Origin of the sequence: Pseudomonas resinovorans NBRC 106553, assembly GCF_000412695.1 — a bacterium.
Taxonomy (GTDB): Bacteria; Pseudomonadota; Gammaproteobacteria; order Pseudomonadales; family Pseudomonadaceae; genus Metapseudomonas; species Metapseudomonas resinovorans_A.
This window is the reverse complement of record NC_021499.1, coordinates 6,119,145-6,230,829: the sequence shown is the minus strand read 5'-3', so window position 1 is coordinate 6,230,829 and position 111,685 is coordinate 6,119,145. Positions and strand designations below refer to the sequence as shown.

The 111,685-nt window shown below is 66.2% G+C and carries 105 protein-coding genes (2 of these 105 only partly in view); 57 read left to right on the top strand and 48 right to left on the bottom strand.

The genetic code is table 11. The features are described 5' to 3' along the window. On the top strand, positions 1-157 hold the end of the coding sequence (locus PCA10_RS27940; RefSeq protein ID WP_016495455.1) for a putative bifunctional diguanylate cyclase/phosphodiesterase. The gene continues 2,729 nt to the left of window position 1, outside the view; 157 of the gene's 2,886 nt are visible here — the last part of the coding sequence; the start codon falls outside the window, past its left edge; the stop codon is at positions 155-157. A 17-nt stretch (positions 158-174) separates the two neighbouring features. Here the strand turns inward: PCA10_RS27940 and trhP are convergent, their stop codons facing one another. Continuing rightward, complete coding sequence (gene trhP, locus PCA10_RS27935) at positions 175-1,500, bottom strand: prephenate-dependent tRNA uridine(34) hydroxylase TrhP (RefSeq protein ID WP_016495454.1); 1,326 nt, start codon at positions 1,498-1,500, stop codon at positions 175-177. Positions 1,501-1,735: 235 nt separating this feature from the next. Then, complete coding sequence (zwf, locus tag PCA10_RS27930) at positions 1,736-3,160, bottom strand: glucose-6-phosphate dehydrogenase (RefSeq protein WP_231866703.1); 1,425 nt, start codon at positions 3,158-3,160, stop codon at positions 1,736-1,738. Positions 3,161-3,355: 195 nt separating this feature from the next. Between zwf and hexR the strand changes: the two genes are divergently transcribed. Further along, entirely contained in the window at positions 3,356-4,222 is an 867-nt protein-coding gene (hexR, locus tag PCA10_RS27925) for a transcriptional regulator HexR (protein ID WP_016495452.1), read from the top strand. 129 nt (positions 4,223-4,351) lie between these two features. Here the strand turns inward: hexR and PCA10_RS27920 are convergent, their stop codons facing one another. After that, entirely contained in the window at positions 4,352-4,726 is a 375-nt protein-coding gene (locus PCA10_RS27920; protein WP_016495451.1) for a thioredoxin family protein, read from the bottom strand. A 138-nt stretch (positions 4,727-4,864) separates the two neighbouring features. Between PCA10_RS27920 and PCA10_RS29895 the strand changes: the two genes are divergently transcribed. Continuing rightward, positions 4,865-5,080: a PA3496 family putative envelope integrity protein gene (locus tag PCA10_RS29895; protein ID WP_016495450.1), complete on the top strand. Its 216-nt coding sequence runs from the start codon at positions 4,865-4,867 to the stop codon at positions 5,078-5,080. On the opposite strand, the gene PCA10_RS27915 is transcribed toward PCA10_RS29895, so the two are convergent. Beyond that, positions 5,022-5,984 carry a LysR family transcriptional regulator gene (locus tag PCA10_RS27915; protein WP_016495449.1) on the bottom strand — a complete coding sequence of 321 codons (963 nt, stop codon included), beginning with the start codon at positions 5,982-5,984 and terminating at the stop codon, positions 5,022-5,024. The two genes, PCA10_RS29895 and PCA10_RS27915, sit on opposite strands and share 59 nt — an antisense overlap. A 186-nt stretch (positions 5,985-6,170) precedes the next feature. On the opposite strand from PCA10_RS27915, the gene PCA10_RS27910 reads away from it, so the two are divergent. From PCA10_RS27910 to PCA10_RS27900, 3 genes are all read left to right on the top strand, one after another. Then, a complete protein-coding gene (locus PCA10_RS27910; RefSeq protein WP_016495448.1) occupies positions 6,171-7,586 on the top strand; it encodes an acetyl-CoA carboxylase biotin carboxylase subunit in 1,416 nt (471 codons plus the stop codon). Between the two features lie 16 nt (positions 7,587-7,602). After that, positions 7,603-9,408, top strand: a complete 1,806-nt coding sequence (gene oadA, locus PCA10_RS27905) for a sodium-extruding oxaloacetate decarboxylase subunit alpha (protein ID WP_016495447.1) — start codon at positions 7,603-7,605, stop codon at positions 9,406-9,408. A gap of 168 nt (positions 9,409-9,576) precedes the next feature. After that, complete coding sequence (locus PCA10_RS27900) at positions 9,577-10,017, top strand: CBS domain-containing protein (RefSeq protein WP_016495446.1); 441 nt, start codon at positions 9,577-9,579, stop codon at positions 10,015-10,017. Between the two features lie 166 nt (positions 10,018-10,183). Here the strand turns inward: PCA10_RS27900 and PCA10_RS27895 are convergent, their stop codons facing one another. Together PCA10_RS27895 and PCA10_RS27890 are read right to left on the bottom strand one after the other, a co-directional pair. After that, on the bottom strand, positions 10,184-11,167 hold the full coding sequence (locus tag PCA10_RS27895; protein ID WP_016495445.1) for an asparaginase: 984 nt from the start codon (positions 11,165-11,167) through the stop codon (positions 10,184-10,186). Positions 11,168-11,257: 90 nt separating this feature from the next. After that, positions 11,258-12,697 (bottom strand): alanine/glycine:cation symporter family protein, encoded by a 1,440-nt coding sequence (locus PCA10_RS27890; RefSeq protein WP_016495444.1) that lies wholly within the window; start codon positions 12,695-12,697, stop codon positions 11,258-11,260. Between the two features lie 186 nt (positions 12,698-12,883). Between PCA10_RS27890 and PCA10_RS27885 the strand changes: the two genes are divergently transcribed. Continuing rightward, positions 12,884-13,702: a helix-turn-helix domain-containing protein gene (locus PCA10_RS27885; protein ID WP_016495443.1), complete on the top strand. Its 819-nt coding sequence runs from the start codon at positions 12,884-12,886 to the stop codon at positions 13,700-13,702. A 92-nt stretch (positions 13,703-13,794) separates the two neighbouring features. Here PCA10_RS27885 and PCA10_RS27880 read toward each other — a convergent pair whose 3' ends face one another. Genes PCA10_RS27880 through PCA10_RS27870 form a run of 3 tightly spaced genes read right to left on the bottom strand, consistent with a single transcriptional unit; the run spans position 13,795 to position 15,578 of the window. Continuing rightward, positions 13,795-14,469 carry a GNAT family N-acetyltransferase gene (locus PCA10_RS27880; RefSeq protein WP_016495442.1) on the bottom strand — a complete coding sequence of 225 codons (675 nt, stop codon included), beginning with the start codon at positions 14,467-14,469 and terminating at the stop codon, positions 13,795-13,797. A gap of 12 nt (positions 14,470-14,481) precedes the next feature. Next, entirely contained in the window at positions 14,482-14,931 is a 450-nt protein-coding gene (locus tag PCA10_RS27875) for a GNAT family N-acetyltransferase (RefSeq protein ID WP_016495441.1), read from the bottom strand. 20 nt (positions 14,932-14,951) lie between these two features. Then, complete coding sequence (locus PCA10_RS27870; protein WP_016495440.1) at positions 14,952-15,578, bottom strand: FMN-binding negative transcriptional regulator; 627 nt, start codon at positions 15,576-15,578, stop codon at positions 14,952-14,954. Between the two features lie 100 nt (positions 15,579-15,678). Between PCA10_RS27870 and pdxR the strand changes: the two genes are divergently transcribed. Next, on the top strand, positions 15,679-17,142 hold the full coding sequence (pdxR, locus tag PCA10_RS27865) for a MocR-like pyridoxine biosynthesis transcription factor PdxR (protein ID WP_016495439.1): 1,464 nt from the start codon (positions 15,679-15,681) through the stop codon (positions 17,140-17,142). A gap of 134 nt (positions 17,143-17,276) precedes the next feature. On the opposite strand, the gene aspA is transcribed toward pdxR, so the two are convergent. Further along, entirely contained in the window at positions 17,277-18,701 is a 1,425-nt protein-coding gene (gene aspA, locus PCA10_RS27860; RefSeq protein WP_016495438.1) for an aspartate ammonia-lyase, read from the bottom strand. A gap of 179 nt (positions 18,702-18,880) precedes the next feature. Between aspA and PCA10_RS27855 the strand changes: the two genes are divergently transcribed. Further along, positions 18,881-19,789 carry a LysR substrate-binding domain-containing protein gene (locus tag PCA10_RS27855; protein WP_016495437.1) on the top strand — a complete coding sequence of 303 codons (909 nt, stop codon included), beginning with the start codon at positions 18,881-18,883 and terminating at the stop codon, positions 19,787-19,789. 35 nt (positions 19,790-19,824) lie between these two features. Here PCA10_RS27855 and adhP read toward each other — a convergent pair whose 3' ends face one another. Continuing rightward, a complete protein-coding gene (gene adhP, locus PCA10_RS27850) occupies positions 19,825-20,847 on the bottom strand; it encodes an alcohol dehydrogenase AdhP (protein WP_041771015.1) in 1,023 nt (340 codons plus the stop codon). A 274-nt stretch (positions 20,848-21,121) separates the two neighbouring features. Between adhP and purE the strand changes: the two genes are divergently transcribed. The 4 genes from purE to PCA10_RS27830 all read left to right on the top strand — a co-directional run bounded on the left by purE (position 21,122) and on the right by PCA10_RS27830 (position 23,664). Then, a complete protein-coding gene (gene purE, locus PCA10_RS27845) occupies positions 21,122-21,613 on the top strand; it encodes a 5-(carboxyamino)imidazole ribonucleotide mutase (protein WP_016495435.1) in 492 nt (163 codons plus the stop codon). 3 nt (positions 21,614-21,616) lie between these two features. Beyond that, positions 21,617-22,702: a 5-(carboxyamino)imidazole ribonucleotide synthase gene (locus PCA10_RS27840; RefSeq protein WP_016495434.1), complete on the top strand. Its 1,086-nt coding sequence runs from the start codon at positions 21,617-21,619 to the stop codon at positions 22,700-22,702. Between the two features lie 100 nt (positions 22,703-22,802). Continuing rightward, the gene (locus PCA10_RS27835; protein ID WP_016495433.1) at positions 22,803-23,048 is read left to right on the top strand and encodes a GlsB/YeaQ/YmgE family stress response membrane protein; all 246 of its coding nucleotides are present in this window, start codon (positions 22,803-22,805) and stop codon (positions 23,046-23,048) included. Positions 23,049-23,130: 82 nt separating this feature from the next. Beyond that, positions 23,131-23,664: a DUF3299 domain-containing protein gene (locus PCA10_RS27830; RefSeq protein WP_016495432.1), complete on the top strand. Its 534-nt coding sequence runs from the start codon at positions 23,131-23,133 to the stop codon at positions 23,662-23,664. 180 nt (positions 23,665-23,844) lie between these two features. Here PCA10_RS27830 and PCA10_RS27825 read toward each other — a convergent pair whose 3' ends face one another. Continuing rightward, positions 23,845-24,753, bottom strand: coding sequence for a D-hexose-6-phosphate mutarotase (locus PCA10_RS27825; protein ID WP_016495431.1), 909 nt, complete (start codon positions 24,751-24,753; stop codon positions 23,845-23,847). Positions 24,754-25,105: 352 nt separating this feature from the next. Between PCA10_RS27825 and PCA10_RS27820 the strand changes: the two genes are divergently transcribed. The 10 genes from PCA10_RS27820 to PCA10_RS27775 all read left to right on the top strand — a co-directional run bounded on the left by PCA10_RS27820 (position 25,106) and on the right by PCA10_RS27775 (position 39,233). Then, a complete protein-coding gene (locus PCA10_RS27820) occupies positions 25,106-26,260 on the top strand; it encodes an efflux RND transporter periplasmic adaptor subunit (RefSeq protein ID WP_016495430.1) in 1,155 nt (384 codons plus the stop codon). Then, positions 26,257-26,943 (top strand): ABC transporter ATP-binding protein, encoded by a 687-nt coding sequence (locus PCA10_RS27815; RefSeq protein ID WP_016495429.1) that lies wholly within the window; start codon positions 26,257-26,259, stop codon positions 26,941-26,943. Before PCA10_RS27820 ends, PCA10_RS27815 begins: the two co-directional genes overlap by 4 nt. Next, on the top strand, positions 26,943-28,154 hold the full coding sequence (locus tag PCA10_RS27810) for an ABC transporter permease (RefSeq protein WP_016495428.1): 1,212 nt from the start codon (positions 26,943-26,945) through the stop codon (positions 28,152-28,154). The genes PCA10_RS27815 and PCA10_RS27810 overlap by 1 nt, the downstream gene beginning before the upstream one ends. Then, positions 28,154-29,347: an ABC transporter permease gene (locus tag PCA10_RS27805; protein WP_016495427.1), complete on the top strand. Its 1,194-nt coding sequence runs from the start codon at positions 28,154-28,156 to the stop codon at positions 29,345-29,347. Before PCA10_RS27810 ends, PCA10_RS27805 begins: the two co-directional genes overlap by 1 nt. Positions 29,348-29,741: 394 nt before the next feature. Beyond that, a complete protein-coding gene (locus PCA10_RS27800; RefSeq protein ID WP_016495426.1) occupies positions 29,742-31,250 on the top strand; it encodes an amino acid permease in 1,509 nt (502 codons plus the stop codon). A 13-nt stretch (positions 31,251-31,263) separates the two neighbouring features. Further along, positions 31,264-32,529: an arginine deiminase gene (gene arcA / locus PCA10_RS27795; RefSeq protein ID WP_016495425.1), complete on the top strand. Its 1,266-nt coding sequence runs from the start codon at positions 31,264-31,266 to the stop codon at positions 32,527-32,529. Positions 32,530-32,643: 114 nt separating this feature from the next. After that, positions 32,644-34,071 carry a basic amino acid/polyamine antiporter gene (locus tag PCA10_RS27790; protein ID WP_016495424.1) on the top strand — a complete coding sequence of 476 codons (1,428 nt, stop codon included), beginning with the start codon at positions 32,644-32,646 and terminating at the stop codon, positions 34,069-34,071. Positions 34,072-34,099: 28 nt separating this feature from the next. After that, on the top strand, positions 34,100-35,059 hold the full coding sequence (locus PCA10_RS27785; RefSeq protein ID WP_016495423.1) for a cation diffusion facilitator family transporter: 960 nt from the start codon (positions 34,100-34,102) through the stop codon (positions 35,057-35,059). Between the two features lie 19 nt (positions 35,060-35,078). Next, positions 35,079-36,164: an efflux RND transporter periplasmic adaptor subunit gene (locus tag PCA10_RS27780; RefSeq protein WP_016495422.1), complete on the top strand. Its 1,086-nt coding sequence runs from the start codon at positions 35,079-35,081 to the stop codon at positions 36,162-36,164. Further along, positions 36,165-39,233, top strand: a complete 3,069-nt coding sequence (locus tag PCA10_RS27775) for an efflux RND transporter permease subunit (protein WP_016495421.1) — start codon at positions 36,165-36,167, stop codon at positions 39,231-39,233. Positions 39,234-39,277: 44 nt separating this feature from the next. Here PCA10_RS27775 and PCA10_RS27770 read toward each other — a convergent pair whose 3' ends face one another. Further along, positions 39,278-39,685: an acyl-CoA thioesterase gene (locus tag PCA10_RS27770; RefSeq protein ID WP_016495420.1), complete on the bottom strand. Its 408-nt coding sequence runs from the start codon at positions 39,683-39,685 to the stop codon at positions 39,278-39,280. A gap of 278 nt (positions 39,686-39,963) precedes the next feature. Here PCA10_RS27770 and PCA10_RS27765 point away from each other — a divergent pair, with 278 nt between their 5' ends. Continuing rightward, positions 39,964-41,253, top strand: a complete 1,290-nt coding sequence (locus PCA10_RS27765; protein WP_016495419.1) for an MFS transporter — start codon at positions 39,964-39,966, stop codon at positions 41,251-41,253. Between the two features lie 121 nt (positions 41,254-41,374). On the opposite strand, the gene PCA10_RS27760 is transcribed toward PCA10_RS27765, so the two are convergent. After that, on the bottom strand, positions 41,375-42,682 hold the full coding sequence (locus PCA10_RS27760; RefSeq protein WP_016495418.1) for a PQQ-dependent sugar dehydrogenase: 1,308 nt from the start codon (positions 42,680-42,682) through the stop codon (positions 41,375-41,377). A gap of 159 nt (positions 42,683-42,841) precedes the next feature. Here PCA10_RS27760 and PCA10_RS27755 point away from each other — a divergent pair, with 159 nt between their 5' ends. From PCA10_RS27755 to PCA10_RS27725, 7 genes are all read left to right on the top strand, one after another. Further along, a complete protein-coding gene (locus tag PCA10_RS27755; RefSeq protein WP_016495417.1) occupies positions 42,842-43,813 on the top strand; it encodes a phosphate ABC transporter substrate-binding protein PstS family protein in 972 nt (323 codons plus the stop codon). A gap of 184 nt (positions 43,814-43,997) precedes the next feature. Then, a complete protein-coding gene (locus tag PCA10_RS27750; protein WP_016495416.1) occupies positions 43,998-46,286 on the top strand; it encodes an ABC transporter permease subunit in 2,289 nt (762 codons plus the stop codon). Between the two features lie 170 nt (positions 46,287-46,456). Then, the gene (gene pstA, locus PCA10_RS27745; protein ID WP_041770466.1) at positions 46,457-48,127 is read left to right on the top strand and encodes a phosphate ABC transporter permease PstA; all 1,671 of its coding nucleotides are present in this window, start codon (positions 46,457-46,459) and stop codon (positions 48,125-48,127) included. A 69-nt stretch (positions 48,128-48,196) separates the two neighbouring features. Beyond that, on the top strand, positions 48,197-49,030 hold the full coding sequence (gene pstB, locus PCA10_RS27740) for a phosphate ABC transporter ATP-binding protein PstB (protein ID WP_016495414.1): 834 nt from the start codon (positions 48,197-48,199) through the stop codon (positions 49,028-49,030). Positions 49,031-49,126: 96 nt separating this feature from the next. Beyond that, positions 49,127-49,876, top strand: coding sequence for a phosphate signaling complex protein PhoU (phoU, locus tag PCA10_RS27735; RefSeq protein WP_016495413.1), 750 nt, complete (start codon positions 49,127-49,129; stop codon positions 49,874-49,876). A gap of 209 nt (positions 49,877-50,085) precedes the next feature. After that, complete coding sequence (locus PCA10_RS27730; protein WP_016495412.1) at positions 50,086-50,982, top strand: response regulator; 897 nt, start codon at positions 50,086-50,088, stop codon at positions 50,980-50,982. Positions 50,983-51,085: 103 nt separating this feature from the next. After that, positions 51,086-51,982, top strand: coding sequence for a peptidoglycan DD-metalloendopeptidase family protein (locus tag PCA10_RS27725; protein ID WP_016495411.1), 897 nt, complete (start codon positions 51,086-51,088; stop codon positions 51,980-51,982). A gap of 129 nt (positions 51,983-52,111) precedes the next feature. On the opposite strand, the gene PCA10_RS27720 is transcribed toward PCA10_RS27725, so the two are convergent. The 3 genes from PCA10_RS27720 to phoB all read right to left on the bottom strand — a co-directional run bounded on the left by PCA10_RS27720 (position 52,112) and on the right by phoB (position 55,560). Further along, a complete protein-coding gene (locus tag PCA10_RS27720) occupies positions 52,112-53,452 on the bottom strand; it encodes a hemolysin family protein (RefSeq protein WP_016495410.1) in 1,341 nt (446 codons plus the stop codon). Between the two features lie 77 nt (positions 53,453-53,529). After that, positions 53,530-54,834: a phosphate regulon sensor histidine kinase PhoR gene (gene phoR / locus PCA10_RS27715; RefSeq protein WP_016495409.1), complete on the bottom strand. Its 1,305-nt coding sequence runs from the start codon at positions 54,832-54,834 to the stop codon at positions 53,530-53,532. Positions 54,835-54,870: 36 nt separating this feature from the next. Then, entirely contained in the window at positions 54,871-55,560 is a 690-nt protein-coding gene (gene phoB / locus PCA10_RS27710; protein ID WP_016495408.1) for a phosphate regulon transcriptional regulator PhoB, read from the bottom strand. 322 nt (positions 55,561-55,882) lie between these two features. Between phoB and PCA10_RS27705 the strand changes: the two genes are divergently transcribed. After that, positions 55,883-56,269 carry a COG4315 family predicted lipoprotein gene (locus PCA10_RS27705; RefSeq protein ID WP_016495407.1) on the top strand — a complete coding sequence of 129 codons (387 nt, stop codon included), beginning with the start codon at positions 55,883-55,885 and terminating at the stop codon, positions 56,267-56,269. A gap of 162 nt (positions 56,270-56,431) precedes the next feature. Here PCA10_RS27705 and ubiA read toward each other — a convergent pair whose 3' ends face one another. Both ubiA and PCA10_RS27695 read right to left on the bottom strand, forming a co-directional pair. Then, complete coding sequence (gene ubiA, locus PCA10_RS27700; protein WP_016495406.1) at positions 56,432-57,322, bottom strand: 4-hydroxybenzoate octaprenyltransferase; 891 nt, start codon at positions 57,320-57,322, stop codon at positions 56,432-56,434. Between the two features lie 27 nt (positions 57,323-57,349). Further along, positions 57,350-57,904 carry a chorismate--pyruvate lyase family protein gene (locus PCA10_RS27695; RefSeq protein WP_016495405.1) on the bottom strand — a complete coding sequence of 185 codons (555 nt, stop codon included), beginning with the start codon at positions 57,902-57,904 and terminating at the stop codon, positions 57,350-57,352. 165 nt (positions 57,905-58,069) lie between these two features. Here PCA10_RS27695 and PCA10_RS27690 point away from each other — a divergent pair, with 165 nt between their 5' ends. From PCA10_RS27690 to PCA10_RS27665, 6 genes are all read left to right on the top strand, one after another. Beyond that, entirely contained in the window at positions 58,070-58,237 is a 168-nt protein-coding gene (locus tag PCA10_RS27690; RefSeq protein WP_016495404.1) for a rubredoxin, read from the top strand. Between the two features lie 149 nt (positions 58,238-58,386). Next, positions 58,387-58,554, top strand: a complete 168-nt coding sequence (locus tag PCA10_RS27685) for a rubredoxin (RefSeq protein WP_016495403.1) — start codon at positions 58,387-58,389, stop codon at positions 58,552-58,554. A gap of 71 nt (positions 58,555-58,625) precedes the next feature. Beyond that, the gene (locus PCA10_RS27680; protein ID WP_016495402.1) at positions 58,626-59,786 is read left to right on the top strand and encodes an NAD(P)/FAD-dependent oxidoreductase; all 1,161 of its coding nucleotides are present in this window, start codon (positions 58,626-58,628) and stop codon (positions 59,784-59,786) included. 188 nt (positions 59,787-59,974) lie between these two features. Beyond that, positions 59,975-60,247, top strand: a complete 273-nt coding sequence (locus PCA10_RS27675) for an HU family DNA-binding protein (protein WP_016495401.1) — start codon at positions 59,975-59,977, stop codon at positions 60,245-60,247. Positions 60,248-60,382: 135 nt separating this feature from the next. Beyond that, positions 60,383-60,775, top strand: a complete 393-nt coding sequence (locus tag PCA10_RS27670) for a hypothetical protein (protein WP_016495400.1) — start codon at positions 60,383-60,385, stop codon at positions 60,773-60,775. Positions 60,776-61,025: 250 nt separating this feature from the next. Continuing rightward, positions 61,026-62,228, top strand: coding sequence for an ISL3 family transposase (locus tag PCA10_RS27665; protein ID WP_016491200.1), 1,203 nt, complete (start codon positions 61,026-61,028; stop codon positions 62,226-62,228). A gap of 27 nt (positions 62,229-62,255) precedes the next feature. Here the strand turns inward: PCA10_RS27665 and PCA10_RS27660 are convergent, their stop codons facing one another. From PCA10_RS27660 to exbB, 6 genes are all read right to left on the bottom strand, one after another. Next, complete coding sequence (locus PCA10_RS27660; RefSeq protein ID WP_016495399.1) at positions 62,256-63,656, bottom strand: HDOD domain-containing protein; 1,401 nt, start codon at positions 63,654-63,656, stop codon at positions 62,256-62,258. Positions 63,657-63,747: 91 nt separating this feature from the next. Then, a complete protein-coding gene (gene recG / locus PCA10_RS27655; protein ID WP_016495398.1) occupies positions 63,748-65,823 on the bottom strand; it encodes an ATP-dependent DNA helicase RecG in 2,076 nt (691 codons plus the stop codon). Then, positions 65,820-66,758: a hydrogen peroxide-inducible genes activator gene (locus PCA10_RS27650; RefSeq protein WP_016495397.1), complete on the bottom strand. Its 939-nt coding sequence runs from the start codon at positions 66,756-66,758 to the stop codon at positions 65,820-65,822. Before PCA10_RS27650 ends, recG begins: the two co-directional genes overlap by 4 nt. An 84-nt stretch (positions 66,759-66,842) precedes the next feature. Then, positions 66,843-67,580, bottom strand: a complete 738-nt coding sequence (locus PCA10_RS27645; RefSeq protein ID WP_016495396.1) for an energy transducer TonB — start codon at positions 67,578-67,580, stop codon at positions 66,843-66,845. After that, positions 67,577-68,002, bottom strand: a complete 426-nt coding sequence (exbD, locus tag PCA10_RS27640; RefSeq protein WP_016495395.1) for a TonB system transport protein ExbD — start codon at positions 68,000-68,002, stop codon at positions 67,577-67,579. Before exbD ends, PCA10_RS27645 begins: the two co-directional genes overlap by 4 nt. 3 nt (positions 68,003-68,005) lie before the next feature. After that, positions 68,006-69,016 (bottom strand): tonB-system energizer ExbB, encoded by a 1,011-nt coding sequence (gene exbB, locus PCA10_RS31205; RefSeq protein ID WP_016495394.1) that lies wholly within the window; start codon positions 69,014-69,016, stop codon positions 68,006-68,008. 212 nt (positions 69,017-69,228) lie between these two features. Here exbB and PCA10_RS27630 point away from each other — a divergent pair, with 212 nt between their 5' ends. The 3 genes from PCA10_RS27630 to PCA10_RS27620 all read left to right on the top strand — a co-directional run bounded on the left by PCA10_RS27630 (position 69,229) and on the right by PCA10_RS27620 (position 71,573). Beyond that, entirely contained in the window at positions 69,229-70,080 is an 852-nt protein-coding gene (locus tag PCA10_RS27630; RefSeq protein ID WP_016495393.1) for an NAD-dependent epimerase/dehydratase family protein, read from the top strand. A 2-nt stretch (positions 70,081-70,082) separates the two neighbouring features. Then, positions 70,083-70,883: a helix-turn-helix transcriptional regulator gene (locus PCA10_RS27625; RefSeq protein ID WP_016495392.1), complete on the top strand. Its 801-nt coding sequence runs from the start codon at positions 70,083-70,085 to the stop codon at positions 70,881-70,883. Between the two features lie 69 nt (positions 70,884-70,952). Then, positions 70,953-71,573 carry a LysE family translocator gene (locus PCA10_RS27620; RefSeq protein ID WP_016495391.1) on the top strand — a complete coding sequence of 207 codons (621 nt, stop codon included), beginning with the start codon at positions 70,953-70,955 and terminating at the stop codon, positions 71,571-71,573. Between the two features lie 45 nt (positions 71,574-71,618). On the opposite strand, the gene PCA10_RS27615 is transcribed toward PCA10_RS27620, so the two are convergent. The 6 genes from PCA10_RS27615 to PCA10_RS27590 form a co-directional block, all read right to left on the bottom strand. Beyond that, positions 71,619-72,353: a hypothetical protein gene (locus PCA10_RS27615; protein ID WP_016495390.1), complete on the bottom strand. Its 735-nt coding sequence runs from the start codon at positions 72,351-72,353 to the stop codon at positions 71,619-71,621. Positions 72,354-72,410: 57 nt separating this feature from the next. Then, positions 72,411-72,791 (bottom strand): RidA family protein, encoded by a 381-nt coding sequence (locus PCA10_RS27610; protein ID WP_016495389.1) that lies wholly within the window; start codon positions 72,789-72,791, stop codon positions 72,411-72,413. A gap of 27 nt (positions 72,792-72,818) precedes the next feature. Beyond that, positions 72,819-74,927 (bottom strand): bifunctional GTP diphosphokinase/guanosine-3',5'-bis pyrophosphate 3'-pyrophosphohydrolase, encoded by a 2,109-nt coding sequence (gene spoT / locus PCA10_RS27605; protein WP_016495388.1) that lies wholly within the window; start codon positions 74,925-74,927, stop codon positions 72,819-72,821. Between the two features lie 60 nt (positions 74,928-74,987). After that, positions 74,988-75,251 carry a DNA-directed RNA polymerase subunit omega gene (rpoZ, locus tag PCA10_RS27600; protein WP_016495387.1) on the bottom strand — a complete coding sequence of 88 codons (264 nt, stop codon included), beginning with the start codon at positions 75,249-75,251 and terminating at the stop codon, positions 74,988-74,990. A 128-nt stretch (positions 75,252-75,379) separates the two neighbouring features. Beyond that, positions 75,380-76,000, bottom strand: a complete 621-nt coding sequence (gene gmk, locus PCA10_RS27595) for a guanylate kinase (protein ID WP_016495386.1) — start codon at positions 75,998-76,000, stop codon at positions 75,380-75,382. Between the two features lie 12 nt (positions 76,001-76,012). Then, the gene (locus PCA10_RS27590; RefSeq protein WP_016495385.1) at positions 76,013-76,876 is read right to left on the bottom strand and encodes a YicC/YloC family endoribonuclease; all 864 of its coding nucleotides are present in this window, start codon (positions 76,874-76,876) and stop codon (positions 76,013-76,015) included. 137 nt (positions 76,877-77,013) lie between these two features. Here PCA10_RS27590 and rph point away from each other — a divergent pair, with 137 nt between their 5' ends. After that, positions 77,014-77,733: a ribonuclease PH gene (rph, locus tag PCA10_RS27585; protein WP_016495384.1), complete on the top strand. Its 720-nt coding sequence runs from the start codon at positions 77,014-77,016 to the stop codon at positions 77,731-77,733. 28 nt (positions 77,734-77,761) lie between these two features. Next, entirely contained in the window at positions 77,762-78,127 is a 366-nt protein-coding gene (locus PCA10_RS27580; protein WP_016495383.1) for a DUF4870 domain-containing protein, read from the top strand. Positions 78,128-78,181: 54 nt separating this feature from the next. Here the strand turns inward: PCA10_RS27580 and PCA10_RS27575 are convergent, their stop codons facing one another. Then, positions 78,182-78,961 carry an exodeoxyribonuclease III gene (locus PCA10_RS27575; RefSeq protein ID WP_016495382.1) on the bottom strand — a complete coding sequence of 260 codons (780 nt, stop codon included), beginning with the start codon at positions 78,959-78,961 and terminating at the stop codon, positions 78,182-78,184. An 80-nt stretch (positions 78,962-79,041) separates the two neighbouring features. Here PCA10_RS27575 and pyrE point away from each other — a divergent pair, with 80 nt between their 5' ends. Then, positions 79,042-79,683, top strand: coding sequence for an orotate phosphoribosyltransferase (gene pyrE, locus PCA10_RS27570; protein ID WP_016495381.1), 642 nt, complete (start codon positions 79,042-79,044; stop codon positions 79,681-79,683). 22 nt (positions 79,684-79,705) lie between these two features. Next, complete coding sequence (locus tag PCA10_RS27565; protein WP_016495380.1) at positions 79,706-80,299, top strand: DUF4124 domain-containing protein; 594 nt, start codon at positions 79,706-79,708, stop codon at positions 80,297-80,299. Between the two features lie 9 nt (positions 80,300-80,308). Here the strand turns inward: PCA10_RS27565 and PCA10_RS27560 are convergent, their stop codons facing one another. The 5 genes from PCA10_RS27560 to coaBC form a co-directional block, all read right to left on the bottom strand. Then, the gene (locus tag PCA10_RS27560; protein WP_016495379.1) at positions 80,309-80,752 is read right to left on the bottom strand and encodes an acyl-CoA thioesterase; all 444 of its coding nucleotides are present in this window, start codon (positions 80,750-80,752) and stop codon (positions 80,309-80,311) included. A 58-nt stretch (positions 80,753-80,810) separates the two neighbouring features. Then, positions 80,811-81,716 carry an acetylglutamate kinase gene (gene argB / locus PCA10_RS27555; protein ID WP_016495378.1) on the bottom strand — a complete coding sequence of 302 codons (906 nt, stop codon included), beginning with the start codon at positions 81,714-81,716 and terminating at the stop codon, positions 80,811-80,813. A 21-nt stretch (positions 81,717-81,737) separates the two neighbouring features. Further along, positions 81,738-83,135, bottom strand: a complete 1,398-nt coding sequence (gene algC / locus PCA10_RS30825; RefSeq protein WP_197539891.1) for a phosphomannomutase/phosphoglucomutase — start codon at positions 83,133-83,135, stop codon at positions 81,738-81,740. A 1,234-nt stretch (positions 83,136-84,369) separates the two neighbouring features. Then, on the bottom strand, positions 84,370-84,825 hold the full coding sequence (gene dut, locus PCA10_RS27545) for a dUTP diphosphatase (RefSeq protein WP_016495376.1): 456 nt from the start codon (positions 84,823-84,825) through the stop codon (positions 84,370-84,372). A 6-nt stretch (positions 84,826-84,831) separates the two neighbouring features. Beyond that, complete coding sequence (gene coaBC / locus PCA10_RS27540; protein WP_016495375.1) at positions 84,832-86,040, bottom strand: bifunctional phosphopantothenoylcysteine decarboxylase/phosphopantothenate--cysteine ligase CoaBC; 1,209 nt, start codon at positions 86,038-86,040, stop codon at positions 84,832-84,834. A gap of 135 nt (positions 86,041-86,175) precedes the next feature. On the opposite strand from coaBC, the gene radC reads away from it, so the two are divergent. Beyond that, complete coding sequence (gene radC, locus PCA10_RS27535) at positions 86,176-86,850, top strand: RadC family protein (protein ID WP_016495374.1); 675 nt, start codon at positions 86,176-86,178, stop codon at positions 86,848-86,850. Positions 86,851-86,989: 139 nt separating this feature from the next. Here the strand turns inward: radC and PCA10_RS27530 are convergent, their stop codons facing one another. Further along, positions 86,990-88,564, bottom strand: a complete 1,575-nt coding sequence (locus PCA10_RS27530) for an ABC transporter substrate-binding protein (protein WP_016495373.1) — start codon at positions 88,562-88,564, stop codon at positions 86,990-86,992. A gap of 347 nt (positions 88,565-88,911) precedes the next feature. On the opposite strand from PCA10_RS27530, the gene rpmB reads away from it, so the two are divergent. After that, positions 88,912-89,148: a 50S ribosomal protein L28 gene (rpmB, locus tag PCA10_RS29885; protein ID WP_016495372.1), complete on the top strand. Its 237-nt coding sequence runs from the start codon at positions 88,912-88,914 to the stop codon at positions 89,146-89,148. Positions 89,149-89,158: 10 nt separating this feature from the next. Then, positions 89,159-89,314: a 50S ribosomal protein L33 gene (gene rpmG / locus PCA10_RS27520; protein WP_003464575.1), complete on the top strand. Its 156-nt coding sequence runs from the start codon at positions 89,159-89,161 to the stop codon at positions 89,312-89,314. Positions 89,315-89,531: 217 nt separating this feature from the next. On the opposite strand, the gene PCA10_RS27515 is transcribed toward rpmG, so the two are convergent. Together PCA10_RS27515 and aptA are read right to left on the bottom strand one after the other, a co-directional pair. Continuing rightward, on the bottom strand, positions 89,532-89,897 hold the full coding sequence (locus PCA10_RS27515; RefSeq protein WP_016495371.1) for a cupin domain-containing protein: 366 nt from the start codon (positions 89,895-89,897) through the stop codon (positions 89,532-89,534). 14 nt (positions 89,898-89,911) lie between these two features. Continuing rightward, a complete protein-coding gene (gene aptA, locus PCA10_RS27510; protein WP_016495370.1) occupies positions 89,912-91,252 on the bottom strand; it encodes an omega-aminotransferase AptA in 1,341 nt (446 codons plus the stop codon). 229 nt (positions 91,253-91,481) lie between these two features. Here aptA and PCA10_RS27505 point away from each other — a divergent pair, with 229 nt between their 5' ends. Both PCA10_RS27505 and PCA10_RS27500 read left to right on the top strand, forming a co-directional pair. Continuing rightward, positions 91,482-92,975: an aldehyde dehydrogenase gene (locus PCA10_RS27505; RefSeq protein ID WP_016495369.1), complete on the top strand. Its 1,494-nt coding sequence runs from the start codon at positions 91,482-91,484 to the stop codon at positions 92,973-92,975. A 137-nt stretch (positions 92,976-93,112) separates the two neighbouring features. Then, positions 93,113-94,264, top strand: coding sequence for an MFS transporter (locus PCA10_RS27500; RefSeq protein WP_016495368.1), 1,152 nt, complete (start codon positions 93,113-93,115; stop codon positions 94,262-94,264). 46 nt (positions 94,265-94,310) lie between these two features. Here PCA10_RS27500 and PCA10_RS27495 read toward each other — a convergent pair whose 3' ends face one another. Together PCA10_RS27495 and PCA10_RS27490 are read right to left on the bottom strand one after the other, a co-directional pair. Continuing rightward, positions 94,311-95,633, bottom strand: a complete 1,323-nt coding sequence (locus PCA10_RS27495; RefSeq protein WP_016495367.1) for an NAD(P)/FAD-dependent oxidoreductase — start codon at positions 95,631-95,633, stop codon at positions 94,311-94,313. Positions 95,634-95,743: 110 nt separating this feature from the next. Further along, positions 95,744-96,232, bottom strand: a complete 489-nt coding sequence (locus PCA10_RS27490) for an Lrp/AsnC ligand binding domain-containing protein (RefSeq protein WP_016495366.1) — start codon at positions 96,230-96,232, stop codon at positions 95,744-95,746. A 158-nt stretch (positions 96,233-96,390) separates the two neighbouring features. Here PCA10_RS27490 and dadA point away from each other — a divergent pair, with 158 nt between their 5' ends. From dadA to PCA10_RS27465, 5 genes are all read left to right on the top strand, one after another. After that, positions 96,391-97,689, top strand: a complete 1,299-nt coding sequence (dadA, locus tag PCA10_RS27485; RefSeq protein ID WP_016495365.1) for a D-amino acid dehydrogenase — start codon at positions 96,391-96,393, stop codon at positions 97,687-97,689. Then, positions 97,664-98,017 (top strand): RidA family protein, encoded by a 354-nt coding sequence (locus PCA10_RS27480; protein WP_016495364.1) that lies wholly within the window; start codon positions 97,664-97,666, stop codon positions 98,015-98,017. Before dadA ends, PCA10_RS27480 begins: the two co-directional genes overlap by 26 nt. 68 nt (positions 98,018-98,085) lie before the next feature. Next, positions 98,086-99,153, top strand: coding sequence for an alanine racemase (gene alr / locus PCA10_RS27475; RefSeq protein WP_016495363.1), 1,068 nt, complete (start codon positions 98,086-98,088; stop codon positions 99,151-99,153). 197 nt (positions 99,154-99,350) lie between these two features. Then, on the top strand, positions 99,351-99,899 hold the full coding sequence (locus PCA10_RS27470; protein ID WP_016495362.1) for a cupin domain-containing protein: 549 nt from the start codon (positions 99,351-99,353) through the stop codon (positions 99,897-99,899). 132 nt (positions 99,900-100,031) lie between these two features. Then, complete coding sequence (locus tag PCA10_RS27465) at positions 100,032-100,454, top strand: c-type cytochrome (RefSeq protein WP_016495361.1); 423 nt, start codon at positions 100,032-100,034, stop codon at positions 100,452-100,454. Positions 100,455-100,771: 317 nt separating this feature from the next. Here PCA10_RS27465 and PCA10_RS27460 read toward each other — a convergent pair whose 3' ends face one another. Beyond that, positions 100,772-101,344, bottom strand: a complete 573-nt coding sequence (locus tag PCA10_RS27460; RefSeq protein WP_016495360.1) for a xanthine phosphoribosyltransferase — start codon at positions 101,342-101,344, stop codon at positions 100,772-100,774. A gap of 53 nt (positions 101,345-101,397) precedes the next feature. Further along, positions 101,398-103,410, bottom strand: a complete 2,013-nt coding sequence (gene rep, locus PCA10_RS27455; protein WP_041771014.1) for a DNA helicase Rep — start codon at positions 103,408-103,410, stop codon at positions 101,398-101,400. Positions 103,411-103,692: 282 nt separating this feature from the next. Here rep and PCA10_RS27450 point away from each other — a divergent pair, with 282 nt between their 5' ends. Further along, positions 103,693-105,339, top strand: a complete 1,647-nt coding sequence (locus PCA10_RS27450; protein WP_016495358.1) for a putative bifunctional diguanylate cyclase/phosphodiesterase — start codon at positions 103,693-103,695, stop codon at positions 105,337-105,339. 42 nt (positions 105,340-105,381) lie between these two features. Here PCA10_RS27450 and PCA10_RS27445 read toward each other — a convergent pair whose 3' ends face one another. Both PCA10_RS27445 and PCA10_RS27440 read right to left on the bottom strand, forming a co-directional pair. Further along, positions 105,382-106,362, bottom strand: a complete 981-nt coding sequence (locus PCA10_RS27445) for an IS110 family RNA-guided transposase (RefSeq protein WP_016492035.1) — start codon at positions 106,360-106,362, stop codon at positions 105,382-105,384. 317 nt (positions 106,363-106,679) lie between these two features. Continuing rightward, complete coding sequence (locus PCA10_RS27440) at positions 106,680-108,068, bottom strand: NorM family multidrug efflux MATE transporter (RefSeq protein WP_016495357.1); 1,389 nt, start codon at positions 108,066-108,068, stop codon at positions 106,680-106,682. A gap of 140 nt (positions 108,069-108,208) precedes the next feature. Here PCA10_RS27440 and PCA10_RS27435 point away from each other — a divergent pair, with 140 nt between their 5' ends. Beyond that, positions 108,209-109,126 (top strand): LysR substrate-binding domain-containing protein, encoded by a 918-nt coding sequence (locus PCA10_RS27435; RefSeq protein WP_016495356.1) that lies wholly within the window; start codon positions 108,209-108,211, stop codon positions 109,124-109,126. Positions 109,127-109,136: 10 nt separating this feature from the next. On the opposite strand, the gene PCA10_RS27430 is transcribed toward PCA10_RS27435, so the two are convergent. Together PCA10_RS27430 and betT are read right to left on the bottom strand one after the other, a co-directional pair. After that, positions 109,137-109,937 carry a TlpA disulfide reductase family protein gene (locus PCA10_RS27430; protein WP_016495355.1) on the bottom strand — a complete coding sequence of 267 codons (801 nt, stop codon included), beginning with the start codon at positions 109,935-109,937 and terminating at the stop codon, positions 109,137-109,139. A gap of 86 nt (positions 109,938-110,023) precedes the next feature. Beyond that, positions 110,024-111,685, bottom strand: the 3' portion of a protein-coding gene (gene betT / locus PCA10_RS27425) for a choline BCCT transporter BetT (RefSeq protein ID WP_016495354.1). 315 nt of this gene lie beyond the right edge of the window; only the last 1,662 of its 1,977 coding nucleotides appear in the window; its start codon lies off the right edge, out of view — the gene reads right to left on this strand; the stop codon is at positions 110,024-110,026.

Sequence of the window (111,685 nt, the reverse complement as noted above, 5' to 3'; positions counted from 1 at the left end):
GATGGTGGTGGCCGAAGGCGTGGAGACCCAGGAACAGCTGAGCTTCCTGCGCAGCCAGCATTGCGACGAGATCCAGGGCTACCTGATCAGCCCGCCGGTGCCGGCGCCGCAGTTCGCCCGGCTGCTCGAGGAGCAGGCCACCGCGTCCTGGCGCTGAATTCGGATTTGTAGGAGTCAGGCGCTCGCCGCAGTACGGCTGTTGCCGCTGGAGAACCAGCGCAGCAGCAGGGCGTTCTCCAGGGGCAGGTCGGACGGCAGCGGCAGGTACAGGGTGTGGCCATCCCCCGGGGCCACCGCCTTGCGCTCACCGAAACGGTTTTCCAGGGCCTCCAGGCGGAAGTCCTGGTTGCCCTGCGGGGTCATCAGCTGCAGGCGATCGCCCACCGCGAAATGGTTCTTCACCCGCACTTCCGCCAGGCCGTGGCGGACCACCCCGGTGAGCTCGCCAACGAACTGCTGGCGCTCGGCGAGGGAATAGCCGTGCTCGTAGTTCTGGTACTCGTCGTGGACGTGGCGACGCAGGAAGCCCTCGGTGTAGCCACGGTTGGCCAGGGATTCGAGGTCGTCCATCAGCGCGCGGTCGAAGGGCCGCCCGGCCACGGCGTCGTCGATGGCCCGGCGGTAGGCCTGGGCGGTGCGCGCCACATAGAAGTGCGACTTGGTGCGGCCCTCGATCTTCAGCGAGTGCACGCCCATCTGCAGCAGCCGCTCCACATGGTGCACGGCGCGCAGGTCCTTGGAATTCATGATGTAGGTGCCGTGCTCGTCTTCCCAGGCGGACATCAGCTCGCCGGGGCGGTTGGCCTCCTCGAGCAGGAACAGCCGCTCGCTGGGCGTGCCGCAGCCGAGGGTGGGCACCAGTTGGCCCAGCTCGTCCTCCTGTGCCGGCTTGGCGCCGTACTGCCAGCGGCAGGCGTTGGTGCAGGTGCCCTGGTTGGGGTCGCGGCGATTGAGGTAGCCGGACAGCAGGCAGCGCCCGGAATAGGCCATGCACAGGGCGCCGTGGACGAACACTTCCAGTTCCATGCCCGGCACCTGCTCACGGATCTCGCCGATTTCCTCCAGGGACAGCTCGCGGGACAGGATCACCCGCGACAGGCCCTGCTGTTGCCAGAACTTCACGCTGGCCCAGTTCACCGCGTTAGCCTGCACCGAGAGGTGGATGGGCATGTGCGGGAAGTGCTCGCGCACCAGCATGATCAGCCCCGGATCGGACATGATCAGCGCATCCGGCCCCATGGCGACCACCGGCTCCAGGTCCTTGAGGAAGGTGCGCAGCTTGGCATTGTGCGGGGCGATGTTCACCACCAGGTAGAAGCGCTTCCCGGCGGCCCGGGCTTCAGCGATGCCGAGGGCCAGGTTGGCATGGTCGAACTCGTTGTTGCGCACTCGCAGGCTGTAGCGCGGCTGGCCGGCGTAGACGGCATCCGCACCATAGGCGAAGGCGTAGCGCATGGCCTTGAGGGTTCCGGCGGGGGAGAGCAGTTCGGGGTTGTGCATGGCGCGGCTCGCGGAGGCTGGGCGAAGGACGCGCGATTCTAGGGAGGGCGGCGCTGGGGGTTATTGAGCTGGAGCAATGGGATGGCGGGGCATCCGCGGCGGCTTCGGCCGTTGTAGGGGCGAATTCATTCGCCAGGCGAGTCGTAGACCCGCCCTGGGGCCATGGGGCCGCTGGGCGGCCCTTGGCGATTGAAATCGCCCCTACAGGAAGTGGGCCGTGCAGCCTGCCGGCCGATCAGTCGTGCCAGGCGCGCTGGTGCAGCTCCAGCAGGCTGTGGGCCTGTTCCGGGCCGGTGGAGCCGGCGGGGTAGGGGCGCGGGCTCTGGTAGTACTGGTGCCAGCCTTCGAGGATGGGGTCGACCCACTGCCAGGCCGCTTCCACCTCGTCGCGGCGCATGAACAGGGTGGAGTCACCCTCGATCACGTCCAGCAGCAGGCGCTCGTAGGCATCCCAGCGGCGCTGCTGGCTGAAGGCCTTGGCCAGGTTGAGGTCCAGCTCCACCGGTTCCAGGTTCATGCCCTTGCCCGGGGTCTTGGCCATCAGTTGCAGGCTGATGCGCTCTTCCGGTTGCAGGCGGATCAGCAGGCGGTTGGCCTCGCCGTCGGCGAACAGGCGGTGGGGCACCGGCTTGAACTGGATGACGATCTCCGAGTACTTGCGCGCCAGGCGCTTGCCGGTGCGCAGGTAGAAGGGCACGCCGGCCCAGCGCCAGTTGTCGATCTCGGCCTGCACGGCGACGAAGGTTTCGGTGTCGCTGTCGTTGTCGACGTTCTTCTCGAAGTAGTAGGCCGGTACTTCCTGGCCGCCGATCTTGCCGGCGCTGTATTGGCCGCGCACCGTCTTGTCGCGCACGTCCTGCCCGGAGATCGGCTTGAGCGCCTCGAGAATCTTCACCTTCTCGTTGCGCACCGCCTCGGCGTCGAAGCGCACCGGCGCTTCCATGGCCACCAGGCAGAGCAGCTGCAGCAGGTGGTTCTGCACCATGTCGCGCATCGCCCCGGAGCGGTCGTAGTAGGCGCCGCGGTTCTCCACGCCGAGGGTTTCGCAGACGCTGATCTGCACATGGTCGATGTGCCCGGCGCGCCAGATCGGCTCGAACAGGCCGTTGGCGAAGCGCAGCGCCATGAGGTTCTGCACGGTTTCCTTGCCCAGGTAGTGGTCGATGCGGAACACCTGGGATTCGTCGAACACCTTGCCGATGGCGGCGTTGATGGCGCGGGCCGATTCCAGCGAATGGCCGATGGGCTTCTCCAGCACGATGCGCGACTGCGGGTTGGCCATCTGGGCGATGGCCAGGTTCGCGGCGATGTCTTCGAACAGGTCGGGCGCGGTGGCCAGGTAGTAGACCCGCCCGCAACCGGGGTCGGGCCCCAGGTACCGCGCCAGGCGCACGAAGTCGGCGCTCTGGGAGACGTCCATGGCGAGGTAGTCCAGGCGTTCGGAGAAACCGCGCCAGGCCTCGCTGGTGAAGTCGGCGCGGGCCACCTGGGCCCGGCAGCGGCGCTCGGCCAGCGCGCGGTAGCCGTCGCGGTCGAGGCTGTTGCGTGCCACGGCGAGGATGCGCATGCGCGGATGCAGGCGCCCCTCGCGGTGGAGGTGATAGAGCGCCGGAAGCAGCTTGTGCAACGCGAGGTCGCCGGTGCCGCCAAAGACGAGCATGTCGCAGGAGCTGGTCAAGAATGCGCTCTCCCTACCTTGAGCACGGATAAAAGGTGGTTCAACTGGGCGAAAAAGCGACTCATGTAGTATAACTACAAGGTCACTACAGCCAGGTTCCGCCGATCATAACCGAGCCACGGCTCGTTGCACGGCGGAAGAACCGGCGAAACCCCCTTTCCAGACAGAGCCTGCCCTGTGAATCTGCTGCAACACATCGCCCAGTCGCGCCATCTGCTGCGCAAGTCGGAACTGAAAGTCGCCGATCACGTCCTGCTCGATCCCGCTGCGGTCATGCACAGCTCCATGGCGGACCTTGCCCAGAATGTCGGGGTCAGTGAACCCACCATCGTGCGCTTCTGCCGCGCCATTGGTTGCGGCGGCTTCCAGGACCTCAAGCTGAAACTGGCGCAGAGCCTGGCCGCCGGCGCCAGCTTCGGCCAGTTCGCGATACACGAGGACGACTCGGTCGCGGACTTCAGCCTGAAGATCTTCGACACCACGCTGCATACCCTGATGGAAGTGCGCGAGAAGCTCGACCCCGAGGCCCTGCAGCGTGCCATCGGCGCCTGCGCCCAGGCCCAGCGCGTGGAGTTCTACGGCTTCGGCGCGTCCGGCGCGGTGGCGGCCGACGCCCAGCACAAGTTCTTCCGCCTGCTGCTGACCGCGGCGGCCTATTCCGACCCGCACATGCAGGCGATGTCGGCGGTCACCCTGAAACCCTCGGACGTGGCCATCTGCATCTCCCAGTCGGGCCGCTCGAAGGACCTGCTGATCACCGCCAACCTGGTGCGCGAGGCCGGCGCCACGCTGATCACCCTCTGCCCGAGCCAGACGCCCCTGGCGGACCTCGCCACGGTGAACCTGGCCATCGACGTGCAGGAAGACACCGAGATCTACACCCCGCTGACCTCGCGCATCGCCCACCTGGTGGTGATCGACGTGCTGGCCATGGGCGTGGCCATGGCCCGTGGCCCGAGCCTGGTCAACCACCTCAAGAGCGTGAAGCGCAGCTTGCGCAGCCTGCGTCTGTCGCCCAAGTCGCTGAAGAGCGCCGAGGACTAGTTCTGCACAGCTTCTGATTGAGCGAGCTAGAGAAGAACAAGGCGAAAATGGCTGAAGACGCGGAGTTTACGTGTTGTAAATGAGCAGTCTGAAGCCATTTTCAACGCAGTTATTCCGACGCTCAGCCAATCAGGCCAGGCCCTGGCGCACCAGCAGGCGCTCGATGGCATCGATGAAGGGGCCGCTGCCGGGCCAGCTGGTGATCCGCCCCAGCGGGCGGCCGTGGTAGAGCGCGATGAAGGTCGGCACCCCGTGCAGGCCGAAGCGCAGGGCCAGCGCGGGGTCCTCGTCCACCTCGTCGTGCAGCCAGCGGACTTGCGGCCACTGGCAGCGCTCCTGGCTGCGCAGCAGTTCGTGTTTGGCCACATCGCAGAGCGGGCAGGCGTCCTGCCAGAGATAGAGCAGCACCAGGCGTTGCTGCTCGGCGGCCAGTACGTCGTCGAGGATGCTGGCCCGCACCCGTTGGATCGGAAAGCGTGCGAAGAATTCGGCGGCATTGCTCATGGCGTCCTCCCGCGGCGACCCGCTACTGCCACGATAGCCTGAAACCTTCACTTCACCAGAGATTCACCGAGCCTTCGCGAAAGCGTCACAGGCACGGGCGATGCTGCGGCTACCGAACCCGACCCTGGGAGAGATGCCATGCAACGCTTTCACGATGAATCGGCCCCTCTGGACAGCAAGACCCGGCGCAAGCTGGAAGATCAGCGGCGCATGCAGTTCCGCCGCGCCATCGAAGACCGCGTCGAGCAGCGTCGCCTGCAGCTGGAAATGTCGGATTATCCCGAGCTGATCGCTGCTAACTACCTGTTGTCGTCAAAGGCAATGCACCGGAAAAGCGGTGGGAAAGCGCACTGATCTGGGCGCGTTCTTCGCGGATAAAGCTGAGAAACGCCTGGGCGACCGGCGATAGCCGCTTGCCCTTGGCGTGCACCGCGCACCAGCTCCGGTAAAGCGGCAGCTCCTCCACCGGCAGCTCGCGCAGCAGGCCCGTGGCCAGTTCGAGGCTGACCGCATGGCGCGGGATCAGGGCGATGCCCAGGTCCGCCACCACACACTCCTTCTGCGCATCCAGCGACGCGACTTCCATGGTCTGGGCGAAGTGCGCGCGCTTCTGCTGGAAGTACTCCTCGCAGGCCTTGCGGGTACCGGAGCCGGCCTCACGCACCAGCAGGGTGTAGGATTCCAGGTCCTTCAGCGCGAGCTTGGCGGCGTTGCACAGCGGGTGATGGGGCGGCGCCACCGCGACTATCGGGTTGTTCAGGAAGGGCAGGAACTCCAGGGCCATGTCCTGGGGCACCAGGGACATGATCACCAGGTCGTCGCGATTGTCCGAGAGGCGCTTGATCACCTGGGCGCGGTTGGTCACCACCAGTTGCAGGCTGACGTCCGGATGCTGGTCGCGGAAGGCGGCGAACAGATGGGGGACGAAGTACTTGGCGCTGGATTCCACCGCCAGGTTCAACTGGCCCTGCAACGAGCCCTGCAGGTCGGAGAGCTGCATGTCGAGGCTGGCCAGGCGCTGGAAGATGTCGCTGCTGGCGCGCATCAACGCCTCGGCGGCGTCGGTCACGTAGAGCTTCTTGCCGACGTACTCGAACAGCGGCTGGCCCACCAGTTCTTCGAGCTGGCGGATCTGCAGGCTCACGGCCGGCTGGGTCAGTGCCATTTCCTCGGCTGCCCGGCTGTAGGAGCGGGTTTCGAATACGGCACGGAATACCTGGAGCTGGCGCAGGGTCATGCGCAGCAGGGTCTTGCGCATCGGGGGCGAGCCTCGTGGGTGGGCAGGGTTGCTGACTATAAGCTGATCCTAATGGATACCCCAATAATTATTGATTGGGGTTATTCCCGCTCGGGGCGTAGGGTAACGACGCGACCGCTTAACGATCGGCGGTCACCCAACGACCGGCCCCGCCGTTCGCCTGTTCACTTGGTCGAGGGAAAGCTCGTGATCAAGAAAATCCTGATCGCCAACCGTGGCGAGATTGCCGTCCGCATCGTGCGCGCTTGCGCCGAGATGGGCATCCGCTCGGTGGCCATCTACTCCGATGCCGACCGGCACGCCCTGCACGTCAAGCGCGCGGACGAAGCCCACAGCATCGGCGAAGACCCCCTGGCCGGTTACCTGAACCCGCGCAAGCTGGTGAACCTGGCGGTCGAAACCGGTTGCGACGCCCTGCACCCGGGTTATGGATTCCTTTCCGAAAACGCCGAGCTGGCGGACATCTGCGCCGAGCGCGGGATCAAGTTCATCGGCCCGAGCGCCGAAGTGATCCGCCGCATGGGCGACAAGACCGAAGCCCGCCGCAGCATGATCAAGGCCGGCGTGCCGGTCACCCCCGGCACCGAAGGCAACGTCGCCGACCTCGCCGAAGCGCTGAGCGAAGCCGAGCGCATCGGCTACCCGGTGATGCTCAAGGCCACCTCCGGTGGTGGCGGTCGCGGTATCCGTCGCTGCAACAGCCGCGAGGAGCTGGAACAGGCCTACCCGCGGGTGATTTCCGAAGCCACCAAGGCCTTCGGCTCGGCGGAAGTCTTCCTCGAGAAGTGCATCGTCAACCCCAAGCACATCGAAGCCCAGATCCTCGCCGACAGCTTCGGCAACACCGTGCACCTGTTCGAGCGCGACTGCTCCATCCAGCGCCGTAACCAGAAGCTCATCGAGATCGCCCCCAGCCCGCAGCTCACCCCCGAGCAGCGCGCCTACATCGGCGACCTCGCGGTGCGCGCGGCCAAGGCCGTGGGCTACGAGAACGCCGGTACCGTGGAGTTCCTGCTCGCCGAGGGCGAGGTGTACTTCATGGAGATGAACACCCGGGTGCAGGTGGAACACACCATCACCGAGGAAATCACCGGCATCGACGTCGTCCGCGAGCAGATCCGCATCGCCTCGGGCCTGGAGCTGTCGGTCAAGCAGGACGACATCATCCACCGCGGCTTTGCCCTGCAGTTCCGCATCAACGCCGAGGACCCGAAGAACAACTTCCTGCCGTCCTTCGGCAAGATCACCCGCTACTACGCGCCCGGCGGCCCCGGTGTGCGCACCGATACGGCGATCTACACCGGCTACACCATCCCGCCGTACTACGACTCCATGTGCCTGAAGCTGATCGTCTGGGCACTGACCTGGGAAGAGGCCCTGGACCGTGGCCTGCGCGCCCTCGACGACATGCGCGTGCAGGGTGTGCGGACCACCGCGCCCTACTACCAGGAAATCCTGCGCAATCCCGAGTTCCGCAGCGCCGAGTTCAACACCAGCTTCGTCGAGAGCCATCCGGAGCTGACCCAGTACTCGATCAAGCGCAACCCGTCGCACCTGGCCATCGCCATCGCCACCGCCATTGCCGCCCACGCCGGCCTGTAGGGGAAGGATTCAGAACATGAGCAAGAAAATCTCGATCACCGATACCATCCTGCGTGATGCGCACCAGTCCCTGCTGGCTACCCGCATGCGCCTGGACGACATGCTGCCGATCTGCGACAAGCTCGACAAAGTCGGCTACTGGTCCCTGGAAGTCTGGGGCGGCGCCACCTTCGACGCCTGCGTGCGCTTCCTCAAGGAAGACCCCTGGGAGCGCCTGCGCAAGCTCAAGGCCGCCCTGCCCAACACCCGCCTGCAAATGCTCCTGCGCGGCCAGAACCTGCTGGGCTACCGCCACTACAGCGACGACGTGGTACGCGCCTTCGTCGCCAAGGCGGCGGTCAACGGCATCGACGTGTTCCGCATCTTCGATGCGATGAACGACGTGCGTAACCTGCGCGTCTCCATCGAGGCCGTGAAGGCCGCCGGCAAGCACGCCCAGGGCACCATCTGCTACACCACCAGCCCGGTGCACACCATCGACGCCTTCGTCACCCAGGCCAAGACCATGGCGGCCATGGGCGTGGACTCCATCGCCATCAAGGACATGGCCGGCCTGCTCACCCCCTTCGCTACCGGCGACCTGGTGAAAGCCCTGAAGGACGCCCTGCCGCTGGAAGTGGTGGTGCACTCCCACGACACCGCCGGCGTGGCCAGCATGTGCCAGCTCAAGGCCGTGGAAAATGGCGCCGACCGCATCGACACCGCCATCTCCAGCATGGCCTGGGGCACCAGCCACCCGGGCACCGAGTCCATGGTCGCGGCCCTGCGCAATACCCCCTATGACACCGGCCTGGACCTGGAGCTGATCCAGGAAATCGGCATGTACTTCCACGCCGTGCGCAAGAAGTACCACCAGTTCGAGAGCGAGTTCACCGGCGTGGATACCCGCGTGCAGGTCAACCAGGTGCCGGGCGGCATGATCTCCAACCTGGCCAACCAGCTGAAGGAGCAGGGCGCCCTCAACCGTATGGCCGAAGTGCTGGAGGAGATCCCGCGCGTGCGCGCCGACCTCGGCTACCCACCCCTGGTGACCCCGACCTCGCAGATCGTCGGCACCCAGGCCTTCTTCAACGTGCTGGCCGGCGAGCGCTACAAGACCATCACCAACGAAGTGAAGCTCTACCTCCAGGGCCGCTACGGCAAGGCGCCGGGCCAGATCAACGAGCAGCTGCGCCGCCAGGCCATCGGCAACGAAGAAGTCATCGACGTGCGCCCGGCCGACCTGATCAAGCCGGAGCTGGACAAGCTGCGCGCCGACATCGGCAGCCTGGCCAAGTCCGAGGAAGACGTGCTGACCTTCGCCATGTTCCCGGACATCGGGCGCAAGTTCCTCGAGGAGCGTGAAGCCGGCGCCCTGAAACCGGAAGCCCTGCTGCCGATCCCCAATGGCAACGGCGCGACCCCGGCCGGCGGCGAAGGCGTGCCCACCGAGTTCGTGGTGGACGTGCACGGCGAGAGCTACCGGGTCGACATCACCGGCGTGGGCGTGAAGAGCGACGGCAAGCGTCACTTCTACCTGTCCATCGACGGCATGCCGGAAGAAGTGGTGTTCGAGCCGCTGAACGAGTTCATCGCGGGCGCCGGCAACAAGCGTAAGCAAGCCAGCGCACCGGGCGACGTCAGCACCACCATGCCGGGCAACATCGTCGACGTGCTGGTCAAGGAAGGCGACACCGTGAAAGCCGGCCAGGCCGTGCTGATCACCGAGGCCATGAAGATGGAAACCGAAGTTCAGTCGCCCATCGACGGTACCGTCAAGTCCATCCACGTCGCCAAGGGCGACCGGGTGAACCCGGGCGAGGTCCTGATCGAGATCGTCTGATTGCTCCGACGATAGTTCCCCTGGGGAGCCGCGAGGCTCCCTTTTTTTGCGCGCGTTACGGGGACGACCAATGAAATTTTCAATGGTCACCATGCAAAACGTCGTTTGGCTGTGCCGGCGTGCTGTTGGGCATCCTGCCCCTCATGTCACCCCACGGGAGGAATCGCCATGAAAACCGTCGCCCAGATGCTTTGCGACAAGCCGCAGCAGAAGGTTCACACCATTGATGTCGACGCGCCGATGCTCGAGGCGCTGCGGCTGATGGCCCGGCAGAACATCGGCGCGTTGCCGGTGACCCGTGGCAGCAGCCTGCTGGGTATCGTCAGTGAGCGCGACTATGCGCGTAAGGGCGTACTGCAGGGGCGCTCGTCGGTGGCCACCTCGGTGCGCGCGTTCATGACCGAGCCGGTCCTGACCGTGTCGCCGCGCCAGAGCATCCGCGAGTGCATGGCGCTGATGACCGAACACCACCTGCGCCACCTGCCGGTGCTGGACAACGGCGTGCTGGTGGGCCTGCTGTCCATCGGCGACCTGGTGAAGGAAGCCATGGCCGAGCAGGACGCGCTGATCCAGCACCTGGAGCAGTACATCCGCGGCGAAGTGGCTTGATGCTGCTCTTGTAGGATGCGTTTGAGCGAAGCGATACCCATCGGCACCAGAACAGCATGGGTATCGCAGGCTCAACCCATCCTACTTGTGCGCTCGACCCAGGCCTCGTCGTAGGATGGGTCGGGCGGCGTTCCGCGAGCGAAGCGAAACCCATGCCGTTACCAGCTCAATCGGCCATCTCCCCACACAGATCCACGCCGAACCACTGCTCCACCTCTTCCTGGCGCATCCCCGCGCCGAGCAGCGCGAACAGCTTGCCCAGTGCCGCCTCGCGAGTCATGCCGCCGGCCGGCACCAGGCCGGTGGCCAGCAGCTGGCTGCTGGCGGCGTAGACCCCCGCCTGCACATGCCCGGCCGGGCACTGGCTGCTGGCCGCCAGCACCACGCCGCGCCGGTGGGCGGCACGCAGTACATCCAGCAACGCCTGGTCGTCCGCAGGCCCGGTACCGCTGCCATAGCACTCCAGCAACAGCCCCTGCACGCCACTGTCCAGCAACGCCTGCACATGGCCGGCCGCGATGCCGGGGAACAGCGGCAGCACCGCGAGGTTCACCGGCTGGCGCCGGGTGCGGTAGTCGAGGCCTGCGGGAATCTTCGCGGCACGTTCCGCTTCGCGACGACGCGGCAGTTCGGCGAAGGCGTCGAAGGCCTCGGAGCGCAGCTTGCTGGCGCGGGCGCCGTGCAGCAGCTGGCCGTTGAAATACAGGTGCACACCGGGGGCGACGCCCTGCTGCAATGCCGTCACCGCGCCCAGCAGGTTCGGCCAGGCGTCGCTGCCTTCGTTACCCGCCGGCAGCATGGCGCCGGTCAGCACCACGGGTACCGGCAGGCCCAGCAGCAGGAAGGAGAGGGCCGCGGCGCTGTAGGCCAGGGTGTCGGTGCCGTGCAGCAGCAGCACGCCGTCGTGGCCGCGCTCCACGGCTTCGACTATGGCCGCGCCCATGGCCAGCCAGTTGGCCTGGCGCATGTTGGCGCTGTCGATCAGTGGCGGCAGCTCCTGGAAGCACCAGTCCAGTACGGTGCCCTGGGCGTCCAGCTGCTCGCGCATGCGCGCCTCGAAGCCGCCGGCCGGGGCCAGGCCGCAGGCACTCTGCAGCATGCCGATGGTGCCGCCGGTATAGAGCACGAATAGGTTCTTCACTGCGTTCATGGGGTTCTCGAAAAGCGGGACTGCAGATACGACGATGCCGCTCCCCGCAACAGCGCAGGAGCGGCACCGGCGTCTCACCAGGAGTCGCGATCAGCGATGGCTTTGCGCCAGGCCGTCGGCCATCGTGGTCTCGTTGCCGGCGGCCTTCTGCGGCCAGGCGGCATGGTCGATGTCCAGGTCGGCGAACTTGCGGGCATCGAACACGGGGTTGTCGATACCGGCCTTCACCTGGGCGTCGTAGTCGCGCATCAGGCGCATGCCCACCTTGAACAGCAGGGCGATGGCCACCAGGTTCACCAGCGCCAGCAGGCCCATGGTCACGTCGGCGAAGCCGAACACGGTGGACAGGTCCTGCATGGAACCCCAGAGCACCAGGGCCATCACCAGCACGCGGTAGGCCTGCAGCAGGATGCGCTTGGTGCTGAAGAAGCTCAGGGCGTTCTCGCCGAGGTAGTAGTTGTACACCAGGGTGGTGAACACGAAGAGCAGCAGCGCCACGCTGACGAAGATGCGGCCCCACTCGCCGACTTCGGCCGCCAGGGCGGTCTGGGTCAGGACCACGCCGGCCATCTCGCTGCCCGGCTGGTAGACGCCGGAGAGCAGGATGATCAGGGCGGTGCTGGTGCACACCAGCAGGGTGTCGATGAACACGCTGAGCGACTGCACGATGCCCTGGGCGGACGGGTGGCTCACCTCGGCGACGGCGGCCACGTTGGGCGCGCTGCCCAGGCCCGCCTCGTTGGAGAACAGGCCGCGCTTGACGCCCATCAGGATCGCCGCGCCCACGCCACCGGCGAAGGCCGGTTCCAGGCCGAAGGCACTCTTGACGATCAGCGCCAGGGTGGCCGGCACTTCGGACAGGTTCATGCCGATGACCACCAGGGCCATAAGGATGTAGGTGCCCGCCATGATCGGCACCAGCACGTCGGCCATGGCGGCGATGCGCTTGATGCCGCCGAACACGATCAGGCCGATCACACCCACCAGGGCGACGCCGCTGATCCAGGTCGGCAGGCCGAAGGTGTCATGCAGCGAGGTGGCCACGGTGAAGGACTGCACGGCGTTGAAGCCGAAGCCGAAGGTCACCAGCAGCAGGATCGAGAAGATCACCGCCAGCCAGCGCTGGCCGAGGCCGTGGAGGATGTAGAAGGCCGGACCGCCACGGTAGGTACCGTCGGCCTCGCGGCGCTTGTAGAGCTGGGCCAGGGAGCACTCGAAATAGCTGGTCGCCATGCCCAGCAGCGCCACCAGCCACATCCAGAACACCGCGCCCGGGCCGCCGAGCATGATGGCCACGGCCACGCCGGCGATGTTGCCCGCGCCCACGCGGCCGGCAACCGACAGCATCAGCGCCTGGAAGCCGCTCAGCTGGCCTTCCTTGCGTTGCAGGGCCTGGCCGAAGATGCGGAACATGTCGCTGAAGTAGCGGAACTGGACGAAACGGGAGGCGATGGAGAAGAAGAGACCGAGGCCGACGAGGACCACGATCAGCAATTTGCTCCAGAGGAGGTCATTGAGGAAATCGAGCATGGCGATTCACCTGATCCAGTTGTTGTTGTTGGGGGAATCAGCGTAGCGGTCGGGTGCTGGCCACCGCGCCGGGAAGGTTGCGCATGGTTGTGCAAGGGGGCCAGAGAGGGCAATTTCGCGGGTTGCACCAAGTTGATGCGAGTTGACGCTATAATCGCGTCACTCGCATCAGGTAGGGGCCGTGGCATGGCGGAGTATCTCGGCAACAACCTCAAGCTGCTTTGCAGCCATTACCGATCGATCGCGGAGGTCTGCCGCAAGTTGTCGATCAATCGCGCCCAGTTCAACAAGTACCTCAGCGGCCAGAGCCGGCCGACGCCCTACAACCTCAAGCGCATCTGCGACTTCTTCGGTGTCGAGGACTACGAGATCGGCATGCCGCCGGAGCAGTTCGCCCGCCTGCTCGGTACCCGCGCCCCGGACCAGGACGCCGGTAACCGCAACGATCCGCTGCTGGAGCTGCTCGACCCGCTGCGCGCCCAGTCCGGCAACCTGTCGCGCTACTGCGGCTTCTATTTCGAATACTCCAACTGCATGTCGGTGCCCGGTACCGTGCTGCTGTCGCTGGTGCGCCTGTGGGAGGACGACGGCAACTTCCTCTTCGAGCGCCAGGAAAGGCAGGAGCGCGCCAGCGGCCCCGACGTCCAGGCCGAGGATTGGGTGCGTTGCCGCTACCTGGGCGCGGCCTTCCAGCTGCAGGACCGCCTGTTCCTGATGGACTACGAGTCCCTCACGCTGAACGAGATGAGCCAGACCATCCTCATCCCCAGCTACAAGAGCCGCATCACCCGCTTGAACGGCCTGAAGACCGGTGTCTCCAGCGGCGACCGGCGCAACCCGGCCTGCACCCGCGTGGTCTGGGAATACCTGGGCGCCGAGATCAACCGCGTCGCCGCCTACCGCCAGGTGAAGCTCTACCGCCCCGACGACCCACGCATCGACGATGACGTGCGCCAGCGCCTGGATGTGGCGCCGCTCAAGAACGGGTTGTTCGAGATCGAGTGACAGGACCTTATCCGTAGGAGCGAGCTCTGCTCGCGAATGGGCCTTTCGCGAGCAGCGAACTCGGCGTCCCCCTCGCTCCTACGGGTGGAGCATCAACCGCGCAATGCTTCCAGGGATTGCTTCTGCCGCCCCTCCCCATCGAAGTTATCCACAGCCAGCCAGCACTCGAAGCCTGCCCGCACCTGCGGCCATTCCCCATCGAGGATGGAGAACCAGGCGGTGTCGCGGTTCTCGCCCTTGACGATCATGTGCTGGCGGAACAGCCCCTCAAAACTGAATCCCAGGCGCTCGGCGGCGCGCATGGAGCGGGCGTTGCGCGCGTTGCACTTCCATTCCAGGCGGCGGTAGCCGAGGTCGTCGAAGGCGTGCCGGGCCAGCAGCCAGACCGCCTCGGTGGAGCCCGGCGTGCGCTGCATGTCCTTGCCGAAGGCGATGTGGCCGATCTCGATGACACCGTCCTTGGGCGTGATGCGCAGGAAACTGAGTACGCCCAGGGCGCGCCCGCTGGCCTGGTCGATCACCGTATAGAAGAGCGGGTCGCGGCTGTCGGCGTTGCCGCGCAGCCAGGCGTCGAAAGGTTCGCGGCTGGCGAAGGGGCCGTAGGGCAGGTAGTCCCAGAGCGCCGGGTCCGGGCCTTGCAGTGCCTGCCACAGGTCGTCGCCGTGGCGCGCGGCGTCGAGGGCTTCCAGGCGCACGAAGCGGCCGGGCAGGGGCGCCTGGGTAGGAGTGGGGCGGGGTTGCCAGTGGCTCAGGTCTTGGCTGGTCATGGGTGACTCCGGTCAGAGGATCTTGCGGTACTGGATGAAGCCGGAACGGTCGGCGATGCGGTCGTAGAGCTGCATGGCGTCGGTGTTGCTCTCGTGGGTCAGCCAGTGCACCCGCGAGGCGCCGGCGGCGCGGGCCTCGGCGTAGACATGCTCGATCAGCTGGCGACCGATGCCGCCACCGCGCAGGCCCTCGGCCACGTAGAGATCCTGCAGGTAGACATAGTCGCCCACCGTCCAGCAGCTGCGGTGGAAGATGAAATGCACCATCCCTACGGCATCAATGCCACGCCAGGCCAGGGCCGCGTGCATGGGCTCGGCCGGGTCGAGGAAGCGCTGCCAGGTGACGGCGGTGGTCTCGGCGGCGATTTCGGTCTTGTAGAAGCGCTGGTAGCCCTGCCAGAGCGGCAGCCAGGCGGCGTGGTCGGCGGCGCTGACCGGGCGGATTTCGATTGGTGCGGACATGGATTCCTTCCTGTGCTGGTTCAAAGCGTCATGCGCGCGGCCAATTCGTGGTCACGCGGATTGGATGAGGCGGCCAGGCCCTCGCGCACGCCGGCCTGGTCGGCGGCCGAGCGGTTCTGCCCGAGCTTCCATTTGCCTTCCAGGCGACGGATCGGCAGGGCGAAGCCGACGATGGCGCGGAGCATGGAATCAAGGTAGTCGCGGGGCGCTTCGTCCACCGCCCAGGGTTGTGGCCGGCCGGCTTCGTGGCGGTCACTCAGTCGGCTCACCAGGCGCAGCAGGCGCTCGGCGTCGTCGAACACCTCGGCCTGGCCCCAGGCGTGCACGGCGATGTAGTTCCAGGTGGGCACCACCTTGCCGTGCTCGGCCTTGGCCGGGTACCAGGCGGGGCTGACATAGGCGTCCGGGCCGGGAAACACCACCAGCGTCTCGGCGCCATCGGCCAGGTCGCGCCAGTGCGGATTGGCGCGGGCGAAGTGGCCGTAGAGGGTGCCGAACTCGCCTTCGCCGGGCTCCAGCAACAGCGGCAGGTGGCTGGCCATGAGGCCCTGGCCGCCGGCGCTGGTGAGCACGGCGAGACCAGTGGCCTGCATCTGCGCATGGAGCGTGGCGAGGTCGTCCTGGCGGAAGGCGGTGGGGCGGTACATGTCGGCTTCTCCTGGCGTAATGGCTCCATGCTAGGCAGGATATTGGTCCGTTGTAAGAGCCATTTACTGTCAGTTCGATAGTGCCAATCCGAGGCCAAGCATGCCCGCTACGCCACCCCTTCCCGTCGACCTTTCCGGCATCCGTCTGGACCCCGGCCAGGGTCTGGCGCGCCAGCTCTACCAGGCACTGCGCGAGCGCATCCTCGATGGCCGCCTGGGCAGCCGTACGCGCCTGCCGGCCACCCGCGACCTTGCCGCGCTGCTGGGTATCTCGCGCAACACCGTGTCCCGTGCCTTCGACCAGCTCTATGCCGAGGGTTACGTGGAAGGGCGGGTGGGCGACGGCACCTACGTCGCGGAGTTATCCACAGCCCGCCCCGTGCCCCAGCCACCGGCCGGCCCCGCGCCGGGCCCGGCCCTGCGGCGCCTGGACAGCCACCACCTGCCGCCGCCGGTGACGGGGCCGCCACGAGCCTTCCGCATCGGCGTGCCGGCCTTCGACCTGTTCCCCTTCGAGACCTGGGCGCGCCTTTCGGCGCGTTTCTGGCGCAAGCCGTCACCGGCGCGCCTGGGCTATGGCGACCCGGCCGGGGACTGGACCCTGCGCGAGCTGGTGGCGGCCTACCTGCGCAGCAGCCGGGGGCTGTCCTGCGATGCGGCGCAGGTGGTGATCACCTGTGGCGCCCAGCAGGCCATCAGCCTCTGCGCCCAGTTGCTGGTGCAGCCCGGCGACCGGGTGGCCATCGAGAACCCCGGCTACCGCGCCGCCGGCCATGCTTTCGCCGTGGCCGGCGCGCAACTGTGCGGCGTGCCTGTGGATAACGACGGCCTGGACTGCGCCGCCCTGGCGCGCGTGGCGGATTGCCGGCTGGCCTATGTCACGCCCTCGCACCAGTACCCCACCGGCGTCACCCTGTCCCTGGCGCGGCGTCTGGAGCTGCTGGAATGGGCCGAGCGCGAGGGCGGCTGGATAGTCGAGGACGACTACGACGGCGAGTACCGCTACAGCGGTACCCCGCTGGCGCCCCTGGCGGCGCTGGACCGGCAGGGACGGGTGCTCTATGTCGGCACCTTCTGCAAGATCGCCTTCCCGGCCCTGCGCCTGGGTTACCTGGTGCTGCCACCGGGGCTGACCGAGGCCTTCGCCCGGCGCCGCGCGCTGGACATGCGCCACTCGGAGATCGGCACCCAGGCGGTGATGGCCGAGTTCATCGCCGCCGGCCACTTCCAGCGCCATGTGCGGCGCATGCGCCTGGCCGCCCGCGCCCGTCGCGACGCCCTGCTGCGGGACTGGCCGCAGGACATCCCCGGTTGCGCGCCGATGCCGCCGGTGGAGGCCGGCCTGCACCTGTGCGTGCGGGTGGACAGCCTGGCGCGGGAACGCGAGCTGGTGAGCCAGGCCCGCGTCGCCGGGGTGGAGATGAATGGTCTCAGCGAGTATTGGCTGGAGGACAGCGAGGAGCCTGTGGATAACCGTGCCGGGCTGGTGCTGGGCTTTGCCGCCGTGCCCGAGGAGCGGATCGGGGAGGCGCTCCGGACCCTGCGCAAGGCCTGGCATTTGTAGGATGGGTTGAGCGGAGCGATACCCATCCTACGGACCTGGCTTCGCGCCGGTTATCCACAGGCAAAAAAAAGGATGGCTTGCGCCATCCTCGAAGGATGAAGGGGCGAACCCCTCCTGGTGAGTCTGTTTCCCGGTCAGGCCTTCAGCGGCACCAGACGCGGGGCGATCATGTTTTCCGGGCGGAGGATGTCGGCCAGCATGGATTCGTCCAGCAGCTTCTCCTCACGCACCAGTTCCAGCACGCCGCGGCCGCTTTCCAGGGCCTCCTTGGCGATGCGGGTGGCATTCTCGTAGCCGATGTAGGGGTTCAGCGCGGTGATCAGGCCGATGGAGTTCTCCATCATGCGGCGGCAATGCTCGACGTTGGCGGTGATGCCATTGATGCAGTGCTCGCGCAGCATGTCCATGGCGCGCTGGAGCAGGCGGATCGAGTCGAAGATCTTGTAGGCGATCAGCGGCTCCATCACGTTCAGCTGCAGCTGGCCGCCTTCGGCTGCCAGGGTCAGGGCCAGGTCGTTGCCGATGACTTCGAACGCCACCTGGTTGACCGCTTCCGGGATCACCGGGTTGACCTTGCCGGGCATGATCGAGCTGCCCGGCTGGCGCGGCGGCAGGTTGATCTCGTTGATGCCGGTACGCGGGCCGCTGGAGAGCAGGCGCAGGTCGTTGCAGATCTTCGACAGCTTGACCGCGGTGCGCTTGAGCATGCCGGAGAACAGTACGAAGGCGCCCATGTCGGAGGTGGCTTCGATCAGGTCGGCGGCCGGGACGACCGGGTGGCCGCTGATGGCAGCCAGGCGCTCGACGGCCAGCTTCTGATAGCCGGGGTCGGCGTTGATGCCGGTGCCGATGGCGGTACCGCCCAGGTTCACTTCGGTGAGCAGCTCCGGCGCCAGGCGGCGCAGGCGGTCGAGGTCTTCACCCAGGGTGGTGGCGAAGGCCTTGAACTCCTGCCCGAGGGTCATGGGAACCGCGTCCTGCAGCTGGGTACGGCCCATCTTCAGTACGTCGGCGAACTCCACGCCCTTGGCGGCGAAGGCCTGGATCAGGCTGTCGAGGCTGGCCAGCAGGGCATCGTGACCCAGCAGCAGACCCAGGCGGATCGCGGTGGGGTAGGCGTCGTTGGTGGACTGCGCCATGTTCACGTCGTTGTTCGGGTGCAGGTACTTGTACTCACCCTTCTGCTTGCCCATGGCCTCGAGGGCGATGTTGGCGATCACCTCGTTGGCGTTCATGTTGGTGGAGGTGCCGGCACCGCCCTGGATCATGTCCACCACGAACTGGTCGTGGAAATCGCCACGGATCAGGCGAGCGCAGGCTTCGCTGATGGCGGCGTGCTTCTCTTCGCTGAGGTGGCCGAGCTGCTTGTTCGCATCGGCGGCGGCCTGCTTGACCATGGCCAGGGCAACGACCAGCTTCGGGTAGTGCGACAGCGGCACACCGGAGAGGCGGAAGTTGTGGACCGCGCGCAGCGTCTGGATGCCGTAGTAGGCATCGGAGGAAACTTCGAGGGTGCCGAGCAGGTCTTTTTCGATGCGGAAGGATGCAGCGGAGGACATGATGTCATTCATCTCTGGGGGAGCACGGCTAGCGCCGCGATGCCCAATAATCTAGGTCCGCAGCCATTTTTAGGCCAATGCTGTTATTCGCTGGGTCATGCACAATCGGCATAATGTCCGCGTGACGCGGGATGGTCCGCGAGCGTGTGCACCAAAAACGAGCATTCTGGAAACCATCGATGAACCTGGAAACCAAGTGGCTGGAAGACTTCGTCGCCCTGGCCAGTACCCGCAGCTTTTCCCAGGCCGCCGAACGGCGCTTCGTCACCCAGCCTGCGTTCAGCCGACGCATCCGCAGCCTGGAGGCGGCCCTGGGCCTGACCCTGGTGAACCGCTCGCGCACGCCCATCGAGCTGACCGAGTCCGGCCAGCTGTTCCTGGTGACCGCGCGCAGCATGGTGGACCAGCTCGGCGAGGTGGTGCGCCACCTGCACCACCTGGAAGGCCAGCAGGGCGAGGTGCTGCAGTTCGCCGCCGCCCACTCCCTGGCCCTGGGCTTCTTCCCGCAGTGGATCGCGCGGTTGCGCGCCGATGGGCTGAACATCGCCAGCCGCCTGATCGCCACCAACGTGGGCGAGGCGGTGCACTCCCTGCGTGAAGGCGGCTGCGACCTGATCCTGGCCTTCTACGACCCGGACGCGGCGCTGCAGATGGACCCGGAAATCTTCCCCTCCATGCACCTGGGGCGCACCGAGATGCTGCCGGTGTGCGGGGTGGATGCCGAGGGCAAGCCGCTGTTCGAGCTGGACAGCGGCCAGAGCGTGCCGCTGCTGGCCTACAGCGCCGGCGCCTTTCTCGGCCGCTCGGTGAACATCCTGCTGCGCCAGCGCGCGCTGCGTTCGACCACGGTGTACGAGACGGCCATGGCCGACAGCCTGAAGAGCATGGCCCTGCAGGGCATGGGGGTGGCCTGGGTGCCACGTTTCAGCGCCCAGGCCGAGCTCGCCCGGGGCGACCTGGTGGTCTGCGGCGGCAGCCAGTGGCATGTGCCGCTGGAGATCCGCCTGTACCGCTGCGCCCTGGTGCGCAAGGCCTCCATCCGCCTGCTCTGGCGCAAGCTGGAGGCGGGGGTGGGCGGCGAGGGCTGAGGCCGGGGAGTCGGCCGGGCCGGCCCCCGGGTGGCTCAGATCTCGACGACGATGCGCCCTTCGATCTTGCCGGCGCGCATCTGCTCGAAGATGCCATTGATGTTGTCCAGCTTGTCCTTGTGGATGGTGGCCTTGACCAGGCCCTCGCCGGCGAAGTCCAGGGCCTCCTGGAGGTCGGCGCGCGTGCCGACGATGGAGCCGGTGATGCTGATGGCTTTCAGCACCACGTCGAAGATCGGCGTGGGGAAGTCACCCGGTGGCAGGCCCACCAGGGCCACGGTGCCGCCGCGACGGGCTGTGCCGATGGCCTGGCCGAAGGCGCTGTTGGACACCGCCGTCACCAGTACGCCGTGGGCGCCGCCGATGTCGCGCTGGATCACCTCGGCGGGGTCTTCGTTGCGGGCGTTGATGGTCAGGCTGGCGCCGAGCTTGCGCGCCAGTTCCAGCTTGGCGTCGTCGACGTCGATGGCCGCCACGTGCAGGCCCATGGCGCGGGCGTACTGCACGGCCACGTGGCCGAGGCCGCCGATGCCGGAAATGGCCACCCACTGGCCGGGGCGCGCGCCCGTGACCTTGAGGCCCTTGTAGACGGTGACGCCCGCGCAGAGGATCGGCGCGATCTCGGCGAATTCGACGTTCTTCGGCAGGACGCCCACGTAGTTCGGATCAGCCAGCACGTATTCGGCGTAGCCGCCGTTCACCGAGTAGCCGGTGTTCTGCTGGCTCTCGCAGAGGGTTTCCCAGCCGGTCAGGCAATGCTCGCAGCAACCGCAGGCGGTGTAGAGCCAGGGCACCCCGACGCGGTCGCCTTCCTTGATGCGGGTGACGCCGGCACCCACTGCCGCGACGTAGCCTACGCCTTCGTGGCCGGGGATGAAGGGCAGGCTCGGCTTCACCGGCCAGTCGCCTTCGGCGGCATGCAGGTCGGTGTGGCAGACGCCGGAGGCCTCGATCTTCACCAGGATCTGCCCGGGGCCGGGCAGCGGGACCTTCACTTCCTCGATACGCAGCGGCTCGCCGAAGGCGTGGACCACTGCAGCTTTCATGGTCTGGTTCATGGCTTGCACTTCCTTGGTGGGGATTCCGATTGTGCGCGGCTGGCGGTCGCCGGCATTGCCCTGGAGCAAGGTTTAGCGGCATCCATGGCCGTGCGACGGAGCTTTGGACGAGCGGTAAGGGCAAATGCACGCCGGCTGCGGCTTTGCGTTATACTGCGCGGCCTTCGGCCGGCAGCGCACCCCGCGGTACGGCCCACATTGCAGACAAGCCACGCCATTGCGTGGCTTGTTGTTTTTGGTCGCGCCGACCGGCGCACTTTGATGAGGCACGACGATGAGCGCACTGGTAGGCGTGATCATGGGTTCCAAGTCCGACTGGAGCACCCTCAGCCACACCACCGAGATGCTGGACAAGCTGGGCATCCCCTTTGAAGTGAAGGTGGTTTCCGCCCACCGCACGCCGGATCTCCTGTTCCAGTACGCCGAAGAGGCCGAAGGCCGTGGCATCGAGGTGATCATCGCCGGTGCCGGCGGTGCCGCCCACCTGCCGGGCATGTGTGCCGCCAAGACCCACCTGCCGGTGCTCGGCGTGCCGGTGCAGTCGTCCATGCTGTCCGGCGTCGACTCCCTGCTGTCCATCGTGCAGATGCCCGCCGGCATCCCGGTTGCCACCCTGGCCATCGGCAAGGCCGGTGCGATCAACGCAGCCCTGTTGGCCGCGAGCATCCTCGGCGGCAAGTACCCCAAGTTCCACGTCGCGCTGAAGGACTTCCGTCGCGAGCAGACCGACATGGTCCTGGACAACCCGGACCCGCGTGAGGCCTGACCCATGAAGATCGGTGTAATCGGTGGCGGCCAGCTCGGCCGCATGCTGGCCCTGGCGGGTACTCCGCTGGGCATGAGCTTCGCTTTCCTCGACCCGGCGCCGGACGCTTGCGCGGCCGCCCTGGGCGAGCACATCCGCGCCGACTACGGCGACCAGGACCACCTGCGCCAGCTGGCCGATGAAGTGGACCTGGTGACCTTCGAATTCGAGAGCGTGCCGGCCGAGACCGTGGCCTTCCTCTCGCAGTTCGTGCCCGTCTACCCGAACGCCGACTCCCTGCGCATCGCCCGCGATCGCTGGTTCGAGAAGTCGATGTTCAAGGACCTCGGCATTCCCACCCCGGAATTCGCCGATATCCAGTCCCAGGCCGACCTCGATGCGGCGGTGGCCAGCATCGGCCTGCCGGCCGTGATGAAGACCCGCACCCTGGGTTACGACGGCAAGGGCCAGAAGGTCCTGCGCAAGGCCGAAGACGTGACCGGCGCCTTTGCCGAACTGGGCAGCGTGCCCTGCATCCTCGAAGGCTTCGTGCCCTTCACCGGCGAAGTGTCCCTGGTGGCGGTGCGCGCCCGCGACGGCGAGACGCGCTTCTACCCGCTGGTGCACAACACCCACGACAACGGCATCCTGCGCCTGTCCATCGCCAGCACCGCGCACCCGCTGCAGGGCCTGGCCGAGGACTACGTCGGCCGCGTGCTCAAGCAGCTCGACTACGTCGGCGTGCTGGCCTTCGAGTTCTTCGAAGTGGACGGTGGCCTGAAGGCCAACGAGATCGCCCCGCGCGTGCACAACTCCGGCCACTGGACCATCGAAGGCGCCGAGTGCAGCCAGTTCGAGAACCACCTGCGCGCCGTCGCCGGCCTGCCGCTGGGCTCGACCGCCAAGCTGGGCGAAAGCGCCATGCTCAACTTCATCGGCGAAGTGCCGGCTGTGGATAAAGTGGTGGCCGTCGCCGACTGCCACCTGCACCACTACGGCAAGGCCTTCAAGGCCGGTCGCAAGGTGGGCCACGCCACCCTGCGCAGCGCGGACCGCGCCACCCTCGATCGGCAGATCGCCGCCGTCGAGGCGCTGGTCGCCAAGGCCTGATCGCCCTCCGGCCGCCTTCCTCCAGCGAAGGCGGCCAATGGCGGGAATTCCGCCGTCCGACTAGTCTCAGGCAGACCCTAACCACCCCGGAGGGACTGTCATGGGCATCATCGGCACCATCATCATCGGCCTGATCGTTGGCGTGATCGCGCGCTTCATCAAGCCTGGCGACGACAGCATGGGTTGGATCATGACGATCCTGCTCGGCATCGGCGGTTCGCTGCTGGCGACCTACGGTGGCCAGGCCCTGGGTATCTACCAGGCCGGACAAGCCGCGGGATTCATCGGCGCGGTGATAGGCGCGGTGGTGTTGCTGGTGATCTACGGCCTGGTCAAGAAAAGCTGACACCCGTCTCGCGGGGCTGGGAACCGGGGCCTCTGAACGCTAGTCTTAGCCCTCTTTACCGCCGCTGTCCGCGAGTTCCCCCATGCGCCGTCTTGCCTGCCTCCTGTTGCTGTTCTGCTGCACCCTCGCCCGTGCCGAACTTCCCGAGACCGACTGGTTGGACCTGATGCCGCCCGAGGACCGCAAGGCCCTCGAAGACATGCCGGAAATCAGCCACGACAGCCCCGAGGGCGACGGCACCTTCGGCCAGCAGGGCGGCCTCAAGCAACAGAAGGACCTGCCTGCGGTGATGTATTCGGCCAAGACAGTGGCTGGCCTGGATGGCAAGCGGATCCATATCGGCGGCTACCCGGTGCCGCTGGAAAGCGACGCCAAGGGCCGCAGCACGCTGTTCTTCCTGGTGCCCTACCCCGGCGCCTGCATCCACGTCCCGCCGCCGCCGCCGAACCAGATCGTGCTGGTGCGCTACCCCAAGGGCATCGCCCTGGACGACATCTATGCGCCCATCTGGGTCGACGGCACCCTCAAGGTGGAGAAGGTCAGCAACGACCTGGCCGATGCCGCCTATGCCCTGGATGCCGGCAACGTGCGATTGGTGGAGGAAGGGGACCTCTGACGCCGGTGCGCGCGGCGCACCCTACCGGTTCGGGTGCGCCATGAACGAGCGGTAATTCGGGAGTTCTCGGAACCGTAGGGTGGATGGCGCTTTTCCATCCACCAGCGGCGTTAGACCGGGGCTCCCATGGTGGACCGATGAAACGTGGTCCACCCTGTCGGGATGGATGCTTCCGGATGATCAGAGGGGCTTGCTGGCCACGCTGAGCACCATGCTGTGCTCCTCGTCGGGTCTGAGCACCAGCAGATCGTCCAGCACCCGCGCCGTCTCGATGCAGAGCATGCCTTGCCAGGCGTCGTCGGCGAACTGCGACAGGCGCCGGGCCTTGTCGATCCAGGGGTTCCACACCACGGCCGAGGCGCTGCCCCGGGCCTCCAGCTCGATCCGGCGATTCCAGGCGCGGTCGAGGATGGCCATGCGCTGGCGCGTGGCCAGGTAGATGCGGTCGGTTTCTCCGCTGAACCGGAGGTTTCCCTGCTGGTTGCGCTGTTGCCAGTCTTCCAGGGTCTCGATATAGCTGCAGCCGTCCAGGCCTTCCACTTCCACCTCGCGGATGTCGCTGACGGCGAAATAGCTGTGCAGGGCCTGGCTCAACGCCAGCGGCCGGTCGCTGGTGTTGCGGCTCGAAAGCGTCAGCTGCAGGGATTCGTCCAGCAGGATGGACAGCTTGAGCTGGGCGGCATGGGGCCAGCCGGGCAGGGGTTCGGCGGCACTATCCACGGCGAACTCCAGGCGCACCGCCGATCCTTCGCTGTCGATGCCGAGCAGTTGCCAGTCGAGCTCGCGCACCAGGCCATGGGCCGGTGCGATCGGGCCGCCCTGGTGCATGCCCTGGACCTCGGCGGGGTTGCGGCGCAAGTCGCCGAACCAGGGCCAGCACACCGGTACGCCGCCACGCACCGCCTTGCCCTTCTGGTAAGCCGCCTGGCCGCTGAGCCAGATCACCGGCTCTTCGCCATGGGGCTGGTAGCTCAGCACCTGGGCGCCTTGCTGGGTCATCAGCAATTCCGCGTGACGGGTGTGCACCCGCCAGCAGACCAGTTCATCCACCACCAGCTGTTCCACGGTGGGCAGGGTGTCGTCGTACATCTCGATCTCCGTGTGCTGCGCTGTCGGGCCGCCAACTGCTATTTCGAACCAGCATGGCAGAGGCGGCAAGGGCTTTCTGGGGATTCGACCAGGAGCGGGGCACCGGGGTTGCGTGCGATCTGATTTTGACGGCTGTCCAGTCGGCGTTCGCAAGTGTCGCTCCACTTGTCGGCATTTTGACATGGGTGGTCAGAGGGCCCGCCACGCCTGGGCCAGGGCTATCCAGCGCTAAGGTCGTGATTTATCGAATCTCCTTGGCAAAACACCCGGCGCAAGCGGCACGCCGGTACCGAAAGCGCTTTTCGGCGCGCACCTAGACTCTGACTACCCGCTCGCAAATGGAGTCAGAGCCATGCGCAAGCTACTGATAATTATTCCTATTTTCGTGTCCCTGGCGGCGCTGCTGGGGTTCTGGTCGCGCCCCGATCCGGTGCCCGTGCAGCTGGTGGAAGTGGCCCAGGGCGAAGTGGCGACCCTGGTGGCCAACACCCGGGCGGGCACGGTGAAAGCCTGCCGGCGGGCGAACCTGTCGTTCAAGACCGGCGGCCAGGTCAGCGAGCTGCTGATCCACGCCGGACAGCGGGTGCAGGCCGGCGACGTGCTGATGCGCCTGCGCCAGGACGACCTGCAGGCGCGGGTGGACGAGGCCCAAGCGCGGCTCGACGCCCAGATCAACCTGCGCGAGCAGGGCTGCCGCCAGGCCAGCCAGGATGCCCGCGACCAACAGCGCCTGGAGCGCCTGGCCGAGCGCAAGCTGGCCTCCGAGGACCTGCTGGAGCAGAGTTCTACCCGTGCGCGCCTGTCCCACCTGCTGTGCAGCGGCGGCGAGGCGAAGATCCGCGAGGCCCGCGCCAGTCTCGACCTGCAGTTGGCGCAAATGGACCAGGCCACCCTGCGCGCGCCCTTCGCCGGCATAGTCGCCGAGATCAACGGCGAGCTGGGCGAAGTGGTCACCCCCTCGCCGCCGGGCATCCCGACGCCGCCGGCGGTGGACCTGATCGACGACCAGTGCCTGTATGTCGAGGCCCCCATCGACGAAGTGGACGCCGCCCTGGTGCATCCCGGAATGCCGGTGCGCATCACCCTGGACGCGTTTCGCGGCCGCAGCTTCGAAGGCCGGGTGACCCGCATCGCGCCATTCGTCCGCGAGCTGGAGAAGCAGGCGCGCACCGTCGACGTGGAAGTGGCTTTCGAGCGGGTGCCCCGGGACCTGTTGCTGCTCAGCGGCTATAGCGCCGATGTGGAGATACTCCTGGCGCAGCGCGCGCAGACCCTGCGGGTGCCCACCGAGAGCCTGCTGGAGGGCGGCAAGGTGCTGCGCTACGACCCGAGCAACGGCCACCTGCGCGAGCAGAAGGTGGAGATCGGCCTGGCCAACTGGCGCTGGAGCGAGGTGAAGGGTGGGCTGGTCGCCGGTGACCGCATTCTTCCCAGCCTGCAGCATGAGGGGCTGGCCGATGGCAGCGTGGTCAGCCCCAGCGGCGACCGCCAGGAGCGCGCACCATGATCCTGATGCACCAGGTCAGCCGCTGCTTCCAGCTGGGCGAGCAACGGGTGCGTGGCCTCGACCACCTGGACCTGGAGGTGGCCGACGGCGAGTACCTGGCCATCACCGGCGCCTCGGGCTCCGGCAAGTCCACCCTGCTGAACATCCTCGGTCTGCTGGATGCGCCGGACAGCGGCGAGCTCTGGCTGGACGAGGAACCCACCGCCTGCCTGCGGGAGGAGCGCCGTTCCTGCCTGCGCAGCCAGCTGATCGGCTTCGTTTTCCAGTCGTTCCACCTGATCCCGCGGCTGACCGCACTGGAGAACATCGAACTGCCCATGCTGCTGGCCGGCATCGAACCCGCCGAGCGTCACCGCCGCAGCCGGCAGCTGGCCGACTGCCTGGGCCTGGGCGATCGCCTGTCGCACCACCCGGCGGAGCTTTCCGGCGGCCAGCGGCAACGGGTGGCCATCGCCCGCGCCATGGTGATGCGCCCGCGGCTGCTGCTGGCCGACGAACCCACCGGCAACCTCGACAGCCAGTCCGGCGCGGAGGTGTTGGCGCTGCTGGAGGCGCTGAACGCCGAGGGCCTTACCCTGATCCTGGTGACCCATGACGACCATCACGCCGCTCGCGCCCGGCGTCGCATCCAGATGTGCGACGGCCGCATCCTCAGCGACCGGTGCCAGGGCCTGGTGTCCTGATGGACCCGCTGGACGCGTGCCGATTCTGGCTCGGTGCCCTGCGCGGGCACGGTTCGCGCAGTGCCATGCTGCTGCTGGCGATGGCCGTGGGGGTGTTCTTCGTGACCCTCCTGGGCGGTATTGGCGAGGGCGCGCGGGCCTATGTGCTGGGGGAGTTCTCCCTGCTGGGCCGGAACATCCTCATCGTCCTGCCCGGGCGCAATGAAACCACCGGCGGCCTGCCGCCCATGACCGGCATGGCGCCGCGCCCGCTGACCCAGGCCGACGCCGCGGCCATCGGCCGACTGCCGGCGGTGCGCCGGGCGGCGCCGCTGCACGCCGGGCAGCTGGAAGTCAGCCATGGCAATCGCAATCGCGAGGTGCTGGCCCTGGGCACCACGCGGGACTTCTTCGCCCTGCGCCAACTGCGCCTGGCCCAGGGCCGGGCACTGCCGGAGCTGGAGCCGGGGCAGGCCGACGAGGTCTGCGTGATCGGCAGTCGCCTGCGCCGTGCACTGTTCGGCGACGCCTCGGCCCTGGGGCAGTGGCTGCGCGCCGGCGACCGGCGCTTCCGGGTGATCGGGGTGCTGGACGAGCGCGGTGAATCCCTGGGCATGGACTTCTCCGAGGCGCTGATCGTGCCGGTGGCCAGCGCCGAGGCGCTGTTCGACCGCGAGGGCTTGTTCCGCGTGCTGGTGGAGGCCCGTGGGCCGAGCTACCTGGACAGCGCCCGGCGGCAGATAGTGGCGACCCTGACCGAGCGCCACCAGGGTGAAGAGGATGTCACGCTGCTCAGCCAGGATTCGATGCTCGCCGCCTTCGACGGCCTCCTCAACGGCCTGACCCTGGCGCTGGCCGGCATCGCTGCCATCAGCCTGCTGGTGGCGGGCATCCTGATCATGAACCTGACCTGGATCGCCGTGCTGCAGCGCACCGCCGAGATCGGCCTGCTCAAGGCGGTGGGAGCGAGCTCCGCGCAGGTGCGCCTGCTGTTTCTTGGCGAGGCGGCGTTGCTGGCGGTGCTCGGCTCCGCCGCCGGCTTGGCCCTGGGTGAGTTGCTGCTCTGGGTCGCGCGACTGGCCAGCGACCTGCCGTTGCATGCGCCCTGGTGGGCACGGCTCGGCGCGCCGACCCTGGCCCTGACGGCGGCCCTGTTGTTCGCCTGGCTGCCGGCCAACCACGCGGCGGCCAAGGTGCCGGTGCAGGCGCTGCGCCCGCAGGGTAGCGGCTGATGCGCTGGCGCGATGTCTTCGAACTGTGCGGCTCGGCGCTGTCCAGTCAGCCCCTGCGCAGCCTCCTGACCCTGCTCGGCGTGGCCATCGGCATCGCCGCCGTGGCGCTGCTCACGGCCATGGGCGAGGGGCTGCGCAATCGCGTACTGGACAGCTTTGCGCAGTTCGGCACGCGGGTCGTCACGGTGCGTCCCGGCACCCTGCCCACCGGAGGCATCGGCGGAATCATCGCCAGCGCCCGGCCGCTGACCATCGCCGACGCCGATGCCCTGGGGCGACTGCCCCATGCCGAGTCCGTGGTGCCGATCATCCAGGGTAACGGCGATATCCAGGCCAACGGACGGCAGCGTCGGGTGGACATTCTCGGCACCGGCTCGCAACTGGCCGCCGCCTGGCGTGTGCGCATGGCCCAGGGGCAGTTCCTGCCGCCCTCCCGTGATGGTCGTACGCCGCCCTATGTGGTGCTCGGGGCCAAGCTCGGCAGCGAGCTGTTCGGCGGCGCCAGCCCCCTGGGCCAGCGAGTGCGGGTGGGTGGCATGAGCTTCCGGGTCGTGGGGGTGATGGCGAGCAAGGGCAACCTGCTGGGCTTCGACCTGGACGATATCGCCTACATACCGGTGGACTGGGCCGAGCACCTGTTCAACCGCGAGGGCCTGGTGAAGGTCCATGTGCTGTTCGACGACAGCACGCCCGCCGAGGCCTTCGCCACGGCCGTGCGCCGCCTGCTGGTGGAGCGCCATGGTCGCGAGGATTTCCGCATGACCTCCCAGGGCGACCTGCTGAGCAGCCTCAACCGCATCCTCGCCACCATCACCCTGGGTGTGGCGGCGTTGGGCGGGATCTCCTTGCTGGTGGGCGCGGTGGGCATCCTCACCATCATGACCACCACGGTCGGCGAGCGGACCGCCGAGATCGGCCTGCTGCGTGCCGTGGGCGCCGCGCCCCACCAGGTGCTGGCGCTGTTCCTCGCCGAAGCCACCGTGCTGTCGGTGCTGGGGGGCGTGCTGGGGCTGCTGATGGTGGGGGTGTTGCTGGTGCTGCTGGGCTGGCTGGTGCCGGGGTTGCCGCTCAGCCTGAGCCCGCAGCTGGTGCTGGTGGCATTGCTGCTGTCGGCGCTGGTGGGCATAGGCGCCGGGCTGGCGCCGGCCAGGCGCGCGGCGAAACTGCACCCGGTGGATGCGCTGCGGCTTTAGTCGTTGTTTTCCCCTGCGGTAGTCCTGGGTGCAAGAACTCAGGACTAAAACGACAAGTAAAACTAGCCAACTATTCGCCGGAAAACGTCGCGCAAAGCCGTTTTATTGACGTCGATTCAGTCATTGAAAACACAGTATCCCGGGGGCTCGATCTGCAAGTTCGGCATATATCTTTTATTTCTCTTGTTTCTTGAAAATTGCAGTTTTTGTGAGGATCAGGATTAAAAGACCCTTAAAACAGGGCTATTTTTGACATTCTGAAGATCTTTAGCTTCTCTTAAATATTTTGTCTTGAACTTTAGTTGATCCTAATTAACTGGCTCTTGTTTGCGGATATCTAGTTCTGATTTTTTCTTCTACATTTACTGCCAAAGAGACCTCCAAGGAGGGCGTCATGGCAGCTGGTGCGGAACAAAAACTTTCATTCTGGTCATTGAGCGCGCTGGTTGTCGGCTCGATGGTGGGGGCGGGGATCTTCTCGTTGCCGGCTACTTTCGGCCGGGCCACCGGGGGCTTCGGGGCGTTGATCGCCTGGGCCATCGCCGGCGCCGGCATGCTGATGCTGGCCTTCGTGTTCCAGAGCCTGGCGCAACGAAAACCGGAGTTGGACGCCGGGGTATATGCCTACGCCAAGGCGGGCTTCGGCGACTACCTGGGCTTCATCTCGGCCTTCGGCTTCTGGGCCGGCAGCTGCGTCGGTAACGTCTTCTACTTCATCCTGATCAAGACCACCCTCGGGGCCTTCTTCCCGATCTTCGGCGAAGGCGACACCCTGCCGGCGGTGCTGGTGTCGTCGGTGATCCTCTGGGGCTTCCACTTCCTGATCATGCGGGGGGTGAAGCAGGCGGCGGCGCTCAACACCATCGCCACCGTGGCCAAGGTGATCCCCATCTTCCTGTTCATCGTCGTGCTGATCTTCGCCTTCAAGGGCGACATGTTCGCCATGAACTTCTGGGGCTACGTGCCGATGACCGACGTGGTGCCGGACCTCGCGCACCTGGATGACTACGGCCGGGTCGGCCATGCGGCGCTGGCCATCGAGCCGGAGCAGGTGGAGTCCCTGTTCAGCCAGGTGCGCAGCACCATGCTGGTGACGGTGTTCGTGTTCATCGGGATCGAGGGCGCCAGTGTCTACTCGCGCCTGGCGAAAAACCGCAAGGACGTCGGCGCGGCCACCGTGCTGGGTTTCATCGGTGTGATGTGCCTGATGATGCTGATCACCATGCTCTCCTACGGCGTGCTGCTGCGCCCGGACCTCGCCGCCCTGCGGCAGCCCTCGATGGCGGGCGTGCTGGAGGCCGTGGTCGGGCGCTGGGGCGCCATCTTCATCAGCGTCGGCCTGATCGTCTCCGTGCTGGGCGCCTACCTGTCCTGGACGCTGCTGGCCTCCGAGGTGCTGTACACCGCGGCCAAGGAAGGCACCATGCCGCGCGTGCTGGCCAGGGAGAACGCCAACCTGGTGCCCTCCACGGCGATGTGGCTGACCAGTGGCCTGATCCAGGTCTTCCTGATCCTCACCATGTTCACCCGCTACGCCTTCACTCTGGCGCTGGAACTGACCAGCTCCCTGAGCCTGATCCCCTACCTGCTGGTGGCCGCCTACGGCCTGAAGCTGGCCTGGACCCGGGAAACCTACGACAAGGACCCGGAGGGGTTGCGCGCCGACCTGATCATCGCCGCGATCGCGACCTTCTACACCCTGTTGATGGTGCTGGCCGGCGGGTTGAAGTACCTGCTGCTGTCGGCGGTGATCTACGCACCGGGCACCATCCTCTTCTTCATGTCCAGGCGCGAGAAGGGACAGCAGGTATTCCTGTCCTACGAGAAAGTGATTTTCGTCGTCACCGCAATTGCCGCCGTGGTCGCTGTGTACAGCATCGCCACCGGGCTGATTGTCATTTAACCGAGGAATCATCATGGTTGCTAAAGCTGCAAAAGCCCCCGCCACGTATGGCGTGCATTCGGAAGTCGGCACGCTGCGCAAAGTGATGGTCTGCGCGCCTGGCCTGGCCCACACCCGACTGACCCCGACCAACTGCGACGATCTGCTGTTCGACGACGTGCTCTGGGTGGAAAACGCCAAGCGCGATCACTTCGACTTCATGACCAAGATGCGCGAGCGCGGCGTGGAAGTGGTCGAGATGCACAACCTGCTGACCGAGACCCTGGATGTTCCCGGCGCCAAGGAGTGGATCCTCGACCAGCAGGTGGTGCCCAACGAAGTGGGCCTGGAGCTGATCGCCGAGGTGCGCTCCTACCTCGACGGCCTGCCGTCCCGGACCCTGGCCGAGACCCTCATCGGCGGCCTGTCCACCGTGGACATCCCGGAAGACCAGGGCGGCGAAGTGCTCAAGCTGGTGCGCGAGGCCGCTGGCGTGACCGAGTACCTGCTGCCGCCGCTGCCCAACACCCTCTACACCCGCGACACCACCTGCTGGATCTACGGCGGCGTCACCCTGAACCCGCTGTACTGGCCGGCACGCCATGAAGAAACCGTGCTCACCACCGCCATCTACAAGTTCCACCCCAGCTTCGCCAGCTCCAATATCCAGGTCTGGTGGGGCGACCCGACCCAGCACCACGGCACCGCGACCCTGGAAGGCGGCGACGTGATGCCCATCGGCAACGGCGCGGTACTGATCGGCATGAGCGAGCGCACCTCGCGCCAGGCCATCAGCCAGGTGGCGGCGTCGCTGTTCGCCAAGGGCGCGGCCAAGCGCGTGATCATCGCGGCGATGCCCAAGCTGCGTGCGGCCATGCACCTGGACACCGTGCTGACCTTCTGCGACCGCGACCTGGTCACCCTGTATCCGGAGATCATCAACCAGGTGCAGACCTTCTCCCTGTACCCGAGCGACAAGCCCACCGGCATCGAGCTGCGCCGCGACAAGGGCACCCTGGTGGAGGTGCTGGCCGGCGCCCTGAACCTGAAGAAACTGCGGGTGGTGGAGACCGGCGGCAACGCCTATGCCGCCCAGCGCCAGCAATGGGACAGCGGCAACAACATGGTGGCCATGTCGCCCGGCGTGGTGGTGGCCTACGACCGCAACACCATCACCAATACCCTGCTGCGCAAGGCCGGGGTGGAAGTCATCACCATCGTCGGTAGCGAACTGGGCCGGGGCCGTGGCGGTGGCCACTGCATGACCTGCCCGCTGATCCGCGACGCGATCGACTTCTAGGCTCATTGTCCAGCACGGCCGGTGGCGACGGGAGCGGTCGCCACCGGAAGTGCAGGTGGGTGGGGGGTTGCTGCCTGCCCGACGCAATCTCCTTTCTGACAGGCTGTCCGGGATATGGAATCGTCAAGCAACCGGCTTTCCCGCGGGGCGCTGATCGCACTGGTGGTCGGCTCCATGGTCGGATCGGGCATCTTCTCGCTGCCCCAGGCGTTCGGCAGGAACACCGGTGGGCTCGGCGCACTGGTGGCCTGGACCATCGCCGGCGTCGGCATGCTGATGCTGGCCTTCGTCTTCCAGGCACTCTCGCGCCGGCGGCCGGACCTGGACTCGGGCATCTACGCCTATGCCAAGGCCGGTTTCGGCAGCTACCTGGGCTTTGCCGCCGCCATGGGCTACTGGGCCGGTTGCTGCCTGGCGGACGTGGCCTGCCTGATCCTGATCAAGGCGACCCTGGGCAAGTTCTTCCCGGTCTTCGGCGACGGCACCACCTTCGTGGCGTTGCTCAGTGCCTCCCTGCTGCTCTGGGGGGTGCACTTCATGATCCTGCGCGGCGTCAAGCAGGCCGCGGCGCTGAACAGCATCGCCACGGTGGCCAAGATGGTGCCGCTGTTCCTGTTCATAGTGGTCGTAGGGGCCGGGTTCAAGGCCGACATCTTCGCCCTGAACTTCGTCGGCATGGAGGAGTTCAGCGGTGCCGGGCTGTTCGGCCAGGTGCGCAATACCCTGCTGGTGACGGTGTTCGTCTTCGTCGGCATCGAGGGGGCCAGCGTCTATTCCCGCTACGCCAAGGACCGCCGGGACGTCGGGGTCGCCACCGTGCTGGGGTTCCTCGGGGTGCTCTGCCTGCTGTTCCTGGTCACCATGCTCTCCTACGGGGTGATGCTGCGGCCGGACCTGGCGACCCTGGCGCAACCCTCGATGGCCGGCGTGCTGGCCCATGTGGTCGGTCCCTGGGGCGCGGTGTTCATCAGCATCGGCCTGTTGATCTCGGTGCTGGGCAACTACCTGTCCTGGTCGCTGCTGGCGGCCGAAGTGCTCTATTCGGCGGCCAACGACCGGGTCATGCCGAAGCTCTTCGCCCGGGAAAACCACAACCAGGTTCCGGCCGGCGCGCTCTGGATCACCAACCTGGTGATCCAGGTGTTCCTGCTGGTGAGCCCGTTCGCCGAGTACGCCTTCCTGCTGGCCCTGAAAATGACCAGCGCCATGACCCTGCTGCCCTACCTGCTGGTGGCGGCCTACGGGGTGAAACTGGCCTGGACCGGCCAGACCTACGAAGGGGAGAACCGCCAGCGGCGAGTCGACCTGACGCGCTCGGCGATCGCCGTGGTCTATGCCTTCGGCATGATCTACGCGGGCGGCCTCAAGTTCCTGCTGCTGTCGGCGCTGATCTACGCCTTGGGGACGCTGCTGTTCTTCCAGGCCAAGCGCGACTACCAGGAACGGGTCTTCACCCTGGCCGAAGGAGTTGTCTTCGCGCTGATAACCCTCGCCGCCGGGATCGGGGTGTTCGCCCTGGCGAGTGGGAAGCTGACGGTTTGAGGGGAACGGGGATGGGGAGGCGCACGGTATGAAAGCAGCCGACTCCGGTGAACTGACCCGGGAACAGGCCAGCCATCTCGAGCAGCGGACGCTGACGCTTTCCCTGTACGGCGTGGTGTTCGCCATCGTGGTGAACTTCGGTTTCGGGCTGTACGTCCAGTCCGACGTGGTGATCCTCAACGGCGTGTTCGGCCTGCTGCAGGTCGCCGGTTCGGCGCTCAACCTGTTCGCCGCCAAGCAGATCATGGGCAGCGGCGACCGGCGCTTCCACCAGCAGGGCTACTGGTACCTCGAACCGATGGCGAACTGCTTCAACGGGCTGATGATGCTGATCCTCTGCCTGTATGCGCTGATCAACGGCGTGGAGCGGATCCGCGGCGGCGGCCACCCGGTGGATGCCGACGATATCGTCTGGTTCAGCCTGCTCAGCGCGCTGTATTGCGCGCTGGCCTGGTACTTCAAGTCGCGGGTCTCCAGGCGCGTCGATTCCCAGCTGCTGAAGAACGACAGCCGCAAATGGGTGATCAAGCTGGTCTTCAACCTGGTGACCCTGGTGGGCTTCGCCGCCTTGCCCTTCCTCGAAGAGCCGAAGCGCAGCTTCTGGGCCAACTACGCCGACAGCTCGCTGGTGGTGGTGATGGCGCTGCTGCTGCTGCCGATCCCGCTGCGCGTCCTGCGGCGTGGCGTCAGCGAGCTGCTGCACCTGCAGTCGGACACGGAGACGGTGGGCAGCATCGAGGCAGCGATGCAGGCGATCCGCCGCGAACATGACATCAATCGCTACAACATCCGGGTGGAGGTCAGCGGGCGCCAGCACTTCATCGAGGTGGACATTCTGGTGGGGCCGGACTTCCGGCTGCAAAGCGTGGCCGAGCAGGACCAGTTGCGGGCGCGTATCTCGCAGGCCGCCGAAGCGGTGCTGCCCGACCCGCTGGACACTATCTGGTTGTCGGTGAGCATAACGGCGGACCCCCGTTGGGTCGCTTGATATCGATGGGAGCATCACAGTGAAGGCTCGTCTCTGCTGTCTACTGACTGCGCTGCTGTTGGGCGCCTGCGACTCGGGTTCACCACCGCCACAGGTGGTGGTGCGGCCGGTGAAACTGTTTACCGTCGCGGACCCCGCCGCGCGCAAGCTGCGCCAGTTGCCGGCGCAATTGCGCGCCAGCGATGAGGTGCTGCTGTCGTTCCGCCGGGGCGGGCACCTGCAGTCGCTGCCGGTCACCGAGGGGATGCGGGTGAAAACCGGCCAGTTGCTGGCCGAAGTGGATTCCGAAGACCAGCGCCTGCAGCTGCGCGACCGCGAGGCGTCGTTCAACCTGGCGCGGGCCCAGTACCAGCGCTTCAGCACCCTCAGCGAGCGGCAGATGACCGCCCGCGCCGAACTCGACCAGCGCAAGGCCCAGCGGGACTCCGCCGAAGCGGCGTTGAACCTGGCCCGCCAGGAGCTGAGCTACACCCGCTTGCTGGCGCCCTTCGACGGCGTGGTGGCGCGGGTGGCGGTGCAGAACCACCAGATGCTGCAGCCGGCCCAGACGGTGATGGTGATGCAGTCGGCGATCAACCTGGACGTGGTGTTCCAGTTGCCGGAGAACCTGGCCAAGCAATTGCGCCCGGACAGCAAGAGCGGCGGCTACCAGCCGCTGGTGCGCCTGAGCAGCCTGCCGGGCCGCGAGTTCCCGGCCACCTTCAAGGAGAAGGCGACCCTGCCCGACCCCAGCACCCTGGCCTATTGGGTCACCTACACCATTCCACGCCCGGCCGACCTCAACCTGCTGCCGGGCATGAGCGCCAACGTGACCATCGACTTCGCCGAGTTCATCAACGAGCAGGCGCAGTTCCTCGTGGTGCCCTCCGAGGCGGTGTTCACCCCGGACACCAGCGAGTCGGACCAGCCCCAGGTCTGGGTGGTGGTGGAGAAGGACGGCAAGCTGACCCTGGAGGGGCGCAAGGTGGAAGTCGGCCAGCTGACCGAAGAGGGCGTGCAGGTGCGCTCCGGGTTGCAGCCGGGGGAACGGATAGTCGCCGTGGGCGGCACGGACCTGCAGGCCGGGCAACAGGTGCGTCCCTGGGTTCGTGAGCGGGGGCTGTAGATGGATACCGCCGGCTACTTCATCCGCAACAAGGTCAACAGCTGGATCGCCATTCTCCTGCTGGGCTTGGGGGGGCTCTACGCCCTCAGTGAAATCGGCCGCCTGGAAGACCCGGCATTCACCGTGAAGACCGCCGTGGTGGTGACCCGCTATCCCGGCGCCTCGCCACAGCAGGTGGAAGAGGAAGTGACCTATCCGCTGGAGAGCGCGATCCAGCAGCTGCCCCAGGTGGACATCCTGACCTCGATTTCCAGTGCCGGCCTGTCGCAGATCACCGTGGATATCCGCGCCGAGTTCATGGCCGACCAGTTGCCGCAGGTGTGGGACGAGCTGCGGCGCCGGGTCAACGACCAGGCGCCACGTCTGCCGCCGGGAGTCCTGCCGCCCCTGGTCAACGACGACTTCGGCGACGTGTTCGGGATCATGCTGTCGATCTCCGGCCCGGGCTACAGCTACCGCGAGCTGCGGGACTTCACCGACTACCTGCGGCGTGAGCTGGTGCTGGTCCCCGGGGTGGGCAAGGTGGCCATGGTGGGGCAGCAGCCCGAAGAGGTGCAGATCGAGATCGCCCGGGACAAGATGAGCGCCCTGGGCATTCCGCCGGCCCGGCTGATGGAGCTGCTCGGCCGCCAGAACACGGTGTCCGACGCGGGCAACCTGCGGGTCGGCAGCGAGCTGATCCGCCTGCATCCCACGGGCGAATTCACCGATATCTCCGACCTGGAGCAATTGCTGGTCAGCCTGCCGGGCAGCCCCAACGCGGTGTACCTGAAGGACATCGCCACGGTGCGCATGGGCTTTGGCGACGAGCCGGGCAACATCTACCGCGCCAACGGCAAGCCGGCGCTGGCCCTCGGCATCTCCTTCGCGCCACGGGTCAACGTGGTGGACGTGGGCGATGCGGTGCACCGGCGCCTGGCCGAGCTGGAGGGCAACCGCCCGGCGGGCATGCTGATCAGCGCCTTCTACGACCAGTCCTACGAGGTGCGCAATTCGGTCGACGGCTTCCTGCTGAGCTTCCTCCTGTCGCTGCTGATAGTGGTGGGCACCCTGCTGATCTTCATGGGGCTGCGCAGCGGCCTGGTGATCGCCGCGGTGCTGTCGCTGAACGTGCTCGGCAGCCTGTTGATCATGTACATGCTGGGCATCGAGCTGCAGCGCATCTCGCTGGGGGCGATGATCATCGCCCTGGCCATGCTGGTGGATAACGCCATCGTGGTGGTCGAAGGGGTGCTGATCGGCCGGCAGAGCGGGCAGGGCATCCTCGATGCCATCAACCGGGTGATCAAGCAGACCACCTGGCCGTTGCTGGGCGGCACCATCATCGCGATCCTGGCCTTCGCCCCCATCGGTCTGTCCCAGGATTCCACCGGCGAATACTGCCGCTCGCTGTTCGAGGTGCTGCTGATCTCGCTGCTGCTCAGCTGGGTCACTGCCATCACCATCACCCCGCTGTTCGCCAAGTGGGCCTTCGAGAAGATGGCGGTGCCGGCCGAGGGCGAGGCGCAGGCCGATCCCTACCAGGGCTGGCTGTATCGCGCCTATGGCGGGATGCTGGCGGTCGTGGTCCGGTTCGGCAAGCTCACCCTGCTGCTGATGGCCGGCTTGCTGGTGGCGGCGATCATGGGCTTCGGCCAGGTGCGCCAGAGCTTCTTCCCGCCGGCCAATACGCCGATGTTCTTCGTCGACCTGTGGCTGCCCCAGGGCACCGACATCAACCATACCCGCGCCCTGGCGGCGGCCGTCGACCAGCATATCCTCGGCCGCGAGGGCGTCGATCGGGTGGTCACCACCATCGGCCAGGGCACCTTGCGCTTCATCCTCACCTACAGCGGCGAGCGGCAGTACAGCAACTACGCGCAGGTCCTGGTGCGCACCGAGAACCTGGGGCAGATTCCGCCGCTGATCGACGAGTTGAACGTCTACCTGCGGGAAAACTTCCCGGAAGCCCAGGTGACCCTCAAGCGGCTGATGTTCGGCCCCAGCGCCGGCAGCCCGATCGAGGCGCGCTTCACCGGCGCCGATCCGAACGTGCTGCGGCGGCTTGGCGCCCAGGCGGTGGATATCCTGCGCGCGGACGCGGTGGCCGCGGGCGTCGGTCACGACTGGCAGGCCCGTGGAAAGATGGTCCGACCGCAGTTCTCCGAGGCCCGTGGGCGTGAGCTGGGCATCGACAAGCGGGATATCGACAGCACCCTGCGCATGAGCTTCGGTGGCCTGCCCCTGGGGCTGTACCGGGACGGCACGCGGCAGATGCCGATCGTCCTGCGCACCCCGGACAGCGATCGCAACAATGCCGAGCGCCTCAGCGACGTGCAGATCTGGAGCAACGGGCGGCAGAGCTATGTGCCCATCGAGCAGGTGGTGAGCGCCTTCCTCACCCAGTGGGAGGACCCGCTGGTGATGCGCCGCGACCGCAAACGGACGCTGACGGTGCAGTCGGAGATCGCCCCGGAGTCCGGCGAGACCTCCGATGAGTTGCTGCAGCGGGTGAAGGCCAGGATCGAGGCCATTCCCCTGCCGGTGGGTTACCAGCTGGAGTGGGGCGGCGACTACGAAAGCTCGCGGGATGCCCGGGCGGCGGTGTTCGGCAGCCTGCCCATGGCCTTCCTGGCGATGTTCCTGATCACCGTGCTGATGTTCGGTTCGGTGGGCAAGGCATCGATGATCTGGGCGACCATCCCCCTGGCGATGATCGGGGTGACCCTGGGCTTCCTGGTCACCGGCATCCCGTTCGGCTTCATGGCCTTGCTCGGCCTGCTCAGCCTGAGCGGCATGCTGATCCGCAACGGTATCGTGCTGATGGAGGAGATCCGTGCCCAGCTAGACCTCGGCAAGGCGCCCTACGACGCGCTGATCTACGCCGCCACCAGCCGCCTGCGGCCGATCTGCCTGACCGCCCTCACCACCATCCTGGGCCTCGCGCCGTTGCTGTTCGACGCCTTCTTCCAGAGCATGGCGGTGGTGATCATGTTCGGCCTGGGCTTCGCCACCCTGCTGACCTTGCTGGTGCTGCCGGTGATGTACAGCACCTTCAACGGCATCCGCAAGGAACCCAAACCGACCTGAGGACGGCGCAAATACAAAGGGCCGCTATTGCGGCCCTTGGTTTTTCAGCCCCGGCGGGGCGGGACGGGGCGGGTTCTGCCGCTGCCATCGATGGCGACGAAGACGAACACCGCTTCGGTGACCTTGCGCCATTCGCTGGAGAGCGGGTCGTCGCTCCAGACCTCCACCAGCATCTGGATCGAGCTGCGGCCGATTTCCAGGGCCTGGGTATAGAAGGAGAGTTGGGCGCCCACGGCCACCGGTACCAGGAACGCCATGCGGTCGATGGCTACCGTGGCCACGCGGCCCGCGGCCACCTTGCTGGCCATGGCGGTGCCGGCCAGGTCCATCTGAGAGACCAGCCAGCCGCCGTAGATGTCGCCGAAGCCGTTGGTTTCCCGCGGGAGCGCGGTGATCTGCAGGGCGAGGTCGCCTTGCGGGGTGAGGTTCTCTTCTTCTTCGATGTCGATCATGCCGGGACTGCCTGTTTCATGTGTGTGTGGCGCCAATGCCTGGACGGGGCCGAAGCCCTTTCCTTCCCTGTGCGCCAGCCGACCCACTGCATGCCGACCTGCGCTGAACAGCGCGCAGTATATAGCCTCGATGCGGCGCCAGACGACCGCTGTAGCGCTGCGGCGGCGGTTTTGTGGGTGAGACTGTGTACAAATGACGCTTTTTGATATGTTGCCTGGCGATTTGCCGCCCACGCAGCGGCAGACGCTCTGCACTCCCCAGACGAGAATCCGCCCACATGCCATCCGTGCTCGCCTCCGAGGCGCCTGCCTCGCGTCCGCTGACCCGCAGCGACTACAAGACCCTGTCGCTGTCCGCCCTGGGCGGTGCCCTGGAGTTCTACGACTTCATCATTTTCGTGTTCTTCGCCGCGGTGGTGGGCAAGCTGTTCTTCCCGGCCGACATGCCGGAATGGCTGCGCCAGCTGCAGACCTTCGGCATTTTCGCCGCCGGCTACCTGGCGCGTCCCCTGGGCGGCATCGTGATGGCGCACTTCGGCGACCTGCTGGGGCGCAAGCGCATGTTCACCCTGAGCATTTTCCTGATGGCGGTGCCGACCCTGGTCATGGGCCTGCTGCCGACCTATGCGCAGATCGGCATCTGGGCGCCCTTGCTGCTCCTGCTGATGCGCGTCATCCAGGGCGCCGCCATCGGTGGCGAGGTGCCCGGCGCCTGGGTCTTCGTCTCCGAACACGTCCCGGCCCGCCATGTGGGCTACGCCTGCGGCACCCTGACCTCGGGCCTGACCGCCGGCATCCTGCTCGGTTCGCTGATGGCGACCCTGATCAACACCCTCTTCACCCCGGCCGAGGTCCTCGACTGGGCCTGGCGCGTGCCCTTCCTGATCGGCGGCGTGTTCGGCTTCTTCGCCATGTACCTGCGCCGCTGGCTGCACGAGACCCCGGTGTTCGCCGAGATGCAGCAGCGCAAGGCGCTGGCCGAGGAAGTGCCGCTCAAGACGGTGCTGCGCGAGCATCGCGGCGCCGTGGTGCTGTCCATGCTGCTGACCTGGGTACTGTCGGCCGGCATAGTGGTGGTCATCCTGATGACCCCGACCTTGCTGCAGACGGTCTACGGCTTCGACGCCGCCACCGCGCTCAAGGCCAACAGCCTGGCCATCGTGCTGCTGTCCATCGGCTGCGTGCTGGCGGGCGTCATCGCCGACCGCATCGGCGCCGGCCGCACCTTGCTGGTGGGCGGCCTGCTGCTTGCGATCACCTCCTGGACCTTCTACACCAGCCTCAAGGCCCATCCAGACTGGCTGTTCCCGCTCTACGCCCTGACCGGCCTGTTCGTCGGCACCATCGGCGCCGTGCCCTATGTGATGGTCAAGGCGTTCCCGCCGGTGGTGCGCTTCTCCGGGCTGTCGTTCTCCTACAACCTGGCCTACGCCATCTTCGGCGGCCTGACCCCGATGGTGGTGTCGCTGCTGATGAAGTGGGACCCGCTGGGCCCGGCCTACTACGTAGCCACGCTGTGCGGCGTGGCGATGCTGATCGGCGTGTACCTGATCGCCCAGAAGCGTTAAGCGTCCGACTGCAGCCCGTAGGATGGGTTGAGCGGAGCGATACCCATCACATCGGCCGATGGGTATCGCAGGCTCAACGGAACGCCGCCCGACCCATCCTACGGGTGCTACGGCTTGGGTTTCACTTCTTCTTCACCGCGCTCACGCGCCACACCTTGTTGCCCACATCGTCCGTCACCAGCAGGGCGCCCTTGCTGTCGAGCTTCACGTCCACCGGCCGGCCCTGGGCGTTGCCCTGCTCGTCGAGGAAGCCGCCGAGCACCTCTTCCGGCTGGCCGTGGGGCTTGCCGCCCTTGAAGGGCACGTAGATCACCTTGTAGCCACTGCGGGGCGTGCGGTTCCAGGAACCGTGCTGGCCGACGAACAGGCCGTTGCGGAAGTTGGGCAGCTGGCTGCCCTTGGCGAAGGCGATGCCGAGGGAGGCGGTGTGCGGGCCCAGGGCGTAGTCGGGCACCAGGGCCCTGGCCACCATGTCCGGGTTCGGCGGTTGCACGCGATCGTCCACGTGCTGGCCGAAGTAGCTCCAGGGCCAGCCATAGAAGCCGCCGTCCTTCACCGAGGTGATGTAGTCGGGCACCAGGTCGCTGCCCAGTTCGTCACGCTCGTTCACCGCCGTCCACAGCTTGCCGGTCTGGGGCTCCCAGGCCAGGCCGTTGGGGTTGCGCAGGCCAGTGGCGAACAGGCGCTTGTTGCCGCTGGCGCGGTCCAGTTCCCAGATCGCGGCGCGGCCTTCCTCGGCCTCCAGGCCGTTTTCGCCGACGTTGCTGTTGGAACCCACGGTTATGTAGAGCTTGCGGCCGTCGCGGCTGGCGATGACGTTCTTGGTCCAGTGGTGATTGAGGCCGGCCGGCAGGTCGGTGACCTTGGTGCCCGCCGCCGTGATCTCGGTGGCGCCCTTCTCGTAGGGGAAGCGCAGCAGCGCGTCGGCGTTGGCGACGTAGAGGTCCTTGCCCACCAGCACCATGCCGAAGGGCGAGTTGAGGCCCGCAAGGAAGGTGCTGCGCAGGTCGGCGACGCCGTCGCCGTTGATGTCCCGCAGCAGCGAGATGCGGTTGGCGCTGGGCACCTGGGCGCCGGCGCGCTTCATGAAGTAACCCTCCACCCGGCTTTTCAGGCCCGCCGGCTTGTCGGTACCCGGCGCGGCGCTCTCGGCCACCAGCACGTCACCATTGGGCAGCACGTAGAGCCAGCGCGGGTGCTTGAGGTCTTCGGCGAAGGCGTTGACCTGGGTGCCTTCGGCGGCCACCGGCGTGACACCCGCGGGCCAGCCGACGGCGGGGGCGACGTTGACGGTGGGAATCAGGCTGCGTTTGGGCGGCGGCAGCTGCGGGTCGGGGCCGGTGCCATCCGCGACCATCAGGCTGGCCGTTTCGCCGCAAGCGGTGCAGAGCGCCAGGAGGGCGATGGGCAGCAGGGGGTGACGCTTCATTGGGACTGTCTCCATGGGGTTCGCGGGGCTTGATTGAACCTTGGACAGCGGATGGTGGCCTTTCATCCAATTGTCACAATCAATTCATAGAGTGGTCACATGGCCTCTCGATACTGGCCCCCGTTGCATTCAACCCCTCGTCCTGCTTAGGAGCAAGGCATGAAACTGAAGCGTTTGATGGCGGCCCTGACCTTTGTCGCCGCCGGCGTTGCCACCGCCAGCGCGGTTGCCGCTGTCGACCCGGCCATCCCGGCCTACCAGAAGACCACCGGCGTTTCCGGCAACCTCTCCAGCGTTGGTTCCGACACCCTGGCCAACCTCATGACCCTGTGGGCCGAGGCTTACAAGCGCGAGTACCCGAACGTCAACATCCAGATCCAGGCCGCCGGTTCCTCCACCGCGCCGCCCGCCCTGACCGAAGGCACCGCCAACCTGGGCCCGATGAGCCGCAAGATGAAGGACGTCGAGCTGCAGGCCTTCGAAGAGAAGTACGGCTACAAGCCGACCGCCGTGCCGGTGGCCGTCGACGCCCTGGCCGTGTTCGTGCACAAGGACAACCCGATCAAGGGTCTGACCATGCAGCAGGTCGACGCGATCTTCTCCGCCAACCGCCTGTGCGGCGGCAAGAGCGACGTCAAGACCTGGGGTGACCTGGGCGTGACCGGCGACCTGGCCAACAAGCCGGTCCAGTTGTTCGGCCGTAACTCGGTATCCGGCACCTACGGCTACTTCAAGGAAGAAGCCCTGTGCAAAGGCGACTTCAAGCCGAACGTGAACGAGCAGCCGGGTTCGGCTTCCGTGGTTCAGTCCATCAGCCAGTCGGTCAACGGCATCGGCTACTCGGGCATCGGCTACAAGACTTCCAGCGTGAAGACCGTGGCCCTGGCCAAGAAGGAAGGCGGCGAGTTCGTTGAAGACAACGAGCAGAATGCGCTGAACGGCAGCTACCCGCTGTCCCGCTTCCTCTACGTTTATGTGAACAAGGCGCCGAACAAGCCCCTGGCTCCCCTGGAAGCCGAGTTCGTGAAGATGGTGCTGTCCAAGCAGGGCCAGGAAGTCGTCGTCAAGGACGGCTACATCCCGGTTCCGGCGAAAGTCGCGGAAAAGACCCTGAAGGATCTGGGCCTGTAACCCGGGCCGCTCCGCAAGGACGCAACAACGACGGGCGACCCCTGTCGCAGAAGCCCGCCCGAGGCCTCCTCCGGGTGGGCTTCGCCACGTCAACTCGCTGTAATTTTTCTGTCACACGAAAGCCGTAGGCTGTGCCCCCATCGTAAAAGCCTGCGCGCGCCGACTGTGCCAAGAGCCCGAATCCATGACTGACCTGGCCAACTCCCTGACAAACTCGAAGAATCCTCCCGCCCGCATCGACTTCAATACGCCGGCGCTGGTGCGCAAGCGCAAGATGCGCGCGCTGAAGGACCGCCTGACCCGCTGGTACGTGCTGGTCGGCGGCCTCGCCGTGCTCGCGGCCATCACCCTGATCTTCTTCTACCTGGCCTATGTGGTTCTGCCGCTGTTCCAGGGCGCCGAGCTGACCGCCCGCAAGGTGCAGAGCCCCGCCTGGTTGCAGCAGGACGCCGGCAAGCCGCTGCTGCTGGCCCTGGAAGAACAGAACATGGTGGGCATGCGCGTCGCCAACACCGGCGAGGTGCAGTTCTTCTCCGTCAAGGACGGTAGCCTGATGAAGCGCCAGCAACTGCCGTTGCCAGGCGGCGTCAGCGTGGCGTCCATCGGCCAGGACCAGCCGGGCAGCGCGCTGGTGGTGCTGGGCCTGTCCAACGGCCAGGCGCTGATCTTCCAGCACAGCTACAAGGTCACCTACCCGGACAACCACAAGACCATCACCCCGCAGGTCAGCTTCCCCTACGGCGAAGCGCCCATGGCGCTGGACGCACAGGGCCGCGCCCTGGAGCACGTCGCCATCAACGGCAACGACGAGACCCTGGTGCTGGCCGCGTCCACCGGCAGCCAGCTGCATGTGCAGCAAGTGGTCAGCGAAGAGAACATGCTGACCGGCGAGACCACCCAGGAACAGACCAGCATCGACCTGCCGCAGATCGCCGAGCCGATCAAGGCCATCTACATCGATCCGCGTCACCAGTGGCTCTACGTCCTCAACGGCCGCGCCCACGCCGACGTCTTCAGCCTGCGGGAAAAATCCCTGAACGGCCGCTACAAGCTGCTGGAAGACGCCAGCCGCGAAGTCACCGCCAGCAACACGCTGCTGGGCGGCATCTCGATGATGATCGGCGACTCCAAGGGCGGCATCGCCCAGTGGTTCATGGCTCGTGACCCGGACGGTTCCTCGCGCCTGAAACATATCCGCGACTTCCAGCTGGGCACCGATCCGGTGGTGCAGATCACCCCGGAAGAGCGCCGCAAGGGCTTCGTCGCCCTGGACGCCAGCGGCCACCTCGGCGTCTTCCACAGCACCGCCAACCGTACCCTGCTGGTGGAGCCGGTCACCGACGGCTCCGGCGTGCTGGCCCTGTCGCCGCGCGCCAACAAGGTGCTGGTGGAAGAGGGCAACCAGTTCCTGCCGTTCCGCCTCCGCAACCCGCACCCGGAAATCTCCTTCAGCGCGCTGTGGAGCAAGGTCTGGTACGAAAGCTATGACGAGCCCAAGTACGTCTGGCAGTCCACCGCCGCCAACACCGACTTCGAGCCCAAGCTGAGCCTGGCCCCGCTGACCTTCGGTACCCTCAAGGCGGCCTTCTACGCCATGCTGCTGGCCGCCCCGCTGGCGATCGCCGCGGCCATCTACACCGCCTACTTCATGGCCCCGGCGATGCGCCGCAAGGTCAAGCCGGTGATCGAACTGATGGAAGCGCTGCCGACGGTGATCCTCGGCTTCTTCGCCGGCCTGTTCCTGGCGCCCTATGTGGAAGGCCACCTGCCGGGCATCTTCAGCCTGCTGTTGCTGACCCCCTTCGGCATCCTGCTGGCCGGCTTCATCTGGAGCCGCCTGCCCGAATCCATCCGCCTGCGCGTGCCGGACGGCTGGGAAGCGGCCATCCTGATCCCCGTGGTGGGCGGCACCGCCTGGCTCGCCCTGGGCATGAGCCCGATCCTGGAGAGCTGGTTCTTCGGTGGCGACATGCGCCTGTGGATCAGCAACGACCTCGGCATCACCTACGACCAGCGCAACGCCCTGATCGTCGGCCTGGCCATGGGCTTCGCGGTGATCCCGAACATCTTCTCCATCGCCGAAGACGCCGTGTTCAGCGTGCCCCGGAGCCTCACCTACGGTTCCCTGGCCCTGGGCGCCACGCCCTGGCAGACCATGACCCGCGTGGTCCTGCTGACCGCCAGCCCGGGCATCTTCTCGGCACTGATGATCGGCCTCGGCCGTGCCGTGGGCGAGACCATGATCGTGCTGATGGCCACCGGCAACACCCCGGTGATGGAAGCGAACATCTTCGAAGGCATGCGCACCCTGGCGGCCAACGTGGCGGTGGAAATGCCCGAGTCGGAAGTGGGCGGTAGCCACTACCGCGTGCTGTTCCTCTCGGCGCTGGTGCTGCTGACGTTCACCTTCATCATGAACACCCTGGCCGAGCTGATCCGTCAGCGCCTGCGCAAGAAGTACGCCTCTTTGTAAGAACGACGCTTCAGCGTCGCAGCTGATCCCCCTCTCCCTGTGGGAGAGGGGGGTCCGAAGGACCGGGTGAGGGATGTTCGGCTCAGCGCCGCAGCCTCTCTCCCCCAGAAACACGAAACCTCCGGCCCCCTGGCCGGAGGCACTGAAAGACTCAAGCGGTGGAGAAATCCGTGAAAAAGGTTTCCCTGAAAGACTGGTTCAAGAGTGGCGCACCGGGCGTCTGGATAAGCGGTGGAGCGGTTTCCATCGCGGTCATCATGACCATCGGCCTGCTCTCGGTGATCGCCGTGCGCGGCCTCGCCCACTTCTGGCCGGCCGACCTGGTGGAAGCGCAGTACAGCGTGCCCGGCCAGCCGGTGAAGCTGGTGATCGGCGAAGCGGTACAGATCGAGGAAGTGTCCCGTGTGCGCCTGCAGGGTGCCGGTCTGCCGGTGCCGGCGGAGGGTCCGGAGTTCATGACCCGCGAGCTGCTCAAGGTGGGCAACCGTGACGTCTACGGCAGCGACTTCACCTGGGTGGTGGGCGACTGGCTGCAGGAGCAGAAGTACCCTACCGAGCTGGTGGCGCTGGAGCGCCGCGAGTGGGGCAACTTCTACGGCCGGCTGATCTCCGTGAAGGAGAACGGCCAGGTGGTGGCTGAAGGCGAGGCCGCCATGGCCGAGCTGACCAAGCGCCTGGCGCGGGTGAACGAGCTCTACGCCCAGCTCTACCAGCTGGAGAAGAAGGAGATCGGCGGCATCAACCACGGCCTCGAGCGCCTGCGCCTGCAGACCCGCAAGCTGGAGTTGAACGACGCTCTGACCCCCGAGGCCCAGGCCGACATCGCCGCCGAGCGCGCCGAGCTGGAGAAACGCTACAAGGGCCTGGAAGAGCGCCTGATGGGCCTGCACCAGGAATTCAACCGCGACAGCGTGGTGGTGCGCGAGGCCGGCGGCCGCGAGCAGGAAATCAGCCTCGGCAAGGTGGTGCATGCCTACCAGCCGAACGCCATGACCCTGTTTCAGAAGCTCGGCTTCTACTTCGCCAAGCTCTGGGAGTTCCTCAGCGACGACCCCCGTGAGGCCAACACCGAGGGCGGTATCTTCCCGGCCATCTTCGGCACCGTGATGATGACCCTGATCATGGCCGTGATCGTCACCCCCTTCGGCGTGATCGCGGCCATCTACCTGCGCGAGTACGCCAAGCAGGGGCCGCTGACCCGGGTGATCCGCATCGCGGTGAACAACCTGGCGGGCGTCCCGGCCATCGTCTACGGCGTGTTCGGCCTGGGCTTCTTCGTCTACGTGCTGGGTGGCTCCCTCGACCGCCTGTTCTTCCCCGAGTCCGCGCCGGCGCCGACCTTCGGCACCCCGGGCCTGCTCTGGGCGTCCCTGACCCTGGCGATCCTCGCCGTGCCGGTGGTGATCGTCGCCACCGAGGAAGGCCTGGCGCGTATCCCCCGCGCCGTGCGCGAAGGCTCCCTGGCCCTGGGTGCGACCAAGGCCGAGACCTTGTGGAAGGTGGTCCTGCCCATGGCCAGCCCGGCCATGATGACCGGCCTGATCCTCGCCGTGGCCCGCGCCGCCGGCGAAGTGGCGCCGCTGATGCTGGTGGGCGTGGTGAAGCTGGCCCCGAGCCTGCCGGTGGACGGTAACTACCCCTACCTGCACCTCGACCAGAAGATCATGCACCTGGGCTTCCACATCTACGACGTCGGCTTCCAGAGCCCGAACGTCGAGGCCGCGCGCCCGCTGGTCTACGCCACCGCGCTGTTGCTGGTACTGGTGATCGCCCTGCTGAACATCTCGGCCGTCGCCATCCGTAACCACCTGCGCGAGAAATACAAGGCGCTGGACAGCTGATCGTCCATCGCCAACCGAATTGCCTGAGGCTTACAGCTTGTAGCTCGAAGCTACGAACGGAGTGAACACATGCAACACGAATCCCACAGCCACGGCGTCAACCTTTCCGCCCTTGGCCGCGACAAGCAGAACCTGCGCCTGGCCGATGAGCCCGTTGCCCTGCAGGTGCCCGGCCTCTCCCTGTTCTACGGCGAGAAGCAGGCCCTGTACGACGTCAGCATGAACATACCGAAACAGCGCGTGACCGCCTTCATCGGCCCGTCCGGCTGCGGCAAGTCCACGCTGCTGCGCTGCTTCAACCGCATGAACGACCTGGTGGATGGCTGCCGCGTGGCCGGCGAGATCCTCCTCGACGGCAACAACATCTACCGCAAGGGCGAGGACGTGGCCGAGCTGCGCCGCCGCGTGGGCATGGTGTTCCAGAAGCCGAACCCCTTCCCCAAGAGCATCTACGAGAACGTGGTGTATGGCCTGCGCATCCAGGGCATCAACAAGAAGCGCGTGCTCGACGAGGCCGTGGAGTGGGCGCTGAAAGGCGCCGCCCTGTGGGAAGAAGTGAAGGACCGCCTGCACGAATCCGCCCTGGGTCTCTCCGGCGGCCAGCAGCAGCGCCTGGTGATCGCCCGCACCATCGCGGTGGAACCCGAGGTGCTGCTGCTCGACGAACCCTGCTCGGCCCTGGACCCGATCTCCACCCTCAAGGTGGAAGAGCTGATCTACGAGCTCAAGAGCAAGTACACCATCGTCATCGTGACCCACAACATGCAGCAGGCCGCGCGGGTTTCCGACTACACGGCGTTCATGTACATGGGCAAGCTGATCGAGTTCGGCGATACCGATACCCTGTTCACCAACCCGGCCAAGAAGCAGACCGAGGACTACATCACCGGTCGCTACGGCTAGTGGCCAGCCCCAATCGCGCTGGGCCGCGTCGGCGAAGCACGATTGGTTGAAGGCCACCATCACCAGGAAAGCATTCTGCTCAACAAGGGTTAGAAAATGATCGACAAAGACAGCCTCACCCATCACATCTCCCAGCAGTTCAACGCCGAGCTGGAGGAAGTGCGCAGCCACCTCCTGGCGATGGGTGGCCTGGTCGAGAAGCAGGTCAACGACGCCGTCACCGCGCTGATCGATGCCGACTCGGGCCTGGCCCAGCAGGTGCGCGAGATCGACGACCAGATCAACCAGATGGAGCGCAACATAGACGAAGAATGCGTGCGCATTCTCGCCCGTCGCCAGCCGGCGGCCTCCGACCTGCGCCTGATCATCAGCATCTCCAAGTCGGTGATCGACCTGGAGCGCATCGGCGACGAAGCCTCGAAGATCGCCCGTCGCGCCATCCAGCTCTGCGAAGAGGGTGTGGCCCCGCGCGGCTACGTCGAGGTGCGCCACATCGGCGACCAGGTGCGCAAGATGGTCCAGGAAGCCCTGGACGCCTTCGCCCGCTTCGACGCCGACCTCGCCCTGTCGGTGGCCCAGTACGACAAGAACATCGACCGCGAATACAAGACCGCCCTGCGCGAGCTGGTCACCTACATGATGGAAGACCCGCGCGCCATCAGCCGCGTGCTCAACGTCATCTGGGCCCTGCGTTCCCTGGAGCGCATCGGCGACCACGCACGCAACATTTCCGAACTGGTGATCTACCTGGTACGCGGCACCGACGTTCGCCACATGGGCCTGGCGCGCATGACCGAGGAAGTGAAGGGCACCAGCAACAAGGATAAGGATATCGCCGAGAACTAAGTTTTCGGCTCGTGGGAAATTTCCAGCATCGTTGTAGCTGGTTTCCTAAAACGCCCGGCCTTGTTCCGGGCGTTTTGCTTTTCGTGCCCCGGCCCCTGGCCGGTTCCGGCTGACCCACCGGTCGAATCGATGCACTGCCCGGCAAATCAGGTTTGGCAATTGGCTATCAGGCAAGGCTATCCTTAGTCCCGTTTTCCAAGGAGCAGTCGATGGGCAAGGTCAATGTGCTGGTAGTGGACGATGCGTCCTTCATTCGCGATCTGGTGAAGAAGGGGCTGCGCGACAACTTCCCCGGCATCCAGATCGAGGAAGCGATCAATGGGCGCAAGGCCCAGCAGATGCTCGCCCGTACCAGTGTCGACCTGATCCTCTGCGACTGGGAGATGCCCGAGATGTCGGGGCTGGAACTGCTCACCTGGTGCCGTGAGCAGGACAACCTGAAGACCACGCCCTTCATCATGGTCACCAGCCGCGGCGACAAGGAGAACGTCATCCAGGCCATCCAGGCCGGCGTTTCCGACTACATCGGCAAACCCTTCTCCAACGATCAGTTGGTCACCAAGGTGAAGAAGGCCCTGGCCCGCAGCGGCAAGCTCGAGGCCCTGATGTCCGCCACGCCGGCGCGCCTGCCCAATGCCGGCGGCTTCGCCAACGATTCCCTGGCCGCCCTCACCGGTGGCAAGGCCGAGGTGATCCGTCCCGCCGCGCCCGTCGCCAAGCCCGCCGCGCCGCCAGCGCCGTCGGCCAAGGCCGCCGCCCAGGCCCCGGGTGGCCGCGGGCAGGCACAGCTGCGTTTGCCGGCCGGCGTGCTGTCCTGCGTGATCAAGGCCCTGAGCCTGAAGGACGCGCAGTTGGTGGTGCGCCGTGGCGAACCCCTGCCGCAGGTGCTGGAAAGCGCCGTGCTCGACCTGGAACAGGGCGAAGGCGGTGAAGTGGCACGGCTCAACGGCTACCTGCACGCGGTCGCCGCCCTGGAGCCCAAGCCCGACAGCGAGTGGCTGCAGCTGAGCTTCCGCTTCGTCGACCGCGACCCGCAGAAGCTCGACTACCTGTCCCGCCTGATCGCCCGCGGCACCGCGCAGAAGCATTTCGTCCCCGGCGCCTGACCGTCCAGCCAACCCCGTCACAGGTCGATGGGGAAGGCCTCGCCCGGCGCTGGGTGCGCTGCTAGTCTTCGGCCAACGGAGCACAGAACAACAACGGGTCGACATGCTGGGGCGAATCCTTCCTCTACTGGCGCTGCTTGGCTTGAGCCTGCCGGCGGCGGCGCTGACCATCTACAAGTACACCGACGCCAATGGTGTGGTGACCTACACCGACCAGGCCGTGTCGGGCGCGCAGGTGTTCGTCTTCCGCGACCGCATGGTGGAGCGCCTGGACCTGTCGGTGAAGCTGGAGACCAAGAAGCACGCCGCCGGTGAGACCCTGGTGCTGCACAACGAGCTGTTCGCGCCGGTGGAGGTGGAGCTGCGCGTCGACCAGGCGGAAAACGTCTCCGGTGCCCCTGACCAGCCCATCCGCTGGGTGCTGGCGCCGCGCAGCAGCATGCGCATGGCCACCCTGGCCCCGGCCGACCCGAATCGCCCCATGAGCTACAAGCCCAAGCTGCGCTACGCCATGGGCGACCCGCGCCTGGTGCCGGTGGTCTACCGCTACCCGCTGCCCTGGCAGGGTGGCCCCTTCCGCCTGACCCAGGGCGCCAACGGCCGCTACAGCCATTTCACTCCCAAGGGCCGCTACGCCCTGGATATCGCCATGCCCGAAGGCACGCCCATCGTCGCGGCGCGGCCGGGTGTGGTGGTGAAGATCGAGAACGACCAGAGCGGCCGGGGCAACAACCCGTCGGGCAACTTCGTGCGCATCCTGCACGACGACGGCACCATGGGCGTCTACCTGCACCTGATGCGCGGTTCGGTACAGGTGCGCGAGGGCCAGCAGGTGACCATCGGCGAGCGCATCGCGCGCTCGGGCAACACCGGCAACAGCACCGGCCCGCACCTGCACTTCGTCATCCAGCGCAACCTGGGCCTGGCGCTGGAGTCCATCCCCTTCGACTTCGCCCAGCCGGTGGATACCTTGCCGAACTTCGCGGTGGGCGGGGAGTAGGCCCGCAACCCACACGTAGGATGGGTTGAGATACGTAGGATGGGTTGAGCTTGCGATACCCATCAGGACACTCGCACGGCAGCATGGGTATCGCTTCGCTCAACCCATCCTACGAGGGCGCGAGGGCACTCAATCGAGCTTGAGCACCTTGGCCAGGACGATCTTCGGGCCTTTCATCTTCTTCACGATGATGCGCAGGCCTTCGGTTTCCAGCACTTCTTCCTCTTCCGGCACGCGGTTCAGGGACTCGTAGATCAGGCCGGCGAGGGTGTCGGCTTCCACGTGGTCCAGGTCGATGCCGAGCAGGCGTTCCACCTTGAACAGCGGGGTGTCGCCGCGCACCAGCAGCTTGCCGGGCTGGTAGGCCAGCACGCCGCGTTCGGTCTTGCGGTGTTCGTCCTGGATATCCCCCACCAGCACTTCCAGCACGTCTTCCATGGTCAGGAAGCCCACCGCCTTGCCGTCGGCCTCTTCGACCAGGGCGAAGTGCGAGCCACCCTTGCGGAATTCTTCCAGCAGGCGCGACAGCGGCATGTGCTTGGTCACGCGCTCCAGCGGATGGGTGAGTTCGGCCAGGTCGAAGCTCTCCGGCAGGCTGTCCAGGGCGGACAGGGCCAGCAGCAGGTCCTTGATGTGCAGGACGCCGATGAACTCGCCTTTCTGCTCGTCATGGACCGGGTAGCGGCTGTACTTGTGGCGGCGGATCACCGAGAGGATGTCCGACAGCGGCGCGTCGTGCTCCAGGTAGATCAGGTCTTCGCGGGAGTTGGCCCAGTCCACCACTTCCAGTTCGCCCAGCTCCACGGCCGAGGCCAGCACGCGCATGCCCTGGTCGCTGGGGTCGCGGGCGCGGCTGGAGTGGAGGATCAGCTTGAGTTCGTCGCGGCTGTAGTGGTGCTCATGGTGCGGGCCTGGCTCGCCCTGGCCGGCGATGCGCAGGATGGTATTGGCGCTGGCGTTCAGCAGCCAGATGGCCGGGTACATCATCCAGTAGAAGAGGTACAGCGGCACGGCGGTCCACAGCGACAGCAGCTCCGGCTTGCGGATGGCCCAGGACTTGGGCGCCAGCTCGCCGATCACGATGTGCAGGTAGGAAATGATGAAGAAGGCGGTGAAGAAGGCGATGCCGTGGACCAGCTTCTCCGATTCGATGCCGATGGCGCTGAGCAGCGGCGTGAGCAGGTGGGCGAAGGCCGGTTCGCCGACCCAGCCGAGGCCGAGCGAGGCCAGGGTGATGCCCAGCTGGCAAGCGGAGAGGTAGGCGTCGAGCTGGTTGTGCACCGTGCGCAGGATGCTGCCACGCCAGCCGTGCTTGTCGGCGATGGATTCGACGCGGGTGGAACGCAGCTTGACCATGGCGAACTCGGCGGCCACGAAGAAGCCGTTGAGCAGCACGAGGAAGAGGGCGAAGAGAATCAGGCCGAAATCGGCGAAGTAACTGAAGTAATCGGAACTAGGGGAAGGGTCCATGGATGGTTTTTGCTGAACGATGACCGACTAAGGTTGCAGGCTGCACCCCGAGTTTGCAAGTCGGGGTGCATTCCTGGTCATGGGCGCCGGACTACCTGGGTGGCCGGGAAATGGCAATTGAAGGTGCTGCCGTGGTTGAGCACCGAGCTGATGTCGAGGCGGCCGCGATGGCGGATCAGCACGTGCTTGACGATGGCGAGGCCCAGGCCCGTGCCGCCGGTGCTGCTGTTGCGGCTGGAGTCGACGCGGTAGAAGCGCTCGGTCAGGCGCGGCAGGTGCTTGGCTTCGATGCCGATGCCGCTGTCCTGCACGCTGAGGTGCGCACCATTGTCGTCGCCGTACCAGCGGATGCGTATCTCGCCTTCGTCCGGGGTGTACTTGACCGCGTTGAACACCAGGTTGGAGAAGGCGCTGCGCAGTTCCGGCTCGCTGCCGCGCAGCTTGAAGTTGTGGTCGGCTTCCAGGCTGATGCGGTGGTGGCGATTGCCGGACAGGGCGAGGGCGTCGGCCTTGATCTGCAGCAGCATCAGGTCCACCGCCACCGGCTGGTTGTCCGAGGGGTAGTCGGTGGCTTCCAGCTTGGCCAGCAGCAGCAGGTCGTTGAGCAGGTTCTGCATGCGCATGCCCTGCTGGCTCATCTGCTGCAGCGCGCGGGTCCAGCGCGGGTTCACGTCCTCGACGTTGTCCAGCAGGGTCTCCAGGTAGCCGGCGATCACCGTCAGCGGCGTGCGCAGCTCGTGGGAGACGTTGGCGACGAAGTCCTTGCGCATCTGCTCCAGCTGGTAGAGGCGGGTGACGTCGCGCACCAGCATCAGGTGCTCGCTATTGCCGTACTGGGTGATGTGGAACTGCAGGCGCAGGCGGTCGTTGACCGGCGAGGGCAGGTCCAGGGGTTCGTGGTACTTGCCCTGCTCGAAGTATTCCTTGAAGCGCGGGTGGCGGATCAGGTTGGTCACCGGCTGGCCGCTGTCCTGGGGGGTCTTCAGGCCCAGCAGGGTTTCCGCCGCGCGGTTCCACCAGTCGAGGTTGCCATCGCTGTCGAGCATCACCACGGCATCCTTGAGGGCGGCGGTGGACTCCTGGACGCGGTCGATCACCGCCTGCAGCCGGCCGCGCACGCGTTGGTCGCGGCGCTGCAGGTGGTAGATGCTGTCGAACACCTCGCCCCAGAGGCCGTAGCCATCCGGCGGCGGCTCGTCGGGCTTGTGTTGCTTGAGCCAGGTGTACAGGCGCAGCAATTGCGCCAGCGTCCAGCCCAGGTAGGCGCCGAGGCCCACCACCAGGGCCCAGGCGTAATGGCCGGTGATCAGCCCCACCAGCAGGCAGGCCCCGATCAGCAGCAGCAGGCGGCGGATGACTACGCCGCGCCAGTCTTGATTCACCTATCGCGTCCTTGTGCGAGGCCCATGGGCCCTCGGTCAGCTTTTGGTGGAGAAACGATAGCCGGTGCCGCGAACGGTCTGAACCAGATTTTCGTATACCTCGCCGAGGGCCTTGCGCAGGCGGCGTATGTGCACATCGACGGTGCGCTCCTCGACGTAGACGTTGCCGCCCCAGACCTGGTCCAGCAGCTGGCCACGGGTGTAGGCGCGCTCCTGGTGGGTCATGAAGAACTGCAACAGGCGGTACTCGGTGGGGCCCATCTCGGCCGGCTTGCCGTCGATGGTCACGCGGTGGCTGATGGGGTCCAGCAGCAGGCCGCCGATGGCGATAGGCGCTTCGCCGTCGCTGGGGCCGGCGCGGCGCAGCACGGCCTTGAGCCGGGCGACCAGCTCGCGGGGGGAGAAGGGCTTGGTGATGTAGTCGTCGGCGCCGACTTCCAGGCCCTGGATCTTGTTGTCCTCCTCACCCTTGGCGGTGAGCATGATGATCGGGATGTCGTTGGTCAGGTCGTCGCGCTTGAGGCGGCGGGCCAGCTCGATGCCGGAGGTGCCCGGGAGCATCCAGTCCAGGAGGATCAGGTCGGGTTTGCGGTCGACGATGATGGCGTGGGCCTGCTGGGTGTTCTCGGCTTCCAGACAGTCGTAGCCGGCCATCTCCAGGGCCACCGCGATCATCTCGCGGATGGGGGCTTCGTCGTCGACTATCAGGATGTTCTTGCCAACCATGTTCAAGCCTCGGGAAAGGTCGCGTGTATGACTGATTGCGCCGCATTAGATAACGGAATTATTGCAGGGATGTGACACGGAGTTGCCAGCTGCTATCGAGGCGTGCGTCATTCCCGGGACAAAACACCGAACGATTCCGCCACCGGCCTCGTCTAAGCTGATTGAGGCTGCCGCCAATCCGGGGTGGCCTGGAGCCTGGCACAGGACCCCATAGGCACTATGGGTGTTCTTGGCTCCTTCCGTCCTGTACCGCTGTGACCTCAAGCCGTGATCCCAGCTGCCGCCAGGCTGTCGCTGTCCAATCCGAGGAGAGGCTAGAAAAATGAGAAGAATTTCCCATCGATTCATTCCGCTGCTCGCCGGCGCATTGTTGAGCTGGCCCCTGTCGGGCCTGGCGGCCGAGCCGGCGATGGAGAAGGATGGCATGTTGGTGGATGCCAAGGGTATGACGCTCTACACCTACGACAAGGACTCGGACGGCAAGTCCGCCTGTGTCGGCCAGTGCGCACAGAACTGGCCGCCGCTCATGGCCGAGGCCGGGGCCAAGGCCGAAGGCGAGTGGAGCGTGGTCACCCGTGACGACGGCTCCAGCCAGTGGGCCTACGACGGCAAGCCGCTGTACACCTTCGTCATGGACAAGAAGGCCGGCGACGTCACCGGGGACGGGAAGATGGGGGTCTGGCACGTCGCCAAACCCGAAGCCTACTAGGGCGGAAAGCTGCCTGCGTTGCCGATACTGCGTTGCAAACGGCCTCGGACTGCTCATTTACAGCTCGTAAACTCCGCGTCCTCGGCCGTTTGCGCCTTGTCTCGGCCGCCTCGCCGACGCTTTCAAGCTACCTGCGTTGCCGGTACCGCTACGCGCCGCGCATCAGCGCAGCGCGTAGTCGGCGACTATGCCGGCGAAGATCGCCAATCCCGCCCAGTGGTTGTGCAGGAAGGCCTTGAAGCAGGCCTGGGGATCGCGTGTGCGGGTGCTGTAGTACTCCCAGGCGAAGCAGGCCGCCGCCGCCGCCAGGCCCAGGTGGAAGTACAACCCCAGCTCGAAGCGGTTGCCCGCCAGCAGCAGGCAGAGCAGCGCCAGGCCCTGGAGGATGGCGATGATCAGGCGATCGGCGTCGCCGAAGAGGATGGCGGTGGATTTCACCCCGATCTTCAGGTCGTCCTCGCGATCGGTCATCGCGTAGTAGGTGTCGTAGGCCACGGTCCACAGCAGGTTGCCGAAATACAGCAGCCAGGCCGCCGCCGGCAGTTCGCCGGTCTCGGCGGTGAAGGCCATCGGCATGCCCCAGGAGAAGGCCGCGCCCAGCACCACCTGCGGGTAGTAGGTGTAGCGCTTCATGAAGGGATAGCAGGCGGCCAGTGCCAGGCCGCCGAAGGACAGCCAGATGGTGGTGGCGTTGGTGAAGAGCACCAGCACGAAGCTCAGCGCCACCAGGATGCCGAAGAACACCAGCGCCTCGCGGGAGCTCACCCGGCCGCTGGCCAGGGGGCGGTTGCGGGTGCGGCTGACGTGGCCGTCGACCTTGCGGTCGGCGAAGTCGTTGATCACGCAGCCGGCGGCGCGCATCAGGTTCACCCCGAGGATGAAGATCACCAGGTTGGCCAGGCTGGGGCTGCCTTCGCCGGCTATCCACAGGGCCCAGAGCGTGGGCCAGAGCAGCAGGTAGATGCCAATGGGCTTGTCCAGCCGGGTCAGCTGGATGAAATCCATGGCGCGGGGGTGCAGGCGGTTCAGCGATTGCAGCAGCGTGAGGTACATCGGCGGGCCTCCCTTGGACGGGCGGGATTATACGGACTCGACTCCGGCCGCGCGCCACAGCGCGGGCAGGAATATCTCCGCCACCAGCACGCCCAGTTCGCCCCGTGAGAAGCACGAGCGGCGGCCCCAGAGGCGTTCCTCGCGCACCTCAAAGGGCAACAGGGGGGCCGGGTAGCGGGTGACCTCGATGGCGCCACGATCGAAGGCGCGGTCGCTGAACAGCAGCTCGCCGAGGGAGCGGCTGCCCAACTGGTGCAGGTCCAGCCCCGAGCCTTCCAGGGCGGAGCGTGCCGCCACGCTGCGGGCGAATACCCAGACCTCGCCGTGGCCGCGCAGGTACACCTCGCGGACCCAGCCCTGGCTCCCGGCGGGAATCCCCAGGGCGGCGCATTCGTCGGCGCGCAGGCCCTGCCAGCCTTCTTCCAGCGGGGTCACGCTGAAGCCGTTTTGCGACAGCGCGGTAAGCCGGCGGGTCAGCGAGCCCTGGTCGAACAGCCAGTCGCGAACGCTGGCGGCGGGAGCGGGGTGGAGCTGGGCGGCGGTCAGCCAGCGGGGGGGATGGACCAGGGCGGCGTGGGGCACGGGCGGGGCTTGGGCGGTGGAAGACGGCGCAGATTAGCACGGCCTTGGCCGGTCGGCTGCCTCTTGCCCGCTGCCGGACTAACCAGTAAAAAGCGGCCCTGAGCCGACTGCCAGTGCCCGCCAGAGGCGACGGGTCGAGAACGCCGGATCGTGGAGAAACAAGTGATGAAGAAGTGGCAATGCGTGGTATGTGGCCTGGTCTATGACGAATCCGAGGGTTGGCCGGATGACGGCATCGCTGCCGGGACCCGCTGGGAAGACGTCCCGCAGGACTGGCTGTGCCCGGACTGCGGCGTGGGCAAGCTGGATTTCGAGATGATCGAGATCAACTGATCCCCCTCCGAACGAGCCGGCCGAGTGCCGGCTTTTTCGTCTGCCGCGCCAGCGCCTATCCTCTTTCTGGACGGCTCCGGTGGCCCTTGGCGCCCGCCGGTGGATTGGGGTAGGTTCAACAGGATTTTCCGCGTCGGCGGAGGTGGTCCATGCGCAAGTGGCAATGCATCGTCTGCGGTTTCATCTACGACGAAGCCCAAGGGCTGCCTGAAGAAGGCATCGCGCCCGGCACGCGCTGGGAAGACATCCCGCCGGACTGGGTCTGCCCCGATTGCGGCGTCGGCAAGATCGATTTCGAGATGATCGAAATCGCCTGAGACCCGCCTTCCAACCCCATTCAAGCGACGGCCCGTGGGCCGTCGCGTCGTTTCGTGAGCAGGAGTGAGCAATGAGTGCACCCGTGGCACCACCCGTGGTGATAGTCGGTACCGGCCTGGCCGGATACAACCTGGCCAAGGAGTTTCGCAAGCTGGACGCCGAAACCCCGCTGCTGCTGATCAGCGCCGACGATGGCCGCTCCTACTCCAAGCCCATGCTCTCCACCGGTTTCGGCAAGAACAAGGACGCCGATGGCTTGGCCATGGCCGAGGCGGGTGCCATGGCCGAGCAGCTCAAGGCAAAAGTCCTCACCCATACCCGGATCACCGGTATCGACCCTGGCCACCAGCGGCTGTGGATAGGCGAGGAAGCCGTGCCCTATCGCGACCTGGTGCTGGCCTGGGGCGCGGATACCATCCGCGTGCCGGTGGAGGGCGATGCCCATGACGCGGTGTTCCCGATCAACGACCTGGAAGACTACGCCCGTTTCCGCGCCGCGGCGGCCGGCAAGCGCCGGGTACTGATCCTGGGCGCCGGGCTGATCGGCTGCGAGTTTGCCAACGACCTCAGCCTGGGTGGCCTGGAAGTGGAACTGGTGGCGCCCTGCGAGCAGGTGATGCCCGGCCTGCTGCACCCGGCCGCCGCGGCGGCGGTGCAGGCGGGGCTGGAAGGCCTTGGCGCGCGTTTTCACCTGGGGCCGGTGCTGGCGCGCCTGGAACGGGCCGAAGACGGCCTGGAGGCGCTGCTCTCGGACGGCACCCGCATCCACTGCGACCTGGTGGTGTCCGCGGTCGGCCTGCGCCCGCGCACCGAACTGGCCGCCGCCGCCGGCCTGGCGGTGAACCGCGGGGTGGTGGTGGACCGCCAGCTGCGCACCTCCCACGCCAATATCTACGCCCTGGGCGACTGCGCCGAGGTGGATGGCCTGAACCTGCTCTATGTGATGCCGCTGATGGCTTGCGCCCGTTCCCTGGCGCAGACCCTGGCGGGCAACCCGACGGCGGTGAACTACGGCCCGATGCCGGTGACGGTGAAAACCCCGGCGTGCCCCCTGGTGGTCTCGCCGCCGCCCCGTGGCATGGAGGGCGAATGGACGGTGGAAGGCGCCGGCAGCGACATCAAGGCGCTCTATCGTGATGCCGCGGGAAGCCTGCTCGGCTATGCCCTGACGGGGGCCGCGGTGCAGGAGAAATTGGCTCTGAACCGGGAGCTGCCGCCGCTCTTGGCGTAAATGTCAGCCCTTCTGTCGGATTAATCATTCTGATCTTTCGGAATTCCCCCGGCGGACACTGGCGTAGTGCCCAATGGCGTGCCATCCTCCCCGTGGTCTGCCGCAGCGCAGAGCCGTTGCGGCGCCTTAGGCGCTGTTCTGGACGAACAGCACGGACACAAAAACAACAAACCGTCAAAGAGGCATCTATGCGTAAACCGGAACTCGCCGCCGCCATTGCCGAGAAGGCTGATCTGACCAAGGATCAGGCCAATCGCGTACTCAATGCGGTGCTCGAAGAAATCACCAACGCGCTGAACCGCAAGGACAGTGTGACGCTGGTGGGCTTCGGCACCTTCCTGCAACGTCATCGTGGTGCTCGCACCGGCAAGAACCCGCAGACTGGGCAGCCGGTCAAGATCAAAGCCAGCAACACCGTTGCCTTCAAACCGGGCAAATCCCTGAAAGAAGCCGTGAATTGAGCTTCTTCTGCCCGGAACCGGGGAGGTTCCGGGCAGCTCCCCCTTCCCTCCGCAATACCTTCTTCAGCTGGCTGTAGTCCTGCCGGCAAACCGCTACAATGCGCCGCTTTCTCAACCTTTTGAGGCCGTACGCGCATGAAATTCCGCTTTCTTCTCTGGATGCTGGGCCGCCTGATGGCCAAGGCCAGCCGCGACAATGTCGAGTTCCAGCAGCAGCTGGCGGGCAAGGACCTGGTATTCCAGTTGCACACCCTGGACGGCAAGATCGCCCGTCACTTCATCGTTCGAGACCTGCGCGTGCTCAGCAAGCGCGGCCCCGCCAGCGCGCCCGCCTTCGCCATCGGTTTCAAGGACGGTGCCTACGGTTTCGCCACCATGAGCGCGAAGAACAAGCAGCTGGCCTTCATGCAGGGTATCCAGAACAAGGACATCCAGATCCAGGGCAATCCGTCCCTGGTGATCTGGTTCCAGGGCCTGACCAAGCACCTGGTGCCGAAGAAGAAGGCGGTAGAGAAGAAGGCCGCCTGAATCCGGCTCGTGGGAAATTGCCCGTAGGTTGGGCCAAGCGCAGCGCGGCCCAACGCAACGCGTGGGTGTTGGGCTTCGCATCGCTCAGCCGCAACCTACGACCTGCACCGGGCTCATGAATAAAAGGGGCGCCATTGGCGCCCCTTTTTCTGGTTCTTCGCGGATTCAGGGGGAAGAGCGAGTTGACAGTCAGGGAAGTGGGTAGATTGGCAGTCGCCAAACGAACCAACCCCCACTCCCTGCTGCCGCCGTGAATCCTATTGATCTTGCCCAGTTCTGGCCAGGCTACGAGGTCGTCGCCTGTCGCCAAGCCACTCACGACACCCTGCTGATTGAGCTCGAACCTCAAGCCGGCTCCCTCCCCAAATGTGGCCGCTGTCACCAAGACTGCCCGCTGATCCACGAGCGGCGAATCCGCCAGGTGCGTGACCGTGACCTGCTGGATCAGCGCGTGCTGCTCCAACTGCCGGTGCGTCGCGTCGATTGCCTGGATTGTGGGCGGGTGACCGAGCGGATCGACTGGCTGGAGCCGGCGTCACGCCTGACTCAGCGTTTGCGCGTCTGGCTCGAGGGTTTGCTGCAATTGCTGCCGATCAGTCACGTCAGCCGCCTCACTGGCCTGCATTGGCACACGCTCAAGACGCTCGACAAGCGCCGCCTGGACGCCTCGGTTGGCGCGTTTGAGCCAGGCGAGGTGCGTCGGCTGGTGATGGACGAGTTTGCCCTGCACAAGGGGCATCGTTACGCCACGGTGATCATGGATGCCGAGCGCACGCGGGTGCTGTGGGTCGGGCATGGCAACAGCCGTGAGGCGATCCGTCCGTTCTTCGAATTGCTCGGCGAGCACTGCCGGCAGATCGAGGCGGTGGCCATGGACATGAACACCGCCTTCGACCTCGAGGTGAAACGGCATTGCCCGCAGGCCGAGGTGGTGTACGACCTGTTCCACGTGGTGGCGCGCTACGGCCGGGACGTGATCGACCGGATCCGGGTCGACCAGGCCAACCTCCTGCGCCAGGACAAACCGGCGCGCAAGGTGGTCAAGCAAAGCCGCTGGCTGTTGCTGCGCAATCGCGAAAACCTCAAGGGCGGACAGGCCGTGCAGTTGCAGGAATTGCTCGCGGCCAACCAGCCACTGGCCACGGCCTACGTGCTCAAGGACGCATTAAAGGAAATCTGGTACGCCCCCAGTGTGCAGGACGGCTGGCGGCGCTGGCGAACCTGGCTGCGGCACGCCCGGGACAGCGGCTTGGCGCCGCTCCAACGCTTTGCCAGGAACCTCAAGCGTTACGCGCGCGGCATCCTCGCCAGCGCCCGTTTCCCCTTGCACACCAGCCAGCTGGAAGGGGTGAACAACCGCATCAAAGTGATCAAGCGCATGGCCTATGGCTTCCGCGACTCGGCCTACTTCTTCCTGAAAATCAAGGCCGCCTTCCCCGGGAAAGCGCGATGAACCCTTTTTCATGCCTGCCGTTCAGCACTACGGGTTGAACTGGGAGGCCAGTTCCCGCAACGCGGCCTCGGCCTGCAGCACTTTGTCCACTGCGCCCTCGGCCTTTTCGCGGGTCAGTCCCAGGGCCTCGAAGAGGTCGTTGGGGATTTCCACTTCCGGGCCGGAGCCGATGCCGCGATTGCGCAGCAGGCTGACCGCCAGGCACACCAGGTTGGGGTAGGCGGCGTTGTCGTCCTGGTAGTCCGGGTCGTGCTGGAAGCGCAGGGCGGTGAACAGCTCTTCGGGCATGTCCCAGAAGCTCATCAGCCAGCTGCCGATCTGCTCGCGGGTGATCCCCAGCAGGTGCTGCTCGATGTAGCTGTGGGACAGGTGCGGGTTGACCTCCAGGTGCCGGCAGATCAGCGAGAAATGCGGCGGGAAGACGTGGGCCAGCACCAGGTAGCCGAAGTTGTGCAGCAGGCCGGCGAGGTAGGTGAGGCCGGTTTCCGGGCGCTGGGCGCGCGGCATCGCGCGGGTCAGGCCTTCGATCACCGCGGCGGTGTAGATCGCCTGCTGCCAGTACGGGGTGGCCTGCTGCGGTTGGTCCTTGGGCAGGCTGAGGGATTTGCCCAAGGCCAGGCCCAGGGCCAGGTTGATCACCAGGTCGAAGCCCAGCACGCGGACGATGGCGTCCTCCACCGAGCGGATCTTGCCGGGGGCGGCGTAGTAGGGCGAGGCCGCCCAGCTGACCACCTGGGCCGCCAGGGCGGGGTCGGTTTCCACCACGCCGGTGATGTCTTCCACGGTGGCGTTGGGGTCCACGCGCAGCTTGATGATCTTCTGCGCCGATTCCGCCAGGGGCGGGATCTCGATGGTTTCTTCCAGGCGCTGCTGGATGCGCCGGGCGGTGAAGGCCTGCACCGCCTGGGTGATCTCGGCACGGTCGTCGGCCGGGCGGTCGAGGTTCGGGCGGATGGCCGCCAGCGGCTCGCCGAAGCGCGCGGCGCTGGCCTTGGAGAGCAGGCTGCGGAAGTCCTCGCTGGCCAGTTCCAGTAGCACGCCGGGCTGGCCGGATTCCACCAGCAGGCGCGGCTCGGCGAGCAGGCGCTCGTCGTACAGGCAGGGGGCACTGGTCAGCGGCGGCAGGCCCGGCAGGGCGCCCAGCTCATGCTTGCCGAGCATGCGCTCGAGGCGCTCCGGCTTGACCGCCACCAGTTTGCGGCCGGTGAGTTCGGCGAGGCGATTGAGGTCCAGCAGCTGGTTGCGCGGGAAGAGCACCAGCAGTGCGCCGACGGCGTCTTCCAGCAATACCGCCTGGATCCGTTGCGCAGCCGCCAGGCCGGGATGCTCCAGGCGGACCTGGTAGGCCAGGCCAAGCTTCTCGAGCAGCTGCACTATCACTTCGGGTGGTTGTGGCGAGGAATCCGGGGCGAGGGCGACTTCAGTCATGGCAGCTTCCAGCTTTGAATTTTTCTGCCCGGAGTATAACGAGCAGGTCGGGAGTGGGCGGCGCAGGGCAACGGTCGAGCTGTGAACTGCATCACACTTGTCCGTACTGTTGGCCGTGACGTAACCAGCGCTCCAATAGTGGACTGACATGCTGAGGCCAATGGGCCAGCAGGGCCTGGGCCGCGTCGCGCACGGCCGGTAGCAGGTCGGCGTCGCGCATCAGGTCGGCCACCTTGAACTGCAGCAGGCCGGTCTGGCGGGTGCCGAGCATTTCGCCGGGGCCGCGCAGTTCCAGGTCCTTCTCGGCGATGACGAAGCCGTCGCAGGTCTCGCGCATGATCGCCAGGCGCTCGCGGCCGAGCTGGGACAGGGGCGCGTGGTAGAGCAGCACGCAGTGGCTGGCGGCGCTGCCCCGGCCAACGCGGCCGCGCAACTGGTGCAACTGGGCGAGGCCGAGGCGCTCGGGGTTCTCGATGATCATCAGGCTGGCGTTGGGGACGTCCACCCCCACCTCGATCACGGTGGTGGCCACCAGCAGCTGGAGGGCGCCGGCCTTGAATTCGGCCATCACCGCGGCTTTCTCGGCGGGCTTCATGCGCCCGTGGATCAGGCCGACGCGCAGCTCGCCCAGGGCCGAGGAAAGGTCTTCGAAGGTGGTTTCCGCCGCTTGGCAGGTGAGCTCTTCGGACTCCTCGATCAGGGTGCAGACCCAGTAGGCCTGGCGGCCTTCCTGGCAGGCGGCGCGGACCCGCTCGATCACCTCGATACGGCGGCTGTCGGCCACCAGCACGGTGTTCACCGGGGTGCGGCCGGGCGGCAGCTCGTCGAGGATCGAAGTGTCCAGGTCGGCGTAGGCGCTCATGGCCAGGGTGCGCGGGATGGGGGTGGCGGTCATGATCAGCTGGTGCGGGCAGAGGCGGCCGTCCACACCCTTGCTGCGCAGGGCCAGGCGTTGCTGGACGCCGAAGCGGTGCTGCTCGTCGATGATCACCAGGGCCAGGCGCTTGAACTTCACCTCGTCCTGGAACAGCGCGTGGGTGCCGACCACCATGGGCGTGCCGGCGGCGATCTGCTCCAGGGCTGCCGCGCGGGCCTTGCCCTTGAGCTTGCCGGCGAGCCAGGCGGTTTCGATGCCCAGCGGCTGCAGCCATTTGCTGAAGTTGACGTAGTGCTGCTCGGCGAGAATCTCGGTGGGCGCCATCAGCGCTACCTGGTAGCCGGCCTCCAGCGCCTGCAGCGCGGCGAGGGCGGCGACCACCGTCTTGCCGGCGCCGACGTCGCCTTGCACCAGGCGCAGCATGGGTTCCTGCTGGGCCAGGTCGTAGGCGATCTCGGCGCCCACCCGCTGCTGGGCGCCGGTGGGCTTGAAGCCGAGGTTGGCCAGGTACTGCTTGGGCAGCTTGCGTGCCGGCGGCAACGGCGGCGCGTGCTGGGCGCGCAGGCTTTCGCGCAGACGCTGCAGGGACAGCTGGTGGGTCAGGAGTTCTTCGAAGGCCAGGCGTTGCTGGGCCCAGTGCTGGCCTTCCGCGAGCTCTTCCAGGTCGGCGTCCGGCGGCGGGCGGTGCAGGTAGCGAATGGCCTCGTCGAGCGAGCCCAGGTGGTAGTCACGGGCCAGTTCCCTGGGCAGCCAGTCCGGCAGGCTCTGCGGGCCGAGACGGGCCAGGGCGAGCTGGCTGAGGGAGCGCAGGCGCTGCTGGGTAAGGCCTTCGGTGGTGGGGTAGATGGGCGTCAGGGTCTGCTCCACCGGCGGCGCTTCGTCGCCACTCAGGGCGCGGTATTCCGGGTGGTAGATCTCCAGGCCGGTGGCGCCGGGGCGCACCTCGCCGTAGCAGCGCAGCTGAGCGCCACGCTTGAGGCCGTCCTTCTGCGCCTGGCTGAAGTGGAAGAAGCGCAGGCTGAGGGTCCCGCTGCCGTCCTGCAGGCGCACCAGCAGGCTGCGGCGGCGACCCATGACCACGTCCGCGCCGCCGACTATGCCTTCGACCACCGCATCCTGGCCCGGGCGCAGCTCGCCGATGGGCGTGATGCGGGTGCGGTCCTGGTAGCGGGTGGGCAGGTGGAAGAGGATGTCCTGAAGGTTCTCCAGGCCGACCTTGGCGAGCTTTTCCGCCAGGGCGGCGCCTACGCCCTTGAGCGCGGTAACCGGGACGCGGGCCAGCTCGGTCATGCCGGTTGGGGTTCGCCCTGGGTCTGCGGCAGTGCGACCGAGCAGAGGCGGATGGAGTCCGCCAGCACTTCAATGGCGCGCGGACGCGGGAAACTGGCGCGCCAGGCGATGGCCACGGTGCGGAAGGGCACGGGCGGGGTCAGCGGGCGGATCTCGATCACACCGGGGGCATAGTGATGGCTGTCCACCGCCGAGAACGGCAGGATCGACACGCCCAGGCCCGAAGCGACCATGTGGCGGATGGTTTCCAGGGAGCTGGATTCCACGGTGGTGTGCTTGGCGCTGTCTTCGCCGCCCTTGCGCAGGCTCGGGCAGGCTTCCAGCACCTGGTCGCGGAAGCAGTGGCCTTCGCCGAGCAGCAGCAGGCTCTTGTCGTTGAGCAGCTCGCTGTCGATGGTCTCGCGGGCGGTCCAGGGGTGACCGAAGGGCAGTAGTACGTAGAAGGGTTCGTCGTAGAGCGGCTTGGTCAGCACGTCGGCTTCGGCGAAGGGCAGGGCGATGATGATCGCGTCCAGCTCGCCGGTGCGCAGCTTGTCGCGCAGGACGTGGGTGAAGTTCTCTTCGATGTACAGCGGCATCTGCGGGGCGACCCGGTGCAGCTGGGGGATCAGGTGCGGGAACAGGTAGGGCCCGACGGTGTAGATGGCGCCCACCTTGAGCGGTGCGGCCAGTTGGTTCTTGCCGGCCTGGGCCATCTCGCGGATGCCTTGGGCCTGCTCCAATACCTTCTGGGCCTGGGTGACGATGCCCTCACCGACCGGGGTCAGGCGTACCGCGCTCTTGCTGCGCTCGAAGATGAGCACGCCGAGCTCGTCTTCCAGCTTCTTCACCCCGACCGACAGGGTCGGCTGGCTCACATGGCAACGCTCGGCGGCACGGCCGAAGTGCTGTTCCTGGGCGAGAGTGACGATGTAGCGCAGTTCGGTGAGAGTCATAGGATTTTTCCATTGAGGTCCGGCAAGCATAGCGGCTGGAGTCAATGGAACCAAGCGCCCGCGCGGTGCGCGGGCGCTTGGGTATCAGCGGCGGTCCAGCGAGTAGACGAAGGGCGCGACCACTTCCAGGGAGCCGTTGTTCAGCAGCTCCGGCGGCGGCGGCGGCAGTGGCTGGGCGCGACGGATCATCTCCAGGGTGGCGCGGTCCAGCGAAGCGCTGCCCGACTTGCCCACCAGGGAGTAGGAGATCACCTTGCCTTCGCCATCGACCACGAAGCGCAGGCGATTCACGCCTTCGAAGCCACGACGGCGGGCGTCTTCCGGGTAGCGCTTGTAGCGGGCCAGGTGGCTGAGCAGCTTGCTCTGCCAGGTCGGCTTGGCGTCCGACGGCGCGCTGGCGGCGGCCTGCTGCTGGGCCGCGGGCTTGGTATCGCTCGGTGCCGGGGTGGTCGGCGCGGCGACGCTTTCCTTCACGCTCTCGGTTTCCCGCGGCTTATCAGGCTTGGGCTCCGGCGGTTTGGGTTTCGGCGGCTTGGGCTTGGGTTTCGGCTTGGGCGCGATGGCGATCTTCGGCTTGGGCGCTTCAACCAGCTTGGGCAGCGGCTCGGGTTCGGGCTCGACCTGGGGCGGCGGTGGCGGTGCCGGCCTGGGCGCCGGGGCCGGCAGCGGCTCAAGCTCCACGACCATGGCCGCGAGCGGCAGCTCGATCGGCTCGGCGTGCGGGCGCCAGTAGAGCGCCCAGAGGCCGAGGCCGATGTGCAGGCCGAGCACGACGACCAGGCTGACGCCCCATTGCGACAGCTTGCGTTTGCCTTGGCTCATTTAGTCCCGACCGTCTCGAGGCCGACCAGGCCGATCTTGAGGTAGCCGGCACCGCGCAGGGCGTCCATGACTTCCATCAGGCGGCCGTACTCCACCACCTTGTCGCCACGGACGAAGATGGTCTTGTCCTTGTCGGCGTTGGTCAGCTTGTCCAGCACGCCGCCCAGCTGCTCCTCGGTGACCTGTTCGTTGTCCAGGAACAGGCTCTTGTCTTCTTTGATGCTCAGGTAGATCGGCTTGTCCGGCCGCGGCGCCGGCTTGGCGGTGGAGGCGGGCAGGTCGACCTTGATGTCCACCGTCGCCAGGGGCGCCGCGACCATGAAGATGATCAGCAGCACCAGCATCACGTCGATAAAGGGGGTGACGTTGATCTCGTGGGTTTCCTGGAGATCATCGCCACCATCGTTCAGATGGATTCCCATGGATCAGCCTACTTTGGCGATTTGCGGAGACTGGACACGGTCGGCCGTGTGGTCGAGGTCGCGGCTGACCAGCAGCAGGACCTGGGCGGAGGCGTCGGACACCTGGGCCTTGTAGCCGGCGATGGAGCGGGCGAACACGTTGTAGATGACTACCGCCGGGATTGCCGCCACCAGGCCGAGAGCGGTGGCCAGCAGGGCTTCGGCGATACCGGGGGCCACCACGGCGAGGTTGGTGGTCTGGGATTTGGCGATGCCGATGAAGCTGTTCATGATGCCCCAGACGGTGCCGAACAGGCCGACGAAGGGGGCTGTGGAACCGATGGTGGCGAGCACGCCGGTGCCCTGGCTCATCTGCCGGCCGCTGGCGGCTACCAGGCGCTCCAGGCGGAAGCTCACGCGTTCCTTGATGCCTTCCTTCTCGCGGGTGTTGGCCGAGAGCTTCACTTCTTCCTGGGCGTCATGCACCAGCAGGTGGGACACGCAGGAGGCGGCGGCGGCCTTCTCGGCGGCTTCGCCGAGGGTGCGGGCGCCCTTCAGTACGGCCAGCTCACGCTGCAGGCGGCGCTTGGCGGTCAGCAGCTCGAAGCCCTTGGCGATCCAGACGGTCCAGGTCAGTACCGACGCCAGGGCCAGGCCGATCATCACGGCCTTCACCACGATATCGGCGTTCTGGTACATGCCCCAGGGCGACAGGTCGTGGGCCAGCATCTGCTCGCCTTCGGCCTCGGCGGCCAGCGGGTCGGTGGGCAGGGCGTTCGGGTCGAGGGCGGCGGCATCGGCCGGCGCTGCGGCGCCGTCAGCAGCCACTGCGCCTTCGGCGGCGGCCGGGGTGGCGGCACCTGCGGCCGGTGCTGCAGCCGCGGGCTGGCTGGCTTCGGCCGGTACGGCCTGGGCGGTCGGCTCTTCGGCGAAGGAGGCGGTGGGGGCCAGCATCAGGCTGATCAGCAGGGCTGCCAGCAGGCGTGGCGGGCGAGAGGCAATGTTGGGCTGTGCGTTGCGGGCGTTAGGATTCATGCTGGCCGGACCTGAATGAAGGAAGCTGTTTCGTCCGTCGGCGCTGGAGCGTCAACCTGGACCGAAGGGCTCGCATTATTGCAAGTAATTCTTGTTTGTAAAAGTGACTCTATAACCTTCCTGTTGCCGTCTGGCGATTTGCCGTGCTGGCGGGGGCATTTGGCGATAGCCGGTCGGCGCTCTATTCTGGTGACTTTTTCGGAGTGTTCTCGATGTCCGCTTCCCTCTTGATCGCCGGCTGCGGCGATGTCGGCAGCCGCCTGGGGCAGGCAATGCTGCGGGCCGGCTGGACCGTCCACGGCCTGCGACGCCAGGTCGCGGCACTGCCGGCAGGCGTTCTCCCGGTTGCAGGCGATCTGGAACAGCCCACCTGCCCGGCGGACTGGCCACGGGAGCCGCTGGACTACCTGGTCTACTGCGCGGCGGCCAACCAGCACGATGAGGCCGGCTACCGTTCCGCCTATGTCGAGGGTCTGCGCCACGTACTGGCCTGGCTGGCCTTGCATGGGCAGAAGCCTCGTCGTCTGCTGTTCGTCTCCAGCAGCGGTGTCTATGGCCAGCGCGACGGCGAGTGGATCGACGAGCGCTCGCCCGCCGAAGCCGAGGGATACTCCGGACAAGTGATGCTGGAAGCCGAGCGACTGGCCCTGGCCAGCGGCATTCCGGCTACCCGCGTGCGCCTGACCGGCATCTATGGCCCCGGCCGCGAATGGCTGCTCAAGCAGGTGCGCATGGGCTACCGGGTGGTGAGCGAACCGCCGCTCTACGCCAACCGTATCCATGTCGCCGATTGCGCCGGCTTGCTGGCCCACCTGCTCGCGGCCGACGCCGCCGGTGTGGCGCTGGAGGACTGCTACCTGGGCGTCGACGACGCACCGGCGCCGCTCCACGAGGTGATGGGCTGGCTGCGCGAGCGGATGGGGGTGACCGAGTGGGCCGAGGAGTCCACGGTGCGCCGCTCCGGCAGCAAGCGTTGCAGCAACGCCCGTGCCCGCGCCCTGGGCTGGGCGCCGCGTTACCCGAGCTACCGCGAAGGTTACGCGGCCATCCTCGACGACGCCTGAAAATGGACGCCAACCGCATGCTGGCCCGCCCCTGGTTGCCGGGGGTGGAGCTGTTCCATGCGGATTTCTCCGGCCAACCCTTCGGCCGTCACAGCCATGATGCCTTTGCCATCGGCGCCATCCTCCAGGGCGTGGGCGGTTACCAGTGCCGGGGCGCGCGTCATGCATTGCCGGCCGGCACCCTGTCGCTGATGAACCCCGAGGAGCCGCACACCGGCCATGCCGAGTCACCGCGCCTGGTCTACCGCATGCTCTATGTCGAGGAAGCGCGCCTGCCGGCGCTGCTGGGGCGCAAGCGACTGCCCACCGGCTTTCGCGAGTTGAACCCGGCCGACGATGGCCAGGTGGCGGCCGGGCTGGCGCGCCTGGCGACGGAGTTCGAGCGGGGCGCTGCATTGGCCCTGGAAAGCGAGCTGCTGGAGGTGCTGGAACGGGTCTTCGTGCGCCACGGCGGCCTGCGCGCGGCGGCCCCGGCCCAGCGGGACGGCGGGGTGACGGCATTTCTGCGGGATTACCTGGAAGCCCATTACGCCGAGGCGGTCAGCCTGGAGCAACTGGCCGGGCTGGTGCAGCGCCATCCGCGCCACCTGATCGAGGCCTTCCGCCGCGCCTACGGCGTGCCGCCGCACACTTACCTGCTGCAACGCCGGGTACGCGAGGCCAAGCGCCTGTTGCTCGGCGACCAGCCGCCGCTGGAGGTGGCGCTGTCCCTGGGTTTCTACGACCAGGCGCATTTCTCCGGTACCTTCAAGCGCTTCACCGGGGTCACCCCGGGACAGTTCCGCCGCGCCGCGCGCACCTGAGTTTTCTCCAAGACCTGCACCACAGTGGGCTTCGACACTGGCCGCCGTCTTTCATGGAGGCTCGATGTCATGCTCGCGTTGTTCACGCTGGTCGCCAGCACCCATTTCGCCGCCCTGCTGTCACCGGGGCCGGACTTTTTCCTGTTGCTGCGTGCGGGGCTGGTGCGGGGGCTGCGCCATGCCGATGGCTGCGCCGCGGGGATCGCTTTGGCCAACCTGCTCAGCATGGCGCTGGTGTTGCTGGCCCTGAGCCTGCTGCCGGCTGCGGGCGGTCCGCTCTGGTGGGGGCTGCAGCTGGTCGGTGGTCTCTACTTCCTCTGGCTGGGTGCGCGGGCATTGCTGGCGCGACGCGAACTGGCGCTGCCGGATGGCGAGGCGGGCGAGCGCGGGTCCTGGAGGAGCGGCTTTGCCGAAGGGTTGCTGGCCAGCACCCTGAACCCCAAGCTGCCGATCTTCTACGCGGGGCTGTTCGGTGTGCTGCGCAATGCCGCCATACCCGGCTGGGGCCTGCTCATGAGCATGGCCTGGATGACCCTGGTGGTGCTGGTCTGGGATATGGCGCTGGTGCGCTTGCTGCGCCATCCGCGCTGGCGAGGGCGACTGCAGCTGCGGGTCAGGGCGCTGGACCGCTTCTGCGGTGCGCTGTTGCTGGCACTAGGGGGATGGCTGACGCTGGGGGTGTTCTCGTAGGTCGGCCGGTCAGCGCCAACCTACGGAAAGCTCGGTGCGGATCGGTCAGTCGCGTTCCAGCAGCCAGGCGCGGTTGCCGGGGCCGTACTCGGGCATTTCGTCGACCTGTGCGCGATTGCGGGCTTCGAGGATTTCCAGCTCGTCGCCGTCGTGGACGAAGATCCAGGCCGCACCCTGGTTGCCCTGCTGCAGCCAGATGCTGTCGTTTTCGCCGCTCATCGCCGCACAGTCGCCAGCCAGGCAGAGCGCGAAGCGATCGGCGCCCGGCAGGCCTTCCAGGCTGCCGTCCGGGTTGAACTTGACCAGGCCGCCCTGGCCGCGTCCTTCGACGATCTTCCAGGTGCCGCCCAGGTAGGCGGAGTAGAGCGCGTGCTCGAAGGCGCTGCCCGGTGGGGCACCGTCGGCGGGTGCCTGCTGGGGATGGACGAAACGCTGCTCGGGGAGGTTGTCGCTGGCCTGCTGGACCAGTTCCTTGCCGTCCACTTCCAGGGTCTCGTGGTAGTCGCCGTAGAAATCCACTCGCCAGCTGCCGTCTTCCTGGGCGTTGAGGCGCCCTTCACCCAGTTCGAAGCCATTGCTGTAGTTGGCTTCGTCGGATTTCTGGTCGATCTGCCATTCCAGGTTCGGGCCGTAGGCGAGCAGGGCTTCGCGCAGTCTGCCCTCCTGGGCCGCGGCATTGATCGCCGCCTGGTTGATCCAGATGCCGCTGGGGTCCGAAGGGGTGCTGGAGCAGCCGCCGAGAATGGCCGCGCAGAGCAGCAGGGGGAGGGTGAGGCGCATGACGGAGTCCTTCCGGAACGGTGCCACGGGCCGGACGGCCCGTAGCGGTAGAGGCTCTTACTCGAGGACCAGGATGGCGTCCATTTCAACCTGGGAGCCGCGCGGCAGGGCGGCGACGCCGATGGCGGCGCGGGCCGGGTAGGGCTGCTGGAAGTAACGGCCCATGACTTCGTTGACCTTGGCGAAGTGCGAGAGGTCGGTGAGGAAGATGTTCAGCTTGACGATGTCCTTGAAGGAACCGCCGGCGGCTTCGGCCACGGCTTTCAGGTTCTCGAACACCTGCACGGTCTGGGCTTCGAAGCCTTCCACCAGCTCCATGGTCTTGGGATCGAGCGGGATCTGGCCCGACATGTAGACGGTGTTGCCGGCCTTGATGGCCTGGGAGTAAGTGCCGATGGCGGCAGGGGCTTTCTCGCTGCTGATGACGGTCTTGCTCATGGGAACTCCTTGGGTCTTGAGGATCGGCTACGCCCGCACGCGGGTGATGCGGATCACCCCCTTGAGCGCGCGCAGCTTCTTGATCACGCGGGCCAGGTGCACGCGGTCGTGCACGCTGACCACCAGCTGGACGACGCTGATGCGACCATCGCGCTCGTCCATGCTGATCTTCTCGATGTTGCCATCGGCGGCGTTGACGCTGCTGGCCAGCAGGGCGATCAGGCCACGCTGGTGTTCCAGTTCGACGCGCAACTCCACATTGAACTCGCCGGCGACGTCCTTGGCCCAGGACAGCTGGATGCATTTTTCCGGGTTGTGCCGGATCTCGCCGATGTTCTTGCAGCTTTCCAGGTGCACGACCATGCCCTTGCCGGCGGACAGGTGGCCGACGATCGGGTCCCCCGGGATCGGCGTGCAGCACTTGGCGTAGCTCAGCACCAGGCCTTCGGTGCCACGGATCGCCAGCGGGCCTTCAGGGTTCGGCAACTGCTCGCCGTCGCTGGCCAGCAGGCGGCGGGCGACCACGTAGGCCATGCGGTTGCCCAGGCCGACGTCTTCCAGCAGGTCTTCCAGCACGTCCTGGCGGTACTCGCCGAGGATGGCCTGGATGCGCTCGGGGCTGATCTTGTCCAGGTGGCTCTCGAAGCCGGCCAGGGCCTTGTTCAGCAGGCGCTCGCCGAGGCTGATGGATTCGGAGCGGCGCTGCTGCTTGAGCGCGTGGCGGATGTGCGTGCGCGCCTTGCCGGTGACCACGAAGTTGAGCCAGGCCGGGTTCGGCCGGGCGCCCGGCGCGGTGACGATCTCCACCGTCTCGCCGCTCTGCAGCGGTTCGGAGAGTGGCGCCAGGCGACGGTTGATACGACAGGCGATGCAGGTGTTGCCGACGTCGGTGTGCACCGCGTAGGCGAAGTCGACCGCCGTGGAGCCCTTGGGCAGCTCCATGATGCGGCCCTTGGGCGTGAACACGTAGACCTCGTCGGGGAAGAGGTCGATCTTCACGCTCTCGATGAATTCGAGGGAGTTGCCGGCACGTTGCTGCAGCTCCAGGATGCCCTTGACCCACTGGCGGGCGCGGGCGTGGGTGCCCTTGGGCTGCTCGTCCTCGGCGGACTTGTACAGCCAGTGGGCGGCGATGCCGTTGTTGGCCATCTCTTCCATCTCGCGGGTGCGGATCTGGATCTCGATGGGCACGCCGTGCATGCCGAACAGGGTGGTGTGCAGCGACTGGTAGCCGTTGGCCTTGGGGATCGCGATGTAATCCTTGAAGCGGCCGGGCAGTGGCTTGTACAGGTTGTGCACGGCGCCGAGCACGCGGTAGCAGGTGTCGACCTTGTCGACGATGATGCGGAAGGCGTAGACGTCCATGATCTCGTTGAACGCCCGGCGCTTGCCACGCATCTTCTTGTAGATGCTGAAGAGGTGCTTCTCGCGGCCGATGACCTCGCCTTCCATGCCTTCGCGGCGCAGGCAGTTGGTCAGCGATTCCTCGATCTTGTTGACGATTTCCTTGCGGTTGCCCCGTGCCCGGCGGACCGCGGCGCGGATGCGCTCGGAACGCATCGGGTGCATGGCCTTGAAGCCCAGGTCCTCGAATTCCACGCGCATGCTGTGCATGCCCAGCCGGTTGGCGATGGGGGCGTAGATTTCCAGGGTTTCCTTGGCGATGCGCCGGCGCTTCTCGCCGGACAGCACTTCCAGGGTGCGCATGTTGTGCAGGCGGTCGGCCAGCTTGACCAGGATCACGCGGATATCGCGGGCCATGGCCATGGCCATCTTCTGGAAGTTCTCGGCCTGGGCCTCGGCCTTGGACTCGAAATTCATCTGGGTCAGTTTGCTGACCCCGTCCACCAGCTCGGCGACGGTCTCGCCGAATTGCGCGCTCAAGGCTTCCTTGGCGATGCCGGTGTCCTCGATCACGTCATGCAGCATCGCGGCCATCAGGCTCTGATGGTCCATGTGCATGTCGGCGAGGATGTTGGCTACGGCGAGCGGATGGGTGACGTAGGCTTCACCGCTGCGGCGGCGCTGGCCGTCGTGGGCTTGCTCGGCGTAGAAGTAGGCTCGGCGCACCAGGTTGACCTGGTCTGCGCCGAGGTAGGTCGACAGTCGTTCGGCGAGGACGTCTATGCTCGGCAAGATCTCTCTCCTTGCCGGCCCTCGTTACCCTGCGCCGTGCGACGTCGACCAGGCATGGATTCAGAGGGCCTCGTTGGCCTCGTCCTCGAATGCGGCGAACAGCGGCTCTTCCTCGACGATGTCTTCCTGGGCGATCACATCGTAATCGACCAGGCCGGCAGCGATTTCGCGCAGGGCGACTACGGTCGGCTTGTCGTTTTCCCAGGCTACCTTCGGCTCTTTGCCGCCGGTGGCCAGCTGACGGGAACGCTTGGTTGCGAGCATGACCAGCTCGAAGCGGTTGTCGACGTTGTCCAGGCAATCTTCAACAGTAACGCGGGCCATGGTGTTCCTCGTAGCACGAAATGAATGGCTGATGCCGAGCCCGAATGGGCGAGCGGACTGGATAGTCTAAAAAATCGCCAGCAAATAGGGAAGCGCCGATTTTCCAGCGCCTCCCGTGGAGTGTGGTCTCAGGCCAGCAGTTGCGCCAGCAGGACACCGTGGCGAACCTGCTGCGGCGCGTGGCGCAGCTGGTTGGCGCGGAAGATCGCCTTGAGGTCTTCCAGGGCGGTGGCGAAGTCGTCGTTGATCACCAGGTAGTCGTATTCGACGTAGTGGCTCATCTCGCTGACCGCCTCGCGCATGCGCCGTTCGATGATCTCTTCGCTGTCCTGGCCGCGGTTGTCCAGGCGCTGGCGCAGGGCTTCCTGGCTCGGCGGCAGGATGAAGATGGACTTGGCCTGGGGCATCAGGTGGCGGACCTGCTGGGCGCCTTGCCAGTCGATCTCGAGGATCAGGTCGTGGCCTTCGGCCAGGGTCTGCAGCACGGTGCTCTGGGAGGTGCCGTAGAGGTTGCCGAAGACTTCGGCGTGCTCCAGGAAGTCGCCGTGCTCGAGCATCTGCACGAACTTCTCGCGGCTGGTGAAGTGGTAGTTGACGCTGTCCACCTCGCCCGGGCGCATGCCACGGGTGGTGTGGGACACGGAGACGCGGATGTTCGGCTCGGCGTCGATCAGCGCCTTGACCAGGCTGGTCTTGCCGGCGCCGGAGGGGGCGGAAACGATGTACAGGGTGCCGGGAGTGGCGGTCATGGAGGCGGTCTCTTACTCGATGTTCTGGACTTGTTCGCGCATCTGCTCGATCAACACCTTGAGGTTGACCGCAGCCTGCGTGCTGCGCGGGTCGAAGGCCTTGGAGCCCAGGGTGTTGGCTTCGCGGTTGAGTTCCTGCATCAGGAAATCCAGGCGCCGACCGGCGGCACCGCCGGCCTTGAGCACGCGGCGAACTTCGCTGACGTGGGTGCCGAGGCGGTCGAGCTCTTCGGCGACGTCGCTCTTCTGGGCCAGCAGGACCATTTCCTGCTCCAGGCGCTGGGGATCCAGCTCGGCCTTCATTTCGCCGAAGCGGTCGAGGATCTTCTGGCGCTGGGTGGCGAGCATCTGCGGGACCAGCGCGCGCAGGGCGGTGACGTCGTCCTGCATGGCGTCCAGGCGCTCATTGATCAGGCGGGCCAGCTCGGCGCCTTCGCGGGCGCGGCCGTTCTTCAGCTCGCCAAGGGCCTCGGCGAAGGCTTCCATGGCGGCGGCGTTCAGGGCCTGGGGGTCGGCGGCGTCGGCCACCAGCACGCCCGGCCAGGCGAGGACTTCCAGGGGATTGAGCGGGGCGGGCTGCTTGATCAGCGCGGCGACGCTTTCGGCGGCCTGGATCAGCTGGCTGGCGCGATCGCGGTCCACCTGCAGGGGTTTGCCGGCGCTTTCTTCGGCCAGGCGCAGGGTGATTTCCACCTTGCCGCGGGACAGGCCCTGGCGCAGGGCGTCGCGTACCGGGCCTTCGAGGTCACGGAAGGCATCGGGCAGGCGCAGGTGGGGTTCGAGGTAGCGGTGGTTGACCGAGCGCAGTTCCCAGCTGAGGGTGCCGTAGGGGCCGGCCCGTTCGACGCGGGCGAAGGCGGTCATGCTGTGCACCATGGGGTGTCCTCTCGGTTTCGTCGATCAAAGGAGGCGATTGTAGCCCAGGCGGCCCGTGGCTCCCAACGCGGCGATGTCCGCCGTGGCGCGGGGCCTCTATAATGGCCGGCAGATTTCTCCCGAACAGGTAAGCCCCCATGAAACGTCCCAGTGGCCGCGCGGCCGATCAGTTGCGCCCGATCCGCATCACCCGCAACTACACCAAGCACGCCGAAGGTTCCGTGCTGGTGGAATTCGGGGATACCAAAGTGATCTGCACGGCCAGTGTCGAAGCCGGCGTGCCGCGCTTCCTCAAGGGCCAGGGCCAGGGTTGGCTGACCGCCGAGTACGGCATGCTGCCGCGCGCCACCGGCGAGCGTAACCAGCGCGAGGCCAGCCGTGGCAAGCAGGGCGGTCGCACCCTGGAGATCCAGCGTCTGATCGGCCGCTCGCTGCGCGCCGCCCTGGACATGTCCAAGCTGGGCGAGAACACCATCTACCTGGACTGCGATGTGATCCAGGCCGATGGCGGCACCCGTACCGCCTCCATCACCGGCGCCATGGTGGCCCTGATGGATGCGCTGAAGGTGTTGAAGAAGCGTGGATCGCTGAAGGGTGAGCCGCTCAAGCAGATGGTCGCCGCGGTTTCCGTGGGCATCTACCAGGGCGTGCCGGTCCTCGACCTGGATTACCTGGAAGACGCCGCAGCCGAAACCGACCTGAACGTGGTCATGACCGATGCCGGCGGCTTCATCGAAGTCCAGGGCACCGCCGAGGGTGCGCCCTTCCAGCCGGAAGAGCTGACCGCCATGCTCGACCTGGCGCGCAAGGGCCTGAACGAGCTGTTCGATCTGCAGCGCGCCGCCCTGGCCGACTGACACCGCACAAGCACGAGGAGACGCAGGAATGGACGAACCCACTCAGTATCAGGAGCCGAACCGGGAAGTGCGGCAATGGGCGATGTTCTGCCATTTCTCCGCCTTCCTCGGCCTGGTGTTCCCCTTCGGCAACCTGCTGGGGCCGCTGATCGTCTGGCAGATCAAGAAGGACCTCGATCCCTTCGTCGACGCCCAGGGCAAGGAAGCGCTGAACTTCCAGATCACCGTGGCCCTGGCCGTGGTGGTGTGCTTCCTGCTGATGCTGGTGGTGATCGGCTTCCCGCTGCTGGGCCTGGTGAGCATCGGCGCGCTGGTGCTCACCATCATCGCCGGGATCAAGGCCAACGAAGGCCAGGCCTACCGCTATCCGTTCTGCTGGCGCCTGATCAAATAGCGGATCGCGGACAAGAAAAAGCCGGCTCGAAAGCCGGCTTTTTTCTGCCTGGTGTCACACGCTGAGCAGCCAGTCGTAGTCGACGATCAGCGGCGCGTGCTGGGAGAAGCGCGGCTGACGCGGCAGGCGGGCGCTGCGTACGAAGCGGCGCAGGCCGGACGTGAGCACCTGGTAGTCGAAGCGATAGCCGAGGTTGAGCATCTCGGCCTGCTCGTTGTCCGGCCACCAGCTGAACTGGTCGCCTTCGCGGCTGACTTCGCGCAGGGCATCGACATAGCCCATGTTGCCGAACACCTCGTCCATCCAGGCGCGCTCGGGCGCCAGGAAGCCGGGGATCTGCTGGCAATCGCGCCAGTTCTTCACATCCAGCTTCTGATGGGCGACGTAGAGCGAGCCGCAGTAGATGTATTCGCGGCGCTTGCGGCGCTGTTTGTTCAGATAATGGGCGAGTTCGTCCATGAACTTGAACTTGTGGTTCAGGTTCTCATCACCGCCTTGCCCGGATGGAAGCAGCAGGGTAGCGATACTCACTTTGTCGAAATCTGCCTGCAGGTAGCGTCCGTACCGATCGCAGGACTCGAAGCCGAGTCCCCAGATCACCGCCTTGGGTTGCAACCGCGAATAGAGTGCCACGCCACCTTGGGCAGGCACTTCGGCATCGCCGGCATAGAGGAAATAACCATCCAGTTGGAAGGCAGGGTCGTCCAGGTCGAAGGCGGAGGCACGGGTGTCTTGCAGGCAGATCACGTCGGCATTCTGAGCCTGCAGCCAGCTGAGGAGTCCTCGCTCGGCCGCGGCTTGAATACCATTCACGTTCACACTGATGATCCGCATAAATGGCCCCCAAAAACACGTGCGTGTATGATACCCGAGCTCTTTCTATTTAGCTAAATCCGTGCCGTCCGAGGCTTTTCATGCAGGCGTATCAACGCGATTTCATTCGCTTTGCCATCGAGCGCGGAGTACTGCGTTTCGGTGAGTTCACTCTCAAATCCGGGCGTACCAGCCCCTATTTCTTCAATGCCGGCCTGTTCAACAGCGGCCTGGCGCTCGCCCAGCTCGGTCGCTTCTATGCGTCCGCAGTGGTCGACAGCGGCATTCCCTTCGATGTGCTGTTCGGCCCGGCCTACAAGGGCATTCCGCTCGCCGCCGCCACCGCCGTGTCGCTGGCCGAGCATCATGGCATCGACATTCCCTGGTGCTTCAACCGCAAGGAAGCCAAGGATCACGGCGAAGGCGGCACCCTGGTGGGCGCGCCGCTGGCCGGTCGCGTGCTGATCATCGATGACGTGATCACCGCCGGTACCGCGATTCGCGAAGTGATGCAGATCATCCAGGCACAGGGCGCCCAGGCGGCCGGTGTGTTGATCGCGTTGAATCGTCAGGAGCGCGGTCAGGGCGAACTCTCGGCTATACAGGAAGTAGAGCGTGACTTCGGTATGCCGGTGGTCAGCATCGTGTCCCTGGAGCAGGTACTGGAGTACCTGGCTGGCGATGCCGAGCTGAAGAAGCATCTGCCGGCGGTAGAAACCTATCGCGCCAACTTCGGTATCTGATCACTCGGGGCTGGGAGTCCTCATGCTGAAGCCGTTTGCACGCCGCTTTGGTTTGTCGCTGGTACTGTTGGCGCCGGCATTGGCCGGTGCGACAGAGCTGTATCGCTACGTCGATGACAAGGGCGTTACCGTGCTGGATCGCCAGGGCGTACCGCCGGAGTTCATCGGCAAGGGCTATGAGGTGCTCAACGAGCAGGGCCGGGTGATCCGCGTGATCCCGCCGGCGCCCAGCCGCGAAGAGATGCAGCGCCAGCTGGACGCCAAGGCCCGCGCCAGTTCCGATGCCCAGTTGCTGCGGCTGTACACCAGTGTCGAAGATGTCGACCGCGCCCTGGAGCGCAAGATGGCCGAGCTGGATAGCCTGATCGGCGTGGCGCGCGGCAACCAGCAGTCGCTGCGCACCCAGCAGACCAACCTGCAGGGCCAGGCGGCGGAAAGCGAGCGGGCCGGACGTGAAGTCCCGAGCCACCTGGTGGAGCAGATCGGCAACCTGCGCGACCAGCAGAAGGGCATCGACCAGGACATCGCCCGTTACGAGAGGGACCGCGCGGCCGCCAAGGCCGCTTTTGCCGCGGACCGTGCGCGGCTCGCCGAGTTGCTCGGCGGCCTGCGCTGAGCGGCGGACTCAGCTCTCCGGCGCCACCCGCTCGAAGCCCTGTACCCGCTCCCTCAGCCAGTCCGGCAGACGCAGGCTCCTGCGGCTGCCGGCATCGGCGTGCACGTAGACCACCTCGCCCGACGTCAGCTGCTCGCCCGCGCGCCAGATACCCAGGCTGAAGGCCATGCTCGCGCCGCCCAGGCGGCTGACCCGCACGCCGATCTCCAGCTGCTCGTCGAAACGCGCCGGCGCCAGGTATTCCAGCAGGGTCTTCACCGCGAAGAAGTCGCCGCCGTCCTTCAGCAGGTCGGCCGGGTAGGCCACGTCCAGGCTGCGGAAGTATTCGGTGATGGCGACGTCGGCGTAGGTCAGGTAGTTGCCGTTGAACACGATGCCTTGCGGGTCCACCTCGGCCCAGCGCACGCGCAGGGGATGGAAGAAGCAGAAGTCGTCGCGGGACAGCTTGGCCATTTCCGGTTCCTCAAAAAGAACAGGCCGGATCGCTCCGGCCTGTTGGGTGTCACTGCTGTCAGGGACGCTTGCGGTTGGTGATCAGGGTGCCGACACCGCTGTCGGTGAAGATCTCCAGGAGCACCGCATGGGGTACGCGGCCGTCGATGATGTGCGCGGCGTTCACGCCGCCCTGCACCGCATCAAGGGCGCAGCGGATCTTCGGCAGCATGCCGCCGTAGATGGTGCCGTCTGCGATCAGCTCGTTGACCTGCTCGGTGGAGAGGCCGGTGAGCACCTTGCCCTGCTTGTCCATCAGGCCGGCGATGTTGGTCAGCAGCATCAGCTTCTCGGCCTTCAGCGCCTCGGCCACCTTGCCGGCCACCAGGTCGGCGTTGATGTTGTAGGACTCGCCGTTGGCGCCCACGCCGATGGGCGCGATCACCGGGATGAAGTCGCCCTTGACCAGCATGTTCAGCAGGTCGGTGTTGACGCTGGTGACCTCGCCCACGTGGCCGATGTCGATGATCTCCGGCTGGGTCATCTCCGGGGTCTGGCGGGAAACGGTGAGCTTCTTCGCGCGGATCAGCTCGGCGTCCTTGCCGGTCAGGCCGATGGCGCTGCCGCCATGGCGGTTGATCAGGTTGACGATGTCCTTGTTCACCTGGCCGCCCAGGACCATCTCCACCACGTCCATGGTCTGCGCGTCGGTCACGCGCATGCCGTCGATGAAGTGGCTCTCGATGGACAGGCGCTTGAGCAGGTCACCGATCTGCGGGCCACCGCCGTGCACCACCACCGGGTTGATGCCGACGGCTTTCATCAGCACCACGTCGCGGGCGAAGCTGGCCTTCAGCTCGTCGCTTTCCATGGCGTTGCCGCCGTACTTGACCACCAGGGTCTTGCCGACGAAGCGGCGGATATAGGGCAGCGCTTCGGACAGGACCTGGGCGACTTGGGAAGCAGCGTCGAGGCTGAGGGTCATGCTGGACTCCAGTGAAACGGATCAGAACGGCAGGTTGAGTTCAGGGGCGATCATGGTGAGTTGGCTGCGGAACACCTGCTTGATGCGTTCCAGCTCTTCCTCGTTGTCGGCCTCGAAGCGCAGCACCAGCACGGGGGTCGTGTTGGAGGCGCGGACCAGGCCCCAGCCCTTCGGATAATCGACACGCACGCCATCGAGGGTGGTGAGGTTGGCTTCGCCCCAGCTGGCCTCGCGCTGCAGGCGCTCGATCAGTTGGAACTTGCTCTCGTCGGTGACGGTGATGTTGATCTCCGGGGTGGAGACGTCCTTGGGGAAGGCCGAGAACACATGTTCGGCGTCACGCTTGTCCTGGCTGAGGATTTCCAGCAGGCGCGCGGCGCTGTAGATGCCGTCGTCGAAGCCGTACCAGCGCTCCTTGAAGAAGATGTGGCCGCTCATTTCGCCAGCCAGCAGCGCGCCGGTTTCCTTCATCTTCTTCTTGATCAGCGAGTGACCGGTCTTCCACATCACCGGGCGGCCACCGTAGCCGCTGATGAGGGAGGTGAGGCGGCGGGTGCATTTGACGTCGAAGATGATGTCGGCGCCGGGGTTACGCGAGACCACGTCCTTGGCGAAGAGCATCAGCAGGCGGTCGGGGTAGATGATGGTGCCTTCGTTGGTCACCACGCCCACGCGGTCGCCGTCGCCGTCGAAGGCCAGGCCCAGGTCGGCCTTCTCTTCCTTCACCTTGGCGATCAGGTCTTCCAGGTTCTCGGGCTTGCCCGGGTCCGGATGGTGGTTGGGGAAGTTGCCGTCGACGTCGCAGAACAGCGGGATCACGGTGCAGCCCAGGGCCTCGATCAGCTGCGGGGCGATCACGCCGGCCACGCCGTTGCCGCAGTCCACCACTACCTTCATGGGCTTGGCCATGGCGATGTCGTCGCGGACTTCCTGGAAGTAGCGCTCCAGCACGTCGACCACTTCGATGCTGCCGACGCCGCTGGCCAGGTCGTTGTTCTGGATGCGGGTGTGCAGGGCGGTGATCTGCTCGTTGGCCAGGGTCTCGCCGGCGACCACGATCTTGAAGCCGTTGTAGTTCGGCGGGTTGTGGCTACCGGTGAGCATCACGCCGGATTTGCCGGCCAGGACGTTGGCTGCGTAGTAGAGGACCGGGGTGGGAACCATGCCGACGTCGGTGACCTGGCAGCCGCAGTCCAGCAGACCCTGGATCAGTGCCTGCACCAGCTCGGGGCCGGACAGGCGGCCGTCACGGCCGACCGAGACAGCGGGTTCGCCACGGGCCAGGCTTTCCGAACCGATGGCACGACCGACCCAGTAGGCGGTATCGGTGGTGAGGGTGTCGCCAACCACGCCGCGGATGTCGTAGGCGCGGAAGATGCTGGCGGGCAGGGTGGGAGCGATCTGTTCGATGCTGGTCATGGCGGGGGCTTGCTCCAATCCCAGGAGGTCCTGGTCTTCGTCGAGGATGTCGATATCGAGAATGTCGGTATCTTGGAAAAGTGGGTCGGCCAATCCGGCCGGCCGTGCGGGTGCCTGGGGCGCGGGGCTGCTGGCGTTCGTCTGGGCCAGGCCGTTCTCCGGCGCCGTTTCGGGCTTGCGCCTGGGCTGGCGGGCGAGCGCCTGGGCCAGGCTGTCCAGCGCTGGCAGGCGCAGACTGAAAGCTTTGACGCTCTTGCCGTTCGAGAGTTCTTGCAGCAGTTGATTGAGCTGCTCGGCGTCCTCGCGCAACTTGCGCAGCAGGGCGCCCTGGCTGAGTTTCAGGCCGACCACCGCGCCGCCCAGGGCGAGCAGGGTGGCCAACGCCAGCATCCAGGGCGAGACGGTCGAACGGGTGAGGGCCGGGCCCGGGGCGAAGCTGAGCTTCCAGTTCGGGTTGCCGCTGTCGATGCTGATGGGCGCGATGCCGGCGCTCTCGCCGCGCTGCGCCAGGACCTGGGCCGGCGAATTGCTGAATTGCTGGACCAGCTGCAGCTGGCCGATATCCGCCGAAAGCTCCGGCAGGCTGCGCAGCAGGCGATCCAGGTCGAACACCAGCAGCAAGCTGCCCTGGGGCGCGCTCTGGTCGTTCAGGCGCAGCGGCGCCGCGCTGTAGACCAGCCAGCGCTGACCGACCTTGTAGGCCTCGGGACTTGGCTGCTGGCCGTTTTCCATGCGCCGCAGCATGTCCAGGGCGGCGAAGTTCATCGGACCGCTGCGCTGGCTGTTCTGCTGGGCCTGGCCGGGCAGGTTGAGGTGGGCGTCGATCACGCCGTCGCGGTAGCCGAGGCCACGTTCGGCGGCCCCCAGCTGGGTGGCGTCGTTGCTGTTGAGGGCGTTGATCAGGCTCGGGTCGCGGGCCGCCGCCGCGGTGTCGGCCTGCAGCAGGGCGAGCGCCTGGCGCAGGGTGGCCGCCTGGCTGGTGCCCCAGGCCTGGCCGAGCTGGTCGACGCGGCCCTGCTCGGCGGGTTTGATGACGCTGAACCACAGGAGAGCCCCGGCCGCAGCCAGGCCAGCCAGGGCGGCGAGGGTGCCGGGGAGGAGGTCGTCTGGAGCCTTGCGGGCGGACCTGGCGTCGGCCGAAGTGCCGTTCCGTCCGTTGCCGGCGGCGTCCTTGCTGCTGCGCTTGAAGAGTTTCACTGAACGTCTCCTAGGCGGTTCGTCCTGAGGTTAGCTATCAGTGGCTACCGGTGTGACCGAAACCGCCGGCACCACGCTCGCTTTCGTGGAACTCGTCGACCAGTTCGAAGTGCGCCTGGACCACGGGTACCAGCACCAGCTGGGCGATGCGCTCGCCAACGGCGATGCGGAAGGCGGTCTGGCCGCGGTTCCAGCAGGACACCATCAGTTCGCCCTGGTAGTCGGAGTCGATCAGGCCCACCAGGTTGCCCAGCACCACGCCGTGCTTGTGGCCGAGGCCCGAGCGCGGCAGGATCAGCGCGGCGAGGCCGGGGTCGGCGATGTAGATCGACAGGCCGGTGGGGATGAGGAGGGTCTGGCCCGGCTCGAGGACGACTTCTTCCTTGAGCATGGCACGCAGGTCGAGACCGGCGGAACCTGGGGTGGCGTATTGCGGCAGCGGGAATTCGCTGCCGATGCGGGGATCGAGGATCTTGGCTTGCAGTGAGTGCATGGAATCTCAGGCCTGGTTGAGGCGGTCGGCGATGAAAGCGATCAGCTGGCGAGCGATCTTGCCCTTGCTGGTCTGGGCGAAGCTGGACTGGGCCAGGCCGCGGTCGATCACGGTGATGGCGTTTTCCTCGCTGTTGAAGCCGATGCTGGGGTTGGCCACGTCATTGGCAACGATCAGGTCGAGGTTCTTGTCCTTGAGTTTGCGCGAGGCGTACTCGAGCAGGTTCTCGGTCTCGGCGGCGAAGCCGACGCTGAAGGGGCGGTCGGGGCGGCCGGCGAGCGTCGCGAGGATATCGGGGTTGCGTACCAGCTGCAGCAGCAGGCCTTCGCCACTGGTCGGGTCTTTTTTCATTTTGTGCTGCGCGACCACTTCCGGGCGGTAGTCGGCCACGGCGGCGGCGGCGATCAGCAGGTCGCAGGGCATGGCCGCTTCGCAGGCGGCGAGCATGTCGCGGGCGCTGACGACGTCGATGCGGTTGACCCGGTCCGGGGTGGGCAGGTGCACCGGGCCGGTGATCAGGGTGACCTTGGCGCCGGCCTCCACCGCGGCTTCGGCGAGGGCGAAGCCCATCTTCCCGGAGCTGTGGTTGGTGATGTAGCGCACCGGGTCGATGTTCTCCTGGGTCGGCCCGGCGGTGATCAGCACATGGCGGCCGGTGAGGGCGCGGTGCTCGAAGCAGTCGGCGGCGCGCTGGGCGAGCTCTTCGGCTTCCAGCATGCGGCCGAGGCCGACGTCGCCGCAGGCCTGGCTGCCCGCGGCCGGGCCGAACAGGTGCAGGCCGCGCTTGGCGAGGAGTTCCAGGTTGGCCTGGGTGGCCGGGTCGCGCCACATGGCCTGGTTCATCGCCGGAGCCAGGGCCACGGGGGCGTCGGTGGCCAGCACCAGGGTGGTCAGCAGGTCATCCGCCATGCCCTGGGCCAGGCGTGCCATGAGGTCGGCGGTGGCCGGCGCGATCAGTACCAGGTCGGCCCAGCGGGCCAGCTCGATGTGGCCCATGGCCGCTTCGGCGGCGGGGTCCAGCAGCTCGAGGTGCACGGGGTGCCCGGAAAGGGCCTGCAGGGTGAGGGGGGTGATGAACTCGCGGCCGCCGTGGGTCATGACCACGCGGACTTCGGCGCCCTGGTCGCGCAATCGGCGAACCAGTTCAGCGCTCTTGTAGGCGGCAATACCGCCGCCCACGCCCAGAAGGATGCGTTTCCGATAGAGCCGCTGCATAGGCCTGCCTTGATAAGGTTGTCGATGTGCTGCGGCGAAGGCGCCTCCCCAGGCCGATCGTCGCGCAAAAAAGGTGGGTTAAGATAGCACAGCGACTGCACTGGAACAGCGGCGCGGCTCAATCATGGAGGTGTCATGAGCATTCGTAATTGGCCTGCGGCGGAGCGCCCGCGGGAGAAACTTCTCGAGCTGGGGGCGGCGGCCCTTTCCGACGCCGAACTCCTCGCCATTTTCCTGCGCACGGGGGTGGCCGGCCGCAGTGCCGTCGACCTCGCCCGCCACCTGCTCAACGACTTCGGCAGCCTGCGCGCACTGCTGGAGGCCGAGTTGCCGGAGTTCAGCCGGCACCTCGGTCTGGGCCCCGCCAAGTTCGCGCAATTGCAGGCGGTGCTGGAAATGGCCCGTCGTCATCTCGCCGAGACGCTGCGCCGCGATTCCGCGCTGGAAAGCCCTCAGGCGGTGCGGGATTTCCTCAAGGCGCAGCTGCGCCATTCCGAGCACGAGCAGTTCGCCTGCCTGTTCCTCGATGCCAAGCACCGGGTGCTGGCCTTCGAGGTGCTGTTCCAGGGCACCATCGACAGCGCCAGCGTCTATCCGCGCCAGGTGGTCAAGCGCACCCTGGCGCACAATGCGGCGGCGCTGATCCTCAGCCACAACCATCCTTCGGGTGTCGCCGAACCGAGCGAGGCCGATCGCCAGCTGACCCGGCGCCTCAAGGAGGCGCTGGCGCTGATCGACGTGCGGGTGCTCGACCATTTCATCGTCGGCGACGGTGAACCCTTGTCCATGGCCGAGCGCGGCTGGATCTAGGTGCTGCACGAAAAGTGCCTGCGCTCGGTGATGCTGCGTTGAAGTCGCCCTCAGAATGCTCATTTGCAACAGCAAACTGCGCTTCTTCGGCCGATTTCGCCTTGCCTGACCTTCGCTCGGCGACTTTTCGTCCAAGCCCCTAGTTCACCTTCACCCGGGAGAAGTCCTGCCGGCCGAAGGGGCTCACCTGGTAGCCCTCGACATTGGCGCGGGTCAGGGCGGAGGCGGTGGGATGGGCCAGGGGCAGCCAGAGGGCCCGTTCGCGGATGATCTGCTGGGCCTTCTGGTAGAAGGCGGCGCGCTCGGCCTGGTCGGCGTGGCCCTTGCCGTCGGCGATCAGCTTGTCCAGTTCCTCGTCGCAGTAGCGGGCGAAGTTGAGGCCTGACTGCACCGAGGCGCAGGAGAATTGCGGGGTGAGGAAGTTGTCCGGGTCGCCGTTGTCGCCGGCCCAGCCCATGAACAGCAGATCATGCTCGCCGGCCTTGGCGCGGCGGATCAGCTCGCCCCACTCGATGACGCGGATCTCCGCCTGGATACCCACCTTGGCCAGGTCGGCCTGCAGCAACTGGGCGCCGAGGCTCGGGTTGGGGTTGAGCAGGCTGCCGGAGGGGCGGGTCCAGATGGTGGTCTTGAAACCGTCCGCGAGTCCGGCTTCGGCCAGCAGGGCCTTGGCCTTCTCGGGGTCGTGGGGGTAGCTCGGCAGGTCCTTGGCGTAGCTCCAGGTGTTCGGCGGGAAGGGGCCGTCGGCGGCGCTGGCGCTGCCTTCGAATACCGCCTTGAGGTAGCTCTCTTTGTCGAAGGCGAGGTTGATCGCCTGGCGTACCTGGGGTTTGTCCAGGGGCGGGTGCTGGCTGTTGATGCCGACGAAGGCGGTCATGAAGGCCGGGGTCTGGATCACCTTGAGGTTCTTGTCACCTGTGGCCGACTGCACATCCAGGGGCTTGGGCGACAGCGCGATCTGGCACTCGCCGCGGCGCAGTTTCTGCAGGCGCACGTTGGCGTCGGGGGTGATGGCGAAGACCAGGCCGTCCACCGCCGGCTTGCCGCCGAAGTAGTCGGGGTTGGCGGCATAGCGCACCGCGGCGTCCTTCTGGAAGCGGCGCAGCACGAAGGGCCCGGTGCCGATGGGCTGGGCGTTGAGCTTCGCGGGGCTGCCGGCCTTCATCAGCTGCTCGGCATATTCGGCCGAATAGATGGAGGCGAAGCCCATGCTGAGGGTGGCGAGGAAGGTCGCGTCGGGTTTGTTCAGGGAGAAGCGCACCCGCTGCTCGTCGAGCTTGTCGATGCTCTTGATCAGCGCCGGCAGCTGCATCGACTGGGCATGGGGGAAGCCGCTCTGGGCGACCTTGTGCCAGGGGTTGGCCGGGTCGAGCATGCGCTGGAAGCTGAACACCACGTCGTCGGCGTTCAGGGCGCGGCTCGGCTTGAAGTAGTCGGTGCTGTGGAAGGCGACGTCCGGGCGCAGCTGGAAGGTATAGGACAGGCCATCGGCGGAAATCTCCCAGCGCTCGGCCAGGCTGGGTACCAGCTTGCCTTGCTGGGCGTCGAACTCCACCAGGCGGTTCATCAGCACGTCGGCCGAGGCGTTGGTGGTGGTCAGCGAGTTGTACTGCACCACGTCGAAACCCTCGGGGCTGGCCTCGGTGCAGACGCTGAGGGTCGCGGCCTGGGCCAGTAGCGGGGCGAACAGCAGCGGGAGTGCGGCGAAACGCATGGCGGGCATCCTTTGCTAGGGCAACTTGGCAAAGGCCTTACCCTAGACCAAGGCTGATCGGCGAACAATGCGAAGTGGGCGACGAGTGGTTGCATCGCCCCGGCGGCCTTGTCGCAAGGCCTGGCGGCGGTCGCGGGGCTTGCCGGCCTGTGGGTAAATCTCTACGATCCTTGCTGCACTAGGGGCTTTCTGATATAAAGCAGCGCTCTTTTCTGGGGGCCCGGTCTTTCGCAGTCTATGTGCGGCCGGTAAGACCCCGACGAGACGGGCGTTTCAGCGCCCAAAATTGTGAGAGTTCAAGCGGCCAACCCATGCCGGGTTGGGCATGTGGTTTAGAGGGCTGAGGCATGTCTAGAGTCTGTCAAGTAACCGGTAAGGGTCCGGTTACCGGGAACAACATTTCCCATGCAAACAACAAAACCCGTCGTCGTTTCCTGCCGAACCTGCAGCACCATCGCTTCTGGGTCGAGTCCGAGAAGCGCTTTGTACGTCTGCGCGTATCCGCCAAGGGCATGCGTGTGATCGACAAGCGCGGTATCGACGTCGTGCTGAGCGAGCTGCGTGCTCGCGGCGAAAAGGTTTAAGGAGCTAATCATGCGTGAACTGATCCGTTTGGTGTCCAGCGCCGGTACCGGCCACTTCTACACCACCGACAAGAACAAGCGCACTACTCCCGACAAGATCGAAATCAAGAAATTCGATCCGGTCGTGCGTAAGCACGTGATGTACAAGGAAGCCAAGATCAAGTAATTGATCCGGCCCTTGTCGAAGAAGCCCGCCCAGTGCGGGCTTTTTCATGCCTGCGATTCGGGGGGCTGCCTGGCTATCGGGACGAAGCTCGTAGGATGGCCTGCATGGGTATCGCTTCGCTCAACCCATCCTACGCATGCCGCAGCTTGGTGCGGATTGCCCATAAAAAAGCCCGCCAGAGGCGGGCTGAAGATGACAAGCATTAGAGAGAACAGACTCAGCGGGCGGCCTGTTCGAAGATCACATAGACCTTGCGGCACGGCTCCAGCACTTCCCAGGTGCCGGAGAAGCCGGCCGGGATGACGAAGCGGTCGCCGACGCGCACGGTCTTGCCATTGCCCTCGGCATCGCGGATCACCGACACGCCCTGGAGAATCTCGCAGTACTCGTGCTCGGTGTAGCTCACCGTCCAGTGGCCCACGTCGCCTTCCCAGATGCCCACGTTGAACTGCCCGCAGGGGCTGCCGTAGTGGTTGCGCACACTCTGCTCGGGGTCACCCTTGAGGATCTTCTCGGGTGCCGGCCGGTAGTGTTCCGGGGCGGTGGTGGCCTGGGCGAAGTCGACTATCTGCTGGATGTTCATGGTGCTGTCCCTGTTCAGGCGGCCTTGCGGATGGAGTCGGCGAGCTTGCCGACGAGAATGTCGATCTGTTCCTTCTCCACGATCAGTGGCGGCGACATGGCGATGGTATCGCCGGTGACGCGGACCATCACGCCATCGTGGAAGCATTGCTCGAAGACCTGGAAGCCGCGCTTGCCCACGGCCTCGGCGCTGGGGGCCAACTGCACGCCGCCGACCAGGCCTACCGCGCGGATGTCGATCACGCCGGGCAGGTCCCGCAAGCTCAGCAGCGCGTCCTGCCAATAGCCTTCCAGCTCGATGCTGCGTTCGAACAGGCGCTCGCCCTGGTAGATGTCCAGGGTCGCCAGCGCGGCGGCACAGGCCACCGGGTGGCCGGAATAGGTATAGCCGTGGAAGAACTCGATGGCGCTTTCCGGGCCCTGCATGAAGGCCTGGTAGATCTCCTCGGCGACGAACACCGCGCCCATGGGGATGGCGCCGTTGGTCAGGCCCTTGGCGCAGGTGATGATGTCCGGGGTGACGCCCCAGCGCTGGGCGGCGAAGGCCTGGCCGACGCGGCCGAAGCCGGTGATGACTTCGTCGAAGATCAGCAGGATGCCGTGCTTGCGGGTGATCTCGCGCAGGCGTTGCAGGTAGCCCAGCGGCGGCAGGATCACGCCGGCCGAACCGGACATTGGCTCGACGATCACCGCGGCGATGTTCTCGGCACCGTGCAGGGTCACCAGGCGCTCCAGTTCATCGGCCTTCTCGATGCCGAATTCCGGCAGGCCGCGGCTGAAGGCGTTGCGCTGGATGTCCAGGGTATGGGGCAGGTGGTCCACGTTCGGCAGCAGGGCGGGGAAGGCCTTGCGGTTGTTGACCATGCCGCCCACCGAGATGCCGCCGAAGCCGACGCCGTGGTAGCCGAGCTCGCGGCCGATCAGGCGGGTGCGGGTGCCCTGGCCGATGGCGCGCTGGTAGGCGAGGGCGATCTTCAGTGCGGTGTCGGCCGATTCGGAGCCGGAGTTGGTGAAGAACACCTTGTTCAGGCCGGCGGGCGCGATTTCGGCGAGGCGCTCGGCCAGTTCGAAGGGCAGCGGGTGGCCCATCTGGAAGGTGGGGGCGAAGTCCAGCTTGGCGATCTGCCTGCTGACGGCCTCGGTGATTTCGCGGCGACCGTGGCCGGCGTTGCAGCACCAGAGGCCGGCCGTGCCATCGAGAACCTGGCGGCCGTCGCTGCTGGTGAAGTACATCCCTTCGGCGCTTTCCAGAAGGCGCGGGTTGGCCTTGAATTGGCGGTTGGCGGTGAAGGGCATCCAGAAATCGTCGAGGCTGTTGGATATTCTGTCCGGTTTCGGCGCAAAGGCGTTTGTCATTATGGCCACCAGAATAGGCAAGGTGAGGTGTTGTAGTGATTTTGCCGGAGTCTATGTTTAATAAAACGAACATGACAAGGGCGTTTGACGGAATTCTGTCAAATATATTGAAATACCTGGCCCGTCTGGTTTAGGGTTGCGAGGATGGCCATTCGTAGGTCGGCCTTGCAGAATTTTTGACAGTGCATGCCTGAGCTGGCGGCACTCTTCTAATAAGAGGAAAGCTCCAATGACCACCCTGACTCGAGCAGATTGGGAACAGCGCGCGAAGTCCGTGCAGATCGAAACCCGCGCCTTCATCCACGGTGAGTACACCGGTGCCGTCTCCGGCGAGACCTTCGATTGCATCAGCCCGGTCGACGGCCGCCTGCTGGGCAAGGTAGCGAGCTGCGACCTGGCTGACGCCGAGTTGGCGGTGAAGGACGCCCGCGCGATCTTCGAGTCCGGTGTCTGGTCGCGCCTGGCGCCGGTCAAGCGCAAGGAAGTGATGATCCGCTTCGCCGATCTGATCGATGCCCACGCCGAAGAGCTGGCGCTGCTGGAAACCCTGGACATGGGCAAGCCGATCAGCGACTCGCTGAGCGTCGACGTGCCGTCCGCGTCCCGCGCCATCCGCTGGAGCGGCGAAGCCATCGACAAGATCTACGACGAAGTGGCCGCCACCCCGCACAACGAGCTGGGTCTGGTGACCCGCGAGCCGGTGGGCGTGGTCGCTGCCATCGTGCCGTGGAACTTCCCCCTGCTGATGACCTGCTGGAAGCTCGGCCCGGCCCTGTCCACCGGTAACTCGGTGGTGCTCAAGCCGTCCGAGAAGTCGCCGCTGACCGCCATTCGCCTGGCCCAACTGGCCATCGAGGCCGGTATCCCGGCTGGCGTGCTCAACGTGCTGCCGGGCTTCGGCCACACCGTGGGCAAGGCCCTGGCCCTGCACATGGACGTCGACACCCTGGTGTTCACCGGCTCCACCAAGATCGCCAAGCAACTGATGATCTACGCCGGCGAATCCAACATGAAGCGCGTCTGGCTGGAAGCCGGCGGCAAGAGCCCGAACATCGTCTTCGCCGACGCCCCTGACCTGCAGGCCGCTGCCGAAGCTGCCGCTGGCGCCATCGCCTTCAACCAGGGCGAAGTCTGCACCGCCGGCTCGCGCCTCTTGGTGGAGCGTTCCATCAAGGACCAGTTCGTGCCCATGGTGGTCGAGGCGATCAAGGCCTGGAAGCCGGGCAACCCGCTGGACCCGGCGACCAACGTCGGCGCCCTGGTGGACACCACCCAGATGAACAACGTGCTGTCCTACATCCAGGCCGGCCATGACGACGGCGCCAAACTGGTGGCCGGCGGCAAGCGCGTGCTGGAAGAAACCGGCGGCACCTACGTCGAGCCGACCATCTTCGACGGCGTGGACAACGCCATGCGCATCGCCAAGGAAGAAATCTTCGGCCCGGTGCTCTCGGTGATCGCCTTCGACAGCGAGGAAGAAGCCGTCGCCATCGCCAACGACACCATCTACGGCCTGGCCGCGGCGGTGTGGACCAACAACCTGTCCCGCGCCCACCTGGTGGGCAAGGCCCTGCGCGCCGGCAGCGTGTGGATCAACCAGTACGACGGTGGCGACATGACCGCGCCCTTCGGTGGCTTCAAGCAGTCCGGCAACGGCCGCGACAAGTCCCTGCATGCGTTCGACAAGTACACCGAGCTGAAGTCCACCTGGATCAAGCTCTGACATCGGGCGGGTAACCGCCTCAAGGTCCGCCCCTTCCTCGGGAGAGGCCGGCTCGACGAGCCAAACCTGCGGCCGGGTTTCCTTCATTGGAGCCCGGCCGTTTTTGCTTTTATCCATGGAGTGGGAGGACATCGGCAATGCGTTGGGGCACCTACTTTGCCGTTTGCGGCGCAGTCATCAGCATAGGGCTCGCCCTCGGCGTGACCATGCCGCTGGTGTCGTTGCGGCTGGAGAGCTGGGGCTACGACAGCTTCGCCATTGGCGTCATGGCGGCGACCCCGGCGGTGGGCGTGCTGCTGGGCGCGATGATCGCCGGGCGACTGGCGGCGCGCTTCGGCACCACCACCCTGATGCAGCTGTGCCTGCTGATCGGCGCCCTGTCGGTGGGACTGCTGGCGCTGGTGCAGTACTACCCGGTCTGGCTGTTGTTGCGCCTGCTGATCGGCGTCGCCCTGACGGTGGTGTTCATCCTCGGCGAAAGCTGGATCAACCAGTTGGCGGTGGACGAGTGGCGCGGTCGCCTGGTGGCCCTCTACGGCACCGGTTACGCCCTGAGCCAGTTGTCCGGACCGCTGCTGCTGAGCGCCCTGGGCACGGGCAACGACCTGGGTTTCTGGACGGGCACTGGCCTGCTGATCGGCGGTTCGCTGCTGTTGCTCGGCCGTACCGGCGCGCCCAGGGTCGACCCCCACAGCGCCTCGGGACGCGGGCTCTGGTCCTTCTGCATGCGCCTGCCGACCATCGCCTGGGCGGTGGTGCTGTTCGCCGCCTTCGAGGCCATGATGCTGACCCTGCTGCCGATCTACGGCCTGCGCCAGGGTTTCACCCAGGAAGTCGCCCTGCTGATGGCCAGCGTGGTGGTGGTGGGCGATGCCGCGCTGCAACTGCCCATCGGCTGGCTGGCGGACCGCATGTCCCGGCTCAACCTGTTCCGCGCCTGCGGCGTGACCCTGCTGGCGAGCAGCCTGGCCATTCCGCTCTTGCTGCATACGCCGCTGATCTGGCCGACCTGGGTACTGTTCGGCGCCAGCGCCGGCGGCCTCTTCACCCTGGCGCTGATCCTCATCGGCGAGCGCTATCGGGATGACGAACTGGTGCGGGCCAACGCCCATGTCGCCCAGCTCTGGGGGATCGGCTGCCTGGTCGGCCCCCTGGCCACCGGTGCCGCGAGCCAATGGATCAGCGGCCACGCCCTGCCGCTGATGATGGCCCTGGGCGCCGCCGGATTCGTCTGGCTGGCCTGGACCCGCGAGCTGTTCGATGACGGCACCGAGGCGGTGGCCGAGTGAAACGAAAAAGGGCCGCATTTGCGGCCCTTTTCGTGAGTGCAGGCGATCAGGCGACCCCCACCGCTTCCTTCATCCGGTACCAGAGCATGCCGAGGGCCAGCAGCGGCGAGCGCAGGTGGCGACCACCGGGGAAGGTGATATGCGGCACCTTGGCGAAGACATCGAAGCCGTTGCTCTGCTCGCCGCAGATGGCCTCGGCCAGCAGCTGGCCGGCCAGGTGCGTGGCGTTCACGCCGTGGCCGGAGTAGGCCTGGGCGAAGTAGACGTTGGGCTGGTCCGGTAGCTTGCCGATCTGCGGCAGGCGATTGGCGCCGATGCCGATCATGCCACCCCACTGGTAGTCGATACGCACGTTCGCCAGCTGCGGGAACACCCGGAGCATCTTCGGCCCCATGTAGGCGGCGATATCCGCCGGGTCGCGCCCGGAATAGTGGCAGGCGCCACCGAACAGCAGGCGGTTGTCGGCGGAGAGGCGGTAGTAGTCCAGGGCCACGCGCTGGTCGCAGACCGCCATGTTCTGCGGCAGCAGTTCGCGGGCGAGTTCAGCGGGCAGCGGCTCGGTAGTCACCACGTAGCTGCCGGCGGGGAGCACCTTGCCGCCCAGGGTGGCGTTGAGGTTGTTCATGTAGGCGTTGCAGCCCAGCACCAGGGTCTTGGCGCGGACCAGGCCAGTGGCGGTGTGCACCTTCACTTCGGTGCCGTAGTCGATCCGCGTCACCGCCGAATTCTCGAACAGGCGCGCGCCAAGGGCCTCTGCGGCGGCGGCCTCGCCCAGGGCGAGGTTGAGGGGATGCAGGTGGCCAGAGCCCATGTCGATCAGGCCGCCGACGTAGCGGTCCGAGCCCACCACGCTGCGCATGTCCTGAGGCTGCACCAGGCGCATTTCATGGCGGTAGCCGAGGCCTTTCAGCTCTTCCATGTCCTCGGCGAAACCGGCGAGGTCGCGGGGCTTGTTGGCCAGGTCGCAGTAACCCCAGGTCAGGTCGCAGTCGATGGAAAACTCCTCGACGCGGCGGCGGACGATCTCCACCGCTTCCAGGCCCATCAGCTTGAGGGCGCGAACGCCGTCGCTGCCGATCACCGATTCGAACTGCTCGACGCCGTGGCCGACCCCTCGAATCAGTTGTCCGCCATTGCGCCCGCTGGCGCCCCAGCCGATCTGCCGGGCTTCCAGCAGCACCACCGAGCGGCCGCGGCGGGCCAGCTCGATCGCCGTGTTCAGCCCGGAGAAACCGCCACCGACAATGCACACGTCGGCTACCACCTCTCCCGCCAGGGGCGGGAATTCGATGCGACGGTTGGCGGTCGCTGCGTAATAGGAGGGGGCGTGTTTTTCGGTATGCACCGGGATGCGAACGCGGGCGTTCATGTGCGAAATCCTGATTTTATTGTTTGGAAAATTTGACGCCTGGGCAGAATAAGACGAACCCCTGGCTGTGCCAAGGGGTTTGCCGAGGAGCGGGGGACTAGCTGGCGGGATCAGTCGGGAATCGGCAGGTTCAGTGATTCCTTCACTTCTTCCATGACGATGTAGGACTTGGATTCGCGCACGTGGGGCAGCTTCAGCAGGATGTCGCCGAGCAGCTTGCGGTAGGAGGCCATCTCGTTGATCCGCGCTTTCACCAGGTAGTCGAAGTCCCCCGACACCAGGTGGCATTCCAGCACGTGGGGCAGCTTGAGCACGGCGCGGCGGAAGTCCTCGAAGGTGTCGCCGGACTTGTAGTCAAGGCTGATCTCGACGAACACCAGCAGGCTCGCCTTCAGGTGCTGCGGGTTCAGCCGGGCGTTGTAGCCGAGGATGATGCCCTCGCGCTCCAGGCGGCGGACGCGTTCGGTGCAGGGCGTAGTGGAAAGCCCCACCCGTTCCCCCAGCTCGGTGAAGGAGATCCGGCCGTCTTCCTGCAGGATTCGTAAAATATTCCGGTCTATCTTGTCCAGTTCACGACGGGATTGATGCTGGGTGCGCATGGTGGATGCCCCTCCGCTGGAGCGCATTTTGCCGAGAATTATCGCCAAATATCCCTAGGTATATAGTGAATATCACTGGTGTCGTCTACCTATACTTCGCGCCATTAACGCTCAAAATAACAAACGCAGCGAATTCCCCGCGGCGAATGGAGACAGACATGCGAGTGATGGTCCTTGGCAGTGGTGTGATCGGAACGACTAGCGCCTATTACCTGGCCCAGGCAGGGTTCGAGGTGGTCGTGGTCGACCGCCAGAACGCCGTGGCCATGGAAACCAGCTTCGCCAACGCCGGCCAGGTTTCCCCCGGTTATGCATCGCCCTGGGCCGCCCCGGGCGTGCCGCTGAAGGCCGTCAAATGGATGCTGCAGCAGCACGCGCCGCTGGCCATCCGGACCACCAGCGACATCGACCAGTACCTGTGGATGACGCAGATGCTGCGCAACTGCACCGCCTCCCGCTATGCGGTGAACAAGGAGCGCATGGTGCGTCTGTCCGAGTACAGCCGCGACTGCCTCGACGAGCTCCGCGCCGAAACCGGCATCAGCTATGAAGGCCGCTCGCTCGGCACCACCCAGCTGTTCCGCACCCAGGCCCAGGTGGATGCCGCGGCCAAGGACATCGCCGTGCTCGAGCGTTCCGGCGTGCCCTACGAGCTGCTCGATCGCGACGGCATCGCCCGCGTCGAACCGGCCCTGGCCGGCGTCAAGCACAAGCTGGCCGGCGCCCTGCGCCTGCCCAACGACCAGACCGGCGACTGCCAGATGTTCACCACCCGCCTCGCCGAGATGGCGGAGAAACTGGGCGTGGAATTCCGCTTCGGCCAGAACATCGAAGGCCTGGACTTCGCCGGTGACCGCATCAATGGCGTGTGGATCAACGGCAAGCTGGAAACCGCGGACCACTACGTACTGGCCCTCGGCAGCTACACCCCGCAAATGATCAAGCCGCTGGGCATCAAGGCGCCGGTCTACCCGCTCAAGGGCTATTCGCTGACCGTGCCGATCACCAATCCGGCCATGGCACCGACCTCGACCATCCTGGACGAGACCTACAAGGTCGCCATCACCCGCTTCGACAACCGTATCCGTGTGGGCGGCATGGCCGAGATCACCGGCTTCAACCTGGACCTGAATCCGGCCCGCCGCGACACCCTGGAAATGATTACCGCCGACCTCTACCCCGAAGGTGGCGACCTCTCCCAGGCAGTCTTCTGGACCGGCCTACGCCCGGCCACCCCGGACGGCACCCCGATCGTGGGCGCCACCCCGTTCCGCAACCTGTTCCTCAACACCGGACACGGTACCCTTGGCTGGACCATGGCCTGCGGCTCCGGTCGCCTGCTCGCCGACCTGATGGCGCGCAAGCGTCCGCAGATCAGCGCCGAAGGCCTGGACATCTTCCGTTATGGCAATTCCAAGGAGACCTCGAGCAATGTCAATACAGCGCCTGCGCACTGAAACCCGCTACAGCGAAATCGTCATCCACAACGGCACGGTCTACCTGGCCGGCCAACTGGACGAGAAGCACAGCGCCGGTGTCGGCCAGCAGACCCGTGAAACCCTGGCCGCCATCGACGCGATGCTGGCCGAGGCCGGCACCGACAAGAGCCGCATCCTTTCGGTGACCATCTACCTGAAGGATATGGAAGCCGACTACGCCGCGATGAACGCGGTGTGGGACGCCTGGGTGCCGAAGGGCGCCGCGCCGGCCCGTGCCTGCGTCGAGTCGAAGCTGTACTCGCCCGACGTGCTGGTGGAAATGACGGTGATCGCCGCGCTTCCTTAAGGTTTCTTGCTCAGCCCGGCGCTCGTGCCGGGTTTTTTTAACCCGATCAACCAGAAGAAGTCCTCGCCATGCGTCCCGCCCGTGCCCTGATCGATCTCGAAGCCCTGCGCCACAACTACCGCCTCGCTCGCGAAGTCACCGGCGCCAAGGCGCTCGCCGTGGTCAAGGCCGATGCCTATGGCCATGGCGCGGTGCGCTGTGCCCAGGCCCTGGAGTCCGAAGCCAACGGCTTTGCCGTGGCCTGCATCGAAGAGGCGCTGGAGCTGCGCGCGGCGGGCATCACCAAGCCGATCCTGCTGCTGGAAGGCTTTTTCGAGGCCGATGAACTGGCGCTCATCCAGGAGCATGACTTCTGGACGGTGGTGCACTCCAGCTGGCAGCTGGAAGCCATCGAGCGCGCGAGCATCGCCAAGCCGCTCACCGTCTGGCTCAAGCTGGACTCAGGCATGCACCGGGTCGGCCTGCATCCGGCGGAATACCGCGATGCCTGGCAGCGCCTCATGGCCAGCGGCAAGGTGGCGAAGATCGTGCTGATGAGCCACTTCGCCCGTGCCGACGAACCGGACTGCACGGCGAGCGTCGAGCAGGTCGCCGTCTTCGAGCAGGCCCGCGCCGGCCTCACGGCCGAAGTCAGCCTGCGCAACTCGCCGGCGGTGCTCGGCTGGCCGCAGGTGCCGAGCGACTGGGTGCGCCCCGGCATCATGCTCTACGGCGCCACCCCCTTCGAAGTGGCCATGCCCCTGGCCGAACGCCTGAAGCCGGTGATGACCCTCGAATCGAAGATCATCAGCGTGCGCGAACTGCCCGCCGGCCAGCCGGTGGGCTACGGCGCGAAGTTCGTCACCGAGCGCCCGACCCGCGTCGGTGTGGTCGCCATGGGCTACGCCGACGGCTACCCGCGCCATGCACCCACCGGCACCCCGGTGAGCATCGACGGCCAGCCGAGCCGACTGATCGGCCGGGTGTCCATGGACATGCTCACCGTCGACCTCACCGGCCTGCCCAATGCGGGCCTGGGCAGCCGCGTCGAGCTGTGGGGCAACGAGGTCCTGGCCAGTGACGTGGCGGCCTGCGCCGGCACCATCCCGTACCAGATCTTCTGCAACCTGCGCCGGGTACCGCTCATCTACGTCTGATGGCCGGATCGGCGGCGAAGTGCTCAATAAATCGATCATTTCGCTGGCGTTGCCTGCAAAAGCACTGCTCGACCAAGACCTTCATTGGGTTGGGGAAGTTCGCGGAGTATTGACAGCCGAAGTGTTGTAAATACTGAACGCTGTTGCCATGATACGGCGACCGTGACCGCCCCAAGATCCCAAGGAGGATCCCGCCATTGGACGTTGGTGTTCGACTGCAAGCCATCCGTAAGCTGAAAGGCCTGTCCCAGCGTGAGCTCGCAAAGCGCGCGGGTGTCACCAACAGCACGATTTCCATGATCGAGAAGAACAGCGTCAGCCCCTCCATCAGTTCGCTGAAGAAGGTGCTGGGGGGCATTCCCATGTCGCTGGTGGAGTTCTTTTCCCTGGATCTCGAGCACGAAAACCAGGTCCAGGTGGTTTATCGGGCTACCGAACTCACCGACTTCTGCAGCGGCGCCATCACCATGAAGCTGGTGGGCAAGGCCCATCCCAGCCGCGCCCTGGCCTTCCTCGACGAGACCTACCCGCCGGGGTCCGACACCGGTGACGAGATGTACGCCCACGACGGCGAAGAGGCCGGCATGCTGGTGGAAGGCCGCCTGGAGCTGACCATCGGCAGCGAGGTGTACATCCTCGAAGCGGGCGACAGCTACTACTTCGAAAGCAGCAAGCCCCACCGTTTCCGCAATCCGTTCGACGCCCCGGCTCGCCTCATCAGCGCGACCACTCCGGCGAATTTCTGAATCCAATGTCCGCCCCGCCCATGTCCCTGCGACATGTTGGGTTGTTCCAGCGTGGCGGGCTAACCGTATATACTTGCGCCCGCTCGCGAAACCGTGGCCGCGGGCAAAACTAGCCACGATGAGGGTGTAAGGGTGAACCTAATCAAGAAAATGCTGGCGGCCCATGCTGCCGTATTGGCCCTGTGGGCTGTAAGCGCTCAGGCCGCGACCGATGAAGCCATCGAAGCGCGCATCAAGCCGGTGGGCGAGGTCTGCGTACAGGGTCAGGAATGCAAGGGTGTCGAAGCCGTAGCCGCCTCTGCCGGCGGCGGCGCGAAGACGCCGGACGACATCATCGCCAAGCACTGTGGCGCTTGCCACACCGCAGGCGTGCTGGGCGCTCCGAAGATCGGCGATACCGCGGCCTGGAAAGAGCGTGCTGACCACCAGGGCGGCCTCGACGGCATCCTGGCCAAGGCCATCACCGGCATCAACGCCATGCCGCCGAAGGGCACCTGCGCCGACTGCACCGATGATGAGCTGAAAGCCACCATCAAGAAGATGTCCGGTCTGTAACAGCACCGCCATCGACAAAAAAGCCGCCCTCGGGCGGCTTTTTCGTGTCTACGGTCTGCGACCTGTTGTCGCAGGGCCCCGTCGGGCGCAAGCCATTCCTTGCCAGCTGCGCTATTTCCCGTCGTAGGTTGTGGCTGAGCTACGCGAAGCCCAACGCTGCCAGTCCTCGCTGGGGGTGTTGGGTTTCGCTGCGCTCGCGGAACGCCGCCCGACCCAACCTACGATTTGATCGGAGTCTCCGGCAGCTGTAGGAGCGAATTCATTCGCGATTGAAATCGCTCCTACAACCCATCCCCGACTATGGCGTCGGCAGGACCTCAGTCGAGGAAGGTCACCTGGCCGTCGGCCAGGGAGGCTACCCGCGCCAGCGCCTCGATCCGGTAGCCCTCGCTTTCCAGCAGGCCACGGCCTTCCTGGAAGGACTTCTCGATGACGATGCCCAGGCCCGCCACGCTGGCGCCGGCTTGCTGGATCAGGTCGATCAGCGCCTTGGCGGCATGGCCGTTGGCGAGGAAGTCGTCGATCACCAGCACATGGTCGGCGGCGGTCAGGTGCTTGGCCGAGATGGCAATGGTGCTTTCGGTCTGCTTGGTGAAGGAGAACACCTTGGAGATCAGCAGGTCGTTCTTCAGGGTCAGCGACTGGAACTTGCGGGCGAAGATCACCGGCACGCCCAGTTCCAGGCCCGCCATCACCGCCGGGGCGATGCCGGAGGCCTCGATGGTGACGATCTTGGTGACGCCCTGGCCGTGGAAGCGTTCGGCGAACTCATGGCCCACCTGCTGCATCAGCCGGGGATCGATCTGGTGGTTGAGGAAGGCGTCGACCTTCAATACCTGGTCGGACAGTACGATGCCTTCTTCACGAATCTTCTGTTTCAGCGCTTCCACGCCAGTACCCTCATACGTATGTGTAGGCCCGGTCTGCGCCGGGGTTTGTCTGATTACGGTTTTTTCAGCATGGCACGGATATCGGCGAGGGCTGTGTTGCCGCGCGCGGCCTTCACCTCCACCGGTGCGTCGTCCATGCCTTCCCATTCCAGGTCTTCCTGGGGCAGTTCCTCGAGGAAGCGGCTGGGGGAGCAATCGATGATTTCGCCGTACTGCTTGCGCTTGGCGGCGAAGGTCATGGCCAGGTTCTGCCGCGCGCGGGTGATGCCCACGTAGGCCAGGCGGCGTTCTTCTTCGATGGTGTCGGCTTCGATGCTGGAGCGGTGGGGGAGGATGTCCTCCTCCACGCCCATGATGAAGACGTAGGGGAACTCCAGGCCCTTGGAGGCGTGCAGGGTCATCATCTGCACGCCGTCGGCGCCTTCCTCTTCCTCCTGCTGGCGCTCGAGCATGTCGCGCAGCACCAGCTTGGCGATGGCTTCCTCGATGGTCATGCCACCTTCTTCGTCGCGCTCCAGGGTGTTCTTCAGGGCGTCGACGAGGAACCAGACGTTGCCCATGCGGAAGTCGGCGACCTTGTCGCTGGAGGCGTTCTGGCGGATCCAGTTCTCGTAGTCGATGTCCATCACCATGCTGCGCAGCGCGGCGATGGGATCGCTCTGCGCGCACTGCTGGCGCACCTTGTCCATGAACCGCTTGAAGCGTTGCAGGCGGTCGGTGAAGCGGCTGTCCAGATGCTCGGTCAGACCCATTTCGTCGCTGGCGGCATACATCGAGATGCCGCGCTCTGTGGCGTAGTTGCCGAGCTTCTCCAGGGTGGTGGAGCCGATCTCCCGGCGCGGTACGTTGATCACCCGGAGGAAGGCGTTGTCGTCGTCCGGGTTCACCAGCAGGCGGAAGTAGGACATCAGGTCCTTCACTTCCTGGCGGCCGAAGAAGCTGGTGCCGCCGGACAGGTGATAGGGCACCTGGTGGTGCTGGAGCTTGAGCTCCATCAGCTTGGCCTGGTAGTTGCCCCGGTAGAGGATGGCGAACTCGCTGTAGGGCCGCTGGGTGCGCAGGTGCAGGGTGAGGATTTCCATGGCGATGCGCTCGGCCTCGGCGTCCTCGTTGCGGCAGCGGATCACCCGGATCGGATCGCCCACGCCCATCTCGCTCCACAGTTGCTTCTCGAACACGTGGGGGTTGTTGGCGATGAGGATATTCGCGCACTTGAGGATGCGGCTGGTGGAGCGGTAGTTCTGCTCCAGCATCACCACCTTAAGCGAGGGGAAGTCTTCCTTGAGCTGCATCAGGTTTTCCGGCCGCGCGCCGCGCCAGGCGTAGATCGACTGGTCGTCGTCGCCCACCACGGTGAACTGGGCGCGGTGCTGCACCAGCAACTTCACCAGCAGGTACTGGCTGGCGTTGGTGTCCTGGTACTCGTCCACCAGCATGTAGCGCACGCGTTGCTGCCACTTCTCGAGGATGTCCGGATTGTTCTGGAAGAGTTTTACCGGCAGCAGGATCAGGTCGTCGAAGTCGACCGCGTTGTACGCCTTGAGGGTGCGCTGGTAGTGCAGGTAGACCACGGCGGCGGTCTGTTCCTTCGGGTTGCGTGCGTTGGCCAGCGCCTCTTCCGGCAGGACCAGGTCGTTCTTCCAGTTGCCGATGTAGCCCTTGATCTCGTCGACGCCATCATCCCCGGCATATTCCTTCTGCATGATGTCGGTGAGCAGCGCCTTGATGTCCGACTCGTCGAAGATCGAGAACCCCGGCTTGTAGCCCAGGCGCGCGTGCTCCTTGCGGATGATGTTCAGGCCGAGGTTGTGGAAGGTGGAGACGGTGAGTCCCTTGCCCTCGCTGCCGCGCAGGAGGCTGCTGACGCGCTCTTTCATCTCGCGCGCCGCCTTGTTGGTGAAGGTCACCGCGACTATGTACTGCGCGCGGATCCCGCACTGCTGCACCAGGTAGGCGATCTTCCGGGTGATCACGCTGGTCTTGCCGGAGCCTGCGCCGGCGAGCACCAGAAGCGGACCACCGACGTAGTTCACGGCTTCCTGCTGCCGAGGGTTGAGTCGGGACATGCTGAGCTGGATCAAGGCGAATGGCCGCGCATTCTAGCAGGCCGGCCCACCTGTACCGAAGTACCTCTGGGCAACTGTGATGCAACCTCTATTGCTGAAGGGTTGCGCTTGGAAATTTCCATGCAAGCAGTACGATGGTGCCGCCTTCGGCGACGATTCAATGAACTCCATGCATGGACGCCTGGATGGAAGCGGCGTCGAAAAGGCACGATCTGGCGCGAAAGCGCCGCAGTATCTGTGACCCGGGGAGGTCATTTGTCCGCGCTCGTTGAGCTCACGCCCATGCTCCTGCTGGCGGAATCGCCCGCCTGGGCGGAATTGCTCCGCACGCTCCTGGCGGCGATGGGCAACGCTTCCCCCTTGATCACCGCCCCTTCCTGGGAGGCCGCCAGTGGCCTGCTGGACGAGCCGGGTTGCGTACTGGTGCTGTGCACGCCGCGCCTGCAGCCCGCCGCCGGACGCTGTTCGGTACCGATCATCCTCCTGCTGGAAAGCGAGCCTCGCGAAACGCCCCAGGGCGTCGCCGACTGGCTGGTGCGCGAACACCTGACCGTCGACAGCCTGCGCCGGACCCTGCGCCACGTGCGCGAGCGGCGCAACCTGCAGCACGCCCTGGAGCGCCTGGCCGAGCAGGACCCGCTCACCGGCATCGCCAACCGCCAGGGCTTCCAGACCCTGCTCGCCGCGCGCCTGGTGGAATACGCCGGGCGTGGCCTGGCCCTCGGCCACCTGGACCTGGACAACTTCCGCCACGCCAACGATGCCCTGGGCTACCAGGCCGGCGACCGCTTGATCCTTCAGGTAGTGGCGCGGCTCAAGGCGCAGCTGCGCGCTGGTGACCAGTTGGCGCGCCTGGGCAGCGACGAGTTCGCCCTGCTGCTGGATACCCGCCGCGATCCCGGCCGCGCCGAGCGGGTTGCCGAACGCATCGCCGAGGCCCTGGCCGAGCCTTACCAGGTGGACGGCGAGAGCTTGTTGCTGGGCTGCAGCCTGGGTATCGCCCATTGCCGTTCCAGCGAAGGCGCCGACCCGCTGATGTGGCACGCCCACATCGCCATGCAGCAGGCCAAGGCCAGCCAGGGTTGCACCTTCCACATCTTCGACGAACGCATCAACCGCAGCGCGCGCAGCCGCGCCGACCTGGAAAGCGAGCTGCGCCGCGCCCTGCGCCGTGACGAACTGGAGCTGCACTACCAGCCACGGCTGTGCCTGAAGACCGGCAACATCCTCGGCCTGGAAGCCCTGGTGCGCTGGCGCCATGGCGAACGCGGCCTGCTGACCCCCAATGAATTCGTGCCCCTGGCCGAAGAAAGCGGCCTGATCGTACCGCTCGGCTACTGGGTCATCTCCCGCGCCCTGCGCGACATGCAGTGGCTCCGTGGGCGCGGCCTGCCACCGCTACACATGGCGGTGAACCTGTCGTTCCGCCAGTTCCAGGACAGCCAGTTGCTGTCCACCCTGAGCCGGCTGATCCGCGAGCGCGGCGTCGACGCCCGCTGGCTGGAGTTCGAGCTCACCGAGACCGCGGTGATGCGTCGCAGCGAACAGGTGCGCCAGACCATGGATGCCCTGGGCCAACTGGGCGTGCGCTTCTCCCTGGACGACTTCGGCACCGGATTCTCGTCCTTCGTCCACCTCAACAGCCTGCCCATCGCCCTGCTGAAGATCGACAAGAGTTTTGTCGGCGGCATGGACGACCGGCCGGAAAATCGCCAGTTGGTGAAGGCGATGATCAACCTGGCGCAGAACCTCAAGCTGGAGGTGGTGGCCGAAGGGGTGGAAAGCGCCGAGCAACTGGCCCTGCTGCGCCAGTTCGGCTGCGACCAGGTCCAGGGCTACTGGATCAGCCGGCCGCTGCCGCTGGCCGAGCTGGCGCGCTTCCTGGTGTTCGGCTCGCGCCAGGCACTGTTCGCCAGCCAGGAGCTTTGAATTCGTAGATACCATCTCTCCGATCAGATGCAACCGACCCTATCAGGTCGGTTGCGGCTGATAGGGTGTCTGCGTCTTGAGCACGCCATAGGCAATCTGCAACAGCTTGCGCATGGCGGCACCCAGGGCGCTCATCTTGGCTTTTCCCCGCGCCAGTAGACGTTGGTAAAGCGCTCTAACCGTGGGGTTGTACTGCTTGGCGACAATCGCGGCCATGTAGAGCTTGGCCCGCAGTCGAGGCTGCCCCGCCTTGGTCAAACGAGGTTTGCCCTTCACCGATGAGCCGGAGTCCCAAGGTCGTGGCACCAGGCCCGCAAAAGCCGCGCATTGTCGGGCAGTGCCAAAGTCGCGGCTGTGCAGAAACGCCAGCAGATGACGGGAGAGGACATCCCCGATGCCCTGGATGCTCTGCAGCAGCTGTCGGTTGCGTTTGAGCTGGTCGTGCCGGTCGATGTGATCGTCGATCTCTTGTTTCAGGCGCTCGGCTTCCTGGCGCAACGCACTGAGCATCGTATCGATGGAGGCCATTACGCTGAGGCTGGCCTGACTGACCTCGGCCTTTTCCCGCCGGTTCAGTTCGCGCTGAAGGTCCTCTTGCAGCGCCTCATAGCGCACGATCATCGCTTTCAGCTCGCGGATTTCCCGCGCTTCCGGCAACCAGCGCCGGGCCTTCTGGGTTGCGCCAAAACGGGCGAGCACCAGGCTGTCTTGTTTGTCCGTCTTACCACGAATGCCCTGGCTGCGCGCATAGTCGCGGACCTGCGCCGGGTTCAGGACAAAGACTTGAACGCCGCGCTCGTGCAGGTAATACGCCAAGGATTCGTGATAGACCCCGGTGGCCTCAAGGAACACCTTCAGTTCCCCGGCTGTGGCTCCGGTGTGCGTGCAACACCAATCAACCAACGCGGCGAAGTCGTCCACTTGATTGGTAAATACCTTGGTTTTGACCTTCAGACTTTCCGGGTCGCGTAGCCACAGACAGTCGAGCTTTTGCTTGCTGACATCGATTCCAATAACCGCCATCTCTCGATCCTTGCCTTGTTCATACAGCCTCACTCCGCTGGAGGGGCTTGGATACCATTCAGGAGTTGGAGAAGTGGGCCGGGAGCACAATCTACGAAACAGAGTCAGGCTCTCAGGATGGGAACGGCTTTCCCGGCCTTGGGCATCAAGGTAGCTAACCTCATTGCCCTGGAGAGATACAAGGATGGGTTGAGCGGAGCGATACCCATCACATCGCCGATGGGTATCGCAGGCTCAACCCATCCTACGGGCTGAGCCGGCGGCTACCTGTAGGTCGGGCCCAGCGTGGGGGCCGGGAACGTTGGGCTTCGCGTGGCTCAGCCACAACCTACGGACCCTACGCAGTTATCCACAGGCCGCAGCAGGCGCGCCGTCTTCCATTCGAAGCCCAGGGTGAGCCCCAGTGCCGCACAGGCCAGGCCCAGCGCCAGGCCCCACCAGACGCCGACCGCGCCCCAGCCGAGCGGGAAGGCCAGCAGCCAGGCCGCCGGCGCGCCCACCAGCCAGTAGCAGCCCAGGCCCACCACAAAGGTCGTCTTGGCGTCCTTGAGCCCACGGATGGCGCCCATGGCGATGGTCTGGATGCCGTCGAACAGTTCGAACCAGGCGGCCACCGCCAGCAGGCCCACGGCCAGCTGCACGATGTCCTGGAACTCGGCGGCCTGGTGGTCGAGGAACAGCCCCACCACCCACTCCGGCGCCAGCCAGAACAGCGCGGCGAAGGCGAGCATGCAGCCGGCGCCGAAACCGATGCCCAGGCGTCCGGCGCGGCGCGCTTCTTCCAGGCGTCCGGCGCCGTAGTGCTGGCCGATGCGGAAGGTCACCGCATAGGAAATCCCCACCGGCACCATGAAGGCCACGTATACCGACTGGATGGCGATCTGGTGCGCCGCCAGCTGGGTGCTGCCCAGGGCGCCCATGCACAGGGCGGCGAAAGCGAACAGGCCGGACTCCACCGCGTAGGTACCGCCGATGGGCAGGCCCAGGCGCAGCAGTTCCGACAGCGCCTCGCGGGACGGCCGCAGCAGGCCGCGCCCCAGTGGATAGGCTGCATAGGCCGGGTTGCGCACGATGTGCCAGGCCAGCAGCAGCGCCATGCCGTTCATCACCACCGCAGTGATCAGGCCGATGCCGGCCAGGCCCAGGCGCGGCAGGCCGAACAGGCCGTGGATCAGCGCGTAGTTGAGGAGGAAGTTGAGCAGGGCGCCGCCGATGCTGATGGCCATCACCGGGCCGGGCCTGCCGATGGCGCTGGTGAAGCCGCGCAGGGCCATGAAGGCGAGGTAGCCGGGCAGGGCGAAGATCAGGGTCGAGAGGAACTGCATGGCGCCTTCCACGCTCTCCGGTGCTTGGCCGAAGGCCAGCAGGATGGGCTTGAGGTTCCACAGCAGCAGGCCCGCGCCCAGGGCCATGGCGCCGGCAAGCCACAGGCCGCTCTGGGTGAGAAGGGTGGCGCCGGCCGCATCGTTGGCGCCGTGGCGGATGGCGACCAGGTTGCCCACGGCGGCGATCACCCCGACGCAGAAGATCGACACGAAGGAATAGCTGGCCGCGCCCAGGCCGCCCCCGGCCAGGGCCTCGGGGCCGATCAGCCCCATCATCACGGTGTCGGTGAAGACCATCAGCACATGGGCGAGCTGGGCCGCGATCAGCGGTCCGGCCAGGCGCAGGATGGCCAGCAGTTCGTTGCGTATGCTCTGTGGCATGAGTAAGGCTCACTGTCTCGAAAGGCCGGCCTATCCCTGTGGCTGGCCGTGAATTCTGCAATTCTCCGAGGCTTGAACAGTCGGCACAAAAGGAAAAAAATGATGCCTTCCATGACTTTGACTCATAGATAAGGGCATCCATGTCGCGCCGTCTACCGCCGCTCTACGCCCTGCGCGCCTTCGAGGCCGCGGCCCGGCACGCCTCCTTCACCCGCGCCGCCGAGGAGCTGGCCATCACCCAGAGTGCGGTGAGCCGGCACATCCGCACCCTGGAGGAGCACTTCTCCTGTCGGCTGTTCGAGCGCCAGGGCCGCAACATCCAGCTCACCGAGCCGGCCAGGATGCTGCTGCCGGGCCTGCGGGATGGCTTCGATGCCCTTGAGCGCGCCTGCACCACCTTGCGGGTCGACGACGTCACCCTGCGCCTGAAGGCGCCTTCCACCCTGACCATGCGCTGGCTGCTGTCGCGGCTGTCGCGCTTCCGCCACCTCAACGACGATGTCGAGGTGCAGCTGACCAGCGCCTGGATGGATGTGGACAAGGTGGACTTCCAGCACGAGCCCTTCGATTGCGCGGTGCTGCTCAGCGACGGCCATTTCAGCCCGGACTGGGAGGTGACCCTGCTGTTCAGCGAATGGCTGATCCCGGTCTGCGAACCCTCCCAGGCCGCGGAGCCCTGGGACCTGGCGCGGCTGCAGAGCACGGAGTTGCTGCACCCGACACCGGATCGCCGCGACTGGCGCCGCTGGCTGCAGCGCATGGACCTCGGCGACGAGGTGTCGCTCAAGGGCGGCCAGGCGTTCGACACCCTGGAGCTGGGCATAGTGGCGGCGGCCAGGGGCTACGGCGTGTCCATCGGCGACCTGGTGATGGTGGCCGAGGATGCCGTGCAGGGGCGTATAGGCCTGCCCTGGCCGACGGCGGTGGCCAGTGGCGACAGCTACTACCTGGTCTGGCCCCGGGCCCGCAGCGGCCAGGGTCGCCTGTGCCGCCTGCGCGATTTCCTGCTGGCGGAAGTCGCCGCCATGACCCTGCCGCCCGTGGAGCTGCTGAGTTAGAGAGGCCGAACTACGGAAGCTGCCTCAGGCCGTGCTCGAGGCTGGCGCCGGACAGTTCGCCCATATGGCTGTGCTGCAGGCGTCCGTCGGCGTCGTAGAAGAGGGTGGTGGGCAGGCCGAAGGAACCGGTGGCCTGGCCCAGGCGATTGCCGCTGTCCAGCAGCACCCCCCGGGGCGCGAGGTTCTGCTCGATGAGGAAGCGGCGCACGATCTCGGCATGCTCGCCCTGGTTCACCAGCACGAAGCGCACCTGCGGGTGGGCCTTCTGCGCCGCTTCCAGCACCGGCATCTCGCGGCGGCAAGGCGGGCACCAGGTGGCCCAGAGGTTCACCACCAGCGGCCGGCCGTCCAGCTCGCGCAGATCCACCGGGTTGCCGGCAAGGTCCATCAGGCTCAGCTCCGGCAGCTGGCGGCTGCGCTCGAGGGCCGAGACCAGCGCCTGGCCGGTGCCCCAGAGGCTGCCACCCACCAGCACGGCGATGGCGAGCGGCTGGCGCAGGGCGGGTCTGCGCCAGGCCAGCAGGCCGCCGATCAGGGCGGCGGCGACCAGGCCCGGCCAGAACAGGAAGCCACCGTCGCGGATATCCACAAGGGTGAGGGGCGCGCTGGCGTACTGCTCGACGTACCGCCCGGCGAAGGCCAGGCGTGCCACCAGCAGGCCGCCGAGCAGCATGGCGAACAGGGCGCCCTCGGGATTGGCCTTGCGCTTGCGTCCGGCCAACCAGCCGGCCAGCAGCGCGGCGAAGAAACCGAGGTAGAGCAGCGCCTGCTGCATGGGGATGGCCAGGGGGCCGAGATTGAAGCTGGTCATGCCGAAATCCGCAGGGTGGGGGCGGCGAGTATCGCAGCCCGGCGCGGCAGGAGCAGCGCCGGGCTGTGGATAAATGTTTCCGCCGCTCAGCGCACCATGTGGAGGAAGTGCAGGTGCTTCTCGTACTGGTCGAGCAGGTCGCCGATCACCTCGTCGCGGCTCCAGCCCATCACGTCGTAGTCCTGGCCGCCTTCGCCCAGGTGGACTTCGGCGCGGAAGTACTTGCGTGCGTCGGCACCCTCGTCGGCGGTGTCGCGCTGGGCGAAGCTGGGCTGGAGGAAGGCGCGGGGGCGCACCTGGTAGCTGAAGTCCACCTCGTCGCCGTGGCCGACATTCAGCTTGCAGCGGCCATCGTCGGCGCTCTCCACATTCACCTCGCAGCCCTGCTTGCGCAGTTCCTCGGCCACGTCCAGGAAGGCGGGGCGAACCACCTCCTCGATGAAGCGATTCACATGGCTGCGGCGGGGGAACATCAGGATGTTGCGCAGGCGCCGTTGCCAGCCGCCTTGCTGGCGCTGGGCCGGGCGCGAGAGGTTGAGCGACTGGTAGCGGATGCCGCGCTTGGTGGCGTCCAGGCGCAGCGCCTTGAGCAGCCCCCAGGTGGCGGCCAGCAGGACCACCGAGAAGGGCAGGGCGCTGGCGATGGTGGCGGTCTGCAGGGCCTTGAGGCCGTCGGCCAGGAGCAGGGCCATGGCCACCACGCCCATCAGGATCGACCAGAACAGCCGCTGCCAGAGCGGCGTCACCTCGCGCCCGCCGGAGGCCAGCATATCCACCACCAGGGCGCCGGAGTCGGCGGAGGTGACGAAGAACACCACCACCATCAGTACCGCCACCAGTGACAGGACGCTGGAGAACGGGAACTGCTCGAGGAAGGCGAACAGGGCCAGGGAACTGTCCTGGGCGACGGTGTCGGCCAGGCTGGTTAGGCCCTGGTTGAGCACCATGTGGATGGCCGTGTCGCCGAACACCGTCATCCACAGCAGGGTGAAGCCTGCCGGCACGAAGAGTACGCCACAGACGAACTCGCGGATGGTGCGCCCACGGGAGATGCGCGCGATGAACAGGCCGACGAAGGGCGACCAGGACAGCCACCAGCCCCAGTAGAGCAGGGTCCAGCCGCCGATCCAGTCGCTGGACTCGTAGGCGTAGAGGTTGAAGGTCTTGCTGACGATCTCCGACAGGTAGCCGCCGGTGTTCTGCACGAAGGTCTTGAGCAGGAACACCGTGGGTCCCAGGACCAGCACCAGTAGGAGCAGGATCACCGCCAGCGTCAGGTTCAGCTCGGAGAGGATGCGGATGCCCTTGTTCAGGCCGCTGGCCACCGACAGCGTGGCCAGGGCGCAGGTGGCGGCGATCAGTCCCAGCTGCACCGGCACGCTCACCGGCAGGCCGAACAGGTGGTTGAGGCCGCTGTTGATCTGCAGCACGCCGTAGCCGAGGGAGGTGGCGACGCCGAACACCGTGCCGAGGATCGCGAAGATATCCACAGCGTGGCCGATGGGGCCGTGGATGCGCTCGCCGATCAGTGGGTAGAGCGCCGAGCGCAGGGTCAGCGGCAGCCCGTGGCGGTAGCAGAAGAACGCCAGGATCAGCGCGACGATGGCGTAGATCGACCAGGCGTGCAGGCCCCAGTGGAAGAAGGTCAGCTTCATCGCCTCCCTCGCGGCGGCCACGGTGTTGGCATCGCCCACGGGAGGATTGGCGTAGTGCATCAGGGGTTCCGCAACGCCGAAGAACATCAGGCC

What these genes read in the sequence shown, in the direction of transcription:
- PCA10_RS27650 (WP_016495397.1), bottom strand. Translation starts at nt 66,758, where the DNA reads ATGACTCTCACCGAACTGCGCTACATCGTCACTCTCGCCCAGGAACAG.
- PCA10_RS27900 (WP_016495446.1), top strand. Translation starts at nt 9,577, where the DNA reads ATGAAAACCGTCGCCCAGATGCTTTGCGACAAGCCGCAGCAGAAGGTT.
- PCA10_RS27430 (WP_016495355.1), bottom strand. Translation starts at nt 109,937, where the DNA reads ATGACCAGCTTCAATCTCGGCCCCCTGGCCATCCCCATGCAGCAGGCG.
- PCA10_RS27725 (WP_016495411.1), top strand. Translation starts at nt 51,086, where the DNA reads ATGCTGGGGCGAATCCTTCCTCTACTGGCGCTGCTTGGCTTGAGCCTG.
- PCA10_RS27450 (WP_016495358.1), top strand. Translation starts at nt 103,693, where the DNA reads ATGCTCCTGCTGGCGGAATCGCCCGCCTGGGCGGAATTGCTCCGCACG.
- dadA (WP_016495365.1), top strand. Translation starts at nt 96,391, where the DNA reads ATGCGAGTGATGGTCCTTGGCAGTGGTGTGATCGGAACGACTAGCGCC.
- PCA10_RS27645 (WP_016495396.1), bottom strand. Translation starts at nt 67,580, where the DNA reads ATGAGCCAAGGCAAACGCAAGCTGTCGCAATGGGGCGTCAGCCTGGTC.
- PCA10_RS27835 (WP_016495433.1), top strand. Translation starts at nt 22,803, where the DNA reads ATGGGCATCATCGGCACCATCATCATCGGCCTGATCGTTGGCGTGATC.
- PCA10_RS27840 (WP_016495434.1), top strand. Translation starts at nt 21,617, where the DNA reads ATGAAGATCGGTGTAATCGGTGGCGGCCAGCTCGGCCGCATGCTGGCC.
- pyrE (WP_016495381.1), top strand. Translation starts at nt 79,042, where the DNA reads ATGCAGGCGTATCAACGCGATTTCATTCGCTTTGCCATCGAGCGCGGA.
- PCA10_RS27870 (WP_016495440.1), bottom strand. Translation starts at nt 15,578, where the DNA reads ATGTACCGCCCCACCGCCTTCCGCCAGGACGACCTCGCCACGCTCCAT.
- PCA10_RS27630 (WP_016495393.1), top strand. Translation starts at nt 69,229, where the DNA reads ATGTCCGCTTCCCTCTTGATCGCCGGCTGCGGCGATGTCGGCAGCCGC.
- ubiA (WP_016495406.1), bottom strand. Translation starts at nt 57,322, where the DNA reads ATGTACCTCACGCTGCTGCAATCGCTGAACCGCCTGCACCCCCGCGCC.
- argB (WP_016495378.1), bottom strand. Translation starts at nt 81,716, where the DNA reads ATGACCCTCAGCCTCGACGCTGCTTCCCAAGTCGCCCAGGTCCTGTCC.
- PCA10_RS27505 (WP_016495369.1), top strand. Translation starts at nt 91,482, where the DNA reads ATGACCACCCTGACTCGAGCAGATTGGGAACAGCGCGCGAAGTCCGTG.
- purE (WP_016495435.1), top strand. Translation starts at nt 21,122, where the DNA reads ATGAGCGCACTGGTAGGCGTGATCATGGGTTCCAAGTCCGACTGGAGC.
- recG (WP_016495398.1), bottom strand. Translation starts at nt 65,823, where the DNA reads ATGACCGAGCTGGCCCGCGTCCCGGTTACCGCGCTCAAGGGCGTAGGC.
- PCA10_RS27680 (WP_016495402.1), top strand. Translation starts at nt 58,626, where the DNA reads ATGAGTGCACCCGTGGCACCACCCGTGGTGATAGTCGGTACCGGCCTG.
- PCA10_RS27755 (WP_016495417.1), top strand. Translation starts at nt 42,842, where the DNA reads ATGAAACTGAAGCGTTTGATGGCGGCCCTGACCTTTGTCGCCGCCGGC.
- PCA10_RS27685 (WP_016495403.1), top strand. Translation starts at nt 58,387, where the DNA reads ATGCGCAAGTGGCAATGCATCGTCTGCGGTTTCATCTACGACGAAGCC.
- PCA10_RS27560 (WP_016495379.1), bottom strand. Translation starts at nt 80,752, where the DNA reads ATGGCCAAGCTGTCCCGCGACGACTTCTGCTTCTTCCATCCCCTGCGC.
- PCA10_RS27765 (WP_016495419.1), top strand. Translation starts at nt 39,964, where the DNA reads ATGCCATCCGTGCTCGCCTCCGAGGCGCCTGCCTCGCGTCCGCTGACC.
- PCA10_RS27580 (WP_016495383.1), top strand. Translation starts at nt 77,762, where the DNA reads ATGGACGAACCCACTCAGTATCAGGAGCCGAACCGGGAAGTGCGGCAA.
- PCA10_RS27435 (WP_016495356.1), top strand. Translation starts at nt 108,209, where the DNA reads ATGTCGCGCCGTCTACCGCCGCTCTACGCCCTGCGCGCCTTCGAGGCC.
- gmk (WP_016495386.1), bottom strand. Translation starts at nt 76,000, where the DNA reads ATGACCGCCACTCCCGGCACCCTGTACATCGTTTCCGCCCCCTCCGGC.
- PCA10_RS27820 (WP_016495430.1), top strand. Translation starts at nt 25,106, where the DNA reads ATGCGCAAGCTACTGATAATTATTCCTATTTTCGTGTCCCTGGCGGCG.
- PCA10_RS27785 (WP_016495423.1), top strand. Translation starts at nt 34,100, where the DNA reads ATGAAAGCAGCCGACTCCGGTGAACTGACCCGGGAACAGGCCAGCCAT.
- PCA10_RS27805 (WP_016495427.1), top strand. Translation starts at nt 28,154, where the DNA reads ATGCGCTGGCGCGATGTCTTCGAACTGTGCGGCTCGGCGCTGTCCAGT.
- PCA10_RS27590 (WP_016495385.1), bottom strand. Translation starts at nt 76,876, where the DNA reads ATGGTGCACAGCATGACCGCCTTCGCCCGCGTCGAACGGGCCGGCCCC.
- PCA10_RS27895 (WP_016495445.1), bottom strand. Translation starts at nt 11,167, where the DNA reads ATGAACGCAGTGAAGAACCTATTCGTGCTCTATACCGGCGGCACCATC.
- PCA10_RS27480 (WP_016495364.1), top strand. Translation starts at nt 97,664, where the DNA reads ATGTCAATACAGCGCCTGCGCACTGAAACCCGCTACAGCGAAATCGTC.
- alr (WP_016495363.1), top strand. Translation starts at nt 98,086, where the DNA reads ATGCGTCCCGCCCGTGCCCTGATCGATCTCGAAGCCCTGCGCCACAAC.
- PCA10_RS27690 (WP_016495404.1), top strand. Translation starts at nt 58,070, where the DNA reads ATGAAGAAGTGGCAATGCGTGGTATGTGGCCTGGTCTATGACGAATCC.
- PCA10_RS27800 (WP_016495426.1), top strand. Translation starts at nt 29,742, where the DNA reads ATGGCAGCTGGTGCGGAACAAAAACTTTCATTCTGGTCATTGAGCGCG.
- PCA10_RS27440 (WP_016495357.1), bottom strand. Translation starts at nt 108,068, where the DNA reads ATGCCACAGAGCATACGCAACGAACTGCTGGCCATCCTGCGCCTGGCC.
- PCA10_RS27830 (WP_016495432.1), top strand. Translation starts at nt 23,131, where the DNA reads ATGCGCCGTCTTGCCTGCCTCCTGTTGCTGTTCTGCTGCACCCTCGCC.
- PCA10_RS27490 (WP_016495366.1), bottom strand. Translation starts at nt 96,232, where the DNA reads ATGCGCACCCAGCATCAATCCCGTCGTGAACTGGACAAGATAGACCGG.
- PCA10_RS27515 (WP_016495371.1), bottom strand. Translation starts at nt 89,897, where the DNA reads ATGAACATCCAGCAGATAGTCGACTTCGCCCAGGCCACCACCGCCCCG.
- PCA10_RS27855 (WP_016495437.1), top strand. Translation starts at nt 18,881, where the DNA reads ATGAACCTGGAAACCAAGTGGCTGGAAGACTTCGTCGCCCTGGCCAGT.
- PCA10_RS27885 (WP_016495443.1), top strand. Translation starts at nt 12,884, where the DNA reads ATGGCGGAGTATCTCGGCAACAACCTCAAGCTGCTTTGCAGCCATTAC.
- radC (WP_016495374.1), top strand. Translation starts at nt 86,176, where the DNA reads ATGAGCATTCGTAATTGGCCTGCGGCGGAGCGCCCGCGGGAGAAACTT.
- PCA10_RS27775 (WP_016495421.1), top strand. Translation starts at nt 36,165, where the DNA reads ATGGATACCGCCGGCTACTTCATCCGCAACAAGGTCAACAGCTGGATC.
- PCA10_RS27880 (WP_016495442.1), bottom strand. Translation starts at nt 14,469, where the DNA reads ATGACCAGCCAAGACCTGAGCCACTGGCAACCCCGCCCCACTCCTACC.
- PCA10_RS27875 (WP_016495441.1), bottom strand. Translation starts at nt 14,931, where the DNA reads ATGTCCGCACCAATCGAAATCCGCCCGGTCAGCGCCGCCGACCACGCC.
- PCA10_RS27890 (WP_016495444.1), bottom strand. Translation starts at nt 12,697, where the DNA reads ATGCTCGATTTCCTCAATGACCTCCTCTGGAGCAAATTGCTGATCGTG.
- dut (WP_016495376.1), bottom strand. Translation starts at nt 84,825, where the DNA reads ATGCACTCACTGCAAGCCAAGATCCTCGATCCCCGCATCGGCAGCGAA.
- PCA10_RS27825 (WP_016495431.1), bottom strand. Translation starts at nt 24,753, where the DNA reads ATGTACGACGACACCCTGCCCACCGTGGAACAGCTGGTGGTGGATGAA.
- PCA10_RS27815 (WP_016495429.1), top strand. Translation starts at nt 26,257, where the DNA reads ATGATCCTGATGCACCAGGTCAGCCGCTGCTTCCAGCTGGGCGAGCAA.
- PCA10_RS27615 (WP_016495390.1), bottom strand. Translation starts at nt 72,353, where the DNA reads ATGCGCCTCACCCTCCCCCTGCTGCTCTGCGCGGCCATTCTCGGCGGC.
- PCA10_RS27705 (WP_016495407.1), top strand. Translation starts at nt 55,883, where the DNA reads ATGAGAAGAATTTCCCATCGATTCATTCCGCTGCTCGCCGGCGCATTG.
- PCA10_RS27790 (WP_016495424.1), top strand. Translation starts at nt 32,644, where the DNA reads ATGGAATCGTCAAGCAACCGGCTTTCCCGCGGGGCGCTGATCGCACTG.
- exbD (WP_016495395.1), bottom strand. Translation starts at nt 68,002, where the DNA reads ATGGGAATCCATCTGAACGATGGTGGCGATGATCTCCAGGAAACCCAC.
- exbB (WP_016495394.1), bottom strand. Translation starts at nt 69,016, where the DNA reads ATGAATCCTAACGCCCGCAACGCACAGCCCAACATTGCCTCTCGCCCG.
- rpmG (WP_003464575.1), top strand. Translation starts at nt 89,159, where the DNA reads ATGCGTGAACTGATCCGTTTGGTGTCCAGCGCCGGTACCGGCCACTTC.
- PCA10_RS27675 (WP_016495401.1), top strand. Translation starts at nt 59,975, where the DNA reads ATGCGTAAACCGGAACTCGCCGCCGCCATTGCCGAGAAGGCTGATCTG.
- rep (WP_041771014.1), bottom strand. Translation starts at nt 103,410, where the DNA reads ATGTCCCGACTCAACCCTCGGCAGCAGGAAGCCGTGAACTACGTCGGT.
- PCA10_RS27530 (WP_016495373.1), bottom strand. Translation starts at nt 88,564, where the DNA reads ATGCGTTTCGCCGCACTCCCGCTGCTGTTCGCCCCGCTACTGGCCCAG.
- PCA10_RS27610 (WP_016495389.1), bottom strand. Translation starts at nt 72,791, where the DNA reads ATGAGCAAGACCGTCATCAGCAGCGAGAAAGCCCCTGCCGCCATCGGC.
- PCA10_RS27770 (WP_016495420.1), bottom strand. Translation starts at nt 39,685, where the DNA reads ATGATCGACATCGAAGAAGAAGAGAACCTCACCCCGCAAGGCGACCTC.
- PCA10_RS27660 (WP_016495399.1), bottom strand. Translation starts at nt 63,656, where the DNA reads ATGACTGAAGTCGCCCTCGCCCCGGATTCCTCGCCACAACCACCCGAA.
- PCA10_RS27750 (WP_016495416.1), top strand. Translation starts at nt 43,998, where the DNA reads ATGACTGACCTGGCCAACTCCCTGACAAACTCGAAGAATCCTCCCGCC.
- PCA10_RS27445 (WP_016492035.1), bottom strand. Translation starts at nt 106,362, where the DNA reads ATGGCGGTTATTGGAATCGATGTCAGCAAGCAAAAGCTCGACTGTCTG.
- phoU (WP_016495413.1), top strand. Translation starts at nt 49,127, where the DNA reads ATGATCGACAAAGACAGCCTCACCCATCACATCTCCCAGCAGTTCAAC.
- pstB (WP_016495414.1), top strand. Translation starts at nt 48,197, where the DNA reads ATGCAACACGAATCCCACAGCCACGGCGTCAACCTTTCCGCCCTTGGC.
- PCA10_RS27670 (WP_016495400.1), top strand. Translation starts at nt 60,383, where the DNA reads ATGAAATTCCGCTTTCTTCTCTGGATGCTGGGCCGCCTGATGGCCAAG.
- PCA10_RS27500 (WP_016495368.1), top strand. Translation starts at nt 93,113, where the DNA reads ATGCGTTGGGGCACCTACTTTGCCGTTTGCGGCGCAGTCATCAGCATA.
- PCA10_RS27730 (WP_016495412.1), top strand. Translation starts at nt 50,086, where the DNA reads ATGGGCAAGGTCAATGTGCTGGTAGTGGACGATGCGTCCTTCATTCGC.
- PCA10_RS27565 (WP_016495380.1), top strand. Translation starts at nt 79,706, where the DNA reads ATGCTGAAGCCGTTTGCACGCCGCTTTGGTTTGTCGCTGGTACTGTTG.
- algC (WP_197539891.1), bottom strand. Translation starts at nt 83,135, where the DNA reads ATGACCAGCATCGAACAGATCGCTCCCACCCTGCCCGCCAGCATCTTC.
- PCA10_RS27915 (WP_016495449.1), bottom strand. Translation starts at nt 5,984, where the DNA reads ATGCGCAAGACCCTGCTGCGCATGACCCTGCGCCAGCTCCAGGTATTC.
- rpmB (WP_016495372.1), top strand. Translation starts at nt 88,912, where the DNA reads ATGTCTAGAGTCTGTCAAGTAACCGGTAAGGGTCCGGTTACCGGGAAC.
- pdxR (WP_016495439.1), top strand. Translation starts at nt 15,679, where the DNA reads ATGCCCGCTACGCCACCCCTTCCCGTCGACCTTTCCGGCATCCGTCTG.
- oadA (WP_016495447.1), top strand. Translation starts at nt 7,603, where the DNA reads ATGAGCAAGAAAATCTCGATCACCGATACCATCCTGCGTGATGCGCAC.
- phoB (WP_016495408.1), bottom strand. Translation starts at nt 55,560, where the DNA reads ATGGTTGGCAAGAACATCCTGATAGTCGACGACGAAGCCCCCATCCGC.
- PCA10_RS27625 (WP_016495392.1), top strand. Translation starts at nt 70,083, where the DNA reads ATGGACGCCAACCGCATGCTGGCCCGCCCCTGGTTGCCGGGGGTGGAG.
- zwf (WP_231866703.1), bottom strand. Translation starts at nt 3,160, where the DNA reads ATGCTCGTCTTTGGCGGCACCGGCGACCTCGCGTTGCACAAGCTGCTT.
- aspA (WP_016495438.1), bottom strand. Translation starts at nt 18,701, where the DNA reads ATGTCCTCCGCTGCATCCTTCCGCATCGAAAAAGACCTGCTCGGCACC.
- PCA10_RS27760 (WP_016495418.1), bottom strand. Translation starts at nt 42,682, where the DNA reads ATGAAGCGTCACCCCCTGCTGCCCATCGCCCTCCTGGCGCTCTGCACC.
- PCA10_RS27575 (WP_016495382.1), bottom strand. Translation starts at nt 78,961, where the DNA reads ATGCGGATCATCAGTGTGAACGTGAATGGTATTCAAGCCGCGGCCGAG.
- adhP (WP_041771015.1), bottom strand. Translation starts at nt 20,847, where the DNA reads ATGAACCAGACCATGAAAGCTGCAGTGGTCCACGCCTTCGGCGAGCCG.
- PCA10_RS27495 (WP_016495367.1), bottom strand. Translation starts at nt 95,633, where the DNA reads ATGAACGCCCGCGTTCGCATCCCGGTGCATACCGAAAAACACGCCCCC.
- PCA10_RS27620 (WP_016495391.1), top strand. Translation starts at nt 70,953, where the DNA reads ATGCTCGCGTTGTTCACGCTGGTCGCCAGCACCCATTTCGCCGCCCTG.
- PCA10_RS29895 (WP_016495450.1), top strand. Translation starts at nt 4,865, where the DNA reads ATGCAACGCTTTCACGATGAATCGGCCCCTCTGGACAGCAAGACCCGG.
- PCA10_RS27810 (WP_016495428.1), top strand. Translation starts at nt 26,943, where the DNA reads ATGGACCCGCTGGACGCGTGCCGATTCTGGCTCGGTGCCCTGCGCGGG.
- arcA (WP_016495425.1), top strand. Translation starts at nt 31,264, where the DNA reads ATGGTTGCTAAAGCTGCAAAAGCCCCCGCCACGTATGGCGTGCATTCG.
- trhP (WP_016495454.1), bottom strand. Translation starts at nt 1,500, where the DNA reads ATGCACAACCCCGAACTGCTCTCCCCCGCCGGAACCCTCAAGGCCATG.
- aptA (WP_016495370.1), bottom strand. Translation starts at nt 91,252, where the DNA reads ATGACAAACGCCTTTGCGCCGAAACCGGACAGAATATCCAACAGCCTC.
- PCA10_RS27720 (WP_016495410.1), bottom strand. Translation starts at nt 53,452, where the DNA reads ATGGACCCTTCCCCTAGTTCCGATTACTTCAGTTACTTCGCCGATTTC.
- coaBC (WP_016495375.1), bottom strand. Translation starts at nt 86,040, where the DNA reads ATGCAGCGGCTCTATCGGAAACGCATCCTTCTGGGCGTGGGCGGCGGT.
- rph (WP_016495384.1), top strand. Translation starts at nt 77,014, where the DNA reads ATGAAACGTCCCAGTGGCCGCGCGGCCGATCAGTTGCGCCCGATCCGC.
- rpoZ (WP_016495387.1), bottom strand. Translation starts at nt 75,251, where the DNA reads ATGGCCCGCGTTACTGTTGAAGATTGCCTGGACAACGTCGACAACCGC.
- PCA10_RS27920 (WP_016495451.1), bottom strand. Translation starts at nt 4,726, where the DNA reads ATGAGCAATGCCGCCGAATTCTTCGCACGCTTTCCGATCCAACGGGTG.